The organism is Starkeya sp. ORNL1, assembly GCF_012971745.1.
Classification (GTDB): Bacteria; Pseudomonadota; Alphaproteobacteria; order Rhizobiales; family Xanthobacteraceae; genus Ancylobacter.
In genome coordinates this window covers 4410992-4525642 of record NZ_CP048834.1, presented here as the reverse complement: position 1 = coordinate 4525642, position 114651 = coordinate 4410992, and the positions used below count along the sequence as shown (strand labels likewise).

Sequence of the window (114651 nt, the reverse complement as noted above, 5' to 3'; positions counted from 1 at the left end):
CCAGCGGGCAGAGCCACACCTCGCCATGGCCGGCGCCGGCCATGGTGCCGGTGCCCACCTTCACCGCGAGCTTGCCGTCTGTGGTGGCGATCGCCACCGGCACGCGCGGCACGGCGGCCGAGGCTAGCGCGCCGTCCAGCGCATCCTCGTCATTGCCCACCGCCATCACGCTGCCATTGAGGACCACTTGCGGCGTGAACATCTTGCCGTCGCCGCGCACCTTGGCATAGGCCTTCTGCCGCAGCGAATGGCCGTGCTTGGCCAGCGTGTCCTTCCAGCCGAGATAGTCCCAGTAATCGACCGCCAGCGTCAGCGCGACCACGTCCGGCCGCTTGGCGAGATCGCCCAGCAGCTTGTCGGCGGGCGGGCAGGAAGAGCAACCCTGGCTGGTGAAAAGTTCCACCACTGCCTTCGGCGCCGGCACCGCGTGGGGGGCCGGCTGCATGCCCGCCGCCACCGGGGTGACGACGGCGTCTTCGGCCAATGCCGCGACGGGCAAGCCAACGATCAGAAGGATGCCGATGACGACGATGTGGCACGGCGCCAGATGGCGCGGCAATACATGAATCATAATGTTGGAGGCGTCCTTCAGCGCACCCGTCCGAAGACCGGGTTAAGGCAATAGGACGGGCGGGAAGCCGGCACCAGTCACATTCGGGTGTCGCTCCGCACGGAAGAGTGAGCGGGCGCAACGCGCCCGCCCGGGTCCGTTACGGCTACGCCGCGAGGTTGCGCAGCACGTACTGTAGGATGCCGCCATTGCGGAAATAATCGAGTTCGTCGAGCGTATCGATGCGGCAGGTGAGCGGTACTTCCTTCACCGTGCCGTCGCCGAACACGATCTCGGCAATGAGCGTCTGGCGCGGCTTCAGGTCGCCCTCGATGCCGAGGATGGTGACGACCTCATCACCCTTGATGCCGAGCGACTGCCAGGATTCGTCGCCCTGGAAGGTCAGCGGCACGATGCCCATGCCGACCAGGTTCGAGCGGTGGATGCGCTCGAAGCTCTGGGTGATCACGGCGCGGATGCCGAGCAGCTTGGTGCCCTTGGCCGCCCAGTCGCGCGAGGAGCCGGTGCCGTATTCCTTGCCGGCGAACACCACGGTCGGCACGCCTTCCTGCTTGTAGAGCATGGCGGCGTTGTAGAGCGGCATCTCGGTGCCATCCGGCCAGTGGCGGGTGAAGCCGCCTTCCTTGCCGCCCAGCATCTGGTTCTTGACGCGGATATTGGCGAAGGTGCCGCGCATCATCACCTGGTGATTGCCGCGCCTCGTGCCGTACTGGTTGAAGTCGGCCGGGCGCACCTGGTGGTCGCGCAGATATTCGCCGGCCGGGCTCGCTTCCTTGATCGAACCGGCGGGCGAGATGTGGTCGGTGGTGATGGAATCGAGGAACAGACCGATCACCCGCGCCTTGATGATGTCGGTGACCGGCTCCGGATCCATCTCCATGCCGTCGAAATAAGGCGGGTTCTGCACATAGGTCGAGCGGTCGTCCCAGGCATAGGTCTCGCCCTTCGGCACCGCGATCTTCTGCCAGTTCTCGTCGCCCTTGAAGACGTCGGCATACTTCTCCTGGAACATCTTCTTGGTGACGTTCTCGCGGATGAAGGTCGCGATCTCCTGGTTCGACGGCCAGATGTCCTTCAGGAACACCGGCTGCCCGTCGGAACCGGTGCCGAGCGGCTCGGTGGTGAGGTCGATCTGCAGCGAGCCGGCGAGCGCATAGGCGACCACCAGCGGCGGCGAGGCGAGATAGTTCGCCTTCACGTCCGGATTGACGCGGCCCTCGAAGTTGCGGTTGCCCGATATCACGGCACCGGCGACGAGGTCGTTCTTGTTGATGGCCTCGGAGATCGGCTCCGGCAGCGGGCCGGAATTGCCGATGCAGGTGGTGCAGCCGAAGCCGACCAGGTTGAAGCCGACGGCGTCGAGTTCCTTCTGCAGGCCGGAGGCGTTGAGATAGCCTTCGACCACCTGCGAGCCCGGCGCCAGCGAGGTCTTGACCCACGGCTTCGAGGTGAGGCCCTTCGCCACCGCGTTGCGGGCCAGCAGGCCGGCGGCGATCAGCACGCTCGGGTTCGAGGTGTTGGTGCAGGAGGTGATGGCGGCGATGGTGACGTCGCCATGGCCGATCGTGTAATCCTTGCCTTCCACCGGCACGCGCTTGCCGGCTTCGCCCGGCTTCTTGAACTCGCCTTCCAGCGCGGCGAGGAAACCGGCCTTGGTGCCGGAGAGCAGCACGCGGTCCTGCGGGCGCTTCGGGCCGGCGAGCGAGGGCAGCACCGTCGAGATATCGAGCTCGATGATGTCGGTGAAGACCGGATCCGCCGTGCTGGCATCACGCCACATGCCCTGCGCCTTGGAATAGGCCTCCACCAGGGCGACGCGGTCGGCCTCGCGGCCGGTCTCGTCGAGATAGGCGATGGTCTCGCTGTCGGTCGGGAAGAAGCCGCAGGTCGCGCCATACTCGGGCGCCATGTTGCCGATGGTGGCGCGGTCGGCGAGCGAGAGGTGGTCGAGGCCGGGGCCGAAGAATTCGACGAACTTGCCGACCACGCCCTTCTTGCGCAGCATCTGGGTGACGGTGAGCACGAGATCGGTGGCGGTGATGCCCTCATTCATCTTGCCGGTCAGCCTGAAGCCGATCACCTCGGGGATGAGCATGGACACCGGCTGGCCGAGCATGGCGGCTTCCGCCTCGATGCCGCCGACGCCCCAGGCGAGCACGGCCAGGCCGTTCACCATGGTGGTGTGGCTGTCGGTGCCGACGCACGTATCGGGATAGGCGAGCGTCTCGCCATCCTCGGTCTTGGTCCACACCACCTGCGACAGGTATTCAAGGTTCACCTGGTGGCAGATGCCGGTGCCCGGCGGCACCACGCGGAAATTGGCGAAGGCCGACTGGCCCCACTTCATGAAGCGGTAGCGTTCCTGGTTCTGCTTGTACTCTTCCTCGACGTTCTTCTTGAACGCGGTGTTGTCGCCGAAGAAGTTCACGATCACCGAGTGGTCGATGACGAGGTCGACCGGCACCAGCGGATTGATGCGCTTGGGATCGCCGCCGAGATGCACCATGGCGTCACGCATGGCGGCGAGATCCACCACCGCCGGAACGCCGGTGAAGTCCTGCATCAGCACGCGCGCGGGACGGTAGGCGATCTCGCGTTCCGCCTTGCCGCGATTCACCAGCCATTCGTTGATGGAGATGATGTCGTCCTTGGTGACCGAGCGGCCATCCTCGAAGCGCAGCAGGTTCTCCAGCAGCACCTTCATCGAAAAGGGCAGCGCGGAGGCTCCCTCGAGGCCATTCCTCTCGGCATCGGGGAGGCTGAAATAAGTGTAGCTCTTGGAACCGACGGTGAGGGTCTTACGGCAATGAAAGCTGTCGAGTGCCACGGAAACACGTCCCCGAATTAGGAATGGCGCCATCGGCATACCGCCGGAACTTGGACAGGACGGAGCCGCGGGCTATAGCTCGCAGGGCTTCCTGCCATGGGACGGTACGTCGTTCGGTTTTCTTTATAGAGCGATTTCAAACGGCGATCATAGAGGGATGATGCAGTGCGAGGGCAAATAGTGCGCCGCAACGTGTGGTTGGGGCGCCGAAGCGAGCACCATTTGGGGACACCATGCGGCTGATCGCTGAAGGGCTGTCCTGCACGCGCGGCTCCCGCCTGCTGTTCCAGGATCTCGGTTTCTCGCTCGACCAAGGGCAGGCGCTGGTGGTGACCGGACCGAACGGCACCGGCAAGTCCTCGCTGCTGCGGCTCCTCGCCGGGCTCGCGACGCTGCAGGCCGGCACGGTCCGGCTGGAAGGCGGCTTGTCGGATGTCCCGCTTGGCGAGCAGGCGCACTATCTCGGCCACCTCGATGCCCACAAGGCCGCGCTTTCCGTCTCCGAGAACCTCGCCTTCTGGCGCACCGTGCTGGGCAGCCCGGCGCTGTCGGTCGATGAGGCGCTCGCAGAAGTCGGCCTCGCCGCGCTTGCCCGCCTGCCGGTCGCGGTGCTCTCCGCCGGCCAGAAGCGTCGCCTTGCGCTCGCCCGCCTCATCGTCGCCCGCCGGCCGCTCTGGCTGCTCGACGAGCCGACCACGGCTCTCGACATCAGTGCTCAGGCGCGCGTGAGCGCACTCGCGCGCGATCATCTCGCCTCCGGCGGCCTGATCGTCGCCGCCACCCATGCCCCGCTCGATTTCGGCACGACGCAGGAACTGCGCCTCGGCACGCCCATCATCGCGAGCGCGGCATGACCGCTTCTTTCCTCGCTCTGGTGAGGCGCGACCTGGCCCTGGCCCTGCGCGCCGGCGGCGGCGCCGGGCTCGGCGTCGTGTTCTTCCTCGCCGTGGTGGTGGTGACGCCCTTCGCCATCGGGCCGGACCTCGTGCTGCTCGCTCGCATCGGCCCGGCGATCTTGTGGATCGGCGCTCTGCTCGCCTGCCTGATCGGGCTCGACCGGCTGTTCGCGGCGGATGCCGAGGACGGCTCGCTCGACCTCATCTTCATGCTGGAACTGCCGGTCGAGCTGGCCGCCGCCGCCAAGGGCCTCGCCCATTGGCTGGCCACCGGCCTGCCGCTGGTCGTCGCCGCGCCGATCCTCGCCCTGCTGCTGAACCTGGAACCGGCGGCGACCGGGGCGGTGACGCTCACACTGCTGGTCGGCACCCCGGCGGTAACCTTCCTCGGCCTGGTCGGCGCCGCCTTCGCCAGCGCCTTCCGCCGCGGCGGATTGCTGGTGGCCGTGCTGGTGCTGCCGCTCACCATCCCGGTGCTGATCTTCGGCGTCGCAGCTACCTCTGCGGCGGTGACCGGGCCGGTGCCGTTCGGCACGCCCTTCCTGATGCTGGCCGGCCTGTCGGTCGGCGCGATGGTGCTCGGCCCGGTCGCCGCCGCCGCGGCACTGCGCGCCACCAGAGACTGAGCCGGCTTCATACCGGGCACCAGGGCCTCGGACCGGCCTTGGTGCAGCAATGCGCCGCAGCCTTCCCAATGCCCTGGCATGCCAGAAGTTTACGTGACGGCGGGTGCCGTCGCCAGACTGCGTCATTTGCCCCCGCCAATGCCTCACTTCATCGTGTTGCAGCACGGTGGAAGCCGTGTTAGGGAACCGCCGATCCTTCCGGAGGGTTGGGGTTCAAAGTACCCCCCGGACAGGTTGAAACCCTTGTAATTCTTGGGGAGTGAGCCCGCGCCGCGTTGGTCGTGGATCGCCCCGGACAGCCCGAGAGAGGCACGGTGGCCGAAACGTTCGTATCCGGGGTGGCAGGACGCTACGCGACCGCTCTGTTCGAGCTGGCCAGCGAAGCCGGCGCCATCGACGCCGTAAAGGCGGATCTCGACAGCTTCACCGCCATGATCGCCGAGAGCGACGATCTCAAGCGCCTGGTGCGCAGCCCGGTCTTCTCTGCCGAAGAGCAGGAGAAGGCCATTGTCGCCATTCTCGACAAGGCGGGCATCTCCGGCCTTGCCGCCAATTTCTTCAAGACCGTCGCCAGCAATCGCCGCCTGTTCGCGATCGAGGCCATCATCCGCGGCTTCGACGCCCTCGCCGCCGCGGCGAGGGGTGAGGTGGTTGCCGAGGTGACGGTGGCGCAGCCGCTGTCCGATGCGCACGCCGCGACCTTGAAGGAAGCTCTCGACACCATGACCGGCAAGCATGTGAAGCTTGCGGTCGAGGTCGACCCCTCGCTGCTCGGCGGGCTGAAGGTGAAGATCGGCTCCAGGCTGGTCGACGCCTCGCTCAAGACCAAGCTCAATTCTATCCGCTACGCGATGAAAGAGGTTCGCTGATGGATATCCGCGCCGCAGAAATTTCCGCGATCCTCAAGGAGCAGATCAAGAATTTCGGCCAGGAAGCCGAAGTCTCCGAGGTCGGTCAGGTCCTCTCCGTCGGTGACGGCATCGCCCGTGTCTACGGCCTCGACAATGTCCAGGCCGGCGAAATGGTCGAGTTCCCGGACGGCACCCGCGGCATGGCGCTGAACCTCGAGACCGACAATGTCGGCATCGTGATCTTCGGCTCCGACCGCTCCATCTCCGAAGGCGACACGGTGAAGCGCACCGGCGCCATCGTGGACGTGCCGGTCGGCAAGGGCCTGCTCGGCCGCGTCGTCGACGCGCTGGGCAACCCGATCGACGGCAAGGGCCCGATCGAGTCCACCGAGCGCCGCCGCGTCGACGTCAAGGCGCCGGGCATCATCCCGCGCAAGTCGGTCCATGAGCCGATGCAGACCGGCCTCAAGGCAATCGACGCGCTGATCCCGATCGGCCGCGGCCAGCGCGAGCTGATCATCGGCGACCGCCAGACCGGCAAGACCGCGATCGCGCTCGACACCATCCTGAACCAGAAGCCGATCAATGCCGGCGACGACGAGAAGGCCAAGCTCTATTGCGTCTATGTCGCGATCGGGCAGAAGCGCTCCACCGTCGCGCAGTTCGTGAAGGTGCTGGAGGAGCAGGGCGCGCTCGACTATTCCATCATCGTCGCCGCCACCGCCTCCGACGCCGCGCCGATGCAGTTCCTGGCGCCGTTCTCCGGCACCGCCATGGGCGAGTTCTTCCGCGACAACGGCATGCACGCCCTCATCATCCATGACGACCTGTCCAAGCAGGCCGTGGCGTACCGCCAGATGTCGCTGCTGCTGCGCCGCCCGCCGGGCCGCGAAGCCTATCCGGGCGACGTGTTCTATCTCCACTCGCGCCTGCTGGAGCGCGCCGCGAAGCTCAATGACGACAACGGCGCCGGCTCGCTGACAGCCCTGCCCGTCATTGAGACGCAGGCCAACGACGTGTCGGCCTATATCCCGACCAACGTCATCTCCATCACCGACGGCCAGATCTTCCTGGAGTCCGACCTGTTCTTCCAGGGCATCCGCCCAGCGGTGAATGTCGGCCTCTCGGTGTCCCGCGTGGGTTCGTCCGCGCAGATCAAGGCGATGAAGCAGGTCGCCGGCAAGATCAAGGGCGAGCTCGCCCAGTATCGTGAGCTCGCGGCCTTCGCCCAGTTCGGCTCCGATCTCGACGCCGCGACGCAGAAGCTGCTGAACCGCGGCGCCCGCCTCACCGAGCTGCTGAAGCAGTCGCAGTTCTCGCCGCTGAAGGTCGAGGAGCAGGTGGTGGTGATCTTCGCCGGCACCAACGGCTATCTCGACGGCCTGCCGGTCGCCAAGGTGCGCGCGTTCGAGAACGGCCTGCTGCTGTTCCTGCGCACCAACAACGCCGACATCCTCGATGCCATCCGCACGTCCAAGGAACTATCCAAGGACACCACGGAAAAGCTGACGAAGGCGATCGATGCCTTCGCCAAGACCTTCGCCTGATCAGGCAGCGGGGAACGCACTCGGATGCCGAGCCTCAAGGATCTGCGCAACCGCATCGCTTCGGTGAAGGCGACGCAGAAGATCACCAAGGCGATGCAGATGGTCGCCGCCGCCAAGCTGCGGCGCGCCCAGACTGCTGCCGAGGCCGCGCGCCCCTATGCCCAGCGCATGGAGACGGTGCTCGGCAACATTGCCGGCGCCGTCTCGGGTGGCCCGGACGCGCCGCTGCTGCTCACCGGCACCGGCAAGGACGACGTGCACCTGCTGCTCGTGCTGACCGCCGAGCGCGGCCTGTGCGGCGCCTTCAACTCCTCGATCGTCCGCCTCGCCCGCGAGCGCGCCTATGCGCTGATGGGCCAGGGCAAGACGGTCAAGATCTTCTGCGTCGGCCGCAAGGGCTATGACCCGCTGCGCCGGCTGTTCCCGACCCAGATCGTCGAAGTGGTCGAGCTGCGCAGCAACAAGGGCGTGACCTTCGCCGACGCGCAGGCCATTGCCGAGAAGATCTCGGCGATGTTCTCCGCCGGCGAGTTCGACATCGCGACCCAGTTCTTCAGCCGCTTCCAGTCGGTGATCTCGCAGATCCCGACCGCCCAGCAGATCATCCCGGCGACCTTCCCGGAAGCCGCCGTGGCTGCGAACGGCGCGGTGGCGGTCTATGATTACGAGCCCGAGGAAGCCCAGATCCTCGCGGATCTCCTGCCGCGCAACCTCGCGGTGCAGATTTTCAAGGCGCTGCTCGAGAATGGCGCGTCCGAACAGGGCGCGCGCATGAGCGCGATGGACAATGCGACCCGCAACGCGGGCGACATGATCAAGAAACAGACTCTGACCTACAACCGCACGCGCCAGGCGATGATCACGAAGGAACTCATCGAGATCATCTCCGGCGCTGAGGCGCTGTGAGGCACGGACCCGAAAGGACGACAGACATGGCTAAGGTCGGACGCATCACGCAGGTCATCGGCGCCGTCGTGGACGTGCAGTTCGAGGATCATCTCCCGCATATCCTCAACGCCCTCGAGACCACCAACAACGGCAACCGCCTCGTGCTGGAAGTCGCCCAGCATCTCGGCGAGAACACTGTCCGCACCATCGCCATGGACTCGACCGAGGGTCTGGTCCGCGGCCGCGAGGTCACCGATACCGGCGGGCCGATCTCGGTGCCGGTCGGCATTGCCACGCTCGGCCGCATCATGAACGTCATCGGCGAGCCGGTGGACGAAGCCGGCCCGGTGGTCGGCGAGACCACCCGCGGCATCCACCAGCCGGCCCCCACCTATGCCGAGCAGTCGACCGAGGCCGAGATCCTCGTCACCGGCATCAAGGTCGTCGACCTGCTGGCACCCTACTCCAAGGGCGGCAAGGTCGGCCTGTTCGGCGGCGCCGGCGTCGGCAAGACGGTGCTCATCATGGAGCTCATCAACAACATCGCGAAGGCGCACGGCGGTTACTCCGTGTTCGCCGGCGTCGGCGAGCGCACCCGCGAGGGCAACGATCTCTATCACGAGATGATCGAGTCCAAGGTGAACGTCGATCCGCACGAGAATGGCGGCTCCTCCGCCGGCTCCAAGTGCGCGCTGGTCTATGGCCAGATGAACGAGCCGCCGGGCGCCCGCGCCCGCGTCGCGCTTACCGGCCTCACCGTCGCCGAGCACTTCCGCGACCAGGGCCAGGACGTGCTGTTCTTCGTCGACAACATCTTCCGCTTTACCCAGGCGGGTTCAGAAGTGTCGGCTCTGCTCGGCCGTATCCCTTCGGCGGTGGGTTATCAGCCGACGCTCGCCACCGACATGGGCGCGCTGCAGGAGCGCATCACCACCACCACCAAGGGTTCGATCACCTCGGTGCAGGCCATCTATGTGCCCGCCGACGACCTGACCGACCCGGCGCCGGCCACCTCCTTCGCCCATCTCGACGCCACCACCGTGCTGTCGCGCTCGATCGCGGAGAAGGGCATCTATCCGGCGGTCGACCCGCTGGACAGCACCTCGCGCATCCTCTCGCCGCTGGTCATCGGCGAGGAGCATTACGCGGTGGCCCGCCAGGTGCAGCAGACGCTGCAGCGCTACAAGTCGCTTCAGGACATCATCGCCATCCTGGGCATGGACGAGCTCTCGGAAGAGGACAAGACCACGGTCGCCCGCGCCCGCAAGATCGAGCGCTTCCTCTCCCAGCCCTTCCACGTCGCCGAAGTGTTCACCGGTTCGCCGGGCAAGCTGGTCGACCTCGCCGACACCATCAAGGGCTTCAAGGGCCTTGTTGAAGGCAAGTACGACCACCTGCCGGAGCAGGCCTTCTACATGGTCGGCACCATTGAAGAGGCGATCGAGAAGGGCAAGAAGCTCGCCGCCGAGGCCGCGTGATCCGTTCCTGATCGACGCAGCCTGACGCAGCCTCTGGAGGACCTATGGCCACCTTTCCGTTTGAACTCGTCTCGCCGGAGCGCCTCGTCTATTCCGGCGCGGTGACCGAGGTCATCGTGCCAGGCAGCGAAGGCGAATTCGGCGTGCTCGCCGGCCATGCGCCCTTCGTCTCGACGCTGAAGCCCGGCGTGCTCACCATCAAGGGCGACGGCGCGGAGAAGAAGCTGTTCGTGCGTGGCGGCTTTGCCGAAGCCAATCCGGCAGGCCTCACCGTGCTCGCCGAGACAGCCGTGCCGCTCTCCGAGCTCAGGCACGAGCTGCTCGCGCAGATGATCAAGGACGCCGAGGAAGACGTCGAGGACGCCAAGGGCGACGCCGCCATGCTGAGGGCGACGAGCTATCTCGACGCGCTGAAGACGACCGCCGCCGCCATCGAAGCGGACGCGCACTCCGTGCGCATTGAGCGGCTTGGAGTTTCCTGACGACCGCGAATTCCTGACGACCGAGGGGCCGCCGCTGGCGGCCCTTTGCTTATGTGGAGCCCGGAAGCCATGACCGAGACCTTCAGCGCCACCGCTTGGGAGCGCAATCTCCCGGTGTTCGAAGCCATTTGCACCATGCCCTTCGTCGAAGCGCTGGCCGACGGCTCGCTCAGCCTTGACCGGTTCCGCCACTTCATCATCCAGGATTCGCACTACCTCATCGCCTTTGCCCGCGCCCTGGCGCTGGCCGCGGCGAAGGCCGACGATCCCGCGGGCATCGTGCAGTTCAGCCGGGCCGCCCACGACGCCGTGGTGGTGGAGCGCTCGCTGCATGACGATTATTTCATCCGCTTCGGCATCTCGCGCGAGGATTTCACCGACACTCCGCTGTCTCCGGTGTGCGATCACTATGTGAACTTCCTCGTCGCCAAGGCGCATGCCGAGCCGTATCCGGTGGTATTGGCGACCGTGCTGCCCTGCTTCTGGATCTATGCCGAGGTCGGCCGCGACATCCTCGCCCGCGCCGTGCGCCCCAACCCCTATGACGCCTGGATCGATACCTATGCCGGCGAGGAGTTCCACGAGGTGGTGCGCGCCGCGATCGAGGCGACCGACCGCGCGGCCCTGAAAGCCGCGCCGGAGACGCTCGCGGCGATGCATGCCGCCTATGCGCGGGCGAGCCAGCTCGAATGGATGTTCTGGGATTCCGCATGGCGGCTGGCGCAATGGCCGGTGGGCTGAACGCGACGCCGGCGAATAAGCCTATCCAGACGCCATGGTTTGGCTACGATCGAGGGGCGCAATCAACCGGGGCCGCTCGAGCAATCGCGAACCATGCAGGACATGACGACTGAAGCCGTCGCCGCGCCGCGTGGCCGCTCAGAAGCGGTGATCCGCGCGCGCATCCTGCAGGCCATCTTCGAACGCCGCCTGCCCCCCGGCGAGAAGCTCACCGAGGATCGGCTTGCCGAATTGTTCGCGGTCAGCCGCACCGTGGTGCGCCAGGCCCTCGCCCGTCTCGCCCAGGACGGCATCGTCGAGCATCACCCCAATCGCGGTGCTTTCGTCGCCGCGCCGAGCCGGGCGGAAGCCCGCCATGTGATGGCGGCGCGCGCCGTCGTCGAGCCGGAAGTCGCCGGGCTCGCGGCCTGCGCCTGCGAGGCCGGTGCGGCAACACGCCTGCGCCATCATCTCGCCGCGGAGGATGCTGCCCGCGCCTCCGGCGACCGAGCGGCTTTGGTGCGCCTCACCGGCGAGTTCCATGTCACGCTGGCGGAGATCGCGGGAAATCCGGTATTCGCCCGGCTGCTTACCGAGCTCCAGGCGCTCTCCTCGCTCGCCATCCTGCTTTATGCGCGGGGCGAGCACGCGAGCTGCCCGCCCCATGAGCATGCCGCCATCGCCGCGGCGATCGAGGCGCGGGATGCGGAAACCGCGATGCGGCTGATGCGCGAACACATCGCCCATGTCGGAGCGGACATGGACCTCGTCGAGCCGGCGGCGCGGCGGGATGGGCTCGCCGATGCGCTCGGCATGCCCCCGCGGCGCGACCTCAACCGCCCGCGACCGGCAAGATCCGGCCCGGCGGGATAAGGCTCAGCGGCGGCGGCCCGGCGGCGGGCGGCGCTGGCCCGAGCCGATCGGCGGGGTGGGGCCGCCGGTCTTGTGGCGGAAATTGATGCGCCCGCGCTCGAGGTCGTAAGGCGACATCTCGACCACGACGCGATCGCCGACAATGGTGCGGATGCGGTTCTTCTTCATCTTGCCCGCCGCATAGGCGAGAATCTCATGTTCGTTATCGAGCACGACGCGGAAGTTCCCATCCGGGAGCACTTCCGTCACCGTGCCGTCGAACTCGAGCAGTTCCTCTTTCGCCATTCCTGGCTCTCCTGATAATAGCCCGTCACTGCCGCTCGATGGGGCCTGCCGCAGGGGACATACTCCGACGGCAGGCTTTTGTCTCGCGTTCTGCGCGCACTCAGCGCGGTGTGCGCGGCCCGCGGCCACCGCCATTGGCGCCGCCGCCACCACCACCCTGGCGCCAGCGCTTCGGCTGGCCTTCGCCACTGCGCGCCGGCTGCTGCATGAAGCGCACGCCGCCCATATCGCCGGCGGCCTTCTCGCCACGCTCGTGATTCGGGCGATCGGCCCGGCGATCACCGCGATGATCGGTGCGGGAATGATCGACCTTGGGGTGATCGGCGCGCGCATGCTCCGGGCGGCGATGCTCGGAACGCGGCTGCTCGGCACGCGGCTCGTGACGCTCCCCGGCCGGGCGCGGCGGACGAGGGCCCGAGCGGAAATTGCGCTCGCCGTCGCGACGCGGCGGGCGGCCGTCGGAATGGCGCGGATCATAACCACGGCCTTCGCTGCGACCTTCCTGCGGCCGTGCCTCGCCTTGCGGGCGCGGACCACCGGAGCCGCGCGCCGGGCGCCGGTCTTCCGAGGGGATGGTAATCTTGATCAGCCGCTCGATGTCGCGCAGGAACGCCCGCTCCTCGCCGTCGCAGAACGACACGGCGATGCCATCCGCCCCGGCGCGCGCGGTGCGGCCGATACGGTGCACGTAGCTCTCCGGGATGTTCGGCAGGTCGTAATTCACCACGTGGCTGACGCCGGGCACATCGATGCCGCGCGCCGCAATGTCGGTCGCCACCAGCACCCGCACCTTGCCTTCGCGGAAGGCGGCGAGCGCACGCTCGCGCTGCGGCTGCGACTTGTTGCCGTGGATCGCCTCGGCGACGATGCCGGCGGTGGAGAGCCCCTTCACCACGCGATCGGCGCCGTGCTTGGTGCGGGCGAACACCAGCGCGCTGGTCACCGCTTCGCTGGAGAGCAGTTCGGCAAGCAGGTCGGGCTTGCCGTTGCGGTCGGTGAAGATCACCTTCTGCTCGACCTTGTCGGCGGTCTTGGCCACCGGCGTCACCGCCACGCGGACCGGGTTGGTGAGCAGCTGGTCGGCGAGCTTCTCGATCTCCTTGGGCATGGTGGCCGAGAAGAACAGGTTGCGACGCACCCGCGGCAGCTTGGCGACGATGCCGCGAATGGCATGGATGAAGCCCATGTCCAGCATCTGGTCGGCCTCATCGAGGACGAACATCTCGACCATGTCGAGCCGCACCGCATTATTCTCGACCAGGTCGACGAGACGGCCGGGGGTCGCCACCAGCACGTCGACGCCGCCCATCAAGGCGCGGGCCTGCCGCCCAAGCGGCACGCCACCAATGGCGAGCGCGGTCGAAGGCCGCACATGGCGGCCATAGAGGCGGAAGCTCTCGAGGATCTGGCCGGAAAGCTCGCGGGTCGGCGACAGGATCAGCGCACGGACGGCCCGGCGTTCCGGCCGGCGACGCTCGGTGGCGATGTGGTGCAGGATCGGCAGCGCGAAGGCCGCGGTCTTGCCGGTGCCGGTCTGCGCAATTCCGACGAGGTCACGGCCGGCCAGCACATGCGGCACGGCCTGGGCCTGGATCGGGGTGGGGATTTCGTGGTTGGCTTCGGCAAGCGCCTTCAGAATGGGCTCGGCGAGGCCGAGCTCGGAAAAACTGTTCAAGTAACGTTCTTTCATAGGCGAAGAGCGGCCTCGCGCCGGAATGGCGCGGCCGCGTGTCGCGGGGGTGGTAGACACCCCGCGTGGCCTGGGACGTCAGTGGACATTCCGATGGGAGGGGCCGAAGACTGCGCAATAATCAGCGCTGAAATCGAGCGACGCGGCCCCGATACAGGCGAAGCGCCCGTACACGGCGTCTATGTGGCGCAAATGCGTGGTGATTTCAAGGCGTCACGGCCCGCGCTATAAGCTCCAGCCATGTTTCCTGATGTCGTCGACCTGCGTAGCTTCTATGCCCAGCCGCTCGGTGTGGTGACACGCCGGCTGGTCGGGCGTGCCATCCGCACCCGCTTTGATGACGTCACCAACATGTCGGTGCTCGGCATCGGATATGCGACGCCCTATCTCGGTGTGTTCCGCGAGGAGTGCGAGCGCACGCTCGCCTTCATGCCGGGGGCGCAGGGCGTCACCCGCTGGCCCTCGGCCGCCCCCACTCTCGCCGCGCTGGTCGATGAGACCGAACTGCCTTTGCCCAATGGCGTCATCGACCGGGTACTCGCCGTGCATCTCCTGGAGATGACGCCGAACGCCGCGGACGTGCTGCGCGAGGTCTGGCGCGTGCTGGCGCCCGGCGGCCGGCTGCTGTGCGTGGTGCCGAACCGGCGCGGCATCTGGGCCCGCGCCGACACCACCCCGTTCGGCCACGGCCAGCCCTTCTCGCGCAGCCAGATCACCAATCTGCTGCGCGAGGCGCTGTTCACACCGGTCGGCTGGGACGAGGCGCTCTATGTGCCGCCGGTGCCGCGCGCCTGGTTCCTGCGCACCGCGGTGGCGTGGGAGCGCGTCGGCCACAGCGTCTCGGCGCCCTTTGCCGGCGTGCACATCGTGGAGGCCACCAAGCAGGTCTACAAGCCGGTCCCGATCCGCAAACGCGCCCGCCTGCGCGTGCTGGAACCCGTGATGGCGCCGCAGGTGGCGGGCGGGTGAGAATAGCTTCCCGCTTCGCTCTGATTGGCTATGCTCCATTCAACCGGAGGGTGCGACGAAGCGTTACGAGCGCAGCGTGTCGGTCGATGTTTTCGCAGAAAATGTAGACGGGTTGGTCGACGGACTGACCGGTGACGAGCGGCCGACCCTCATCACTGCGGACGGCAAGCCCAGGGCCGTGCTTCTGGATATCGCCCGCTATGAGGAGTTGCGGGAAACGTTGGCGCTCGTCAGGATCGTCGCGATAGGCGAACAGGAAGTCCGCGACGGAAAATTCCTTCCGCTTGAAGAAGCGTTTCGTAGCATTCGCCGGCACACACCCGATTAAGCGCTGACGCCTCACCCTTTCCGCGTCAGCATGAACACCGCCTGCTCGCCGAGCAGGTTCCACACGCCCCAGGGCAGGTTGAACCGCACCTTCTGCCCCGCTCCATCCAGTGCCGCGGCGTGCTCGATGCGCGCGCCGACCTCGTCGGCCAGTTCGACGAAGTCGCGGACGGTGCAGAAATGGATGTTCGGCGTGTCGTGCCAGCCATAAGGCAGATTGTCGGTGCGCGGCATGCGGCCGTTCACCAGAAGATCGAGCCGCATCCGCCAGAAGCCGAAATTCGGGAAGGAGACGATGGCGCTGCGCCCGACCCGGAGCATCTGCTCCAGCACCCATTTCGGCCGGCGCGTTGCCTGGATGGTCTGCGACAGGATCACATAGTCGAACGAATCGTCCGGATAGTCGGCGAGGTCGATGTCGGCGTCGCCCTGGATCACCGCTAGGCCGCGCGCCACCGCGGCGTTCACGCCTTCGCGCGAAAGCTCGATGCCACGGGCGTCGCAGCCGCGTGTCGTCGCCAGCAGCTCCAGCAGTTCGCCGTCGCCGCAGCCGACGTCGAGCACCCGCGAGCCGGGCGCCACCATCTCGGCGACCAGCAGCAGGTCGACGCGCTTGCCGGAAGCGGCGCGGGCCGCCTCGCGCATGGTGAGGTCGGCGATCGCCAGATCACGCGGAGACATCATGCGACCCCCACCGCCCGTGCGGCGGCGTCCAGAAAGCCGCGGGTGATGGCGAACAGCTCCGGCTCTTCCAGCAGGAAGGCGTCGTGCCCCTTGTCGCTGTCGATCTCGGCAAAGGAGACCGAGGCACCGGCGGCGTTCAGCGCGTGCACCACGGTGCGCGATTCCGCAGTCGGGAACAGCCAGTCGGTGGTGAAGGAGACCAGGCAGAAGCGGGTCTTGGTGCCCTTGAAGGCATTGGCCAGCACGCCGCCATAGTCCGCCGCGAGGTCGAAATAATCCATGGCGCGCGTGACATAGAGATAGGAATTGGCGTCGAAGCGATCGACGAACGCTTCGCCCTGGTGGCGCAGATAGCTCTCCACCTGGAAATCGGCATCGAACGAGAAGGTGCGCCCCTCGCGATCCTGCAGCCGCCGCCCGAATTTCCGGTGTAGCGAGGAATCCGACATATAGGTGATGTGCGCCGCCATGCGCGCCACCGCGAGACCGCGCCGCGGATTGGCGCCCTCGGTGAGATAGCGCCCGCCGCGCCACTCCGGATCGGCCATGATCGCCTGCCGGCCGACCTCATGGAAGGCGATGTTCTGCGCCGAATGGCGCGCGCCGCTCGCCATCGGGAAGGCGGCGAACACGCGCTCGGGATAGCTCGCCGCCCATTGCAGCACCTGCATGCCGCCCATCGAGCCGCCGACCACGGCCAGCAGCGTCTCGATGCCGAGATGGTCGATCAGCATGGCCTGCGCCCGCACCATGTCGCGGATCGTCAGCACCGGCAAATCGAGGCCATACGGCGCGCGGCTCGAGGGATCGAGCGAGGACGGACCCGTGCTGCCCATGCAGCCGCCGAGCACGTTCGAGCAGATGACGAAGAAGCGATCGGTGTCGATCGGCTTGCCCGGCCCGACCAGCGTCTCCCACCATCCCGGCTTGCCGGTGACGGGATGCACGTTCGCTGCATGCTGGTCGCCGGAAAGCGCGTGGCAGAGCAGGATGGCGTTGGAGCGCGCGGCATTCAGATTGCCGTAGGTCTGGTAGGCGATCTGGAACGGGCTCAGCACGCCGCCGGCATCCAGCAGTAGCGGCGCCTCCGCGCCGAAGCGTGCCACGGCCGAGTGCGGCCGGTCGGCCTCGCCGCGCGCCAGCTCGGGTGCCGCTATGTCCACGAAGGATGCCGTGCCGTCCGCCATGTCCGTCGTCTTTGCCGGGTGTGCCGCCGTCGCAATCGTCCTACCGGACGAAAAGTTCGTTATAACGGACGCTGGAATTAAGCCACAGCGCGGCAATGTCAATATTGCTTTGCGTCCGGAAATGGTTTTGATCTTCGCTCCCGCGCCAAGACTTCGCTCCCGCGCAAAGACGATGTCCCGCCATGAAGACCTCACAGCCCACCGATACGCTACCGACCGAACTGCCGTCGCTGGCCCAGCTGCGCGGCGAGATCGACCGCATCGACGCCGCGATGCACGCGCTTTTGATCGAGCGCGGCGAGATCATCGACACGCTGGTCGCCGTCAAGCGCGTGCAGGGCACCGAAGGCGGCTCGGCGTTCCGACCGGCGCGCGAGGCCTCGATGATGCGGCATATCGTCGATCGCCATCGCGGCATCCTCCCCGTCGACACCGTCGAGGGCATCTGGCGCGTCATCATCTCCACCTTCACCTATGTGCAGGCGCCCTATGCGGTGCATGCCGACGTCGCCTCCGGCGAGGCGGCGATCCGCGATGCCGCGCGCTTCCATTTCGGCTTCACCGTGCCGTTCGAGGCGCATATGGGCTCCGCCGGCGTCGTCGCCGCGGTCGCGGCCTCCAAGGGCGATCTCGGCCTGGTGCCGGCCTTCACCGCTCCGGGCGCCACCGCCTGGTGGACCGCGCTGGAGGCCGAGAGCGCGCCGAAGATCATCGCCCGCCTGCCCTTCGTCGAGCGCGCCGACCACCCGGCCGGCCTGCCGGTGTTCTGCATCGCCCATCCGGTCAGCGACGGTGCCGTCACCGAGGTCGAGACCTGGAGCGTGCGCGTCGCCGGCTGGAGCGCCAATGCGGCACGGGCCGTCGCTCCGCTCGCCGATGTCCTCGCTCTGCCGGATCGCGGGCTCGATGGCGCTGCCTTGCTGCTCTCCGTCTCGATCGACGCCAATGGCGGGCCGCACGGACTGGAAGCCGTGCTCGGCGCGTTGCGCGCGGCCGGTGCCTCGGTGCGCTCCGCTGCCCTCGTCGGCAGCCACGCGAACCGCTATACCCACGGCGCCTGACTTGCCCCGTCTGACTTGCCCCGTCTGACTTGCCCCGTCTGACTTGCCCCGTCTGACTTGCCCTGTCTGACTTGCCGCGCCTGATTTCCTGAAACTCCCGGAGCACTTGAAATGTCGTCCGCCACTGCGCCTGCCGCCACCCGGCCCGTTCCCCGGCCGAGCGTGATGGAGATCGAGGCCTATGTGCCCGGCAAGGCGCATGCGGGCCCGGGCGTGAAGGTGCACAAGCTCTCGGCCAACGAGACCCCCCTCGGTCCCAGCCCGGCCGCGCTGGAGGCCTACCGCAGCTCGACCGCGCTCGAGGCCTATCCGGACGGTTCGTCGACCAGGCTGCGCGAGGCGATCGGCGCCGCCTTCGGCCTCGATCCTGCTCGCATCGTCTGCGGCACCGGCTCGGACGAGCTCATCAACCTCATTGCCCATGCCTATGCCGGCCCGGGCGACGAGGTGCTCTATTCGCAATATGGCTTCCTCATCTATCGCATCGCCACGCTGGCGAGCGGCGCGACGCCGATCGTGGCGCCGGAGCGCGACTATCATTCGGACGTCGACGCCCTGCTGGCAGCGGTGACCGAACGCACCCGCATCGTGTTCCTCGCCAATCCGAACAACCCGACCGGCACCTACATTCCGTTCGACGAGGTGAAGCGGCTGCAGCAGGGCCTGCCGCCCAACGTGCTGCTCGCACTCGACGCGGCCTATGCGGAGTATGTCCGGCGCAACGACTATGAGGCCGGCATCGAGCTGGTCGCCACCTGCTCGAACGTCGTGATGCTGCGGACCTTCTCCAAGATCCATGGCCTCGCGGCGCTGCGCGTCGGCTGGATGTACGGGCCGCCCGAGGTGATCGATGCGGTGAACCGCATCCGCGGCGCCTTCAATGTCAACGCCCCGGCGATCGCCGCCGCCACCGCTGCGATCAAGGATGGCGGCCACGTCGAGGCCGCGATCGCGCACAATGTGCGCTGGCTGGAATGGACGACGAACGAGCTTATCGCGCTGGGCCTCACCGTCACACCGAGCGTGGCCAATTTCATCCTGGTGCATTTCCCGCAGGTGCCCGGTCGCGCCGCGGCGGATGCCGACGCCTTCCTCTCCTCGCGCGGGCTGATCGTGCGGCGGGTGGATTCCTATGGCATCCCGACGGCGCTGCGCATCAGCATCGGCACCGAGGAGGCCAACCGCCTGCTGGTCGCGACATTGGCCGAGTTCCTCGGCGCCGGCCGGGAGAGCCCCGATGGTGCTTGATCCCCCGCTCGCGACGCCGCTGGTCAAGCGCCTCGCCGTCATCGGTATCGGCCTCATCGGCTCGTCGATCCTGCATGCCGCCAAGACCCGCCGGCTCGCCGGCACCACGGTGGCCGCCGACGCCTCGGAAGCGGTGCGTGAGCGCGCCGCCGAACTCGGCCTCGCCGACGAGATCGCGCCGAGCGCAGCCGAGGCGGTGAAGGGCGCCGACCTCGTCATCATCTGCGTGCCGGTCGGCGCCATGGCCGTGGTCGCCGCCGAGATCGGCCCGTATCTGGAAGCGGGCGCCATCGTCTCCGACGTCGGCTCGGTGAAGGGCGCGGTGCTCACTGCGCTGAAGGCACACATTCCCGGCAGCGCCCATATCATCCCGGCGCATCCGGTGGCGGGCACCGAATATTCCGGTCCCGACGCCGGCTTTGCGACGCTGTTCCAGAACCGCTGGTGTATCCTCACCCCGCCCGAAGGCGCCGATGGCGCGGCGGTGGCGAAGCTCACCGAGGTCTGGGCGGCGATGGGCGCCAATGTCGAGACCATGAGCGCCGAGCACCATGACCTGGTGCTCGCCATCACCAGCCACGTGCCGCATCTGATCGCCTACAACATCGTCGGCACCGCAGCCGACCTCGAGGCGGTGACCAGCTCCGAGGTCATCAAATACTCGGCCGGCGGCTTCCGCGACTTCACCCGTATCGCGGCGTCCGACCCGACCATGTGGCGCGACGTGTTCCTGAACAATCGGGAGGCGGTGATCGAGGTGCTTGGCCGCTTCACCGAGGATCTCATCGCGCTGCAGCGGGCGATCCGCTGGGAACAGGGCGACACGCTATTCGACCTGTTCACCCGCACCCGCGCCATCCGCCGCTCCATCATCGAGCAGGGCCAGGAGACCGCGGCGCCCGACTTCGGCCGCGCGCACGACTGAAAGCGTAGGCCGGCCTACCAGAGCGGGGCGATACGCCCGAGCGGCAGCGGGCCGAGAAAGACCCGGCCGTCGCGGAAGCGGACATTGAAGGCGGACGCCTTGCGTCCGTCGACCTCGGTGGGCGTGCCGGCCATGCCGACAATGCTGCCGAGCCCGGCCAGCACCGGCGGCATCATGTCGGACGCCGCCAACCCCTTCAGCAGCGCCTCCGCCCCGGCCACACTGACGGTGAATGCGCCGTCCGGCCGGCCATCCGCATCGAGCCCGACATCGCCACTCGCCGTCAGCGTCGCCGCTCCCGCGGTCGCCTTCGCCAGCAGCAGCTTGGCCCGCCCTCCGGCGGCCTGCCAGCTGCGCAGCCGGTCCTCCATCGGCATGGAGCGGAAATGCGGGACATCGGTGATGGTCGCATCCAGTTCGGCGTCGACCGGCGCCTTGCCGATTCCCGCACCGCCCGCTCCGGTGGCGCCGAGCACGCCGGCGGCGAGGTCAAGCGTCGGAGTATCATCGCCCGGATGATGGCGCACATGGATCTCGCCATGCCGTGCGGCGAACAGCGCCTTTCCACCTTCGGTCAGGGCGTAATTGTCGACCGCCAGCGACATGCGCTCGACCCGGCCGCTGGAGCCGACGCCGCTCGCCTGCAGCAGCGACCACGCGCCTTCCAGCTTACGCCCGGTGGCGGCCTGCGTGACAACGCCCGGCCCCTGGAATTCGGCGATGATGTGCCCGGGATCCCAGACCTGCGCCACCGCATGAGCGCGCTGCGCGCTCGCCTTCCAGCCGTCGGTGCCGGCGAAGGTCACGGTCGGCTCGGTGCACATCAGCTCGAAGCGGAACGGAAAGCCGCCGAAGGTGCGCTCGCCGCAGCTCCAGGTCCGGCCCTGCGTCGCCTCGCGGGCGATCCAGGCTTCGATCTCGTGCTGGGCCCGGTACGAGGCATAGAACCAGGCGCCGGACCAGCCGAGCGCCGCGAGCACCAAAAGCCCGAGCGGCAGCGCCATCTTCCAGGGACGGGACGGCCGGGCGGTCTCGGTGAGGCTCATGCGTCAGACCTTTGCGGACGGCTGGACATGCGGACGTAAGCGCCGCCGGATAGTCGGCGCAACAGCCGCGTTCGTCTCGCAGAACAAAGGCTTTGAAAAGGCAAATGGCCGCCGGACGACCTCCGCGGAAAGATCGCGCACAAATATCGCCTGGTGCCATAGTCTTGCCGGGAGCACCGGCTCAATGCGTGGCGCCCTGTCGAGCGTCGTGATTCCCTCCCAAGATTCCCCATGAGCGCAAATCCCGAAATCCCCTATCCGCCGCACGATCCCGGGCTCTGGGTGTTCGGCTATGGCTCGCTGATGTGGAATCCGGGCTTCGCCTTCGAGGAGCGCGTGCCCGCCCGCCTGCTTGGCGCCCACCGTTCGCTCTGCGTGCTGTCGGTGCATTGGCGCGGCACTCCGGAACGGCCCGGCCTGGTGCTCGGGCTCGATCGCGGCGGCAGCTGCGTCGGCATCGCCTTCCGGGTGGCGCCGGAGCGTTCGGAACAGACGCTCGCTTATCTGCGCGAGCGCGAGCAGGTGACGATGATCTATCGCGAAAGCGTGCGCCGGGTCTGGCTGCGCGACGGCAGCGCGCGCTCGGTGCCGGCGGTGGCTTTCCTGGTCGATCGCAGCCACGCGCAATATGCCGGAAGCCTGACCCATGAGCAGCGGCTGCACCATATCCGCCAGGGGCACGGTGTCGGTGGGCCGAACCGCAACTATGTGCTGTCGACCCGCGACCATCTCGCCGAGCTCGGCATTCGCGACGGCGAGGTCGAGTGGCTGGCAGAACGGCTCTGAAGGACAGCTATTGGGGAACCAGCGGGCCGCTCGCCGCCTCGGGCAGGATGCGCAGGTGGATCTCTTCGGCGCCGGCGGCTGCCGCGGCGGCCCGTGCGGACGCGCCGGCCGGACCGCTCCACATCACCACGCGCCGGCCGCGAACATCGCGCACCGCAAGCGCCACCGCACCCGGATAATCGGGTGCTTCCTGCGCCGGATAGACCGAATAGACCTGCCGCCGCCCATCGGGCGCACGCCAGAGGCGGAACCGCCGCGCCAGCGCCGCGTCATGAGCGGCGGCCAGCGGGCCATCGTCGAGCAGGGAATCGCTGTACATCATCATGAGAACAAAGTTAGAACATCCATCATTGGCGTCAATGCCATTGCGGGATGAATCCGCGCCGCCGCGCTTTGTTCCGATCACATAGTTAAGCGTTTATCCCGCTTCGGCGGTCACCGCCGGACCGGGCCGGAACGGCACATAGGCCAAGAGCAGCTTCAGATACTCGACGAACAGCAGCCGGCTGGTCGCCGGACTGCTCCACCACGGCGCCTCTCGCATGCGGTCGGTGACCACCGGATAGGGCACCAGTTCGACCCCGGGCAACGCCCGCTCCAGTTCCACCAATGCCCGCGGCATATGCCAGGACGAGGTGACGACGATCAATGAGCGGAAGCCGCGCCCGCGGACCCATTGCGCGGTCTCGACGGCATTGCCGCGGGTGTTCAGCGCCGAACGGCCGATATCGGCGCAGCATTCCAGCCGCTCGCGCGGCACGCCGACGCGGCGACCGATCTCCTCCAGCGTGGTGTCGGGATGCACGCCGGTGATCAGCAGCCGCTGTCCTCGCCCCGAAGCGAGCAGTTGCGCCGCGTCGGCGATGCGCTCCGCCCCACCGGTGAGCACGACGATGCCGTCGGCGGCGCGATCGAGCCGCGTCTCGCGCCGTTCGATGCCGGCGGCGAACAGGATGAAGCCGATGGTCAGCACGGCCAGCGCCGCCAGCACCAGAACGAAGGCGAACGACAGCAGCCGGGCGGCTCGCGACCGGGGACGAGGCGACGGTGCTGTCGCGGATGAAGGCTCGGGCACGATGATTAGACCTAGTTGATGCTGCGAAGCGTGCGAAAGACCGTGATGCGGGAAGTCGCGGATGTTACCAGCGCCACCAGCACGGCCACCCCGAAAATGCCGCCATATCCGCGCAGATCAAGCGTCATGCCGCCGACCAGCGTGTCGGTGGGCAATCCGCCGGTCCCGCCGCCGAGCCATTTCGGCAGCGTCGTCAGCAGGAAGAACAGCAGCATCACGGCCCCGCCGCCGATCGCCCCGCCCTTCAGCCCGATGGTGAGGAAGTGTTGCTGGAACTCGGCGGCAATGAAGCTGTCGCGGGCGCCGACGAAATGCAGCACCTCGACGATCGGCCGTCCCGCCGCCACCGCCGCGCGGGTGGCGAACACCACAGACAGGATGGTCGCGGCGGAGACCAGCGCCAGCACGCCGAGCCCCATCGCCACCACAGCGCGCGCCGTGGAGGAGAGCCGCGCCGACCATTGCCGATGATCGTCGAGGCTGGCGGAGGGCACCTGCGCGGCGAGCGAGCTTTTCAGCGCGGGAATCGCCGCGCGCTCGGCCTCCGGCGCCAGCGTGACGACGACGAGGCGCGGCACCGGCAGGTTGGAGACATCGACCCCGGCGCCGAGCCAGGGCTCCAGCAGCTTTGCGGTCTCGGACGCGGCAAGCGCCCGCGCTGCGGCAACGCCCGGTGTCGATCGCGCCAGCTGCGTCGCCCTGGCAAGTGCGGCATCGATATCGAGGCCATCCGCCGGCTTGATCTGGATGGTAACTTCGCGCGAGATCTCGGCGGTCCAGCCGGACGCGAGCGTACGCACCGAGGACACCGTGCCGACGGTGAGGCCGGCGAGGAAAGTCATGATCGCCACCACCGCGACCAGCGCATGGCCGGTGACCGTGGCGCCCGGCACGATGGGCGAGAGCGGGCGGTTCCGGGCGACCCGCGCCGGCCGCGCGGCGGCCGCCTCCTCGCGTGCCTCCTCCTGGACCGGCTCGTCGCCAACCGGCGCCGGCGGCTCAGTCGACGGCGGCGTGGTCTCGGCGGCGGGGCTGGAGGCCGCGCGCGTCGCGACCGTCGCCGAGACGCGGCGCGCCGGCGGAGGGGAAGGAGGCGTGCGCCCGCGCGTCTCACTCATAGATACGCAGCCGGCCTTCGGAGATGACGAGGCGCCGCGCATCGAACTGGTCCATCAGCGCGATGTCGTGCGTGGCGATCAGCACCGAAGTGCCGGACTTGTGCAATTCGATGAACAGCCGCAGCAGGCGGCGGGCGAGGCGCGGATCGACGTTGCCGGTCGGCTCATCCGCGAGCAAAATTTCCGGCCGGCCGATCAGCGCCCGCGCGATCGCGGCGCGCTGCTTCTCGCCGCCGGACAGCACCGGGGGCAGCACGTGCATGCGCTCGCCGAGCCCCACCCAGTGCAGCAGTTCACTCACCTCGGCGCGATAGCTCAGCTCCTCGCGGCCCTGCACCCGCAGCGGCAGCGCGACATTCTCATAAGTGGTGAGATGGTCGAGCAGGCGGAAATCCTGGAACACGATGCCGATGCGCCGGCGCAGCGCCGCGGTTTCATCGGGCCCCAGTGAGGCGACATCGCGGCCGAACACGCTGATCAGGCCGCGGGTCGGGCGCAGCGACAGGAACAGCAGGCGCAGCAGCGTGGTCTTTCCCGCGCCGGAGGGACCGGTGAGGAACTGGAACGAACGCGGCGGTATGCCGAAGGTGACGTCCCGCAACACTTCCGGCCCCATGCCGTAGCGCAGGCCGACATTCTCAAAACGGACCAATTACCGACTTCCCCTGCGCGCCCGGTAGCGATTCTATCCTCCCGGCGGCGCGAAACATAGCGCCTGCGCGCCACGGGTAAAAACCGTCCGGTCCAATGCCAGCCGGCTGGACGCCGGCGCACCCGCCGGTCCATCTTGGGCGATGTTCAGTCGAGTGAGGAAACATGAGCGAAGCCAAGCCGCGCCCGGATGTCCAAGTGCTCTTCGACCCCGCCACGATCGCCACCCGCAATCACGAGCTCGCCCAGGAGATCGTTGCGGCGCGGCCGGAAAAGCTACTGGTCATCGCGGTGCTGAAGGGCAGCTTCGTGTTCGCCGCCGACCTGATCCGCGCGCTGCACGATGTCGGGCTCGCCCCGGAGGTCGAGTTCCTCACGCTATCGAGCTATCGCGATGCGCGCGCCTCCTCCGGCCAGGTCGCGGTGCTGCGCGATGTCGAGACCGATGTGCGTGGACGCGACGTGCTGCTGATCGACGACATCCTGGAATCCGGCCGCACGCTCGCCTTTGCCAAGGACCTGCTCGCCGCCCGCGGCGCCCGGCGCGTGCTGGTGTGCGTGCTCCTTGAGAAGTCCAACAAGCGGGCGGTACAGATCACTGCGGATTTCGTCGGCTTTGCGTGCCCGGATTATTTCGTGGTCGGCTACGGCATGGACGTCGCCCACGCGTTCCGGCAATTGCCCTTCATCGGCTACATCCCGGAAGCGACGGCGGATTGAATCTTCCGGCAAGCATCATCCCGGACGGCCAAAGGCCGATCCGGGATCGCGCAGACGCTCTTCACCTTCCTGCGATCCCGGCTCTGCGCTTCGCTTCGGCCGGGATGACATCTTGTGGAAGACCAGGACGCCTATCGACGTAGCCATCAGTAGTCCCGCAGCAGCCGCTCCAGATAGTCGAGCTCCATGCGCGGGCGGAAGCCTTCGCCGAAGCGGCGACGCAGTTCCTCCAGCACGCGGCGGGCGCGCTGCACGTCCATCTCGTCCGGCACCTTCACGGTGACGTCGTCGCCATAGTCGCGCGAGCGCATCGGCCGGCCGAGCGGATCGTTGCGCTCCGCGGTCTGGCCGGAAGGCCCGCCCGGCTCGGTGCCGCCCGGTCCCTGCTGCATCGCCTGCGCCATGGACTGGGCGCCCTTGCGCAGCGCCTGCAGCGCCTGGTTCTGCGCATCGACCGCGCTGCCGCCCTCGCCTTCACCCAGTGCGCCTTCGGCCTCGCGCATCGCCTGCTCGGCCTCGCCGAGCTCGCTGCCGGGGCCGCCCTGCTCGCCCTGGCCTTGCTGCCCCTGCTGGCCCTGGCCGTTCTGGCCCTGCTGACCTTGCTGGCCCTCGCCCTGCTGGCCTTGCTGCCCCTGTTGGCCTTGCTGTCCCTGCTGGCCGCGCTGGCGCATCGCCTGCTGCATCTTGTCGCGGAGCTGGCGCAGCTTGTCGCGAAGCTGCTCCTGGTTCTGCTTGAGATCCTTGAAGGCCTGGTCGTTCTGGCCCTGCTGGCCCTTGTCGTGGCCCTGCTGAAAGGTCTTGTCCCGCAGCTTCTGCTGCTCGCGGATCATGTTGCCGAGCTCGTCCAGCGCCTGCGACATCTGGCTCTGGCCCTGGCGGCGCTGCTGCTGGCGGCCGGCCTGCAGGCCGTTCAGCATGTTCTGCAATTCGCTCAGCATCTGCCGGGCGGCGTCGCGCGAACCATTGCGCGCCATCTCCTCGATGCGGTCGAGCATCTTCTGGAGATCCTGCGGGCGCACCATGCGGGCGTTCGGGTCCGGCGGCTGGTTCGCCATGTCGCCATTGCGCTGCTGCTGTTGGGCGAGCGCCTGCATGAACTTGTCCATCGCCTCGCGCAGTTCCTGCGTCAGGCGCTTGATCTCCTCGTCGCTGGCCCCGCGCTCCAGCGCGCTCTGCAGGTTCTCCTGCGCCGCGCGAAGCTGCTTCTCCACATCGGACATGTCGCCGTCCTCGATACGGACGGCCACTTCCCACAGATAGTCCACCACGCCGCGCAGATCGTCGTCGCTATGGGCATTGTCGAGCCGCCAATAGGCGGTACGCAGGCCCATATAATGCGACGAGTTCGGGGTGAAGCGCTCCGGCGCGACGGCGAGCGCGTCGAGCGCCGCTTCCACCCGCTCGCGGCTATTGGCGTCGAGCGCGAGGATGCGGCGCTGCTCGATCAGCGCCCGCGCCAGCGGATTGTTGAAGTCGCGCGCCGGCAGGACGAAGCTGCGCGGCTCGCTCGCGCCGGTATTGCCGGCTTCGTCGCGGGCGGTGAGCGTCATCGTCACCTTCACCCCGGCCCAAGGGCTCTCGGTGAAGTCCTTGGTGGTCTGGCCGATGCCGTTCTTCGCCCGCGCGCCGGGCAGCGGCAGCGCGAAGTCCGGCGCCGGCACCAGCGGGCGCGCCGCCGGCGGCTTCGGCGCGTTCTTCAGCGCGAATTGCGGCGGCGGCACCGGAGCGGCGACGAACTTCGCCTCGGCGCTGGTCACCCCATAATCGTCCTCGACCTTGTAGGACAGCGCCATAGCGGTACGCCCGGAGGCCTGCGGCTCCTTGGCGAGGCTGATGGTCGGCGGCCGGTCGGGGATTGCCTCGAAACGCCAGGAGACGCTGTCGCCGCGCGGCCCGGCGAGGCGCGCGGCGCCATTGCCGGAAATGATGAAACGCTGCTCCGGCGCGGGCTTGCCGGCCGCCTGTCGCGCAGCCGCATTGGCCGGAGGCGTGGTGACCTGTGGCGTTGCGCCCTGAGCATGGGTCGACGCCGGCGTGCCTCCCGGCGTCTCGGTCGGCGCAGCAGCGACGCCGCCCTCGACATTCACCGCGGCCTTGTCGAGCCCGGTGATGCGCACCACCAGCACGCTGCCGGCCGGCACCGAAAGCGCGACCGCCTGCAGGGCGGGTCCGCTCACGGCGGGGGTGGCGGCGGAGGCGTTGTCCTGGGCGCCATCGTCGGAACGCAGGCCCGGCAGCATCACCGGCGCCCGACCGGTATAGGGCGGCGGCGTCACCCAGGCATCGACACGATAGGGCGTCGGCGGCACCAAAGCCTGCCAGTCGAAGGCGCTGGCGATGCGGCGCATGTGGTCGCCCGGCGCCATGAAGAAGGTCGCGATCACGCCGAGCGCCACCAGCGCACGAACAGCGCGCGGATCGAGCGCAGCGATGCGCGGCGACGGCAGGCCGGCGCGCAGACTGCCGATCTGCGCCGCCATGCGCGTGACATGGGCGCGCCACAACGCCACCGCCACCGGATCATCCGGCTTGCTGGCGAGATTGTCGGCCAGCGCGGTGGCCGGGCGATGCGGCAGATTGCTGGCGCGGTCGAGCCGGCCAAGCGCCTCGGCGGCGGAAGGCTTCTTCACCCGCAGCGCCGGCAGCAGGGCGAGGACGAACAGAATGGCGAACAGGCCGACGCCGATCATCCGCGCCAGCGGCGGCACCGCGAGCCAGAAGCCGAGCCAGGAGACGATGAGGAAGAGGCCGGTCGCCATGGCGAGCACGACCAGCGGCGGCCAGACGCGCTCCCACAGGATCGCGCCGCGCGCCCGCTTCAGCGCCGCGGTGAGCGTGCGCTCCGCGAAGGCGACATCGCTGGCATAGCGCTCGTCGCCGCCCGATTCGTTTCGACCATCCGGTGCTGCCGTCACACGCGCCTCCGACACACCAGCCCCGTCGCCAGAGTATCACGCAGCGGCAGCGACGCTACCCCTGCCGGGAAAATGTGCGTGCACAACCCCTCAGCAGATTGTGATTTGGCAGCTCGGGAAATGTGGCGTCAGGCGAGCCAGTCCGGCACCCGGTCGAGCGCGATCAGCGCGTCGGCATCGAGCCGCGGCCGCACCACCGCGGATTCGCTACCGCGTACAAGCACTTCCGGGATCAGTGGGCGGGTGTTGTAGGTGGAGGACTGTACCGCGCCGTAGGCGCCCGCGGTCATCACCGCGACCAGATCGCCGGACTTCAGCGGCGGCAAGCGCCGCGACAAAGCCAGGAAGTCGCCCGATTCGCACACCGGACCGACCACGTCCGCGACTATCTGCCCCGCATCCGGGGCCGTCTCGCGCACGGCCACAATCTCGTGATGCGCCTCATAAAGCGTCGGCCGGATCAGGTCGTTCATCGCCGCATCGACGATGACGAAGGTCCTGCCCTCGCCTTCCTTCACATAGATGACGCGCGAGACCAGAACCCCGGCATTGGCGACGATAAGCCGCCCGACCTCGAAGACGAGGCCAAGTCCGAGATTATGGGTGTGGCGCTTCACCAGCGCGGCATAGGCCGCCGGCAGCGGCGGGTCCGGCTCGCCGGCGACATAGGGCACGCCGAGCCCGCCGCCGAGATCGATATGGCTGAGCTTGTGGCCTGCCGCCATCAGGTCCCGCGCCAGTTCGGCGAGCAGGGCCGTGGCATTGTCGAACGGCTCGAGATCGATGATCTGGCTGCCGATATGCATGTCGACGCCGGTGATCCGGATCCCCGGCAACTTGGCGGCGTAGCCATAGACCTCGCGGGCCCGCGAGACCGGAATGCCGAACTTGTTCTCCGACTTGCCGGTGGAGATCTTGGCGTGGGTCTTGGCGTCGACGTCCGGATTGATGCGCACCGACACCGGCGCCACCGCGCCGCGGGCGGACGCCACCTCGGACAGCGCCGCCAGCTCCGGCTCGCTCTCGACATTGAAGCACATGATGTTCGCGTCGAGCGCAGCGGCCATCTCCTCGCGGGTCTTGCCGACGCCGGAGAACACGATCTTCGAGGCCGGAATGCCAGCGGCCAGCGCCCGCTTCAATTCGCCACCGGAGACGATGTCGGCGCCGGCACCGCACTTGGCCAGCGTCGCGATCACCGCCTGGTTGGAGTTCGCCTTCAGCGCGTAGCACAGCGTCGCGCGCACATCGGCGAACGCCTCGGTGAAGACGCGGTAGTGCCGCTCCAGTGTCGCCGTCGAATAGACATAGAACGGCGTGCCGACGCTTGCCGCCAGCTCTTCAAGGCTGACGTCCTCGGCATGGAGGACGCCGTCGCGATAGGCGAAATGATGCATAGGAGCGTGTCTTGGGAGCGTGTCCGGGCTCTAGAGCAGCCCGTCGAGAATGAACGGACGGTCGGGCTTCACCGGGCCGGTGTCTTTCGGCTTGGCGGTCTTGTCGCCGGGATGCGTCTGCGCCGCGGTCACTTCGGGAGGCGGCTCCAATGGCCCCTTCACCCCGCAGCCGCCGAGCGCGAGCGCCGCGCCACAGGCGGCCAGGAGAAGAGCGGAACGCAGCGAAGTACGAAGCACGGACGGGTTCCCGGTGGAAGCGGCTGCACTATAGCGAAGGCGGCGGGAAAGGCGAGCCGTTACCGTACCGAGAGCAACGGACGCCAGATACCTATGCCTCAAATGTCACGACCACCGGCACGTGGTCGGACGGCCGCTCCCAGCCGCGCGCCTCGCGCACCACGCTCATGGCGCGGGCAGTCGGCGCGAAGGCCGGGCTCGCCCACACATGATCGAGCCGCCGGCCGCGGTCGGAGGCCGCCCAGTCGGCGGCGCGGTAGCTCCACCACGTATAGAGCCGCTCGCTCGGCGGGATGAAGTTGCGCATCACGTCGACCCAATTGCCCGCCGCCTGGAGGCGGCCGAGGCGGTCGACCTCGATCGGCGTATGGCTCACCACGTCGAGCAATTGCTTGTGGCTCCACACATCGGTCTCGAGCGGCGCGATGTTGAGGTCGCCGACCATGACCGAGCGATGCTCCAGCTCGGCCCGGTGCAGCAATTCCCAGCCGATCGCCTCATCGAGGAAATCCAGCTTGTGGCGGAATTTCGGGTTCTCGTCGGGATCGGGAATATCGCCGCCGGCGGGCACGTAGAAATTATGGATGGTCACCGGATCCTTGAGCCCGGCCGCGCCGCCCAGCGTCACCGCGATGTGGCGGGCGTCGCCCTTGTCGCAGAAGCCCTGCTTGCTCACCTCGTCGAACGGCAGCTTGGAGAGTATGGCGACGCCATGCCAGCCCTTTTGCCCGTTGATGGCGACGTGCGGGTAGCCGAACTTGCCGGCCTCCTTTGCCGGGAAGCGGTCGTCCGGGCACTTGGTCTCCTGGAGGCAGATGATGTCGGGCTGGTGCTCGGCCGCGAGCTTGCCGACGAGCTCGATGCGCAGGCGCACCGAATTGATGTTCCAGGTAGCGATGGAGAGCTGCAAGGGAGGGGCTTTCAAGGGCGGGAATCGGCCGGGAGACTAGAGAGGTCGCGGGGAAGGTTCAAACGTTCACACCAAGCCACGTCATCCTGAGGCGCTTGGGCAAAGCCCGAGCCTCGAAGGATGCCCATCCCCGATGGCCGCTATTGCTTCAACATCCTTCGAGGCTCGCTGACGCTCGCACCTCAGGATGACGTGGCGCTTTAGGGAATAAGCGGCCGCGCCCTACTTGTCCCGGTTGATGACGAACATCATCGGGTCGGGCTTCTCGGCGGTGTTGAGGTTGTAGACCGCCACCGTGGTGTCGTAGCCCTGCGGGTCCGTCACCGTCCACTGCTTGAGTTGCAGCGTCTTGGCATCGAACATGATCATCAGCCGGTAGGTGCCTACCGCCGGCTGTTTCTCTTCCAGCACCACGGTCGCGAACACGTCGTCCTGATAGACGCCGACCACATTGCTGTTGCGGGAGAGGTCGAGATTCTCCGACAGCAGGAAGCGCAGCGGGGTCGCGGAGAGCGGGGTGATGTCCTGCGTCTTCAGGCGCTTGTCGCGCACCGAGACCGAGCGGCCGTCCGCCACCAGTACCACCTGGCTCGGCGGGTTGTATTCGAACAGCACGCGGCCCGGCTTCAGAATGTAGAAGGTGCCCTTCTTGCGGGACCCATCCGGATCGACCTGCGTGAAGGTGCCGGTCATGGTCTTGAAGCTGTTGAAGTAATTATTGATCCGCTCGACCGTCGCCGCCGCCGCGCGCGGACCGCCGGGGCCGGTTGCCGCTGCGATCTGGGTCGGGTCGGGGTCCGGTGCCTGGGCTGCGGGCGCGGGAGCGGCCGAAGCAGCGGGAGCCGCGGCGGCGGTCGTGGCCGGCGCACGCGTCGGCGCGGCGCCGGCGTCCTTCTGCAGCGGCGCCGGGGTCGGCAATGGCGCCTCGGTCGGCAGGCGCACAGGCGCGGCAGGAGCGGCCGCAGCCGCCGGGCGAGCGGCGGGAGCGGGAGGCGCGGCTGGCACGGGTACCGGCGCCGCCACAGGCGCGCCGTCCGGCACGTTGCCCGGCGGCAGCAGGATGCCGCCCGATTGCTGGGCCGTCGCGGTCACACCGCTCAGCGCAAGGACGAGGCAGGCGGCAGGCAGAACGAGGCGCATGACGTGCTCTCTCGGCGAGCGGCAAAACAGGATGCGGCAAACAGGACGCGAGCCCCCACGCATCACCACGCGGTAGCCTTCCCCTGTGGCGATCCTGTGGCCCGACAAAATGGGTTGGAGCCCTATCCGCCCCGATGGGACCATCCGAGCGATAAGATAGTGCTCCAAAGTCGACAATGTGGAGCATGTTCCGATCGCAAAAGTCTTCCAACTTTTGCGGAACATGCTCTGCCAGGATCAATACGTCTCGGCGTCGCCGCGCTCCACCAATATTTCGCGCTTGCCGGCATGGTTGGCGGCACCCACCAGCCCCTCGCGCTCCATCCGTTCCACCAGCGAGGCGGCGCGGTTGTAGCCGATCTGCAGACGGCGCTGGATGTAGGAGGTGGAGCACTTCTTGTCGCGCATCACCACCGCGACCGCTTGGTCGTAGAGATCGCCACCCTCCTCGCCGAACGAGCCCTTGTCGAACACCGCGCCGTCCGCACCCTCCTCGCCGCTCTCGTCAAGCTCGGTGGTGACGGCGTCGAGATAGGCCGGCGCGCCCTGCGACTTCAGGTGCTCGACCACGCGCTCGACCTCCTGGTCGGAGACGAACGGGCCGTGGACACGGGAGATACGCCCGCCACCGGCCATGTAGAGCATGTCGCCCTGGCCGAGCAGTTGTTCCGCGCCCTGCTCGCCGAGGATGGTCCGCGAGTCGATCTTGCTGGTGACCTGGAAGGAGATGCGGGTCGGGAAGTTCGCCTTGATGGTGCCGGTGATGACGTCGACCGAGGGCCGCTGCGTCGCCATGATCAGGTGGATGCCGGCGGCGCGGGCCATCTGGGCGAGGCGCTGGATCGCGCCTTCAATGTCCTTGCCGGCGACCATCATCAGATCGGCCATCTCGTCGACCACGACGACGATGTAGGGCAGCGGCGCCAGATCCATTTCCTCGCGCTCATAGACCGCTTCGCCGGTCTCCTTGTCGAAGCCGGTCTGCACGGTGCGCACGATGGCTTCGCCCTTGGCCTGCGCCTCGACGACGCGGGCATTGAAGCCGTCAATATTGCGCACGCCGACCTTGGACATCTTCTTGTAGCGCTCCTCCATCTCGCGCACCGCCCATTTGAGGGCGATCACCGCCTTCTTGGGATCGGTGACGACGGGGGAGAGCAGATGCGGGATGCCGTCATAGACCGAGAGTTCCAGCATCTTCGGATCGACCATGATCAGCCGGCACTGGTCCGGGGTCATCCGGTAGAGCAGCGACAGGATCATCGTATTGATGGCGACCGACTTGCCCGAGCCGGTGGTGCCGGCGACCAGCAGATGCGGCATGCGGGCGAGATCGACGATGACCGGCTCGCCGCCGATGGTCTTGCCGAGCGCGATGGCGAGCTTGTGCGCGGTCTCGCCGAAATCCTTGGCGGTGATGATCTCGCGCAGCAGCACCTTCTCACGCTTGGGGTTCGGCAGTTCGATGCCGATGGCGTTCTTGCCGGGGATCACCGCGACGCGGGCGGAGATCGCGCTCATCGAGCGGGCGATGTCGTCGGCAAGGCCGATGACGCGGGAGGACTTGATGCCCGGCGCCGGCTCCAGCTCATAGAGCGTGACCACGGGGCCAGGGCGCGCATTGGTGATGGCGCCGCGCACGCCGAAATCGTCCAGCACGCCCTCGAGGTCGCGGGCATTTTCCTGCAGCACGTCGTTCGGCAGCGCCGGCCCCTTGACCGGTGGGGCCACAGTGAGCAGGTCGACGGGCGGGTGCTGATAACGGCGGCGGGCCTCCTCCGCCTCCAGCCGTCCACCCTTGATGGAGCGCAGCGGCGGGCGCTTGCCCTTGGCTCGGGCGGGAGGCGGCGCCTCCTCGATCTCGTCCTCGTCGTCCACGTCCTCGGCGTCCGGCGGATAGACGGGCTCGACTTCGGGCAGCAGCATCGCATTGCTGCCGAAGCGCGGCTCGACCCGGCTGCCACGGGCAGGGGTCACCGGGGCATCCTCTTCGTCGAAGCCGAACGCCTCGCGGATCGCCGCCATCACGCCGCCCTTCTCGCGGCCCGGCTCGCGCGCCTTGCCGCGCGCGGTCCAGAGCTGCGCCTTCAGGGCCAGCAGGCCATGGGCGAGCGCACCGAGCGAGAGGCCGCCGCGCGGCTCGTCGTCGTCCTCATAGACCGGCGCGTCCTCGTCGATCTCCGGCTCTTCCTCCGGCACCGCATTGAAGCCGAAGCCGACGGCGACCGGGAGCGCGGCCAGGGCACCGGCGAGGCAGACCGTGCCGGTGATAAGATAGTCGAGCGCGATCAGCCAGTTGTTGCGGAACGCCAGCGGAATCGAGAGCACGCCTTCGCCGAGCACGCCGCCGAGCCCGCTCGGCAGCGGCCAGCCGGAAAGCCGCGGCAGGCAGGCGGCGAAACCGGCGGCGAAGATCACGCCCAGCACATAGGCACCAAGGCGCAGCTTCTCGCGGCGCGGCCGGCGATGGGTGAGGATGAGCCAGCCCCACATCAGCAGCGGCAGCACCGCGGCAAGCGCGGCAACACCGAACAGCTGCATCAAGAGGTCGGCGACGACGGCACCGGGGCGGCCCAGCAGATTGGCGGGATCGGCGGCACTGGAGCGCGAGAAGCTCGGATCCTCGGCCGACCAGCTCGCCAGCGCCACCAGCAATATGGCGGACACGGCAATGAAGCCGAGCCCGATGATCTCGGCGGCACGGCGGCGCAGCAGGCGCTTCAGCTCTTCGGGCAGCAGATCGATGCCGGACGCCGGGCGGGTCATGGACATCGCGTTGCCGCGCGGCGCACGTTCGCGCGGGCTGCGCTGGACGTTGCCGCGATAGCTGCCGGAACTCATTGTCTGCGCCCGCATCGCGTTACTCCTCTGCGCGCCCATCGCCGTTCCCGCTCCCCGCTTCACGACAGGCCGACGACGAGGCGCGCCAGGGCGTCCTCGGTCGTCGCAAGATCGTGCACCAGCGCCACCCTGAGATAGTTCGTGCCCGGATTGCGGCCCTGCGCATCGCTGCGGCACAGATACCCGCCCGGCACGGTGCGGATACCCTCGCGTCGCCACAGCGTCAGCGCCGCCTGCTCGCCGCCGCCAACCGCGGAGACGTCGAGCCACAGGAAGAAGCCGCCATCCGGACGGGAATAGCCGAACCGCCCGGCCAGCAGCCGGTCGGCAAGATCGAACTTCGCCTTGTAGAGGTCGCGGCTGGCGGTCACATGCGCCTCATCGGCGAAGGCGGCGATGCCGACATGCTGGATCGGCTCCGGCACCTGCGGCGCGGCGACATTTCGGAACTCGGCAAAGGCTTCCATGAAGGCGGCATCGCCGGCGCAGAAACCGCAGCGCAGGCCCGGCAGGCTGGAGCGCTTCGACAGCGAGTTGAAGGCGACGACCTTGGCATAATCCGGCCCGGCGACTTCGAGGATGCCGGTGGGCGCTTCCTCGCCCAGCCAAATCTCCGAATAGCACTCGTCGGACAGCACCATCACATCGTGCGCGCGGGCGATTGTCACCAGGCGGGCGAGATAGTCCCTCGGGGCGATAGTGCCCTGCGGATTGGCCGGCGAGGCGAGATAGATCGCCACCGTCCGGTTCAGCAGTTCCGGGGTCAGAGCGTCGAGGTCCGGCAGCCAGCCGCCGCCTTCGGGAAGCGGCAGCGGCACGCTCTCGCAGCCGGCGGCCTCGGCGCCGGCGCCATAGGCGGCATAGAACGGGTTCGGCAGCAGCACCCGGGGTGCCTTCTGCTTCTCGGGCGAAGCCAGCCTCCGGGCGAGGATGGCGGCCGAGAACAGGCCTTCGCGCGAACCGTTCAGCACCAGCACCTCGCGCTCGGGATCGAGCGGGCGCGGCAGCGTATAGCGGCGCGCGCTCCAGTCGGCGGCGGCCTTGCGGAAAGAAGGCAGGCCCTTGCCGGCGGGATAGCGGCCGAAGCCGGAAAGATTGGCGGCGAGCACCTCGCCGACGAAGCCCGGCATGGCGTGCTGCGGCTCGCCGACGGCAAGGCTGAGCGCCGGCTTGCCGGGCGCGATATCGGCCAGCAGCTCGGCGAGGCGGACGAAAGGCGAGCGCGCCGCCGGCCCCGCATCCACGACGGGCGGGCGGTCTATGCTGTTGGCGGGCACGGCCTTGGTCTCACTCAACGCGACGCTCACACGCTTTTATTGGCCCGGCGACCTTAACCAACCGGGGTAAAGGCGCCCTTAACCATGGCCGGCATGGGAACGGCGCAGGGCGGCGGAACCAAGGCGATCAGGATCGTGTCCACAGGACGCTTGTCCGAAGCCCCTTTCCCCAATGCCGTCATCCCGGCCGGAGCCCGCAGGGCGGAGAGCCGGGATCGCGTGAAGTCCCGCGCAACACCTTCCTGCGATCCCGGATATGGCCTTGCGGCCGTTCCGGGATGACGAATAGTGGCCGAAAACAAAAGGCCCCGGTCTTGCGACCGGGGCCATGGGCCTGGCAGCGGCGCGCGACGCGCCGCGGCCCGGGAGGATCTCAGGAGTGGTAGGCCCGCTCGCCGTGATCGGTGATGTCGAGGCCTTCGCGCTCGCGCTCCACCGACGGACGCAGTCCGACGATGATGTCGACGATCTTGTAGAGGATCGCCGAGCCGACGCCCGACCACACCAGGGTGATGAGCACGGCCTTGACCTGCGCCGTCACCTGGGTGGTCATGTCGTAGGCCGCAACCGCGCCGGCGACATAGTCATAGATGCCGGTGCCGCCGAGGTTGGGATCAACCAGGATGCCGGTGCCGATGGCGCCGAAGATGCCGCCCACGCAGTGCACGCCGAACACGTCGAGCGCATCGTCATAGCCCAGCGCATTCTTGATGCTGGTGCAGAAGATGAAGCAGACGACGCTGACGCCGAGGCCGAGGATCAGCGAGCCCATGATGCCCGCAAAGCCGGCCGCCGGGGTGACGGCGACGAGGCCCGCGACGGCACCGGAGACCACGCCGAGCATGCTCGGCTTGCCCTTGACGATCCACTCGACGAACATCCACGACAGCGCCGCGGCGCAGGTCGCGATGAAGGTGTTCATCATGGCGAGCACGGTGAGCGGAGCGGCTTCGAGGTTCGAGCCGGCATTGAAGCCGAACCAGCCGACCCACAGCAGGGAGGCGCCGATCATGGTCATGGTCAGCGAGTGGGGCGGCATCAGTTCCTTGCCGTAGCCGGTGCGCTTGCCGACCAGCAGGGCGCCGACGAGACCGGCGATACCGGCATTGATGTGCACCACGGTGCCGCCGGCGAAGTCGATGGCGCCGAGCGAGAAGATGTAGCCGGTATCCGACAGCACCGCGTCGAGGGCGCTCTGGGCGGCCTGCTTGGCGGCCGGGTCGGTGGCGGCGGCAAGGGCCTTGGCAGCGGCGTCAACCGCGTCCGGTCCGGCCCAGTACCACACCATGTGGGCCATCGGGAAATAGATGAAGGTGACCCAGAGCGGCACGAACAGCACCACCGCGGAGAACTTCACGCGCTCGGCGAAGGCGCCGACGATCAGCGCCGGGGTGATCATGGCGAAGGTCATCTGGAAGGCGATGAACACCAGCTCCGGAATGGCGACGCCGACCGAGAAGGTCGCGCCCAGCGATTCCAGGCCGACGCCGTGCAGGAACGCCTTGGAGAAGCCGCCGACGAAGGGCGAACCACCGGTAAAGGCCAGGGAGTAGCCGTAGAGCACCCAGATGATGCCGACGATGCTAACGGTGTAGAACACCTGCATCAGCACCGAGAGCATGTTCTTGCCGCGCACCAGACCGCCATAGAACAGCGCAAGGCCAGGAACCGACATCATCAGCACGAGGATGGTGGAAACCATCATCCAGGTCGTGTCGCCCTTGTTGATGGTCGGCCCGGGGGCCGCGGCCGGCGCCGCCACCGCGGCGTCCTGGGCGTGGGCGGCGGCTGCCACCAGCGCCACTGCCGCCAGCACGGGAAGCCCCGCGCTTATCCATTTCTTCATCGTCATGAGTTGAATGCTCCGTCGCAATCTGGATGTCGGATCAATGGCGCTGGTTCAGAGGGCGTCGACGTCGGTCTCGCCGGTGCGGATGCGCACCGCCTGGTCGATGGCGTAGACGAAGATCTTGCCGTCGCCGATCTGGCCGGTCTTGGCCGAGGCGGTGATCGCCTCGATGACCTTTGCAACCTGATCGGAAGCCACGGCCACCTCGATCTTGAGCTTCGGCAGGAAGCTCACGGCATATTCGGCGCCGCGATAGATCTCGGTGTGCCCTTTCTGCCGGCCATATCCCTTGACCTCGGTAACGGTCAGTCCGTGCACCCCAATGCCGGTGAGCGCATCCCGGACTTCCTCAAGCTTGAAGGGCTTGATGATAGCCATGACGATTTTCATGGGTTCCTGTCCCCGCTTGCCCCGAGCCGAAATACGCCGGCCAGGGGTGTTTCATGTCGGACTCGGCCAGGCGGGTTTTTGGAGACCCTTCGGACAAGCCGGCACCGAGGAATTCAAGTCGCGTGCCAAGCGAGGGAAATGAAGCGTTTCCAGTGGTTCGCAGGCCGTATCAACCAGCCGGCCGTGGGCGCTTTGCCACAAACCGGCCACATCGCAGCGATCGACGCTGCTTAATTATTCATCGCCACAACGAACAGGCGAATCGGCAAGATTATAAAATGATCAATCGCCTATTTACTAGGCAAAACCGCAACCGGGCGTATCAGCCCTTCCTGCGCCACCGACGCGACGAGGCGCCCGCCCCGGTCATAGATCAGCCCACGCGCCAGCCCGCGCGCGCCGCCGGCAAACGGACTGTCCTGGGCATAGAGCAGCCAGTCATCGACGCGGAACGGTCGATGCAGCCACAACGCGTGGTCGAGGCTCGCGCCCTGAATGTTGTCGCCGAGCACGCTGTTGCCGTGCGTGACCAGCGCGGTCTCCAGCAGCGTCATGTCGGAGGTGTAGGCCAGTACCGCCCGATGCAGCCCCGGATCGTCGGGCAGTTCGCCCGCGGCTCGGAACCAGACATACTGCACCGGCTCGCGCGGCGGCGTGCCGGTGTAGTGGCCGAGGCTCACCGGCCGCAACTCCACCGGGCGCGGGCGCGTCCAATAGGTCCTCACCCGTTCGGGCAGCTTGGCGAGCATCTCCTGCGGCAGGTCCGCGACGCTCGTCAGCGCTTCCGGCGGGGGCACCCCCTCGGGCAGCGGCAGCTGGTGCTCGAAGCCGTCCTCGCGCTTGTGGAAGGAGGCGGACATCACGAAGATCGGCCGGCCGTGCTGGATCGCCACCACCCGCCGCGTGGTGAAGCTGCGGCCGTCGCGCACCCGCTCGGTCTCATAGATGATCGGCACCTGCGGATCGCCGGGCAGGATGAAATAGGCGTGCAGGGAATGGGCGTCGATGTCCTCCACCGTGCGCTGCGCCGCCACCAGCGCCTGCGCCAGCACCTGCCCGCCGAACACCCGCCCGACATGGGTGCGCCAATTGGTCGGCGCGTTGCGGGCGCGGAACAGATTGGTGTCCAGCGTCTCGAGATCGAGCAGGCTGACGAGTTCGGCAAGGGTGGACATGCGCGCTCCGGGAACTAGCCCGGCCATAGCCTGGCTATAGCCGCGCTTCCATTTTGCTTGGATGTTGCTACGGCATATGGTGCGGCCCGGACAATGGTACGAAGAGACATTCTGCCATGCAGAAAGAATTAGAGCGGCAGGATGTGGCGATCGCCGGCGGCGGCCTTGCCGGGCTGACGCTGGCGCTGGCCTTGCGCCACGGCCTCGGTGCGGACGCCCGCATCCTCGTCGCCGACCCGACCCTCGGCCGGACCGCAGGCGCCGACGACATGCGTGCCCATGATCTGCGCGCCTCCGCCATCGCCGCCGGCGCCCGGCGCCTCCTGGAGGCGCTCGGCGTGTGGGAGCGGATCGCCGGCGAGGCCCAGCCGATGCGCGCCATGGAGATCACCGACAGCAAGGTCGGTGATGCCGCGCGCCCGGTCTTCCTCGCCTTCGATGGCGATGTCGCACCGGGCGAGGCCTTCGCCCATATGGTGCCGAACGCTTTGCTGCAGGACGCGCTGACGGATGCCGCCCGCGCCAAAGGCATCACGCTGCATCCTGCGGGGATCGCCGATTTCACGTCGAAAGACGCCGGCATCGCGCTCACCACGGTCGACGGGGTGAAGCTTGCGGCCAGCCTGCTCTGCGCCTGCGACGGCGCCCGCTCCAGGCTGCGCGAGCGCGCCGGCATCGGCACCGTCGGCTGGACCTATCGCCAGTCCGCCATCGTCTGCACCGTCGGCCACGAGCGCGACCATGAAGGCAAGGCGGTGGAGCATTTCCTGCCCGCCGGTCCCTTCGCCTTGCTGCCCTTGACCGGCCGGCGCACCTCGATCGTCTGGACCGAGACCACCGAGACCGCAGGGCAAATGCTCGCTCTGCCGCCGGCCTTCTTCCATGACGAACTGGAACGCCGGTTCGGCCTCCAGCTCGGCACGATCACCGTGCTCGACAAACCCCGCGCCTTCCCGCTCGGCTTCCAGATGGCCCGGCGCTTCATCGCCGACCGGCTGGCGCTGGTGGGGGATGCCGCGCACGCCATCCACCCGATCGCCGGCCAGGGGCTGAACATGGGGCTGCGCGACGTCGCCGCGCTTGCGGAGGCGGTGACCGACGCCGCCCGGCTCGGCCTCGATATTGGCGGGCCGGACGTGCTGGAGCGCTACCAGCGCTGGCGGCGCTTCGACACGCTGGCCATGGGGGTGGCGACCGACGGGCTGAACCGGCTGTTCTCCAACCGCTCCGACGTGCTGCGTCTCGCCCGCGATGTCGGGCTCGGGCTGGTGGAGCGGCTACCGCGCCTGAAGGACGCCTTCATCCGCGACGCCGCCGGCCTCACGGGCGCGGTGCCCAAGCTGATGCGCGGCGAGGCGCTTTGACCCCAAGTCGTCATCCCGGCCGAAGGCGAAGCCGCAGAGCCGGGATCGCGTGAAGTCCCGCGCAACACCTTCTTGCGATCCCGGATCGGCCGTTCCGGCCGTCCGGGATGACGGCCTGGTGGGATAGGATCAGCGCTTGCCGACTTCGCTCTCGTCGAGCGGACGCGCCTCGTCGGCAAGCATGATCGGGATGCCATCGCGGATCGGATAGGCGAGCCGTGCGCTGCGCGAGATCAGCTCGTGCTTCTCGCGGTCATATTCCAGCGTGCCCTTGGTCACCGGGCAGACCAGTAGCTCGAGCAGCTTCGGGTCGAGCGCATAGCCGGCATGGGCGGGCGTGACGGCGGGATCGGTGTTCATGACAGTTCCGGCATTGGACAAGGCGATGGGCAAGGCACGCCTGACATTCGCATCCGCACATGTCAGAAGAAAGTCATCTTCCGCCGCACCCGGTGTCATGGATCCGTCGCTCGACCTCGCCCCCGAACCGCGCCTCAATGGCGAAACCGTGCAGCAATGGGCATTCCGCCGCCTGCGCCGCACCGTCATGTCCGGCCGCTTCCCGCCGGGACGTGCCGTCACCATACGCGGCCTCGCCGAAGCGCTCGGCACCTCGCCGACACCGGTGCGCGAAGCCCTGCGGCGGCTGGTGGCGGAGCGCGCGCTGGTGCTGCTCGACAATCGCCGCGTTCGTGTACCTGAGATGACGGCGCAGCGCTTCGAGGAACTGGTGGCGGTGCGCACGCTTCTGGAGACCGAAGCGGCGGCGCGCGCCTTGCCCAGTGCCGACCCCGCCTTCCTCGGCCGGCTCGCCGGCCTCAACCGCGCCTCAGACCAGGCGGTCGCCGACGGCGATGTCGAGGCGATGATCGAAACCAATCTCGCCTTCCACGCCGCGCTCTACGGTTCGCCGCCGGACAATGTGCTGCTGCCGCTGATCGAATCGGTCTGGCTGCAGATCGGCCCGTTCATGCGCATGGCGCTGGCCGATCTCGACCGCCATTATCCGGTGGACCGCCACGCCGAGGCGCTGAGCGCGCTGGAAGCCGGCGACGAGCCGGCGCTGCGCCGCGCCATCGAGGCCGACATCCGCGACGGCATCGGCCACTTGCAGGCGCAGTTGAAGTGAAGGGAGATTCCCTCTCCCCGTTGGGGAGAGGTGGCCCGCGAAGCGGGTCGGTGAGGGGGAGCACGGCCGAGAACGCCCCTCACCCCAACCCTCTCCCCGACGGGGAGAGGGAGTGAGCCGGCCTCGAAGCACGCAGGCGCGTTCAGCCCGTCGCCTTGAGCGCCGGCGTGCCGCGCCGCCGTTCGGCGGCGAGCCGGGCTTCTGCGCCGAACGCGATGAACAGCCCGGTCGACAGCCGGTCCTGCCAGAAGCGCCATTCCGGATGCCATTGCACCGCCATGGCAAAGCCGGGCGCGTCCTTCACCCGGAACGCCTCGACCAGGCCGTCATCGGCCTGCGCCTCGATGATGGCGCTGTCCGCCAGCCGGTCGATGCCCTGGCCGTGCAGCGAGTTCACCGTCCAGCGGTCGGCGCCGGCGAGCCCGGCCAGCAGGCCGCCGGGCGTCAGCGCCACCTCGTGCGCCGGCCCGTATTGCTCGTCGATGGAGCGCGTCGCGTCCTCACGATGGTCGAAATGCCCCGGCTGCTCGTACACCTTCTGGTGCAGGCTGCCGCCGAGCGCGACATTCATCTCCTGGAAGCCGCGGCACACGCCGAGGATCGGCACGCCGCGCGCGATGGCGGCGCGGATCAGCGGCAGCGAGAGGTCGTCGCGAAAGGGATCGGACGGCAGCGGCGGGTTATAGGCCGCCGCGCCATAATGCGTCGGCGCAACGTTCGACGGGCTGCCGGGCAGGAAGATGGCGTCGACCAGTTCGAAGATCTCCTCCAGCACCAGGCGCTCCGGCGCCATGTCGCCGTCCACCGCCGACATCTGCCCGGGCAGCAGCACCGGCAGCGCCTGCGCACCACGCGCCACCGCATAGAGATACTTCTCGGTCACGCCAGGAGGACGTGGCCGCCGCTTGCCTTCACGTCGCTGACGACGCCGATCACTGGACGCATCATGGTGCCCTTGCACTGGTTGGCGCGGATGTGGCCCCGCCGATCGGCGCTGTCAACCGCGTGACTTGCCGTCGGCCGCCACGGGCGGGTAGAACCGCGCCATGCCAGACAACACGCCCCTCTCCCGCGATGAACTCCTCGCCCGGCTCGACGAGCTCGGCATCGAGGCGACCACCATCGACCATCCGCCGCTGTTCACGGTGGAGGATTCGCAGACGTTGCGCGGCGACATCCCCGGCGGCCACACCAAGAACCTGTTCCTGAAGGACAAGAAGGGCAGGATCTTCCTCGTCGTGGTCGAGGAGGAGACCCGCGTCGACCTCAAGTCGCTGCATATTCCGCTCGGCGCATCGAGCCGGCTCTCCTTCGGCAGCGCCGAATTGCTGGAGGAGGTGCTGGGGGTGAAGCCGGGCGCGGTCACCGCCTTCGGTCCGGTCAATGACACCACTGGGCGCGTCACCGTGGTGCTCGACGCCGAGCTGATGCGCGAGGAGCTGGTCAATTGCCACCCCTGGTGAATACCTCCACCACCACGCTGCGAAGCGCCGACCTCTTGCGCTTCCTGCGCGCCACCGGCCATGAGCCGCTGGTGATGGAAATTCCCCGCCGCGCCGAAGAAGCTGAACCCGCCGGTGAGGCGTGAAAGAGTTGCATTTGCACGGCGACGAACCATCTTAGGCGCGAACGCGCGGTAGAATTTCGAGGAAGAACCATGCTGCTGAACCAGCCCGCCACTCCGGGCGATGCCTCGCCCGCCGCCGACGATATGGTGATTGACACCACGACCCGTACCTTCATGAAGGATGTGGTCGAGGAATCCCGCAAACGCCCGGTTCTGGTGGATTTCTGGGCCCCCTGGTGCGGGCCCTGCAAGACCCTCACGCCGGTCATCGAGAAGGTGGTGCGCGCCGCCAAGGGCAAGGTGCGCCTCGCCAAGATGAACACCGACGAGCACCCGGCCGTCGCCCAGCAACTCGGCATCCAGTCGCTGCCAACGGTCTATGCCTTCGTCAACGGCCAGCCGGTCGACGGCTTTACCGGCGCGCAGCCGGAGAGCCAGGTGCAGGCGCTGGTCGACCGCCTCGCCGGCGGCGCGGCCGGACCCGATCTCAAGGAATTGCTGGAGAGCGGCGAAGCGGCGCTGGCCGAAGGCGATGCCGCGGGCGCCATCGAGGTGTTCGCCCATGTGCTCGGCGAAGAGCCCGGCAACGTCAAGGCAATCGCCGGCATCGCCCGCGCCCAGCTTGCCGCCGGCTCGCTCGAACAGGCCAAGGCGACGCTCGCCACCGTGCCGGAGAGCGGCGTGAATGACGCCGCCGTGGCCGCTGCCCGCGCCGCCATCGAATTGGAGGAAGCAGCCGCTTCGCTCGGCGATGCCGGCGAATTGCAGGCCAGGGTCGCCGCCAATCCGCTCGACCACCAGGCTCGCTTCGACCTCGCTTTGGCGCTGAACGCCCGCGGCAAGCGCGAGGAGGCGATCGACGAATTGCTCGCCATCGTGAAGAAGGACCGCACCTGGAACGATGACGGCGCGCGCAAGCAGCTGGTGCAGCTCTTCGAGGCGTGGGGTCCGACCGACGAGTTCACGCTGCTTGGCCGGCGCCGGCTGTCCTCCATCCTGTTCGCCTGAAAACCAATACGCGACCTCATCCTGAGGTGCGAGCGCAGCTCGCCTCGAAGGATGCTCAAGCAGAAGACGGCCATCGGGACGGACATCCTTCGAGGCCGCTTCGCGGCACCTCAGGATGAGGTCGTAATGTAGGAACGAGTCCTTCGCCCATCCCGGGCGCAGGAACAGGCTGCGGGGGGACGCCGATGCCGATCAATCGCCCGTATCGCGGGCCCGACGAGTTGCCGGCACTCATCCCGCTGTTCCCGCTCGACGGCGCGCTGCTGCTGCCGCGCTGCCAGCTGCCGCTCAACATCTTCGAGCCGCGCTATCTCGCCATGGTGGACGACGCACTCAAGGGCGAGCGGCTGATCGGCATGGTGCAGCCGGATCCGGACGCCAATACGCGGAGCGTGCCGTCGCTGGCGGCGGTCGGCTGCGTCGGCCGCATCACCGAACTCGCCGAGAGCGGCGACGGGCGCTATTTGATGAACCTCACCGGCATCGCCCGCTTCCGCATCGTGCGCGAGCTCGGCGCCCTGGCGGCCTACCGCCAGGCGCAGGTGGACTATGCCTTCACCGATGATTTCACCCCGAACACCGGCGCCGACGCGGTGGACCGCAAGGGCCTGCTGCGCACGTTCGCCGACTATTTGAAGGCCAAGAGCCTCGATGCCGACTGGGACAGTGTCAACCAGGCGCCCAACGAGGCGCTGGTGAATGGCCTGTCGATGATGGCGCCGTTCGGCCCGCGCGAGAAGCAGGCGCTGCTTGAGGCGCCGGACCTGAAGACCCGCGCCGATATCCTGGTCGCGGTGACCGAGATGGCTCTCGCCCGCACCACCGACGAAGGCGAGGGCCCGCTACAGTAGTAAGCCTCGCCAGAAGGCGTCATCCCGGCCCCACGGATCTTGCCTGCGGCAAGCCCGAGGACAGGCTCCGCGCAGCGTAGAGCCGGGATCGTTGTCAGCAAGAAGCGCGCGCTCGTCACGCGATCCCGGATCGGCGCTGTGCGCCGTCCGGGATGACGACTGGACTTCCTACTCTGCCGCGACCGGCCGGGGCGGCAGATGCGGCAGCGGGTGCGGCCCGGCCACCACCTGACCGCCTGGGGCCGCAACATGCTCCTCCGGCTCGTCGCGCTCGCCGACGAAGCGGCCGAACAGGCGGCCGGCAATGCGGCGCACATCGTCCATCAGCGTGAACACCGCCGGTACGAACACCAGCGACAGCACGGTCGAGGCGATCAGCCCGCCGATCACCGCGATCGCCATCGGCGCGCGGAAGGCGGCACCCTCGCCGAGGCCGGCGGCGGACGGCAGCATGCCCGCGGCCATGGCGATAGTGGTCATCACGATGGGCTGCGCGCGCTTGTGGCCGGCATCCATCAGCGCCGTGGTGCGGTCCTTGCCCTCCTTCATCGACTCGATGGCGAAGTCGACCAGCAGGATGGCGTTCTTGGTGACGATGCCCATCAGCATCAGGAAGCCGATCACCACCGGCAGCGTCATCGCGTTGTTGGTGAGCAGCAGCGCCACGAAGGCGCCGCCCACCGAAAGCGGCAAGGCGACCAGGATGGTGATGGGCTGCAGCACGTCGGCGAACAGCAGCACCAGCACCGCCAGCACCAGCATGATGCCGGCACCCATGGCGGTGGCAAAGCCGCCGAACACCTCGGCCATGATCTCGGCGTCGCCGGCTTCCTTCAGCACCACGCCGGTCGGCAGGTTCTTGGCCCCCGGCAGGGCATAGACCTCGGCCAGCGCCTCGCCGAGCTGGGTATTGCCGACCAGATCGGCCTCGATGGCGACGCGGCGCGCGCGGTCATAGCGGTCGAGGCTCGACGGGCCGACGCCGAAATTGAGGTCGGCAACCGAGGACAGCGGCACCGAGGCGCCCGACGCGGTACGCACCTTCAGCGTCTCGAAGGTGGAGAGATCGGCGCGCGCACCTTCGTCGAGCTGCACCCGGATCGGGATCTGGCGATCGCCGGCGGAGAATTTGGCGAGGTTCTGCGACACGTCGCCGATCGTGGCGATGCGCACCGTCTCGGCGATGTCGGCAACCGAGACGCCGAGCTCGGCGGCTTCCGCCAGCTTCGGCACCACACGCAATTCCGGCCGCTCCAGCGCAGCGGAGGTGACGACATTGGTGAGGCCCTTCACCTTGGCGCGCACCTCGCGCTCCAGCTCCAGCGCCGTCTTCTCGACCACCGCGCCGTCGGAGCCGGACAGGATGACGGTGAATTCGCGCCCACCCGGGCCGGCGCCGCCGCTGGCGCCGAAATTGAAGCGCAGGTCCGGCACTTGCGCGATCTCGTTGCGCATCCGCGTCTCGAATTCCTTCTGCGTCGCCTTGCGGTCGGCGCGGGGAACCAGATTGACGATCAGCGTCGCCTTGCGCACCTCGCCGGCCACCGCCGGCCCGCCGCCGGCGACGCCGGTGCCGGCGGTGACGAACACGCTGGAGACTTCGGGCTGCTGCTTGAACATGCGCGAGACCCGGTCGACCACGTCCTGCGTCGAGTGGATGGTCGAGCCGGGCGGCAATTCCAGCGCCAGCACCGAACGCGACACGTCGGCATTGGGGATGAAGCCGCTCGGCAGCAGGGTCGACAGGTACATCGAGCCGATGAACAGGCCGATGCCGCCGGCAATGGTGATCCAGCGATGCCGGATCGAGGAACGCAGCAGCGCGGTATAGCCGCGCATCACCAGGCTGTCCTCGGTCTCGCGATGGCCGTGGTCGCGCAGGAAATAGGCCGCGAGCATCGGGGTCAGCAGGCGCGCCACCAGCAGTGAGAACAGCACGGCGACCGCAACGGTGATGCCGAACTGCTTGAAATACTGCCCGGCAATGCCGCCCATGAAGGAGACCGGCATGAACACCGCGACGATGGTCAGCGTCGTCGCCACCACGGCAAGGCCGATCTCGTCCGCCGCCTCGATGGCGGCGCGATAGGGGGATTTACCCATGCGCATATGGCGCACGATGTTCTCGATCTCGACGATGGCGTCGTCGACCAGGATGCCGGTCACCAGTGTCACCGCGAGCAGGCTCACGCCGTTCAGCGAGAAGCCGAGCATGTCCATCACCCAGAAGGTGGGCAGGATGGAGAGCGGGATCGCCAGCGCCGAGACGATGGTGGCGCGCCAATCACGCAGGAACAGGAACACCACGATGACGGCGAGGATGGCGCCCTCGATCAGCGTGTGCATCGCCGACTGATAGTCGGCGTGGGTGTATTTCACCGTCGAATCGATCAGCGTGATGGTGACGTCGGGATGCCGAGCCTCGAGCTTGCGCAGCTCATCCTCGGCGTTCTGCGCGACGACGACGTCAGAAAAGCCCTTGGCGCGGTAGATGCCGAACGCCACCACCGGCTTGCCGTCGAGGCGCGCGAAGATGCGCGGCTCGGCGGCGCCGTCGGTCACGGTGGCGAGGTCGGCGAGCCGTACCTGCCGGCCCGAATTGGTGCCGCTGGCCGGCAGCGCGATACGGGTCTCGGCGAGGTCCTGCACGGTGAGCGCGCCGCCGAGCGTACGCACTGACTGCTCCTGCGTGCCGATCTCGCCGCGCCCGCCGGCGAGGTCGACATTGGTCGCCGCCAGCTGGCGATTGACGTCGGCCGCGGTGACGCCGAGCGAGGCGAGCTTGTCGGGATCGAGGGAAATACGGATCTCGCGATCGACACCGCCCTCGCGTTTCACCTGCGCGACGCCGCGCACGCTTTGCAGCGCGCGGATCACGGTGTCATCGACGAACCAGGACAGCTCCTCCGGCGACATGTTCGGCGCCGAAGCGGCGTAGGTGACGATCGCCATGCCTTCGACATCGACGCGCTGGATCAGCGGCTCCTCGATGCCTTTCGGCAGTTCCGTGCGGATCTTCGATACCGCGTCGCGCACGTCGTTCACGGCGCGGTCGACCTGCGTCTCCAGCTGGAACTCGATGGTGGTGATCGAGGTGCCTTCGGAGATCGAGGAGGTGATGTGCTTCACCCCCTGCACGCCCGAGACCGTGGTCTCGACACGCTTCGTCACCTGCGTCTCCAATTCGCTCGGCGCAGCGCCGGGCTCGGTGATGGTGACGGTGACGATCGGCAGGTCGATATTCGGCATGCGCGTGATCGGCAGCTTGTCGAAGGTGAACAGACCAAGCGCGGTCAGCACCACGAACAGCACGATCGAGGGTATGGGCTTGCGGATCGCCCAGGCCGATATGTTGAGTGCCATAGCTCAGGCTCCGGAAGCACCAGTGGCCGGCACCGGCGTCACCCGGTCGCCGTCGCGCAGGAAGCCGGCGGCGCGGGCGACGACGATCTCGCCCTCCTTGACGCCCTCGGTGATCTCGATGACGCCCTCGCCCTTGAGGCCGGTCTTCACGGTGCGCACGCGCACCGTCTCGCCGTCGACGACCAGTACGAACGCGCCCTCGTCGCCGAACTGCACGGCGGATTGCGGCAGCGCCACGCCCTCGCGCTGGGCGATCTCGATGACGCCGCGGCCATAGGCGCCCGGGCGCAGGCGCTTGTCGTCGGGCAGCGCGACGGCGACGCGGGCGAGGCGGGTGGCGGGGTCGACCTTGGCACCGACGAGGCGGATGGTGCCGATCACCGGGGTCTCGAAGCCGGCGGGCGTCACCGCCACGGTGAAGCCGGGCGCGATCCGCGGCAGCATGGATTCCGGCACATCGGCATCGAGGTCGATGGCGCCGTCCTTCACGATGCGGAACAGCGGCTCGGTATTGGCCGAGAGCACGATGGCGCCGAGGCGCGCGGCGCGGGCCGAGACGATGCCGGCCTCCGGCGCCTTGATGTCGGTGCGGGCGATGCGGACCTCGATCTCGGCACGCGCGGCGGCGACCTGCTTCACGTCGGCTTCCGCGGCGACCACCATTTCCTCCGCGGCGACCACCTGGGCCGCGGTGACCTTCACCGCGCGCTCGCGCTGGTCCAGCACTTCCTGCGAGGTGGCGCCGGTCTTGCGGAGCGTGCGGGCGCGCTCGACCGAGGCTTCCGCCTCGACCTGCTGCGCCTTGGCCTGTTCCAGCGCCGCCTTCTGCTGGGCGATGGCCGCAACCGCCTTGGCGGCGTTCGCGGTGTTCTGCGCCAGCAGCGTGTCGAGCATGTCGCGCGACAGCCGCGCCAGCACCTGGCCCTTGGCGACGCGGTCGCCCTCGTCGGCGAAGATCTCGACGATGCGGAAGCCGTCGATCTCCGGACCCACCATGATCTCCTCGCGGGGCACCAGCGTACCGGTCACCGGCAGGCGCTCGGCGACGGTGCGCCGCGTCGCCGGGACCACCGACACGGAGACGCCGCGCGCCCGCTCGGGCGTGACGGGCGCGGTGGCCTGCGCCGGCTCGGTGACCCCGAACCCGGCCGGCAGCCGGTCGCGGAACACATAGGCGCCCGCGGCGCCGACGACGGCGATGGCGGCGAGCGTGAAGAGGAAGCGGCGGGCGCTCATGATTGGGTGTCCACAAATGCGGATTGCGGTGCCAGCATGCGAGTGAGCAGCACGCCGAGCCCAGGCAAGGCGTCGAGCAAGGCGCCAGGCGCCTCGAGATTGTTGCGGATCTGCATCCCGTCGCCGAGCGACTGGATCAGCAGCAGCACGCTGTCGAGATCGAGGTCGCGGGCGATCTCGCCGCGCTCCTGGCCCTTGACGAGGGCGCTGCGCATGGCGGTGTTCATCTCCGCCTCGACTTCCTCGAACATCGCCCGGAGCTTGTCGTTGCGCGCCGCCTCGGCGGCGACCTCTGGGCCGAGATCGGCGCAGACGAAAGGCAGTTCGCCGGAGAACAGCTTGCGGCCCATCTCCAGCAGGCCGCCGACGAAGGACGGCGCCCGGTCGAGCTCCTCGAACAGGGCGACGCGCGCGCTGCGTTCCTCCTCGACGATGGCGATGATGATCGCTTCCTTGGAGGGGAAATAGCGATAGAGCGCGCCGGGACTCATCTCGGCGGCGGCGCAGATCACGTGCATCGAGGTGGCGTGGAAGCCGTTGCGGGTGAAACACTGCGCGGCGGCGTCGAGCACACGGCGGCGCGGGCTTGGCCGCTCAGCCTTGCCTTTCGCTTCGGCGATCTCGGCAATAGCGGTCATCGACCATCCCTGATGCGCGCCCAGGAAGCTGGAGCGAACGTTCGTTCGCATTACGCAAGGGATGTGGCAAAATCAAGAGCGAACGTTCGTTCGCATCGGAATTACCGCCGCCGCGGAGTGGCCGTCAGGCGAGTCTGAAGGGGGGAATAGGCTGGGCGCTCGCGGAAACGCCCCCCTCCCCGGCGCTCCCCCGCAAGCGGGAGAGGGGAAGAAGATGCGGCCGGCTTATCCGCCCCGGCTGGCCCTGAGCGCCACCAGCCGTGGCGCGAATTCCTTCACCACGCGGTCATAGACGGCACGCTTGAACGGGATGATGAGTTCGGGCGTGTTCTCCAGCCGCTCCCAGCGCCAGGCGGTGAATTCCGGCTTGTGATGGCCGCCGCCCGGCTGCCGCACATTGATCTCGTCGTCATCGCCGGTGAAGCGCAGCGCGATCCATTTCTGGGTCTGGCCGCGATACCTGCCCTTCCACGCCTCCTCGGCGACCGGCTTCGGCAGGTCATAGGCGAGCCATTCCTCGGCCTCGGCGATCGGCGTGGTCGAGCGCACATTGGTCTCCTCATAGAGCTCGCGGATCGCGGCCTCCATGGGGGTCTCGCCGGCGTCGATGCCGCCCTGCGGCATCTGCCAGCTATGGGTGGCATCGACATGCTCCGGCCCGCCAATGCGCTGGCCCATGAAGACCAGGCCGTCGCGATTGACCAGCACCACGCCGACGCAGGGGCGATAGGGCAGCTCTTCGAACGGGATCTTTTCGCGCGCCATGAACCGATCTCCGGGAAGGAGGCGAACCGGGGAGGCTATTCTAGAACGGAAAATGCAGCAGCGACGGCGGAGGGCGCCGTCAGCGCACCACGGCGGGCGCGGTGTCGATGCTGGCGGCGGCCGGCATGATGCCGCCGGTCGGCGCGTCGTCGTCGGTATCCGGGCCGAGCATGACGGTCTCGCGCTTGCCAGTCTTGCCGTCGATGATGGTGACGCTGCGCTGGATGGTAACCGGCGCGCTCGCCAGCGGCTCGTCCCGCAGGTCCTGGCGCAGCACCGGCGCGTCGGCCGAGACCGCGGCGGCAGCGGGAGAGGCGAAATCGATCGCCACCGGCGCCTCGGCCGGAGGACTGCGCAACGAGTACCAGCCGACCCCGCCGGCAAGGATGGCAAGGGCAGTCAGGCCGAATACCGCCACCGCGGCATGGTTGCAGGCACGATCGTGCTCAGCGGTGTCAAGGCCGAGCGGAGCGTCAAGCTCGTTCATTGCGAACGTTTTCCATGCGAATCGACGCCGAACGTATGGCGCCGGACCAAGGCAGGATCGGGGCAGAACCAGCCGGCAATCAAAAGCATGTTGTGCAAAAGTTGGAAGGCCTTTGCGCTCAGAATATGCTTCAACCTATTGAATCTAGAGCCTTATCTTCTCGCTCGGATGATTCCATCCGAGCGGATAGGGCTCTGGTACGCGGCAAAAAGGCCCCGCCGGTGTTGCGGCGGGGCCTCATTTTCTGCGTTCCGTCAGTTCGGGACCGCGGCCTTCGGATCGGCCGGATAGGCGGCATTCTTCTGCACGCCGTGCATCAGGTCGACGGCCAGCTTGAGCTGGGTGTCGTCCTTCGGATCCGGCGGAACATAGGCCGGCGAGCCGGTCTTCTCGTCGTCGCCGTTCTTCAGGTGGCCCTTCAGCGAGGCCTCGCCGCGCGTGGTGTCGACGCCGGCGGCCTCCGCCTTCTCCTTCACGTCGGCCGGCACATCCTGCACCAGCTCGATGTCGGGCTGGATGCCCTTGGCCTGGATCGAGCGACCCGACGGCGTGTAGTAGCGCGCCGTGGTCAGCTTGATCGCGGCATTGCCGGAGACCGGGATCACGGTCTGCACCGAGCCCTTGCCGAAGGAGAGCGAGCCGAGGATGGTCGCCCGCTTGTGATCCTGCAGCGCGCCGGCGACGATCTCGGAGGCCGAGGCGGAGCCGCCATTGACCAGCACGATCACCGGCTTGCCCTTGGCGAGGTCGCCCGGACGGGCGTTGCGGCGCTCGGTCTCGTCGGCATTGCGGCCGCGGGTGGAGACGATCTCGCCGCGCTCGAGGAAGGTGTCGGACACCTCCACCGCCTGGTCGAGCAAACCGCCCGGATTGTTGCGCAGGTCGATGATGTAGCCCTTCAGCTTGTCCTCGCCGATCTGCTTGGCAAGCGTCTCCATCTGCTCCTTCAGGCCCTCGGAGGTCTGCTCCGAGAAGGAGGTGATGCGGACATAGGCAATGTCGTCACCCTCGACGCGGCCGCGCACCGACTTGATGTTGATGACGTCGCGCACCAGCGTCAGCTCGATCGGCTTGTCCGAGCCCTTGCGGATGATGGTCAGCTTGATCGGCGTGGAGACCGCGCCGCGCATCTTTTCCACCGCCTCGCTGAGCGACAGGCCCTTCACCTCGGTGTCGTCGAGCTTGGAGATCAGGTCGCCGGCCTGCACGCCGGCCTTGGCCGCCGGGGTATCGTCGATCGGCGAGACCACCTTGACGAGCCCGTCTTCCATCGTGACCTCGATGCCGAGCCCGCCGAACTGGCCGCGGGTCTGCACCTGCATGTCGCGGAAATTCTTCGCGTCCATATAGGTGGAGTGCGGATCGAGCGAGGAGAGCATGCCGTTGATGGCCGCCTCGATCAGCTTGGCGTCTTCCGGCTTCTCGACATAGTCGGCACGGACGCGCTCGAAGATGTCGCCGAACAGGTTGAGCTGCCGATAGGTATCGGAGGCGGCCGCCATGGCCGTGCCGGGCTCCAGTATCAGCCGCGGTTGGGAGGCGCCGACGGCGATCAAGGCGCCAGCCGCCGCGCCCATCAGAAATACAGTCGTCCTACGCATCATCCGCGTACCTTCTCGCTTTCGCTCGTCGCCCACCAAGGCGTTGGGTCTATCGAATCGCCGTCCTTGCGGAATTCGACATAGAGAATGGGTTGGGCGGTTCCGAGGCCGACCGACGATGCCAGGCGCGGTCCTTGCCCCATGACCGCCACCGGTTCGCCTGACAGCACGAACTGTCCCAGTTCCACCGTTATCTTATCCATTCCCGCCAAAAGAATATGGTATCCGCCGCCGGCATTGATGATCAATAGTTGGCCATAAGAACGGAACGGACCTGCATAGACCACCCAGCCGTCGCACGGTGCCGATACTTGCGCCTCCGGACGGGTGCCGAAGGTGACGCCCTTCTCCTGCCCGCCGAAGCCGTCTGACGTACCGAAAGCCTTTACAACCGAGCCACCGGCCGGAAGGTTCAGCGTACCGCGTGCATCGGCGAAAGCAATGCTTGGCGAAAGCCGGCCCGGATCCTGCAGCGCCGCAAGCTTGCCGCCGGGGCCTTGCTGTGGCTTGTTCTCCGCCGCTTTTGCAGCTTCTGCGGCACGTTTGGCAGCGGCAACCTCGGTCTCCATGCGCGCGAGGAGCTCGCGCACATTGCTCGCCTCGGCGGCCAGCGCCTCGGCGCGCTGCTGCTCGGTCTGCAGCGCAACCTCGCCATCGTCGAGATTCTTCTGGCGCTGCTCGACCAGCGCCGCGAGGCGCCGCCGCTCCTCGCCCATCGAGGCCTTCAATTCTGCGAGAGCATCGCGTTCGGCCGAGGCCTGCTTGCGCACCGCGTCGAGCGCCGCGAGGTCATTGACCAGTATCTCGGTCTCCCGCTTGAGCTCCGGCAGCACGGCGCCGAGTACCATTGCCGAGCGCACGGAATCGAGCGCGTCGTCGGGGCGCACCAGCAGCGCCGGCGGCGGATCGCGCCCCAGCCGCGCCAAGCCGCCCAACACTTCGGCCAGCACGCCGCGGCGGCTGTCGAGCGAGCGCCTGATATCGGTCTCCTGCCGCGTCAGCTCGAGAAGGCGCCCCTCGCTCTCATTCTGCTTCTGTTCGACGCCGCGAATCCGCGTGGCCGCGTCCAGCAGCGCCGTGGTCAGCCGCGCCCGGTCATCCTTGATGGCCGTGATCTCGGCCTTCAGCCGCTGCTGCTCGGCGGCGCTGCCCTTCATCTGCTCGCCGATCTGGTCGATGCGCTGCTTCTGCTCGGCGGCGCGGCGCGCGGCATCATCGGCCGGATCGGCCCAAGCCTTCGCCCCTGCCCCTACGCCAATGGCGAGGAGCGCGACGCCGGCGAGAGCCGAGAGCATCCGCGTGTCGGAGGAGCGCATGGAATCTAGATAGCGGCCAAGATCGTTAAGTCTGCATTAACCATAAGCCGACACTCCACCAGCAACAGCGCGGAGGATCGCCTCACGCCTTGTGGTAGGGGTGGCCTGCAAGAATTGTCGTCGCCCGGTAGATCTGCTCGGCGAGCATCACCCGCACCAATTGGTGCGGGAAGGTAGCCCGGCCGAAGGCGACCATGCGGTCGGCCCGCTCGCGCGCCACATCCCCCAGCCCGTCGGCACCGCCGATCAGGAAGGAGAGCGCTCGCACGCCGCGGTCACGCAACGCCGCCATGTCGGCCGCTAGGTCTTCGCTGGAGATTTCGGCGCCTTTAGGGTCGAGTGCCAGAACGGCGGTCTCTTCGCCCAAGGCGGCGAGGATGCCGGTGGCCTCTTCCGTCATGCGCTCGGCAGGCCGGCGCCCCGCGCTCTCGCCGATCTCGATCACATCGGGACCGCTGAGGCCAAGCGGGCGCCCGCCTTTGCGCGCCCGGTCGAGATAGCGATCGCAGAGTTCCCTTTCGGGACCGGACTTCATCCGCCCGACGGCAACGATGATGAGACGCACCGCGCGGCTCAGCCGCGCGACAGCTTCGGCGAGACGTCCGGACGTGCGCCCGACCACATCTTCTCGATATTGTAGAAGCCGCGCACTTCCGGCTGGAAGACGTGGACGATGACATCGCTTGCATCGATCAGCACCCAGTCGCAGGCCGGCAGGCCCTCGATCCGGATGTTTTTCACGCCACGCTGCTTCAGCGCCTCGACGATATGCTCGGCGACGGCGCCTACGTGGCGCTGCGAACGGCCGGAGGCGACCACCATGTAGTCGGCGATCGTCGTCTTGCCGCGCAGTTCGATGGTGACGATTTCCTCGGCCTTGTCGTCGTCGAGACGGGCCAGGATGGTGGCCAGGATCTCCTCGGCGTCGATGCGCGTTTCGGAGACCGGTGCAGGCGCCGGAGCGGAGGCGGCTGCGGAGAGCGCCAATATGGACAGGGGTCCGTTTCCTCTCTCATTCGCGTCCGACGGGCGGACCAATCCGGCCGCCGACGCTCCCCTAAGATAAGGTGTTCGGCCCTGGTTTTTCAACTGCCGGAAAAATCACCGGGTGGCGACCCGTTCCCGGCTGCCGCTTGGGCACGTATCTGCGTGGAGGAGAGCGGCGATTTGAGGCCATGCAGGTACACCCAGGCCGGCGGGCGCATCGACGCCAGGCATGGCGCGTCGCTCTCGTCGATTCGCCTGGAGGCCAGCGCCTTTGCGGCCGGGGCGCTCATCGCCGGGAAGGTCTCGCCCATGCGGTCGATCACCGCGATCGGCACCAGATCGGCAATGTCGCGCCAGCGCTGCCAGCGGTGGAAGCTGGCGAGATTGTCGGCGCCCATCAGCCAGACGAACCGCACCGCCGGATAACGCCGCACCAGCGCGGCCACCGTGTCGTAGCTGTAGCGGGTGCCGAGGCCGGCCTCGAGCCCGGTCGGCACCAGCAGCGGATGGTGCGAGACCGCGCGCGCCTTGGCGAGGCGTTCATTGAGCGAAGGCAGCGCATGATTGTCCTTGAGCGGGTTGCCGGGGCTGACCAGCCACCAGACCCGGTCGAGCCGCAGCCGCTTCAAGGCCAGCAGGCTTGCCGCGCGATGCGCCGCGTGCGCCGGATTGAACGAGCCGCCATAGAGCCCGATCCGCATCCCTGCCGCCAGCGGCGGAATCTTCTCCTCACCTCTCCCCGTGGGGGAGAGGTCGGCGCGGAACGCGCCGGGTGAGGGGGGAGGCGCACCCGTATTCATGGCGCAGTCCCCCTCACCCCAGCCCTCTCCCCCACGGAGAGAGGGAGCAAGCCAGCCGTCATCGTCACGGCCGGGTCTGGCCGGTGCCGTGCACCCGGTATTTGAACGAGGTCAATTGCTCGGCCCCCACCGGCCCCCGCGCATGCATGCGCCCGGTGGCGATGCCGATCTCGCCGCCGAAGCCGAACTCGCCGCCATCGGCGAACTGGGTCGAGGCGTTGTGCACCACGATGGCCGAATCGACCTCGGCCATGAACCGCGCCGCCGCCGCCGCGTCCTCGGTGAGGATGGCGTCGGTGTGATGCGAGCCATGAGTTTCGATGTGATGAATGGCCATGTCGAGCCCATCCACCAGCCGGACCGAGATGATGGCGTCGAGATACTCCGTCACCCAGTCGGCGTCGGTTGCGGGCTGTACCCGGGCGTCGGCCGCCTGCACCTCGGCGTCGCCGCGCACCTCGCAGCCGGCGTCGAGCAGCATCGTCACCAGAGGCTTCATATGGCTCGCCGCCGCCGAACGCTCGACCAGCAACGTCTCTGCAGCTCCGCACACACTGGTGCGCCGAAGCTTGGCGTTGCGCACGATATCGAGCGCCTTGGCGAGCTCGGCGGTATGGTCGACATAGATGTGCACCAGCCCTTCGAGATGCGCGAACACCGGCACCCGCGCCTCGTTCTGCACCCGCTCGACCAGGCTGCGGCCGCCCCGCGGCACGATGACATCGATGGACCCACCGAGCCCGGCCAGCATCTCGCCCACCGCGGCGCGGTCGCGGGTCGGCACCAGCTGGATCGCGTCCGCAGGCAGACCGGCCGAGACCAGCCCCTCGACCATCGCGGCATGGATGGCGCGGCTGGAATGGAAACTGTCCGAGCCGCCGCGCAGGATCACCGCATTGCCGGCCTTGAGGCAGAGGCTGCCGGCGTCCGCCGTGACATTCGGCCGGCTCTCATAGATGACGCCGACCACGCCGAGCGGGGTGCGCACGCGCTCCAGCTCCAGCCCGTTCGGCCGCGACCAGCGCTCCGTCACCGTGCCGACGGGGTCGGGGATCTCTGCGATCTCGGCAACGCCGGCGGCCGTCGCGGCGATGCGGGCCTCGGTGAGCGTCAGCCGGTCGAGCATCGAGGCGCCCATGCCGGAGGCACTGGCGGCGGCGACGTCCTCGGCATTGGCGGCGAGGATGGCCGGCACCGCCCTGCGGATCGCCTCCGCGGCGGCAAGCAGCGCCGTGCGCTTGGTCTCCGCGGGCGCCAGCGCGAGCACCCGGGCACTGGCACGGGCGCGCCGGCCGATCTCGCGCATCAACGCCGGAACGTCCTCACCCTCAATGGGGCGGAGATGGGAAGGCGCGGCGGACGAACTCGCGGCAGACATGGTGATAACTCTGCGACATCAACGGCGAAGCGGGCGCTTCTCTTAGCACAGACCGCGGCGGCTGCGCCAAGTTGTCCGCAGCTGCGGCCTGGTCGCGTTACCTCCGCCCTTGCCATTTTCGCCGCAACGTCCGATGTGACGGGGCGAACGAACCACGGCGGAGAGCCTGTTGCTGCTGCGAGCCTATGACATCGCGCTCGACGCCTTCTGGCGTTTCGTCGAGGACGACGGCTGGGCAATCGCGAGCCACATCGCGCTTTCCGCGCTGATGTCGCTCTTCCCGTTCCTGATCTTCGTCACCGCGCTCGCCGCCTTCTTCGATTTCAAGAACCTCGCCGACGAGACCGTCCAGCTGCTGCTGGAGGCCTGGCCGGCGCAGGTGGCGGCGCCGATCGGCAACGAGATCCGCAATGTGCTCACCCAGGTGCGCACCGACGTGCTGACCATCGGCGTGGTGCTGGCGGTCTACTTCTCCTCGAACGGCATAGAGAGCCTGCGCATCGGGCTGAACCGCGCCTATGGCGTGCGCGAGATGCGGCCCTGGTATCTCTTGCGCCTCGAATCCATCGGCTATGTGCTGGTCGGCGCCGCCGGGCTGCTGGCGCTGTCCTTTCTCGTGGTGCTCGGGCCGGTGCTGTGGCTCGCCGCGGTGCGCTGGGTGCCGGCGCTCACCCCGTTCGGCTGGATCATCACCTTCCTGCGCTATGCCGCGACCTCGGCGATCCTGATCGTCGCGCTGCTCGTCGCCCATATGTGGTTGCCCTCGGGCAGGCGGCGGCTCAGCGATGTCGCGCCCGGCATTTTGGTGACGCTTGGTCTCTGGCTTGCCGCCGGCGCTGCGTTCGGGCGCTATCTCGCGGAATTCGCCGGCAATTACGTCACCACCTATGCCGGCCTCGCGTCGGTGATGATCGCGCTGGTGTTCCTCTACACCACCGCCTCGATCTTCATCTATGGCGGGGAGCTGAACTCCGCCATCCGCCGCGCCCGCGAGGGCCGCTGAGCGATCACGATCGGCGCATGAAACTCCCGGCCGCTCCCGGCGTTTGACGTTCGCGGGAATCCGCCGTCGGCTAAGGAGAAATGCGGTGAGCCATCTGGGGACCAAGCTCGATGCCGGCGCCTGGGTCGTCGTCTGCGACGGCCGCAAGGCGCTGCTGCTGGCCAATATCGGCGACGAGCTCTATCCGAACCTGCGCACCTTCGAGGTGCACGAACAGGAAAATCCGCCAACCTCCCAACAGGGCAGCGATGCGCCGGGCCGGGTCCATGAATCCGCCACCGCCGCCCGCAGCGCCGTTGAGACCACCGACTGGCACGACCAGGCTGAGCGCGCCTTCCTGCGCCGCATCGTCGCCCGGCTCGACAAGGCGCTGCAGGCCGGCGAGACGCACGCCCTCATCATCGTCGCCCCACCGCGGGCGCTTGGCGTGATACGTCCGCTCTACACCCACGCCATATCCCGAGCACTCGCCGCGGAGGTCGACCGCGACCTGGTCAGGTTGCCGGTCTATGAGATCGAGAAGATGCTGGCGGCATGAGGATGCCGCCAATGCCGGTAGCCCGCCCCGCCGCAGCATCGTAGAAAGGGGCGCATGAAGCCGCTCTCCTTCTTCCGCCTCGTCGTCGCCGTCGGGCTCACCCTCGCCGTCGGCGCGGTCGGCTCGCTGGCCACCACGCCGCAGATCCCGACCTGGTATGCTGGTCTTGCCAAGCCGTCCTTCACGCCGCCGGATGCGGTGTTCCCCATCGTCTGGACCACGCTCTATGTGCTGATGGCGGTGTGCCTGTGGCGGCTGTGGGAAAAGCATGGGCCGAGCCCGGCGCGCCAACTCGCCCTGCTCTTGTTCTTCGTCCAGCTCGCGCTCAACGGCCTGTGGTCGCCGGTGTTCTTCGGGCTGGAGGCGATCGGCTGGGGGCTGGTCGTCATCATCGCACTTTGGCTGGCGATCCTGGCGACGATCTTCGCCTGCGCGCGCATCGACCGCATCGCTGCCTGGCTGCTTGCACCCTATCTGCTATGGGTCTCCTATGCGGCAGTGCTGAACGCAGCCATCCTGGCCATGAACCGAGCCGCGCAGGGATAGGGAGCCGCTCATGGACTTTGTCACCATCGCCAAGTTCGCGCTGATCCCGCTGGCGCTCGCCTCGGTGGCGACCGTGCTGTTCCTCGGCCTCCACAATATGGCGAAGGGCGGCTCGCCGGAGCGCTCGCAGAAGCTGATGCGCTGGCGCGTCTTCCTGCAATTCATCGCCTTCGTGCTGGTGCTCGGCACCGTCGCCCTGATGCACCGCGGCTAGAACGGACAGGCGCCATGGTCGTCCTCAACCGCATCTATACGCGCACCGGCGACGACGGCACCACCGCGCTCGGCTCCGGCGAACGGCGGCCGAAATACGACCTGCGTGTCTCTGCCTACGGCACGGTGGACGAGACCAACGCCGCCATCGGCGTCGCCCGGCTGCATCTCGCCGACCTGCCCGAGCTCGACGCCATGCTGGCGCGCATCCAGAACGACCTGTTCGATCTCGGCGCCGACCTCTCGACCCGCGACACCGGGGAACGCCTGGCCTATGAGCCGCTGCGCATCGTCGACGCGCAGGTGGACAAGCTTGAGCGCGACATTGACCGCGTGAATGCCGGCCTCAAGCCGCTGCGCTCCTTCGTGCTGCCGGCGGGCATGCCGGCCGCGGCGCATCTGCATGTTGCGCGCACCGTGTGCCGCCGCGCCGAGCGGCTCGCGGTCGAGCTGTCGCAGCAGGAATGCGAGAGCGTCGGCGCGCCTGCGATCCGTTACCTCAACCGGCTGTCCGACCTGCTCTTCGTCATGAGCCGCTACGTTAACGACAAGGGCGACGGCGACGTGCTGTGGGTGCCGGCGGCCGGCCGCGGGGAGTAATGGCGGCGACTAGCGTTTTCGCTGCGTACACTCCATCTTGTAGCCGGCCCCTGCACAACCGAGCCCGGCGATGTTCCTTCCTTTGAGCGACGACAACCCGCTGGAAGACGTGCGCCATGCCTATGTCAATTGGGCTATCATCGCCGCCAATGTGCTGATCTTCGTGCTGTTCCAGCATGGCTATGAGGCGCAGGTCGACACCGCCTCGGCCTTCGAATACGGCGCCATCCCCGCCGTGGTCAGCCGCACCGCCATCCTGCCGCCGGAACTGGTGCGACTGCCCGCCGAGCTGACGCTCGTCACCTACATGTTCCTGCACGGTGGCTGGATGCACCTCATCGGCAACATGGCCTTCCTCGCGGTGTTCGGCGACAATGTCGAGGATGCGCTCGGCCATGTGCGCTATGCCATCTTCTACCTCGCCTGCGGCGTGGTCGGCGGCCTCACTCACATCCTGATGCAGCCCGCTTCCGAGATTCCGCTGGTCGGCGCCTCGGCGGCGGTGGCGGGCGTGGTCGCGGCCTATCTGCTGCTGCACCCCAATGTCCGGCTCTGGGCGCTGATCTTCATGCGCATCCCGCTGCGCATCCCCGCAGTGTGGCCGATCAGCGCCTGGATCGTCTTCCAGGTGTGGAGCATCGCCACGTCCACCGACGACGGCACCGCCTTCTGGGCGCACATAGGCGGGCTCATCGCCGGCGCGGTCCTCGTCGTCTTCCTGCGCCGCAAGGGTGTGCCGCTCCTGGTGCGCACGCCGGATGGAACCCCGCCACCCGCGGCCGAATCCCCGCATTGACAGGGCGGAAGGTGGCCCATAGGTTGCCCGCATTCCCCTGAAGCTCGTCGGCCGCCGCGTCGCATTTGCCCGTTCGCCGGTCCTCCGACGGCGCGCCGCGAGTGCTGCCGATGAAGATACTCGTCCCCGTGAAGCGGGTGGTCGACTACAACGTCAAGATCCGCGTCCGTCCGGACGGGTCCGGGGTCGAGCTTGCCAATGTCAAGATGTCGATGAACCCGTTCGACGAGATCGCCGTCGAGGAAGCGCTGCGCCTCAAGGAGGCCGGCAAGGCGAGCGAGATCATCGCCGTCTCCATCGGCCCGGTGAAGACCGACGAAACCATCCGCACCGCGCTCGCCATGGGCGCCGACCGCGGCATCTGGGTGAAGACCGAGAGCGCCTCGGTCGAGCCGCTCGCGGTTGCCAAGCTCCTGAAGAAGATCGTCGAGGAGGAAGGCCCCTCGCTCGTCATCCTCGGCAAGCAGGCGATCGACGATGATTCCAACCAGACCGGCCAGATGCTCGCCGCGCTGCTCGGCTGGCCGCAGGCTACCTTCGCCTCCAAGGTGGTGGTGACCGACGCCGGCCTCGAGGTGACGCGCGAGATCGATGGCGGCCTGCAGATCGTCGCGCTGCCGCTGCCGGCCATTCTCACCACTGATCTGCGGCTCAACGAGCCGCGCTATGCCAGCCTGCCCAACATCATGAAGGCCAAGAAGAAGCCGATCGACGAGAAGACGCCGGAGACGCTCGGCGTCGATATCGCGCCGCGCCTCGAAGTGCTGACGACCTTCGATCCGCCCGGCCGCACCGGCGGCGTGAAGGTGGCCTCCGCGGCCGAACTGGTGGCGAAGCTCAAGACCGAGGCGGGAGTGCTCTAAAGATGGCGACGCTGCTGTTTGCCGAACATGACGACGCCACGCTGAATGCCGTCACCGCCAAGGCGCTCACCGCTGCCGTGGCGCTGGGCGCGCCGGTGCATGTGCTGGTGGCCGGCGGCAATGCCCGCCCCGCCGCCGAGGCCGCCGCCAGGCTCGACGGCGTCGCCGAGGTGCTGCTGGTGGATTCCCCGCTCTATGCGCACCGCCTCGCCGAGCCGCTCGCCGCGCTCGGGGTTGCGTTGGCCCCGAATTATGACGCCCTGCTCGCGCCTTCGAGCGCGACCTGGAAGAGCGTGATGCCGCGCATCGCCGCGCTGCTCGACGTCATGCAGCTCTCGGACATCTCCAAGGTGGTGGCGCCCGACACCTTCGAGCGCGCCATCTATGCCGGCAACGCCATCCAGCGCGTGCGCTCTTCCGAGGCGAAGAAGGTCATCACCGTGCGCACCGCGTCCTTCGCGGCGGCCGGTGAGGGTGGAGCCGCGCCGATCCGCGCCGTGGACCCGGCGGCCGACCCCGGCCTGTCGCGCTTCCTCAGCGAGAACATCGCCCATATGGACCGGCCGGAGCTCACCGCCGCCCGGCTCATCGTCTCGGGCGGGCGCGCGCTCGGCTCCTCGGAGAATTTTCACAAGCTGATCGAGCCGCTGGCCGATGCGCTGGGCGCCGCGGTTGGCGCTTCGCGCGCCGCGGTCGATGCCGGCTACGCCCCGAATGACTGGCAGGTCGGCCAGACTGGCAAGGTGGTCGCGCCGGAGCTTTATGTCGCGGTCGGCATTTCCGGCGCCATCCAGCATCTGGCCGGCATGAAGGATTCCAAGGTCATCGTCGCCATCAACAAGGACGAGGAAGCCCCGATCTTCCAGGTGGCGGACTATGGCCTGGTCGGCGACCTGTTCGAGATCGTGCCGGCGCTCACCGCGGAAATTGCCAAAGCGAAAGCCTGACAGTCATTATAACGACATTCATCAGTCGCCGCGCACAGTGCAAGCTGGGGTCGGCGTTGGTAACGACCTTTCGGGAAGGCTGCGGGCAGCATCATGGCGTTCGAGATCAAGAGCATCGGCATCATCGGCGCCGGCCAGATGGGCAACGGCATCGCGCATGTCTGCGCGCTTGCCGGCTATGAGGTGATCCTCAACGACCTTGCCGCCGACCGCATCAAGTCGGGGCTTGCCACCATCAATGGCAACATGGTCCGCCAGGTGTCCAAGGGGATGTACAGCGAGGAAGAGCGGCAGGCCGCGCTCGCCCGCATCCAGGGTTCCGACAAGACCGCCTCGCTTGCCGATGCCGACCTCGTCATCGAGGCGGCGGTGGAAAAGGAAGAGATCAAGCGGCGCATCTTCACCGAGGTGTGCCCGCATCTGAAGCCGGAGGCGATCCTCGCCACCAACACTTCCTCCATCTCCATCACCCGGCTCGCCGCCTCCACCGACCGGCCGGAGCGCTTCATCGGCATCCACTTCATGAACCCGGTGCCGATCATGCAGCTCGTCGAGCTGGTGCGCGGCATAGCCACCGAGGACGAGACCTTCGAACTGTCGAAGGAGTTCGTCACCCGGCTGGGCAAGACCTATGCGGTGTCGGAGGATTTCCCGGCCTTCATGGTCAATCGCATTTTACTGCCGATGATCAACGAGGCGATCTACACGCTCTATGAGGGCGTCGGCTCGGTGGATGCCATCGACACCGCGATGCGGCTTGGGGCCAACCATCCGATGGGCCCGCTCCAGCTCGCCGACTTCATCGGGCTGGATACGTGCCTCTCCATCATGCAGGTGCTGCATGAGGGTCTGGCCGATTCCAAGTACCGCCCGTGCCCGTTGCTGGTGAAATATGTCGAGGCCGGCTGGCTCGGCCGCAAGACCCAGCGCGGCTTCTACGACTACCGCGGCGAGAAGCCGATCCCGACCCGCTGAGGTTTGGGGGCTTGAAGCCCAAGACCACCGTCATCCCCGGCCTCGTGCCGGGGATCTCGATTCCTGACAGCGCATCGGGAATCGAGATGGCCGGGACAAGCCCGGCCATGACGGGGAATTGGACCGCTTTACCTATCCCGCTCACACCGCTTCAACCCTGCACCATCTCCACCGGCACGCCCCGCGCGATTGAATTGGCGACGGTGGAGGTCTCCTTGGCCCGCTTGAGCAGGCCGGCAATGTCGGCGTTAGTGTCGAGGCTGGTGACATCCACCTTCATCACCGCACCGGTCGCGAGCAGCGGAGCGCCCTCGAAGCTCACCTCGACCGCCACCCGGATCGACGCCAGGCGGATGCCCATCTCGTGCGCGACATAGTGCAGGTCGTTGCACATGCACCCGCCAATGGCGAGGCCGAGCAGTTGCCCGCCATTGAAACCGAGCCCCATGCCGCCCGCTTTGCCCTCCGGCCGGTCGACGACGATGGTATGGTCGCCGGCCCAGCCGACCGCCGCCTGGGTGTCCGGAATGCTGCGCAGCTCGACGGTCATGGTCGGCATGTAAGGCTCCCGGCTTGTTGCGCGCCGGAACCGATGGTCCCAGAAGCCGGGTAGCGCTTCAAGGACCAGCGCTTCAGGGACGACGCCCGAAGACCGGCTTGCCGCGCACCATGCCCGCCAGCATCCGCCCCGGACGCCCGTCGATCGCGGCAAGGCCGAGCGCGATCAGGCCGAAGCCGGCGAACTCGCGCGGCTCCAGCGCCTCGCCGAGCACCAGCGCGCCGAGCAGGATCGCGCTCACCGGCACCAGGAAGGTGACCAGCGAGATATTGGTCGCCCCATTCCGCGCCAATATGCGGAAATACATGATGAAGGCGATGCCGGTCGACAGCACGCCAAGCGCGGTGACCGCCGCCAGCACGTGGGTGGACGGGGTCGGCAATTCCCACGGCCGCTCGATCAGCGCAACCAGCGGCGCCAGGATCAGGGTCGAGGCGGTGAGCTGGCCGATGGCGACGCCGAGCGGCGGTAGCGCGCGGAAGCGCTTGCCATAGACGCTGGCGCAGCCATAGGAAATCGTCGCCGCGATGGCGGCGAGCTGCGCGGGAAGCTGGTGGCCGCCGAGTTGGCCGAGCAGCGCCGGCCCCATCATCACCGCGACGCCGGCAAAGCCCAGCCCCACCCCGACGAGCCGCGAGGGGGTGAGCTTCTCGTCGCGCGTGAAGGCCTGCGCCACCAGCACGGTGAAGAGCGGGGTCGCGGCATTGAGGATGGAGGACAGCCCGCTCGGAATATGCTGCTGCGACCAGGCGATGAGGCCGAACGGGATGACGTTCGAAATCAGCCCCAGGATCGCGAAGGCCCTGGCCAGCGGCCAATCCAGCGGGATGCTGACGCCCCGGATCCGCGCAATGAAGACCAGCGCCAGCGCTCCGATGCCGACGCGCGCCAGCACCATGGTCAGCGGCGGGATCTCGGCGATGGCGATCTTGCCGAAGAAGAACGAGCCGCCCCAGATCACCGACAGCAGCACCAGGGCTGCCCAGTCGAGCGGCGCCATGGGAGCGGGGGCGGATGGGGCACGCGAAGACATGGGCGGCACTGCCGTTGCGGGAGCGGACTGTTAGACCGCCCCGGCCGGGAGCGCCACCCGAAATCGCTCACGCCGCCGCCGCAAGGCTCGCCATCATGCAGGAAAGCCAGTCGCCCTCAGTTCGTCGCCGCCTTGGTCTCCACCGCGGCGCGGATCAGCGCCAGCGCGTCGGGGCTCGACCATTCCGCCGGGCCGGCGACACTGCCGATCTCGCAGCCCTTGCCATCAACCAGCAGCGTGGTCGGCAAGCCGAAGCCGCGCCCCACCGCACGCAGATCCTGGAAGGCCTGCGCCTTGGGATCGGCATAGAAGGCGAGGTTCCTGACCCCGATCTCCTCCAGGAACTGCTTCGGCTTGGCCGGATCGCGGGTGTCGATGTTCAGCGCCACCACCTCGAAATTCTTGCCGCCCATCTCGCCCTGGAGCTGGTCGAGCGCCGGCATCTCCTTGCGACACGGCGCGCACCAGGTGGCCCAGAGGTTCACCAGCCGCACTTCGCCGGCGGCGACCTCGGCAAGCCGCAGCGATTTGCCCTCGGCGTTCTGGAAGGCGAGGTCCGGCACCCGGCGGGGCGTGGTGGTCGGGGCGAAGGCGGCGACCTCGCCCTTGGCGAGCGGGGCGATGCGGCGCGCGGTCTCGCTGGCCGAGGCGCATTCGGGATCGGCGGCCACCGAGGCACCGGCCTCGGGCGCGACGACGGCGACGCCATCGCCGTTGCGCCCCGTGCCCGCGATCCCGTATACGCCTGCGAACCCGACGAGCGCGCCGGCCACCAGTGCGCCCGCGACCACGAGCACGGCCCGCCCGCGACGCGGTTCCTGCCCGCTGGTCGTTCCGGGTTCCTCGGTCATCGCTGGTCCTCGCGGAGAATAAGCATGAGCAACAAGATGTGGGGCGGCCGGTTCGAGACCGGACCTGCAGCTATCATGGAGGAGATAAACGCCTCCATCGGTTTCGACCAGCGCCTCTACGCCCAGGACATCGCCGGCTCGAAGGCACATGCAGCCATGCTGGCGACGCAGGGCATCATCGAGCCGAGTGATGCCGAAAAGATCGTCGCCGGTCTAGACACGATCCTGTCAGAGATCGAGGGCGGCTCCTTCACCTTCCAGCGCTCGCTGGAAGACATTCACATGAATGTCGAATCCCGCCTCGCCGGGCTGATCGGCGCCTCCGCCGGGCGCTTGCACACCGCGCGCTCGCGCAACGACCAGGTGGCGACCGATTTCCGGCTCTATGTGCGCGACACCATCGACACGCTGGACGCCCAGCTCGCCGATCTGCAGCGCGCGCTCGCCGAAAAGGCGCTGGATCATGCCGCAACCGTGATGCCCGGCTTCACCCATCTGCAGACCGCGCAGCCGGTGACCTTCGGCCACCATCTGCTGGCCTATGTCGAGATGTTAGGGCGCGACCGCGGGCGCTTTGCGGACGCCCGCGCACGCCTCAATGAGTGCCCTCTGGGTGCCGCGGCACTCGCCGGCACCTCCTTCCCGATCGACCGCTTCGCCACCGCCAAGGCGCTCGGCTTCGACCGGCCGACGGCGAATTCGCTGGATTCGGTGTCGGATCGCGACTTCGTGCTGGAGACGCTGTCGAGCGCGGCGATCTGCGCCATGCACCTCTCGCGCTTCGCCGAGGAAGTGGTGATCTGGACCTCGCCGCTGGTCGCCCTGCTCAAGCTCTCCGACCGCTTCACCACCGGCTCGTCCATCATGCCGCAGAAGCGCAATCCGGACGCCGCCGAACTGGTGCGCGCCAAGATCGGCCGCATCGCCGGCGCCTTCTCGGGCCTGTTGATGGTGATGAAGGGCCTCGCGCTGGCCTATGCCAAGGACATGCAGGAAGACAAGGAAGGCGCCTTCGACGCGCTCTCCACCTTGTCGCTGATGATCGCCGCCACCGCCGGCATGGTGCGCGACGCGGTGCCGGACGAGAACCGCATGAAAGCGGCGGCCGGCTCCGGCTATTCCACCGCGACGGACCTTGCCGACTGGCTGGTGCGCGTGCTCGGCCTGCCGTTCCGTGACGCACACCACGCCACCGGCCGCATCGTCGCGCTGGCGAGCGGCAAGGGCATCGCCTTGCACAAGCTGACGCTTGCCGAGATGCAGGAAATCGAGCCGCGCATCACGAGTGAGGTGTTCGGCGTGCTCTCGGTGTCGAAGTCGGTGGCAAGCCGGGTTTCCTATGGCGGCACCGCGCCGAAGAACGTCCGCGCCCAGGCCAAGCGGTGGCTGAAGCAGTTGGGGTAGCTCTGCTTCAGCATCCTTCGAGGCTCGCTATGCTCGCACCTCAGGATGAGGTTGTTCTTTAACACGACCTCATCCTGAGGTGCCGGCCAGAGGCCGGCCTCGAAGGATGCTCACGCAGGACGACTCACGTCCGCCGCCCCAGCAGCCGCAGCGCGTTCATCGTCACCAGCACCGTCGCCCCGGTGTCGGCGAGGATGGCGGGCCAAAGCCCCGTGATGCCGAGGATGGTCGTCACCAGGAACACCGCCTTCAGCCCCAACGCGATGACGATGTTCTGCTTGATGTTCGCCATGGTACGGCGGGCGAGATCGATCATCGCCGCGACATCCGCCACCCGACCGTGCAGCACAGCGGCGTCCGCGGTCTCCAGCGCCACGTCGGTGCCGCCGCCCATGGCGATGCCGACATCGGCCGCGGCGAGCGCCGGCGCGTCATTGATGCCGTCGCCAACCTGCGCCACCTTTAGCCCCTGCTTTTGAAGCTCGCCAACGATGCGCAGCTTGTCAGCCGGCATCAGTTCGGCCCGCGCCTCGATGCCGAGCGCCGAGCCGACCGCCTGCGCGGTGCGGGCATTGTCGCCGGTCAGCATCAGCATGCGCACGCCGGCGGCGGCGAGCGCCTTGAGGCCGGCGGCGGCATCCGGGCGCGGCTCGTCGCGCATGGCGATCAGGCCGGCCGCGGCATCGTCCACCAGCAGCACGGCGACGGTCTTGCCCTCGGCCTGCAGCGCATCAATCCGCGCCTGCGCACCCGCCAATGAGGTGCGCGCGCCGGCCGCCCGCGGCGAGCCGAGGAACAGCACGCGACCTTCCACAATGCCGCTCACCCCTTCGCCGCCCAAAGCTGCCGCCTCGCGCACCGCCGGGATGGCGACGCCGCCCTCGGACGCACGAGCGAGGATCGCCGCTGCCAGCGGATGGCTGGATCCGCTCTCCAACGCCGCGGCCAGCCGCAGCACCTCGGGCTCAATGAGCGCGAGCCCGGCAATATCCGTCACCTTCGGCTTGCCCTCGGTGAGGGTGCCGGTCTTGTCGAACGCCACCGCATCGATGCCCCGCAGCGTCTCCAGCACTGCGCCGCCCTTGATCAGCAGCCCATGCCGAGCGCCGAAGGCCAGCGCCGCGGCAATCGCCGCCGGCGTCGAGATAACCAGCGCGCACGGGCAGCCGATCAGCAATATGGCGAGGCCCTTATAGATCCACGCGTCCCAGCCGGCTCCGAAGAACAGCGGCGGCACCACAGCGACCAGTACCGCCAGCAGCACCACGAAGGGGGTGTACCAACGCGAGAAGCTGTCGATGAAGCGCTCGGTCGGCGCCTTGCTCTCCTGTGCTTCCTCCACCAGCCGCACCACGCGGGCGATGGTGTTGTCCGAAGCCGGTGTGGTGGCGCGGATGGTCAGCGCCGCCTCGCCATTCACCGTGCCCGCGAACACGCTGTCGCCCGTCGCCTTGCGGACGGGGACGCTCTCGCCGGTCACCGGCGCCTCGTCCACAGAGCTCGCGCCCTCGATCACCGTGCCGTCGGCGGGGATGCGCTCGCCGGGGCGCACCAGGATCAGCGCGCCGACGGCAACCTGCTCGGCCGGCACTTCGCGGGTGATGCCGTTCTCGACCAGCAGCGCGGTTTTCGGCACCAAGGCGGTCAACGAGCGGATGCTGGCGCGGGCGCGGCCGGCGGCGACGCCCTCCAGCAATTCGCCGACCAGGAACAGGAACACCACCATGGCGCCTTCCTCGCCGGCGCCTATGATGACCGCGCCGACCGCGGCAACCGTCATCAGCATCTCGATCGAGAAGGGCGAACCCGCCATCGCCGCGGCGACGGCACGGCGGGCGATCGGGATCAGCCCAACCAGCATGGCGGCGGTGAAGACATAAAGGTCCAGCCCCGGCCAGATCCGCCCGATGCCATAGGCGGCGACCACGGCGAGACCGCAGGCAATGGCCAGCCGCCCCTTGGCGGTGGCGTACCAGGCACCTTCCTCGGTGCCGTGGTCATGGCCATGCATGCCGGAGACTTCGGGCTGCCTGGCGCCATGATCGTGATGGTCATGAGCGTGGTCATGACCGGCGTGATCATGGTCGTGGCCGGCATGGTCGTGATCATGATGGTCGTGATCGTGCGGGGTCGGCGGCACCGGCGCCGGCACGTCGCGATTCAGCGGCGCGATGCCGTAGCCGAGGCCGGTCACGCAGCTCTCGATCTCGGCGACGACAGTGCCGGCGTGGCGCACCGTCATGGTGCCGGCCATCACCGAGACCGAAACCTCCTCGACGCCGTTGATACGGCGCACCGCCCGGTCGATCTTGGTGGCGCAGCCGGCGCAGTCCATGCCCTCGACGCGGAAGCGCTGCTGCTGAGCGGAAATCGTCATCGTCCCGGTCCCTTGCGTGATCCGGCAGGGAACCTACATCCTCTAGCGACTAGAGGAGCAAGAGCCAAAATGCAGGGCGCGATCCATTCCATCGGCGAGGCGGCCAGGGCGAGCGGCGTCAAGGTGCCGACCATCCGCTATTATGAGGAGATTGGCCTGTTGCTCGCCCCGGTGCGCACCGAAGGCGGGCGCCGCGCCTTCGGCGAGGCCGAGATGCGCCGCCTCGCCTTCATCCGCCATGCCCGCGAACTCGGCTTCGAGATCGACGCCATCCGCACCTTGCTGGCCTTGCAGGACGACCCCCACCAGTCCTGCGCCGCTGCCGACGCCATTGCGAGCGCGCGCCTCATCGAAGTGGAACAGCGCATCGCCAGCCTGATCGCGCTGCGCGCCGAATTGCAGCGCATGGTCGAAGGCTGCGCCCACGGCCATGTCGCCGAATGCCGGGTGATCGAGATCCTCGCCGACCATGGCGAGTGCCGTCACCATCACAAAACCTCGTAAGTTGTCGTCCCGGACGCGCCGCAGGCGCGAGCCGGGATCGTCCGCGGAATGAGGCGCGATCCCGGCTCTCCGCTTCGCTTCGGCCGGGATGACGATTTGATTGGATGAGGGATTACGCCTTCACCCGCTCCATCTTCGGATCATAAAGCGGCGCCAGGAACACCGTGGCCGGCACCCGCTCGCCCGCCACCTCCAGCTCATAGCTGCCGGCCCGCACATAGTCCGCGTCGACCCCGCCGGGATCGCGCACATAGCCGTAACCGATGCTCTTGCCGAGCGTATGGCCGAAGCCGCCGCTCGCCAGCCAGCCGGCGCGGCGACCATCGCGGAAGATGGTCTCGCGGCCGAGCAGCACGATGGCCGGATCGACCGTGAAGCCGGCGAGCAGCCGCGGCAGCGGCTTCGCCTTCTGCACTTCGAGCGCGTCGCGGCCGAGAAACGGCACATCGGATTTCAGCTTCACCGCCCAGCCGAGACCCGCGACCAGCGGCGAATGGTCCGGCCCGATCTCCGCGCCCCAGGCGCGATAGCCCTTCTCCAGGCGCAGTGTCTCGATGGCGCGATAGCCGGCAAGGCTCAGACCATGCGGCGCGCCCGCCGCCAGCAGGGCTTCGAACACGGTCGCCGTGTATTCAGTCGGGACGTGCAGTTCCCACCCCAGTTCGCCGACATAGGTGATGCGCAGCGCCAGCACCGGCGCGCCGGCGATGCTGATGGTGCGGCAGGTGGCGAACGGGAAGGCGGCATTGGAAACGTCGTCCGGCGTGCAGGCGGCGAGGACGTCGCGGGCACGCGGGCCGAACAGGCTCAGCACCGCGCGCGACGAGGTGACGTCGCTCAGCCGTGCATCGAGCCCCGCCGGGATGTTGCTCGCGATCCAGTGCGCGTCATGCGTCGCAAAGCCGGTGCCGGTGACGATGTAGAAGCGGTCCTCGCTGAGCCGCGCGACGGTGAGATCGCACTCGATGCCGCCGCGCGCATTCAGCAACTGCGTATAGGTCAGCGCGCCCGGCGGCCTGGCGATATTGTTGGCGCAGAGGAAGGACAGTGCCGCCTCGGCATCCTTGCCCTCCACGAGATATTTGGCGAACGACGTCTGGTCGAACAGCGCCACCCGCTCGCGGCAGGCCGTGTGCTCGCGCCCGACTGCCTCGAACCAGTTCGGCCGCTCGAAGGAATAGCGGTCGCGCGCCTCCTCGCCGGGGGCGGCGAACCAGTTGGCGCGCTCCCAGCCCAGCTTCTCGCCGAACACCGCGCCCGATTCCTTCAGCCGCTCATAGAGCGGTGAGCGGCGCAACGGCCGGCCGCTGTCGAACTCCTCCGACGGCCACGCCATGGTGTAGTGGCGGCCATAGGCCTCCAGCGTGCGGGTGCGCACCCAGCCCTCGCCCCGATGGTTGGAGCCGAAGCGGCGGATATCGACCGGCCACAGGTCGAACGGCGGCGCGCCGGTCGCCACCCATTCGGCGAGCGCCATGCCGGCGCCGCCGCCGGACGCGATACCGAACGCGTTGAAGCCGGCGCCGACATAGACGCCCTTCACTTCCGGTGCCGGGCCGAGGATGAAATTGCCGTCGGGCGTGAAGCTTTCCGGCCCGTTGATGAGTTGCTTGATGCCCGCCGTCTCCAGCGCCGGCACGCGGCCGAGCATGAGCTGCATGATCGGCTCGAAGTGGTCCCAATTCTCCTCGAGCAGCGAGAAATGGAAGCCCTCGGGAATACCGCGCTCGGCCCAGGGGATCGGGTTCGGCTCATAGCCACCCGCCACCAGCCCACCGACCTCCTCCTTGTAATAGGTCAGGCGATCGGGATCGCGGAGCGTCGGCAGGTTGCGCGGCACGCCTTGGATCGGCTCGGTGACGATATATTGGTGCTGCACCGGCACCAGCGGGATGTTCACCCCCGCCAGCTTGCCGACCTGCCGTGACCACAGGCCGGCGCAGATGACCAGTTTCTCGCAGGCGATGCGACCCTGATCGGTGACGACGGCAACAACCGCGCCATCCACCACCTCGATCCCCGTCACCGGGACCTGCTCGGCGATGGTCACCCCGCCCATCCGCGCGCCGCGCGCCAGCGCCTGGGCGATGTCGGAGGGGTTGGCCTGCCCGTCGGTCGGCAGGAAGGCAGCGCCCACCACTTCGCCGATCTCCATCAGCGGCCACAGCTCCTGCGCCTCCTTAGGCGTCAGCAACTGCATGTCGAGGCCGAAGCTCTTGGCGGTGGTTGCCTGCCGCTTCACCTCGGTCCAGCGGTCCTGGTTGCAGGCAAGCCGCAGCCCGCCATTCATCTTCCAACCTGTGGCGAGGCCGGTCTCCGCCTCCAGCCTCTTATAGAGATCGACGGATTCGCCGAGCAGCTGGGTGATGCTGGCGCTGGAGCGCAACTGCCCGACGAGGCCCGCCGCATGCCAGGTAGAGCCCGAAGTCAGCCGGTTGCGCTCCAGCAGGATCACATCGGTCCAGCCCATCTTGCCGAGATGATAGGCGACGGAGCAGCCGACAATGCCGCCGCCGATGATGACGACGCGGGCGGAAGAAGGAAGGTCGGGCATCTATCGATCCATCTCGTTGAAGCGGGCGAGCGCCGCATCGTACCGCCGGAGGTTCTCATCCGTGTAGGCGCGATAGTCGAAATCGATGGTCGAGTGGATTTCCGACACCATGCTCCACATCGCCTCGCGCAGCAGCGAGGCGGTCAGCATGGCCTGGAAGCGCCGGCGCAGCCCGTCATCCGCCGGCTGGCCGTAATAGATTTCGAGCAAGGCGTCCTCTTCCGCCGGCGTGAAGCCGGCGTTGGAGGCAAGCCCGCCCAGATCGAACAGCGGCGTGTTGAAGCCGGCATAATCCCAATCGACCAGCCAGAGCCGCCGGCCGTCATCGATGAAATTGGCCGGCAGCAGGTCATTGTGCCCAAACACGATCTCGACGGCGCCGACCGCCGCCTCCAGCCGCTCCGCAGTGGCGAGCAAGGCCGGCAGCGCCGCGGCGTAGGGTGATCCCGCCTCCCCGAGCGTCGCCGCATAGTCGCGGATGACGTGGAACACCCAGAATATCGGCATAGGCCCGCGCAGATGCCGGGGGATGTCGCGGTGCGTGCGCCTCACCAGTTCGACCACGCGCGGCAGCTCAGCGCGCACGTCGTCCGCTGTGAAGGTCCGCCCCTCGATGAAATCGAGCACCATCGCACCCGGCTCGGCATGGATCACGGCGGGCGAGACCCCGGCCGCATGGGCGGCGCGGCTGGCCGCGAGCTCGGCAAAGCGGAGAATGCCGTGGACCGGGATGTCGTGGCCGATGCGCACCGCATAACGCCGGCCACCATCCTCGACGAGGAAATTGGTGTTGGTGATGCCGCCTTTCAGCGGCACCGGCTCCACCGGCCCCCGCCAGAAGGCGAGGCCGCGTACGCGGGCGGCGGCGGCTTCGGCATCCATTGCGTCCGGCGATTCCGTTTGGGTCCCTCCATTACTATGCCGGCCACCGGGGCGGCTGGCTATTGCGGGATTTGGCGCGGGCGGTGCTCTGTTTGAGCATCCTTCGAGGCTCGCTGACGCTCGCACCTCAGGATGACGTCGTTCTATAAAGCCACGTCATCCTGAGGTGCCCGGCAAAGCCGGGCCTCGAAGGATGTTGAAGCAGAGGCGCGCCATCCTCCCAGCCGCAACGGAGCCCCGGATGACCCAACCCGAAGAGCCATTCGAAGAGATCGAGCTGCGCGCCGGCGACGCCGTCGCCCGGGTGCTGAGCTTCGGCGCGGTGCTGCACGACCTCATCGTCCCCGCCCCCAGCGGGCCGCGCCGCGTCGTGCTGGGCTTTGAGGATGCTGAACTCTACCGCACCAATCCGCCGCATCTCGGCGCCACCTGCGGGCGCGTCGCCAACCGCATCGGCAAGGGCCGCTTCACGCTGGACGGTACGACCTACCAATTGGCGCTGAACGAGAGGGGACGCACCCATCTTCACGGCGGCGAGCGCGGCTTCGATCGCCGGCCGTGGCGAATCCTTGCCCGCGACGCTGCCTCCGTCACACTGGGACGCACCTCGCCGGACGGTGAGGAAGGCTATCCCGGAACGGTCGAGGTCCGCTGCACCTACCGCCTGTGCGCACCCGGTACGCTGCGCATCGAGATGGAAGCGACGACCGACCGGACCACGCCGGTCAATCTCGCTCACCACTCCTATTTCACCCTGGAGCCGGGTGCCTCCGTGCGCGGCCTCACGGTCGAGGTCGCCGCCGGGCGCTATACGCCGACCGATGCGGACCTGATCCCGACCGGAGAGATCCTTGGAGTTGCCTCAACCCCATACGATCTCACCACTCCTCGCCGGCTCGATGGCGACGCCACGCATTATGACCTGAACTATGTGCTCGATCGCACGCGCATCGAGCCCGGCGGCGACCGGCTCGCCTTCGCCGCCCGCGCCCGGGCTGCCGATGGCCTGACGCTGGAAGTCTGGACCAGCGAACCCGGCCTCCAGCTCTATGACGGCGCCAAGCTGGCCGAGGGCTCGCACGGCCTCGGTGGCCAGCGCCATGGCGCGCATGCCGGCATCTGCTTCGAGGCGCAGAATTTCCCGGATGCGCCGAACCATCCGGACTTCCCCTCGCCCTGGCTCAGGCCGGGTGAACGCTACCGGCAAGTGACCGAATATCGCTTCGGCTGACGCGCCGCGCGACAAAGCGCGCGCGCTCCGCCTGCACCGCATCGACGATGAAGCCCTCGACTTCCTGCACGCGGCGCAGCGCGTGGATGTCGGCGTGCGTCACCAGCCAGTAGGCGCGCTGGAAGCCGAGGTCCGGCAGCAGCCGGACCAGTTCGTCATGCTCGCGCGCGGCATAGTCGTGAAGGATGCCGATGCCGGCGCCGGCACGCACCGCCTCCATCTGCCCGACCACGCTGGCGCATTCCAGCCGCCGCGCCTCGATCTCGCGGAACGTCTCGAAATAATCGAGCGCCGGGCTATAGACGAGATCCGGCACATAGGTGACGAGCGTGCGCCCGCTGAGCGCCCCTAGATCGCCGACCGGCCCGGTGCGCTCAAGGTAGGCGCGCGACGCATAGACCCCGAGCGTGTAGTCGGTGAGCTTGCGCGCCACCAGCCGCCCCTCCTGCGGGCGCTGCAAGGTGATGGCGATATCGACCTCGCGCTTGGGCAGCGAGAAGCTGCGCGGCAGCGGGGCCAGTTGCACGGTCAGCGCCGCGTGCCGCTCCACCAGCGCGCCGAGCCGAGGCGCCAGGAAATAGGTGCCGAAACCGTCCGGCGCGCCGATCCGCACCGTGCCGGAGAGCGTGAGGTCGACATTGCCGAGCGCGGACTGCGCCTGCAGCATCTCGGTCTCCATGCGCTCGGCATGGTCCAAGAGCCGTTCACCGGCGGGGGTCAGCTCGCACCCCGTGGTGCGGCGCTCGACCAGCTTGGTCTTGAGGCTGGCCTCCAGCGCCCCCAGCCGGCGCCCGACCGTGGCGTGGTCGAGCCCGAGCTGCCGCCCCGCCGCCAGCATCTGCCCGGCACGGGCGACGGCGAGGAAGACGCGTAGATGGTCCCAATCCATGGTCTGCTCATTCCTGCACAACGGATGCGAAATCATCGTCGTTGAAGTGAGGAGTTTCGACAAGCACAAGAACATATGGAATGGCCTGCTGCGCAACCTCATCCTGAGGTGTGAGTGCAGCGTGCCTCGAAGGATGCTGCAGCAGGGCGCGGGGGAGCATCCTTCGAGGCCCGGCTGGCGCCGGGCGCCTCAGGATGAGGTTGCCCGCAACGAGTGAGGAACGGACATGGCAACGATCGGGCATTTCATCGGCGGCAAGACCGTCACCACCAACGGCCGCACCGCACCGGTCTACGATCCCTCGACCGGCGCGCAGTCCGGCGAGGTGCTGCTCGCGTCCGCCGCCACGGTCGACGAGGCGGTGGCGAGCGCCAAGGCGGCGCTGCCGGCCTGGAGCGAGACCCCGACGCTCACCCGCGCCCGCATCATGTTCAAGTACAAGGACCTGCTGGAGCGCAACATCGATGCGCTCGCCACCGCCATCACCAAGGAGCACGGCAAGACCTTCGAGGACGCCAAGGGCGAGGTCACCCGCGGCATCGAGGTCGTCGAGTTCGCCTGCGGCATCCCGCATTTGCTGCGCGGTGACTTCACCGACCAGGTGGCGCGCGGCGTCGACGTGTTCTCGGCCCGCCATCCGGTCGGCGTGTGCGCCGGCATCACCCCGTTCAACTTCCCGGCCATGGTGCCGATGTGGATGTTCCCGGTGGCGATCGCCTGCGGCAACACCTTCGTGCTGAAGCCCTCCGAGAAGGACCCCAGCGCTTCGCTGATCATGGCCGAACTGCTCACTGAGGCCGGCCTGCCGGCCGGCGTGTTCAACGTGGTGCAGGGCGACAAGGAAGCGGTCGACACGCTGCTGACCCATCCGGACATCGCGGCGGTGAGCTTCGTCGGCTCCACCGCGATCGGCGAATATGTCTACAAGACTGCCTGCGCGCACGGTAAGCGCGCCCAGGCGCTGTGCGGCGCCAAGAACCACCTCGTGGTGATGCCCGACGCCGATCTCGACAAGACCGTCGATGCATTGATGGGCGCCGGCTACGGCTCGGCCGGCGAGCGCTGCATGGCGGTCTCGGTGGCGGTGGCGGTCGGCGGCGTCGGCGACGCGCTGATCGACCGGCTGGCGCCGAAGGTGCGCTCGCTGAAGGTCGGCCCCGGCCTCGACCGCGACAGCGAGATGGGCCCGCTGGTGACGAAGGAGCACCTCGCCAAGGTCTCGCGCTACATCGACGAGGGCGTCGCGGCGGGTGCCGAGGTGGTGGTCGATGGCCGCAGCCTCAAGCTGCAGGGCTATGAGGGCGGCTATTTCCTCGGCGGTACGCTGTTCGACCGGGTTACCTCGGACATGAGCATCTACAAGGACGAGATCTTCGGCCCGGTGCTCTCGGTGGTGCGGGTCGAGCGCTATGACGAGGCACTGCGCCTCGTCAACGACCATGAATATGGCAACGGCGCCGCCATCTTCACCCGCGACGGCGACGCCGCCCGCGCCTTCGACCGCGACGCCAAGGCCGGCATGATCGGCATCAATGTGCCGATCCCGGTGCCGGTGGCGTTCCACTCCTTCGGCGGCTGGAAGCGGTCGATCTTCGGCGATCGCAATGTCTATGGCATGGAAGGCGTCGGCTTCTACACCAAGCTGAAGACCACCACCGCCCGCTGGCCGACCGGCATCCGCGAAGGCGCCCAGTTCGTCATGCCGACGACGGGCTAGTTCACCTAACCAACTGCCGTCATCCCGGACGGCCGCAAGGCCGATCCGGGATCGCGCGCAGAAGAGGGCGCACTTTCGGCGCGCGATCTCGGCTCTACGGCTGCGCCTCCGGCCGGGATGACGACATAGGACGAATGTCGGCCCCACATTCGCCTCGCCCGCCACCTTGTGCTATGAGGCGGCCAAACACACCTCATCGACACCATGGCGACCTTGATCGAAAACGCGCCCGCCACCGCGAGCGCCCCTTATGCATTTTCCGACCCCCGGCGTTCGCTCGCCGGGCTGTCGCGCGCTGGGCTCATCGCGGCGCTGGCCGAGCTTGGCCTGCCCGAGCGCGAGCAGCGCATGCGTGCTTCCCAGCTCTGGCACTGGATTTACCTGCGCGGTGCCACCTCGTTCGACGAAATGACCAATATCGGCAAGGGCCTGCGCGCCCAGCTTGTCGAGCATTTCTCCGTGGCCCGCCCGGAAGTGGTGGTCGAGCAGGTGTCTTCCGACGGCACCCGTAAATGGCTGCTGCGGCTGCCGCCCGACATTGCCGGCGACAAGCCGCACGATGTCGAGATGGTCTATATCCCCGAGAGCGACCGCGGCACGCTGTGCGTCTCCAGCCAGGTCGGCTGCACGCTGAACTGCTCCTTCTGCCACACCGGGACCCAGCGACTGGTGCGCAATCTCACCAGCGCCGAGATCGTCGCGCAGGTGATGGTGGCCCGCGACCGCCTCGGCGACTATCCCGGCCGCGAGCGCGCTACCGGCCCCGGCCTGCCCACCGAGGGCGACCGGCTGGTGACCAATATCGTCTTCATGGGTATGGGCGAGCCGCTCTATGCCTATGATTCGGTGGCCGAGGCCATCGAGATACTGGCGGACGGCGAAGGCCTCGGCATCGGCAAGCGCCGCATCACCGTCTCTACCTCCGGCGTGGTTCCCGAGATCGAGCGGCTGGGCCGCGAGGTCGGCCCGATGCTCGCCATCTCGCTGCACGCGGTGCGCGACGATCTGCGTGACGAGCTGGTGCCGATCAACAAGAAGTATCCGCTCAAGGCGCTGCTCGACGCCTGCCGCAACTATCCGGCCGCCTCCAACGCCAAGCGCATCACCTTCGAATACGTCATGCTCAAGGGCGTGAACGATTCACCGGCCGATGCCAAGGCGCTGGTGAAGCTGCTCGCCGGCATCCCGGCCAAGATCAACCTGATCCCGTTCAATCCCTGGCCCGGCACGAAGTATGAGTGCTCGGACTGGGAGACCATCGAGAACTTCTCCGACATCGTGTTCCGCGCCGGATACTCCAGCCCGGTGCGCACGCCGCGCGGCCGCGACATCCTCGCCGCCTGCGGTCAGCTCAAGAGCGAGACCGAGAAGCTCTCGGCGCGCGAGCGCCTCGCCCTGCGTGCCATGGCCGCCACCGCGGAATGACCGGGCCATGATCACCGACGCCATCCTGCGGCTGCTGATGCGCCTCCTCATCGTGCCGCTCGGCTATGTTTGCGGCATGCTGGCGGCGATGGCGGTGGTGGTCATCGGCTATTGGCAGATCGGCAGCCTGCTCGCCGGCGTCGACGAGATCCAGCTGTTCGCGATCCTCGACGCGCTGATGAGCGCGACCATGGCGCTCACTGCCGTGGTCACCACCATGTGGCTGATCGCCAGCATCGGCATCCTGTTCGCCGAGTGTTTCGCGGTGCGCTCCTGGATCTTCCACACCGCCAACGGCGCCATTTCCGCCTGGCTCGGCGCGCAGCTGTTCCAGCCCTATGGCGAGACGCCGGTCCCGTTCGACGGCGATTTCTACATCATCGCCGCGGGCCTCGCCGGCGGGCTCGCTTATTGGCTGGTGGCCGGCTGGAGCGCTGGGTTCTGGAAGCCGGTGACGCCGCCGCGTACCGATGCTTTGCCGGCTCCCCACCCGGCGACCCCGCTGCCGCCGCCGGCCGAGAACGGGCCGCGCCAGACGTGATCTGCGCGCCTGCGCGCGGCAAAAAATCCGCTGTATGACGGTGTTCGTAAGAGCTTCGTCACATGACCGTCAGCCCCTCTTATTAAATTTCCTGAAAGGCCCGCGAAGACGGGCAATTGCGGGACTTGGGGGCTATCTTCATGCCGATCACATTGCGCGTCGCGCTCGCGACGGCGGTGCTTTCTGCGCTCGTTTTGGGCTTTTTCCCCGGTCTGGACCGTGAGGTCGCCCGCTTCTTTTTCGATGCCAGCCTGAACAGTTTCCCGGTCGCCAGCACCGACTGGGGACTGGCGCTGCGCTGGCTCGGCATGTACCTGCCGCAGCTCGGCTGGATGGCGGCGACCGCGGCGATCATCGTCGCCATACTGCGCCCCTCGCGGCCGATGCCGATGCGCCCGACCATCGCCATCTTCCTGATCGTCATCGCGCTCGCGATCCCCGCTCTGGTCGTCAATGCCGGCTTCAAGCAGAATTGGGGCCGCCCGCGTCCGGTGAATGTCGTCGAGTTCGGCGGCAGGCAGGATTTCCGCCCCTGGTGGGACAATTCCGGCAACTGCACCCGCAACTGCTCCTTCATGTCGGGCGAGACCTCGGCCGCGGCGATGCTGGTTGGCGCCGCCACCCTCGCGCCGCCGACCGTCCGCCCCTTCACCATCGCGATTGCCAGCCTCTTCACCCTGCTCACCGGCCTGCTGCGTGTCGCCTTTGGCGGGCACTGGCTGTCCGACGTGCTGCTGGGCGGCAGCGTCTCGGTGCTGCTGATACTGGCGGCGCGGCAGATCATCCTGTTCTCGCGCGGTATCGACGACGACGAGGCGCGCCTCGCCTTGTCGCAGACCGGCTTCCTGCTGCAGGGCTGGCTGCTCGGTATACTGAGGGGCTTCGGCGTACGCACCGGGCGGCTGGTACGCGGCATGCGGCAGACCGGCCTGGCGATGCGGCGCCAATTCGTCCGCGCCGGCAAAGCCTTCCGCCCGGCCCTGTCTGGCGTGGTCAGCTTCGCGCGCATCGTGCGCACGTCCGCGATCGAGCTGCGCGGAGCGCTTTTCCCCGCCAAGACGCGAGCCCCCGCTCCCGCCGAGTGATCGCACGTGGCGATCTCCGCCACCTGGGCGGCGCCCGATTCCCTCGCGGGCTTGCGTCCGTCCGCGCCATCCCTATAGTCCGCGCGCTTTAGAGCATGTTCCGCAAAAGTTGGAAGACTTTTGCGATCAGAACATGCTCCGCGTATTGAATCTGGAGCCCTATCTTGTCGCCCGGATAATTCCATCCGGGCGACAAGATAGGGCTCCAGTGCCCCTCGGCTCTCTCGTGCGGAATATGACATGGCTAGCGACGTCAAGCGGGTTGTGCTCGCCTATTCGGGCGGTCTCGACACCTCGGTAATCCTGAAATGGCTGCAGACCACTTATGGCTGCGAGGTGGTGACCTTCACCGCCGATCTCGGCCAGGGCGAGGAGCTGGAGCCGGCGCGCAAGAAGGCCGAACTGCTCGGCATCAAGCCGGAACACATCTTCATCGAGGATGTGCGCGAGGAATTCGTCTCCGAGTACGTCTTCCCGATGTTCCGGGCCAATGCGCTCTATGAGGGGCTGTATTTGCTCGGCACCTCGATCGCCCGCCCGCTGATCGCCAAGAAACAGATCGAGATCGCCCGCAAGGTCGGCGCCGACGCCGTCGCCCATGGCGCCACCGGCAAGGGCAACGACCAGGTGCGCTTCGAGCTGGCCTATTATGCGCTGGAGCCGGAGATCAAGGTGATCGCGCCGTGGCGCGAATGGGACCTCACCTCGCGCACCCGTCTGCTCGAATTCGCCGAGAGCCACCAGATCCCGATCGCCAAGGACAAGCGCGGCGAGGCCCCGTTCTCGGTCGACGCCAACCTGCTGCACTCCTCCTCGGAGGGCAAGGTGCTGGAGGATCCGGCCGAGGAAGCGCCCGAATACGTTTATCAGCGCACGATTTCCCCGGAAGCCGCGCCCGACAAGGCGACCTACATCACCGTCGATTTCGAGAAGGGCGACCCGGTCGCCATCGACGGCGAGAAGCTCTCGCCCGCCAGCCTGCTGACCAGGCTCAACGAGCTCGGCAAGGCCAACGGCATCGGCCGGCTCGATCTCGTAGAGAACCGCTTCGTCGGCATGAAGTCGCGCGGCGTCTATGAGACCCCCGGCGGCACCATCCTCTTGCAGGCGCATCGCGGCATCGAGAGCATCACGCTCGACCGCGGTGCCGCGCACCTGAAGGACGAGATCATGCCGCGCTATGCCGAGCTGATCTATTACGGCTTCTGGTTCTCGCCGGAGCGCGAGATGCTGCAGGCGCTGATCGACAAGAGCCAGGAATTCGTCACCGGCCAGGTCCGCATCAAGCTCTACAAGGGCAATGTCGAGGTGGTCGGCCGCTCCTCGCCCTACTCGCTCTACAATCAGGACCTCGTCACCTTCGAGGAAGGCGCGGTTGCCTACGACCACCGCGACGCCGCCGGCTTCATCAAGCTGAACGCCCTGCGCCTGCGCACCCTCGGCAGCCGGGCGCGCAAGATCGGGAGCTGAGTCTCCCCCTTTCCGTCATCCCGGCCGAAGCCCGAAGGGCGTAGAGCCGGGATGACGTGACGTCCCGCGCAACATCTTACCTCGCGATCCCGGATCGGCCTTCGGCCGTCCGGGATGACGCTTGCGGAAGGAGAGCGACAATGTCCGCTCGTCCTTACTGGAGCAGCAGCCGCAACACCTCCGGCGCCGAGACATAGGCATCGTGCGCGCTGCTGGTGAAGGGCATTGATCCGCGTTCCGGCGGAATGACGAGGCGCGCTTCTTCGCCATAGGCGGCGGCATGGCCGTCAATCGGCGCGCTGAGATAGTCATTGGCGCTGGACACGTCGACCCAGCTTAACACCGGCTTTGCCGCAAGCACCTTGGCCGTCTCCGCGCGGAGCCAGTTGGATCGCACGGCGAGGACGCTCTCGGGCGAACCGAGCGTCACCACCTTGAGCCGGCGGAAATCGTCGGTGTGCGGCCAGTCGGCCAGCAGATCGATGAGAATGACGGTGCCGAAGCTGTGGGCGAGAATGATCACCTCGTCATAGGCCGGCTCGCCAGCATCGGCATCCTGCCCGGCGACGGCGGACAGCACGTCGCCCACCGCCTTGCGCGCCAGGCTGCGCCGGCCGACGGCTGCACCGGCAAGCGCGTTGGTGAGCAGCGTCTTCACAGCCTGGGCATGATCGACCACCACCATCACCGGCGTGATCGGCATGAGGAAGGCGATCAGCGGCCACGCCTTCCATTCCACCAGCCAGGTCGCCGCGCCCTTCAGCCAGGTGCCGAAGCCGGACCCCGCGACAGTTACGATCTCGCCGATCTGCTCGGGCGGCTGCTTGAGCCACAGGCCGGCAACGGTGATGAGGATGGACAGATACCACACCACCAGCGCAACGCCGCCGAACAGCAGGCCGGCGGTGATCTGCCAGGTCGTTGAGGAGAAGGCGCGCCAGAGCGGGCTGACCAGCCAATAGGCGAGCAGCGAGAGACCACGCGTCACCCGGACGAACGGCTTCTGCTCCGCGTCTGCCGGCAACTGGTCGACCCAATAGGCTTCGAACACGTCGAGCGTCTCGAAGCCCGGCATCTTGCCATTGGCGCGCATGCCGGTCGCACGGAGCCGGACGCCCGCTGCGCCGGGAATCTTGATCTCGGCGGAATCGTCATCGCCCGAGCGGCGAAGCGGGACTTGCTCATTGACGAGAAGGTTCTCGACCAGTTCGCGGCGCCGCGCATTGCGCTCGACGCGCTTCAGGCCGGGAATGAAGACGATGGCGCGCCGTTTGCCGTCGGGCGGAACCGGGTTCACGGCGGTGTCGGCGGCTGCCGCCTCCACCGCATCAAGTGCCTGCACGTCGGACATGCTGCCCCCGCACACTGTTCCCGCCGGGCAAGACTATTCTACCGATACGTGCATTTCCAGCATACCCTGCCGGTTTGACCGAGACTTATGGCAGGTCTGGGCGAGTTGCCGCGGCGAAGCCGCGAGGCGGAATGAGAAAGTCCCGCCGATCAAAGAGTTGGGTGCCAGCCAGGGCCAGGCGGTCATTCAGCTTTCGCCCAAACTGCTCTAAGGTTCGCCCGCCCGCGTATCCATCAGGAGTCCGCCCATGCCCTGGTCGCTCACCGTCGCCAATGTCTATGGCACGGCGGTCCGTATCCACGTCACCTTCCTCCTGTTCCTGGTCTGGATCTGGGTGGCTTATTACCAGCGCGGCGGCACCAGCGCGGCCTGGGAAGGCGTCATTTTCGTCGCCCTGCTGTTCCTGTGCGTGGTGCTGCACGAGTTCGGCCACGTCTTCGCCGCGCGGCGCTATGGCGTGAAGACCTCGGACGTCACGCTCTGGCCGTTCGGCGGCATAGCAAGCCTCGAGCGCATCCCGGAAAAGCCCTCCGAGGAGCTGATCGTGGCGCTTGCCGGGCCGGCAGTGAACGTGGTCATCGCCCTGGTGCTGATCCTCATCCTCGGCGGCACCACGGGGGTCGAACATCTCCACGATATCGAGAACCCGCAGGTCGGCATGCTGGCCAAGCTCGCCGGCGCCAATATCTTCCTCGTGGTGTTCAATCTCATCCCCGCCTTCCCCATGGATGGCGGGCGCGTGCTGCGCGCGCTGCTCGCGATGAAGATGGGCCATGCCCAGGCGACACAGACCGCGGCCTCGATCGGCCAGGGGCTCGCGGTCGGCCTCGGCCTGCTCGGCATCTTCAGCGGCAATCCGATGCTGATCATCATCGCCATCTTCGTCTTCCTCGCCGCCTCCGGCGAGGCCGGACAGGTGCAGCTGAAGCAGGCGGCGCGCGGCGTGCTGGTCGAAGATGCGATGATCACGCATTTCGAGAGCCTCGGCCCGCAGGCAAGCGTCGGCGAGGCGGCGGAGGCACTGATCCGTACCACGCAGAAGGAATTCCCGGTGGTCGACGGCGCCGGGCACCTGCGCGGCGTGCTGACCCGCGACTCGATGATCCGCGCGCTGCAGCAGGCCGGGCCCGATGCGCCCGTGCTGGACGCGATGACCGGCGATATCCCCACCGTCGCCACCCGCTCCTCGCTGGACGCGGCGCTCAAGCTGCTCACCACCAGCCGGGCGCCGGCGATCGGCGCGCTCGACGCCACCGGCCGGCTGGTCGGGCTGCTCACGGCGGAGAACGTCGGCGAGATGATGATGCTGCGCGCCGCCCAGCCGGAGGGCCGCTTCGGTCCCTGGGGCCGCAAACCCGCGGCCTGACCGTCTTCTGGCAGTGCCATGGCAATGCTAGGGTCGGGCTCAAGCAAAGCTGGTGCGGGAGGGTGGCGTGGCTGAAGTAATGGCAGGACGGCTGGCGGCGGCACTGATCATCGCCACCGGCATGGTGAGCGCTGGCCCGTCGGCGGTCCACGCGGCTAGCTTCCCCTGCTCGCAAGCATCGGCTCCGGACGAGATCGCCATCTGCCGCACGCCGGATCTCAACGATGCCGATGTCGATATGTCGGTGCGCTACGAGATGCTGCGCGCGCTACTGCCGATGGGCGGCGCCGGTGCCCTGCAGGACGCGCAGCGGGCGTGGCTGGCGCAGCGCCGGCTGTGCGGCGGCGATGTCGGCTGCCTGCGCTCGGCCTATGCCCAGCGCATCGGTGCGCTGAAGGCCGGCTTCCAGCAGATCGTCAGCCGCGGCCCCTATTGAGAGACCAAAAGCAAAAGGCCCCGGCGGATGCCGGGGCCTTCGCTTGTTCCGGGCTGCCGCCGGGCAATCACTCGTCGCGATTGCCGAACAGCTGGAGCAGCATCATGAACAGGTTGATGAAGTCCAGGTACAGGGTCAGCGCGCCCATGATGGCCTTGCGCCCCATGATGACGCTGTCGTCACCGGCGAAGTACATCTCCTTGATGCGCTGGGTGTCGTAGGCGGTGAGGCCAGCGAACACCAGGACGCCCACCACCGAGATGATGAACTGCAGCATCGTCGAGCCGAGGAAGATGTTCACCAGGCTGGCGATGATGATGCCGAACAGGCCCATGATCAGGAACGAGCCCATCGCCGACAGGCTGCGCGGCGTGGTGTAGCCGTAGAGGCTCAGCGCGCCGAAGGTCGCCGCGGTGATGAAGAACACCCGCACGATGCTGTCATGGGTGTAGACGAGGAAGATGGTCGACAGCGAGACGCCCACCAGCGCGGCATAGAGCCAGAACACGGCCTGTGCGGCGGGGACGCTCATGCGGTTGACGCGGAAGCTGAGGAAGAACACCGCAGCAAGCGGCGCCAGCATCACCACCCACTTCAGCGGGCTGACGAACAGCGTGTAACCGAACTGGGTGAGGTAGATGCCGCGGCCGATGGCATACTGCGTGGCGACGTCGGAGACGGCCAGCATATAGATGCCGAGCGCGGCGGCGCCGGTAATGGCGAGCCCCAGCGTCATGTAGTTGTACACGCTGAGCATATACGAGCGGAGGCCCTGGTCGATCGCGGCCTCCGTCCGCGTCACCGTCGTGCCGAAACGCGGCTGGGCGACGTTGCGATCATAATCGGACATCGTGTCGGATCCTCTCGAAAGTCCCTGGTACGCCCCGCGTCGCAGACCCTATGCCCACGACCGAGCGGGATTTCCTACGGGAATATGGGCAAGTGCGGGCGTACCCGCAAGTGAACTTTGCGTCAGAAATGACGCTACGTCAGTAGGTAAGAGGAAAACTGCGCCCTCAAAGATCCCGCAATATGCGCGCCGGCTTCTGCCCGAGCGCCCGCCAGGTGCCGACGAGGCCAAATCCGACGGTGAGCACCAGCGCCACCGCGACCGCGGCGAGCGCCGCCCCGCTCGACCAGGCGAAGCCCGCCTTCATGACTTGCGTCACCACCACATAGGCGGCGAGCGTGCCGGCGCCGACCGCGACCACGGCGGTGGCGAGCCCGAGCACGGCATATTCCAGCGCATAGGCGCCGATCAGCCGCGCCCGCGTCGCCCCGAGCGTCTTCAGGATCACCGCATCATAGACCCGGTGATGGTGCCCGGCGGCGAGCGCGCCGGCCAGCACCAGCACGCTGGCGAGCAGCGTGACGAGGCTGGCACCGCGGATCGCCAGCACCAGCTGGCTGACCAGCTCGCCGAACTGCTCCAGCGCCTCCTTCACCCGCACCGCGGTCACCGCCGGGAAATCCTTCGCCACAGTCCGCGCCACCGCCCGCTCCTGCGCATCTCCGGCACCGTCCGGGAAGCTGAGCGTGGCGAGTGCGGTGTGCGGGGCGCCGCGGAAGGTGTTGGGCGAGAACACCATGACGAAATTGATGGCGAGCCGCTCCCATTCCACCTGCCTGAAATTGGCGATCTTCGCGGTTATGACGCGGCCCAGCACATTTACCGTGACGGTGTCGCCGATCTTCAGGCCGAAGGCGTCGGCGATCTCGCGCTCGAACGACACCAGCGGCGGGCCGGCATAGTCGGCCGGCCACCATTCGCCGGCGGTGAGCTTCGAGCCCTCCGGCACGCTTTGCGAATAGGTGATGCCGCGGTCGGAGGAGAGCACCCAGGCGAACTCCGCCGGCGGAGTGATATCCTCGACCTTGCGCCCGCCCATGGTGAGCAGGCGACCGCGCAGCATCGGCACGGTCTCGACATCGGCCGAAGGCGCCTGCGTCTTGAGGAAGGTGGCGAAGCGGTCCTCGTCGGTGCTCGGCACGTCGAGGAAGAAGAAGCTCGGCGCCTGCTTCGGCAGGTTCGCCGTCAGTTCGCGCGTCAGGCTGCGGTCGATGAGGGCGAGCGTCACCAGCAGCGTCAGGCCGAGACCGAGCGAGAGCACCACGGTCGGGGTCAGCGCGCCGGGCCGGTGGATATTGCCGAGCGCGAGCCGCGCGCTGGTCGCCTTCGGACGCGGCAGGCGGCGGGCCACCGCCATGATGCCGACCGCCACCAGACGCAGCGCAATCAGCACGCTGACCGCGGCGACCAGATAATAGATGGCGACGCGCGGCTCGTCGGAGACCGCGACCGCAAGCCCCGCCAGCGTCGCGGCGGCAAGACCGGTGAGCGCGACATAGAGCTTGCGCGGCCGGGTGCGTCCGCCATCGACATGGTCGCGGAACAGCGCCGAGACCGGCACGTCATGGGCAAGGCCGAGCGGCCAGAGCGCGAAGGCGAGCGCGATCAGTGCGCCATAGGCGACGGCCAGCGCCAAGGCCGCGGGCTGCACCGAAGGGTCGATCGGTATCGGGATCAGCGAACCGAACGCCCAGGTGATGATGAACGGCAATGCCGCGCCTACCAGCAGTCCGATGGCGATGCCGGCGGCGGCGATGAGGCCGACCTCGATCAGATAGATCGAAAACACCATGCCGCCCGGTGCGCCGAGTGTCTTGAAGGTGGCGATGACGCCGCGCTTGGCGTCGAGATGGCTCTTCACTGCGTTCGCCACGCCCACGCCGCCGACCAGCAGCGCGGTGAGGCCGACCAGCGTGAGATACTGGGTGAAGCGCTTGACGTTGTCCTCCAGCCGCGGGGCGGCGGCCTCGCGGCTGCGCACCTCGAAGCCGGCCTCCGGTGCGCCGGCCTTCACCGCGTCGAGGAAGGCGTGGAGCCGGGTGGGGTCATTGAGCTTCACCCGATAGTGCCAGCGCACCAGGCTGCCGGGCTGCAGCAGGTTCGAGGCCTTGAGCGCATCCTGCGAGATCATCAGCCGAGGCCCGAAGCCGAGGCCGGTGGCGAGCGAATCCGGCTCCTTCTCGATCAGCGCGCTGAGCCGCAGCTTGGCGTCGCCGATCTGGAAGACACCGCCCGGCTTGAGGTTCAGCCGCTCCGCCAGCATCGGATCGACCACCGCGCCATAGACGCCATCCTTGGCCGCCAGTGCGTCGGCTAGCGGCAAAGCGGGGTCGAGCGTGAGGGCGCCGGTCAGCGGATAGAGGCCGTCGACCGCCTTGGCCTCAGCGAGGGTGGAGACTAGTGCGTCGCCTTCCCCGGTCCGCGCCATGGCGCGCAGCGTGGCGACGGTCGAGACCTTGCCCGCGCCGCTCAGCAGTGCGTATTCGGCAGGCGTCGCCTCGCGCTGCACCAGCGTGAAGGCGGCATCGCCGCCGAGCAGCGTCGAACCCTGGCGGGCCAGCCCGTCGGTGAGCGCGCGCGAGAACGAGCCGACGCCGGAAATGGCGGCGACGCCGAGCGCGATGCAGGCGAGGAACACGCCGAAGCCGCGCACCCCGCCGCGCAACTCGCGCAGGGCGAAACGGGCCGCGATGCGCGCCTTGGCGAGCACGCCGGGCGCAGAGAAGGCCGGCGCACCGGCATCGGTGGCTTCGCGGGCGAGCAACGTCATGCCGGCACGGCCTCATCTGCCATATCCGGCTCGATATGGCCGGAGCGCAGCCGCACCACGCGATCGCAGCGCTTGGCGAGGTTGAGGTCGTGGGTAACGACCACCAGCGTCGATCCGCGCCGCGCCTGGGTGGCGAACAAGAGATCCATGATCTGCAAGCCGGTCGCCTCGTCGAGGTTCCCGGTCGGCTCGTCGGCGACGAGGATCGCCGGCTCCGGCGCCAGGGCGCGGGCCAGCGCCACGCGCTGCTGTTCGCCGCCCGAGAGCTGGGCGGGATAATGGTCGAGCCGCTCGCCGAGGCCGACCAGCGCCAGTTCCGCCGCCGCCCGCGCGAAGGCGTCGGCGCGGCCGGCGAGTTCCAGCGGCACCGCGACATTCTCCAGCGCCGTCATGGTCGGGATCAGATGGAAGGACTGGAACACGATGCCGACATGGCGGCCACGGAACCGCGCCAGCGCGTCCTCGGAGAAGCCGGTGAGTTCCTGCCCGGCCACCGTCACCGTGCCGGAATCCGCGCGTTCCAGCCCGGCAAGCACCATCAGCAGGCTCGATTTGCCGGAACCGGACGGCCCGACCAGGCCAACCGCCTCGCCGCGGCCTATATTCAGCGACACCCCTTTGAGGATATGGACGCGCGCCGCGCCGCTGCCGAGGGAAAGTTCCACCTTGTTAAGGCGGATGGCGGGCTCAGAGCTGCTGGAGGAGTTCGCCTGCATGGCTTTCGCTTGGTTCGCCTTGTTTAGCCGCGCCACATTCGGGTCCGCACCATATGGTGCAGCGCACCCGTCGCGAAAGGGGCACGGGCACGCCCTCCTGACGCTGGGTATGCTGCTGGCTTTCGCACTGGTTTGGGGCGCGACTTCGGCGCGCGCCGAGCCGATACGCCTCGTCGCCTTTGGCGACAGCCTCACCGCGGGGCTCGGACTGCCGGCAAACCAGGCCTTTCCGGCGAAACTGGAAGCCGCGCTCAAGGCCGGCGGACACGATATTTTGATTGAGAATGCAGGGGTTTCCGGCGACACCGCGACCGCCGGGCTCGCCCGCCTCGACTGGTCGGTCCCCGACGGCACGCAGGGCGTGATCCTCGAGCTCGGCGCCAATGACGCGCTGCGCGGGCTCGATCCGGCGATCACCGAGAAGGCGCTCGACGACACGCTGGCGCGGCTGAAGGCACGCGGCATCCCGGTGCTGCTCACCGGAATGCTGGCGCCGCCGAACATGGGGGCGGCCTACAAGCAGCGCTTCGACACCATCTATCCGGCGCTGGCGAAGAAGTATGGCGTGCCGCTCTATCCGTTCTTTCTCGACGGCGTCGCCGGCGACGTGAAGCTCAACCAGGCCGACGGCATCCACCCGCTGGCGCAGGGTGTCGACATCATCGTCGCCCGCATGCTGCCGGCGGTGGAGGCGTTCCTGGCGCAGATCGCGGAGGGCAAACCGGGCTGAGGGCTTGTCCGGCGGGTATTTGCGGGCGTATCAAGCAATCAATTGCCCGCCACAGAACCTTCCGGATCTCATCCATGCAATATCGTCCTCTCGGCCGCACCGGGCTCGAGGTGAGTGCACTTTGCCTCGGCACCATGACCTTCGGCCAGCAGAACACCGAGGCCGAAGGACACGCCCAGCTCGACTATGCGCTCGATCACGGCGTCAATTTCGTCGACACCGCGGAAATGTATTCGGTTCCTCCGCGGCCGGAGACGCAGGGCTCGACCGAGCGCATCATCGGCGCGTGGATGCGGGCGCGCGGCAATCGCGACAGGATCATCCTCGCCACCAAGGTCGCCGGCCGCGGCGAGGCGACCTGGCTGCGCAATGACGGCTCGCCGACCCGGCCGAACCGTGCCCACGTGCATGAGGCCGTCGACAAGAGTCTCGCGCGGCTCGGCACCGACTATATCGACCTCTACCAGGTGCATTTTCCCGGCCGGCCGGTTCAATGGGGCTCCAACCCGACCCGCTGGAAGCACCATGAGGGCGACGAGGTCGCGATCGAGGAGACGCTCGCCGCGCTCGGTGACCTGGTGCGCGCGGGCAAGGTGCGACACATCGGCATCTCCAATGAGAGCGGCTGGGGCACCATGCGCTATCTGGCCGAGGCCGAGGCAAGGGGCCTGCCGCGCATCGCCTCGATCCAGAACGCCTACAACCTCCTGAACCGCACCTATGAGGTTGCCCTCGCCGAGATTTCGATGCGCGAGAATGTCAGTTTGCTGGCCTATTCGGCGCTGGCGCAGGGCTATCTCACCGGCAAGTACCAGAAGGGCGCGCGCCCGCCCGGCGCCCGCACCACGCTGTTCAATCGCGGCCAGCGCTACGAGACCCTCGGGGCCGAGGAAGCTATCGACGCCTATCTGGAGATCGCCCGCGAGGCCGGGCTCGATCCCTCGCAGCTGGCGATCGCCTTCGCGCTGTCGCGCAGCTTCATGACCTCGGTGATCCTAGGCGCCACCAGCATGGAGCAGCTGAAGGCGGATATCGGTGCCACGGATGTGGTGGTGACCAAGGAGCTGGAGGCGAAGATCGACGCCGTGCACCAGCGGGTGGGGAACCCTTGTCCTTGATCACATAGGCCGTCATCCCGGTCGAAGCGAAGCGCAGAGCCGGGATCGCGTGAAGTCCCGCGCATCACCTTCTTACGATCCCGGATCGGCCTGCGGCCGTCCGGGATGACGCTTGATGGGAAGTAGGAAAAGCCTACTCCGCCGGGGCTTTCGCGACCTCGTCGGTCTCGGTCTCTACCGCGTGCTTGGTCAGCAGCGGCGCCTGCAGCAGGGCGAACACGAAGGTGAGCGGCAGATAGCCAAAGGTCTTGAACGCCACCCAGGTGTCGGTCGAGACCGAGCGCCAGACGATCTCGTTCAGCACCGCCATGACGATGAAGAAGATGCCCCAGCGAATGGTCAGCTTGCGCCAGCCTTCGGCATCGATATGGAACACGTCGCCCAGCACATAAGGCAGCAGCGGCTTGTTCAGCGCCATGCCGCCGAGCAGCGCGATGCCGAACAGCGCGTTCACCAGGGTCGGCTTCAGCTTGATGAAGTGGTCGTCCTGCAGGACGATGGTGAGCGTGCCGAACACCAGCACCACGGCCGCCGAGATCAGCGGCATCACCGCGATCTTGCGGGCGATGATCCACATCAGTGCCAGCGCCGCGAAGGTGGCGACCATGAAGGCGCCGGTCGCCACATAGATGCCGCCACGGCCATTGGCGATGAAGAAGATCACCAGCGGGCCCATCTCCAGCACGAACTTGAGCAGCGGGTGCATGGTGCGGGCGGGGGTCTTGGAGGTCTCGGTCCCCGGCACGGTAGCTTCGGTCATCAGCAACAATCCTGTGTTGGTCGCCTTGTGGCGTCTTCCGGCGGCAGGATCAAGGCAATAGCGCGCGAGCGCGCGGCATCGTGTTCAGAGCCCCAGGCTCAGTCCAGCCCCACAATAGCCCTTGCGAAGTCCCGTGCCTCGAAGGGAGCCAAGTCGTCCACACCTTCTCCGACCCCGATCAGATGCACCGGTAGTCCGTGCTTGGCGGCAATGGCGACTAAAATACCACCACGAGCCGTGCCGTCGAGCTTTGTCATCACCAGTCCCGTCACCCCGGCCACCCGCCGGAACGCTTCGACCTGCGAGAGCGCGTTCTGGCCAACCGTGGCGTCGAGCACCAGCACCACCGCGTGCGGCGCGGCCGGCTCCTGCTTCTTGAGAACGCGCACCACCTTCTCGAGTTCAGACATCAGCTCGGCGCGGTTCTGCAAGCGGCCGGCGGTGTCGACGATCAGCACGTCGGCGCCGTCCGCCTTGGCCTTGGCCAGCCCGTCAAAGGCGACGCCGGCGGCGTCCGCCCCGGGCTCGCGGGCGACGACGACGGCGCCGGTGCGATCGGCCCAGACTTTGAGCTGCTCGATGGCGGCAGCGCGGAAGGTGTCTCCGGCGGCGAGCACCACCTTCTTGCCCTGGGCGCGCAGTTGTGCCGCGACCTTGCCGATGGTGGTGGTCTTGCCCGAGCCGTTGACCCCGACCATCAACAGCACGAACGGCTTGGCCGCGGCGTCGAACACCAGCGGGTGCGCGACGGGCTTCAGGACCGTCTCGATCTCGGCGGCGATCAGGGAGCGCACCTCATCGGGCTCGATCGACTTGTCGTAGCGCCCCTTGCCGACCGCTTCCGCGATCCGTGCCGCGGTCTCGACGCCGAGATCGGCGCGGATCAGCACGTCTTCCAGGTCTTCGAGCGTGCTGGCATCGAGCTTGCGCTTGGTGAAGAGGTCGGTGATGCCGGTGGAAAGTCCGGACGCGGTCTTGGTCAGGCCCTGCGTCAGGCGCTTCCAGAAGCTCGGGCGGGCGTTCTCGGTGTCGCTCATCGATAGCCTTGCTGGCTCATGCCGCGATCAGCCGGGCGCCGTCATGGCCGGCAATGCGAACGTCGGAAATCGTGCCGGCAACGAGCGGGCGGACCAGCCGCACCGGCGTGAAGGCTTCGGTGCGTGCCATGCCCTCGGTCTCCGCCAGCACCGCGCGACGGCGGCCAATCTCGCCGGCGAGGTGGCGCTGCAAGGCTTCCGCGCCCTTCTCGCGCAGGCGGCGGGCACGCTCCTTGATCGCTTCGCGGGCAAGCTGCGGCATGCGCGCCGCCGGCGTGCCCTTGCGCGGCGAGAACGGGAAGACATGGAGGTGAGTCAGGCCGCATTCGTCGACCAGGCGCAGCGAATTGCGGAAATGCGGCTCGGTCTCGGTGGGAAAGCCGGCGATAATGTCGGCGCCGAACACGATGTCGGGCCTGAGACGCCGCAGCCTGGCGCAAAATTCGATGGCGTCGCGGCGCAAATGCCGGCGCTTCATGCGCTTGAGGATCAGATCGTCGCCGGCCTGCAGCGAGAGGTGCAGATGCGGCATCAGCCGCTCTTCCTCGGCGATGGCGGCGACGAGGTCGTCATCGGCCTCGACGGAATCGATCGAGGAGAGGCGCAGCCGGCGCAGTTCCGGCACATGGCGCAGCAGCGTGCGCACCAATTGCCCGAGCTTCGGCGCGCCGGGCAATCCGATGCCGTAGGAGGTGAGGTCGACCCCGGTGAGCACCACTTCGGAATAGCCGTTCTCCACGAGCCGGCGAACCTGGGCAACCACCTCGCCCATCGGCACCGAGCGGGAATTGCCGCGGCCATAGGGGATGATGCAGAAGGTGCAGCGGTGATCGCAGCCATTCTGCACCTGCACGAAAGCGCGGGTGCGCCCCTCCATCCCTTCGATGAGGTGCAAGGCGGTCTCGCGCACACTCATTATGTCGCCGACGACCGCCTTCTCCTCGCCACCTATGCCGAAGTCGAATGCCTGCCGGGCAAGCGCCCAGGTCTCGGGCTTGGCCTTGTCGGCATTGCCGACGACGCGGGCCACCTCGTCCATCTCGGCGAAGGTCCCCGGCTCGGTCTGCGCCGCGCAGCCGGTGACGACGATGCGCCGCTCCGGATCCTCGCGCTTCAGCCGGCGGATCGACTGCTTGGCCTGCCGCACCGCCTCGGCCGTGACCGCGCAGGTATTGACGACCACGGTGCGCTCCAGGCCGGCGGCACTGGCGGCATTCTTCACCGCCTCGGATTCGAGCGTGTTGAGCCGGCAGCCGAAGGTTAAGACCTCGATCGACATCAGGCGGCGCCGCTCGCCGCCGGCTCGCCGAGCATGGCGGGCGTCAGCTTTCCGTCGAACTCGAACTCGGCCGGGCCGGTCATGAGGATGTGGTCGTCGCTCTCGCGCCAATCGATGAAGAGGTCGCCGCCCGGCAAGGTCACGCGGACCTTGCGGCCGGTGCGGCCGGTGCGGGCGCCGGACACGGCGGCGGCGCAGGCAGCCGAGCCGCAAGCCTTGGTGAGGCCGGCGCCGCGCTCCCACACCTTCAGGACGATGTGCCCGGGCGAGACCACCTGGGCCAGCGAGATATTGGCGCGCTCGGGGAAGATCGGGTGATTTTCCAAAAGCGGGCCGAAACGGCCGAGATCATGCGCCTCGACATTCTCGACCCAGAAGATCGCGTGGGGATTGCCGACATTCACCACGGAGGGGGAATGCAGCACCGGCGCGTCGATCGGGCCGATCTGCAATTCGATGGCGCGGGTATCGGCGAATTCCTCCGCCAGCGGGATTTCGGCCCAACCGAAACGCGGGCGGCCGATATCGGCGGTCACGCCCTCAGGCGTCACGACGCAGTCGAGCAGGCCGGCGATGCTTTCGAACAGCACATGATTGCGCCCGATTCGCCCGGCCTCATAGAGCGCGATGCAGCGCGTGCCATTGCCGCAGGCCCCGGCCTCCGAGCCGTCGGCATTGATGATGCGCACGAACGCTTCGGTGCCCGCAACGCGTGGAGGATAGAGCGCCATGATCTGGTCGAATGGCAGCACCTCCGGCCGCGCCAGCGCACGCGCCTCCGCCGGCGGCACGGCAATGGGCGCGTCGCGCAGATCGAGCACGACGATCTCGTTGCCGAGGCCGTTCATCTTGATAAAGGGGCGGTCTGCGAGCGCTGTCATTCTCGGACGTGTGAGGCGATTGGAAGCGTTGGGTTGGGACCTTATATGGCGAAGCGATGCGACAAGGCCAGTGCCACCCAATCTGTTGCGCGCGGCGTCGACATGCCCGTCGCGGGCGGCGCGGCGGAATGCTAGAACCGTCCCGTCTCGCGCCCCCCGGTGACACGATGATCCGTTTGCTTCGCTCGACCCTGCCGCTCGCGCTCATCGCGCTGCTCGCCGCCGGCGCTCCGCTCGCCGCGCAGGCGCCTTCCGAACCTCCCCCGCCACCCGCACAGCAGGCGCCGCCTGCCGCGGCGCCCGATGCCGAGATGACATCGCCACCGGTGGTCGATCCCAAGGGCGTCGACACCCAGAAGGTGCCGCCCGCGGCGGCGGCACCTCAGGATAATGCAGGGGTCGCTGCGACGCCCATCAATCCGCTCGAAAAGCCCGACGGGTTCGGCGAATCGGTCGACATGAAGCCGACCCCGGTGCTGCAGAAGCGCGGCCAGAGCGGCTGGGACGAGGGTTTCCAGAGCATCGTCACGGCGCTGAAGGAGGTCGATGCCGAATTGACCCGGCTGAAGCTGAAGCCCTCCGGCCCGCCGCTGATCATCTACACCTCGACCGACGATGCCGGCTTTGATTTCGAGGCGGCAATTCCCTTCAGCGGCGCCACCACCGAGAAGCCGAGCGTGCAGTTCGAATTGGCGGCCTCGCCGGCCGGCAAGGCGCTGCGCTTCACCCATCGCGGCTCCTATGACGCGATGGACCCGACCTATGAGCAGATCGCCAACCTGCTCGATGCCAAGGATCTCGAGGCGCAGGATCTCTATATCGAGGAATATCGCAGCGATCCGCGTACCACCTCTCAGGACGACCTCGTCATCGATATCTATGTCCCGCTGAAGTGATTCCGCCGCGAACCGCCATTGCCTCTGGATTTTGAGCCGACGCAACGCTTTGACGGCGCGAGCATGCTGACGCGCTCCTCATACTCTGATACCTTGCGTTCAAGATTTCGCGTGGAACGCGCCATACCTCCAAAGAGGGCGTGGCATCCGGCGGCGCCGGGCGTTAACGTTAGGGACCCGTGCCTCTCTGTTCTCGCGCTGCGCTGCGGGAGAAATGGCGCTCAGCGCCAAGCACGTATATGCTGACCATGACGGTTTGGAAGTGCTGATGCCATCCCCTAGCGGAATGACGTTTGATCGAATGGATACATCTTCTAAACCCGCGCGCTCGCCGCGTATCCTGATGTATAGCCACGATACGTTCGGCTTGGGACACATCCGCCGGACCCGGGCTATTGCCAATTCATTGGTGAAAGAACATCGCGACCTGTCGATCCTCATCCTTTCGGGGTCGTCGCTGGCGGGCAGCTTCAATTTCGGCCCCGGCATCGACTTTGTTCACGTGCCGAGCGTCACCAAGAATGTCGACGGCTCCTATAGCGGCGCCAATCTGCGCATGGAGCTGTCCGAGGTCACCAGGATCCGTGAAGCGCTGATCCGCCAGGCCGCGGAATCCTTCCGGCCGGACATCTTCATCTCCGACAAGGAGCCGACCGGCTTCCGCGGCGAGCTGGTGCCGACGCTGGACGTGCTCGCCGAGATGGGCACGCGCCGCGTGATCGGCGTGCGCGACGTGTTGGACGATCCCGACACGGTCCGCGCCGAATGGCACGACAAGGGCGCCATCCGCACCCTCACCGATTATTATGACGACATCCTCGTCTATGGTTCGGAAGAGTTCTACCGGCCGCTCGACGCCATTCCGCTACCGGCGGAAATGCGCACCTGCATCGTCTATACCGGCTATCTGCGCCGCACCGTGCCGGGCGGCATGAGCGCGGTGAAATATCCGAAGCTCGCCAAGCGGCCCTTCATCCTCGTCACCACCGGCGGCGGCGCCGACGGCGCCGGGCTGATCGACTGGGTGATCTCGGCCTATGAGGCCGATCCGAACATCCCGCTGCCGGCAGTGATCGCATACGGCCCGTTCCTGTCGACCACGCAGCGCACCCAGTTCGCCGAGCGCGTCGACCGCCTGCCCAATGTGGAGGGCCTCACCTTCGACCCGAAGATCGAGCGCCTGATGAACCGCTCCGCGGCCGTGGTCGCCATGGGCGGCTATAATACGTTCTGCGAAATCCTGTCCTTCGACAAGCCGGCGCTGCTGGTGCCGCGTGCCCGCCCGCGGCTCGAACAGACCATTCGCGCGCAGCGCGCCGCTGATCTCGGCCTGATGCGCATGCTGACCGATCCGGTGGAGCATGGCGCCTCGACGCGCGATCCGATGGAGATGGCGGCGGCGCTGACGGCGCTGTGCGCGCAGCAGCCGCCTTCCGCCGCCATGTCCCACGACATGCTCGACGGCCACGCTCAGATCGCCAATTATCTCTCCCCCATGCTGGAGCGCGGGCAGGCGCGGCGCGGTAGCGGCGCGGGAACCGGGGGCTGAAGTGCCCGCGGACCCCTCAGGCATTCCGGCACGCATCGCCATCGTATTGAAGGGCTATCCGCGGCTGTCGGAGACCTTCATCGCGCAGGAGATACTGGAACTGGAGCGCCGCGGCTTCCAGTTCGACATCTGGTCGCTGCGCCGGCCGACCGATCGCCACGTGCACCCGATGCACGAGGCGATCACGGCGCGGCTGTTCTATCTGCCGGAATATCTGCACGACGATCCCCGCCGGGTGTGGCGCGGCATGGTCCATGCCCTCAGACGGCTGGATTGGTGGCCGGCGCTGAAGGTGTTCGCGCGTGACCTCGGGCGCGACCCGACGCCGAACCGGCTGCGCCGCCTCGGCCAGGCCTTCGTGCTGGCGCGCGAGATCGACCCGGCGATCCGGCACATGCATGTGCATTTCCTGCACACGCCGGGCTCCGTCACCCGCTACGCTTCGCTGCTGACCGGCCGCAGCTTCTCGTTCTCCGCCCATGCCAAGGACATCTGGACCACGCCGGCCTGGGAGCATCACGAGAAGATCGCGGATGCCGGCTGGGGCACCACCTGCACCGCAGACGGTCTCGCCGAGCTCAGGCGCGTCACCGCGCCGGTCGACGGCAGCCGCATCGCGCTGATCTACCACGGCCTCGATCTCGGCCGATTTCCCCCGCCGCCGCTGCCCGAGGCGCGCGACGGCAGCGATCCGGCTCGGCCGGTGCGCATCGTCGCGGTCGGCCGTGCGGTGGAGAAGAAGGGCTTCGACGATCTCATCGACGCCCTCGCCCGCCTGCCGGCGCATCTGAACTGGCATTTCACCCACATTGGCGGCGGCGAGCGGCTGCCGGCCCTGAAGGCGCAGGCCGAGCGCCTCGGCCTCACCAACCGCATCGAATGGCGCGGGAGCCTGCCGCAGGGCAAGGTGATCGAGGCGCTGCGTGCAGCGGAGCTGTTCGTGCTGCCGAGCCGGCAGGGCGCGGACGGCGACCGCGACGGCCTGCCCAATGTCATCATGGAGGCGGCGACGCAGGCCTTGCCGGTGGTGTCGACCCGCTTTGCCGGGGTACCGGAATTCATTGAGCACGACACGAATGGCCTGCTGGTGGAGCCGCGCGATGTGGCCGCGTTGGCGGACAGCCTTGCCACGCTGATCGCCGACCCGGCGCGCCGGGCAAGGCTTGGGGCGGCGGCCTATGAGCGCGTCCGGTCGGGCTTCTCGTTCGAGGCCGGCATCGACCGTCTCGCCGGGCTGCTGACCGGCGGTGCCGCGGCCGAGGCGCGCACGGTTCGTGCGCCGACGCGCGAGGAACGGCCGATCGCCGCGGTTGCCGAGGCCGGCGAGGCCTGAGCCATGCGTTGCCTTTTCCTGGCGCCGATGAAGGCGCCCGACCATCCCTTGCCGTCCGGCGACCGGGCCATGGCGCGCCTGTTCTTCCGGCTGCTCGGCCGTGTCGGCTATCAGGTCGAGTTGGCCTCAAAGCTCTCCACCCGCACGAAAGAACCTTCCGCCGAGCGCTGGCAGGAGTTGGAAGACGCTGCCGAGATAGAGTTGCACCGCATCCTCGGCGAGCAGGCGGCCACGAGCGGGCAGATCGCCTGCGTCTTCACCTATCACCTCTATTACAAGGCGCCCGACCTGATCGGCCCACGCCTGGCGGCACAGCTCGGCGTGTCCTATGTGGCGGCCGAGGCGACCCGGTCGCCACGCCGCAGCGAGGGCCCGTTCGCGCGGGGCCACGAACTGGCGGAGCGCGCCATAGACGCCGCCGACCTCGTGCTCAATCTGACGACGCGCGACCGCGAGATGGTCGAACGCTTCAAGCCCGCCGGTCAGCGCATAGCCGACCTCAAGCCGTTCTTCGACCTCGCCGACTGGCCGCTGGCCGGGCCGCCGGCGCCCCGACGGGAAGGTGAACTTCGGCTGGTCAACGTGGCGATGATGCGTCCGGGCAACAAGCTAGCGTCCCACCACCAGCTTGCCGAGGCCCTCGCCCGGCTCGGCCGGCCGTTTCGGCTCGACATGATCGGCGACGGCCCGACACGCGAGGAGGTACACGCCGCCTTCGCGCCGCTCGGCGATCAGGTGAAATTCCACGGCATGATCGAGGATCGCACCCTGCTCGCCCGCTTCTACCGCGATGCCGATCTCTTCGTCTGGCCGGGCGTCGGCGAGGCCTATGGCGCGGTGTATCTGGAAGCGCAGGCGCACGGCCTGCCCTGCATCGCCGGCGACAATGGCGGCGTGCCCGACGTGATTCGCGATGGCGAGACCGGCATACTGGCGCCGCGCGGCGATATCGACGCCTATGCCGGCGCGATCCGCCGACTCGCCGATGATGAGTCGCTGCGCACGCGCTACGCTCACGCGGCCTGGCGCTTCGCCAGCGAGGAGCGGACCATCGAGGCGGCGCAGCGCACATTGGAAGCGGCACTGGACACCGCCGGCATACCGAGGCCAGCAGCATGAGCGACCCGCAGACACCTCCGAATATGACGCCAAAGCGCGCCATGATCGTGGTGACGCACCTGCTCGGTGTCGGCCACCTTGCCCGCATGGCCGCGGTCGGCCGCGCTTTGGTCGCGGAAGGCTGGCAGGTCACCATCGTCTCCGGAGGACGGCCGGTGCCGACCGCACGGCTCGGCAGCTGCGAGCTGGTGCAATTGCCCAGCGTGCATTGCGTCGGCACCGATTTCAGCACCCTGCTCGCCAGCGACGGCACGGTGGCGGACGCCGCCTATCTGGCGCGGCGGGGCGAGGAATTGCTGGCGGCGTTCGAGGCGATCCGCCCGGATGCGCTGATCGTCGAGCTTTATCCGTTCGGCCGCCGCGCCATGGCCGGCGAGTTCGACGCGCTGCTGGAGCGCGCCAAGGCGAGCGATCCGCGCCCGACTATCCTGTGCTCGATCCGCGACGTGCTGAACCCGCCGTCGCGTCCGGAACGGGCGGACCAGGCGCTGGAGCGCCTCGCCCGATCGTTCGACGGCGTGCTGTTCCATGGCGACACCTCGGTGGTGCCGCTCAGCGCCTCCTGGCCGACGCCCCCCGCCCTGGAGCGGCGGCTGATCGAGACCGGCTATGTCCATGACGGCGAGGCGGCCGTGGCGGCCGTCGGCTCAGACGGCCAGGACGAGATCGTCGTCTCCGGCGGCGGCTCGGCGGCGAGCCTGCCGCTGTGCCGCGCCGCGATCGAAGCCGCCCGGCTCGTCACCACGCATCGGTGGCGGCTGCTGGTCGGCCACGGCGTACCCGCTACGGACTTCGATACGCTCGAGGCCGCGGCCCCACCGCACATGATGGTCGAACGCGCCCGGCCGGACTTCCCGGCGCTGCTGGGCCGTTCCGCACTTTCCATCAGCCAGGCCGGCTACAATACGGTGCTCGACCTGGCCGCCGCGCATGCGCGCGCCATTCTGGTACCGTTCGCCGCCGGAAATGAGCTGGAGCAGACCATCCGCGCCGGCGAACTCGCCCGGCGCGGGCTGGCCCGCGTGCTGGAAACCGACGGACTCGACGGCGCCGCTTTGGCGCGCGAGGCCGCCGGCCTGACCGCCGCGCCGCGCCCGGACTGGTCGGCGATCCGCGCCGGCGGTGCGAAGCGCACCGCGGAACGGGTTGCGGCTGCGGCCGACAACGCCGCCGCACGCGCGGAAGCCTGGCGGGCACTCGATGCCGTGCTTGTGCGGGCGCGCACCTCAGGTCGCACCATCGATTTCTGGCTGCGTGACGACGACGCCATCGAGCCGACCCCGGCCCTCGACGCCTATCTCGCCCGCGCCCGGCGCTGGGGCGTGCCGGCGGCGCTCGCGGTCATTCCGGCGCGGGGGACACCGCAACTCGCCGCCTGGCTCGCCGACCACCCGACGGTCGACGTGCTGGTGCATGGCTGGGCTCATCGCAACCATGCGCCAGCCGGCGCGCGGGCCTCGGAATTCGGTGTCGACCGGCCCGCGCCAGACAAGCAAGGCGACGCCACGCGCGGCCTGTCACGGATCGGCGAGATCTTCGGCGAGCGCGCCTTGCCGGTGTTCGTGCCGCCCTGGAACCGCATCGATCCTGGCTTTGCTGCAGCATTGCCAGAGCTCGGCTATAGCGGGCTCTCGACCCATGAGCGCCGCAGCCCGGAGCGCGCCCCCGCCGGCCTCGTCACCATCAACAGCCATTGGGACCCGATCGCCTGGAAGACCGGCGGCGGGCTGAAGGACGAGGCGAAGCTGCTTCATTTGCTGGCGCGGCTCATCGACGAGGAACTCGCCACCCCCGCCGGTACGCTGGAACCGATCGGCATCCTCACCCACCATCTGGTGCATGATGGCTGGATCGACCGCTTCCTCGACGAGGTGTTCGAGCGCCTGGCGGGCTCAGGCAGCGCGCGGTTCGTGGCCGCGCGCGAGGTGTTCGCCGTCCCGGTCCCGGCCTAATTCCGCCGATAGAGATAATAGCGGCCCTCGCGGGCACCGGCCGGCAGCGGCACCTCGGTGAAGCCGTCGAGTTCGAGCGGCAGGTCGGACATGATAATGCCGCCGGCCGCCATCACCGGCGGCAGTAGCCGAGCCGACATCGCCGCCACCGCAAGGTTGGATTCGCGGTCGAACGAGCCGAGATCGGAATTGGCCAGCACCACCTTGCCGGCGATCCTGCCGTGCAGCGCCGGCAGCGTCTCCTCGATCTCGCCCAGCACCAGCTGGTCGGCCGTAGGCTGGCAGTCCGCATGGGCGACATTCACCCGGTCGAAGACCAGGATATCGCGCCCCGGCAAATGCCGGCGCAGATGGTCATAGGTGCGCCCCAGGCCGAGGCCGAGCTCAAGCACGAAACCGGGGCGATCCGCGATCTCGGCAAAGGCCCAGGCAAGGCACGCACGCTGCGCCTCGAGGCGGAACAGCGTCTTCTCGAGGCGGGAAAGGCCGGACACGCAGTGTTACTCGTCAGTGATAGGGGTCGGCAGCATCGCGCAGGCCGTCGCCAAGGAAATTGAAGGCGAGGATGACGGCGATGACGGGCACCACCGGCAGGATGAGCCATGGATAGAACACCACGATATTGATGTTCTGCGCCTCGTTCAACATCACGCCCCAGCTGGTGATGGGGGGCCGCAGGCCGAGGCCGAGGAAGCTCAAGGCGGTCTCGCCGAGGATCATGGTGGGGATGGTGATGGTCGCCGAGGCGATCAGATGGCTGAGGAAGCCCGGCACCAGATGGCGGAACACGATGCGCGGCGTCTTCGCGCCCATCAGCTGGGCGGCGACGACGTAATCGTCTTCGCGCAACGACAACAGCTTGGAGCGCACGGCACGCGCCAGCCCGGTCCAGTCCATCAGGCCGAGGATCATGGTGATGCTGAAATAGACCAGCAGCGGGCTCCACGTCGGCGGCATGATCGCCGACAGAGCGAGCCACAATGGTATGTGCGGCAGCGACTGGATGACCTCGATCACGCGCTGCATCACGAGGTCGAACAGACCGCCATAATAGCCGGCGAGCCCGCCTATGATGATGCCGAGGGTGAAGCTGACGGCGACACCGATGAGGCCGATGGTCAGCGAGATGCGCGCGCCATAGATGATGCGCGAGAGCATGTCGCGCCCCAGCCGGTCGGTGCCGAGCAGGAACAGCGTGCCGCCTTCGCTCGGGCACATCAGATGCCGGTTGCCGGGGATCAGCCCCCAGAACATGTAGGGGTCGCCCTTGCAGAAGAAGCGCACCGGGTGGACCTGCGTGCGGTCCTCCGAGAAGGTGCGCCGCATGCTCTGCATGTCGAGCTGGTATTTCAGCCCATAGGTGAAGGGGCCGACGAACGCGCCGTCATGGAACAGATGGATCCCCTGCGGCGGCGAGCGGATGAAGTCGGTATGCCGGGCCTGGTAGTCATAGGGCGCCAGGAACTCGCAGATCAGGATCGAGGCGTAGAGCACCATCAGGAAGATGCCCGAGAACAGCGCGAGGCGGTGGCGCTTGAACTTCCACCACATCAAGGTCAGCTGCGAGGCAAGATAGACCCGCTTCTGCGCCTCGGTCAGCACCTCCGCCGTATAGGGGTCGAACGGGGCCTCCGCCACGATGTGCGGCAGCCGCTCGGGCCCGGCCAGCTGCGGGATGGGAGCGCTCATTTGGAGGCTCCACCACTGAAGCGGATGCGCGGATCGAGGAAGCCGAGCGCGATATCCGAGATTAGCACGCCGATCACGGTGAGGCAGGACAGGAACATCAGGAACGAGCCGGCGAGATACATGTCCTGGCTTTGCAGCGCCCGCAGCAGCAGCGGGCCGGTGGTCTGCAGCGACAGCACCACCGCGGTCAGCTCCGAACCGGAGACGATGGTCGGCAACACGTCGCCGATGCCGGAGATGAAGAAGTTCAGCGACATGCGCAGCGGATATTTCACCAGCGCCCGCTGCCGCGACAGACCCTTGGCCTTTGCGGTAACGTAGTATTGTTTACGTAATTCCTCGAGCAGGTTGGCGCGTATGGCGCGCACCATGGTGCCGGTGCCGCCGGCGCCGATGATCAGCACCGGGATCCACAGATGCGCCAGGATCGACTGTGCCTTCGCCCAGCTCATCGGCTGGTCGAAATACATCGGGTCCATCAGGCCGCCGATCGATAGCCCGAACCAGACATTGGCGAAGTACATCACGATCAGCGCCAGCAGAAAGTGCGGCACCGCGATGCCGAGCAGGCCGAGGAAGGTCAGCCCGTAGTCGCCCCAGCTATATTGGTGAGTGGCGGAATAGATGCCGATCGGAAAGGCGATCAGCCAGGTCATCAATATGGTGGAGAGCGAGAGCAGCACGGTGAGGCCGAGCCGCTCGCCGACGATCTCGCGCACCGGCATCTCGTATTCGAACGAATAGCCGAAATCGCCCTGGAAGAAGCCGGTGATCCATTTGAAATAGCGCTGCACCGGCGGCAGGTCGAAGCCGTATTCCTTGCGCAGGAACTCGATGCGGCTGGTGTCGACCTTCTCGCCCTGCGCCGCCATCTCGGCGACATAGGTCTCGAAATAGTCGCTCGGCGGCAGCTGCATCACCGTGAAGATGAGCGCGCTGGCGACGAGGAGCGTCGGCACCATGATGGCGATCCGCCGGGTGATGTAGCGCAGCACGCCTCACTCCTTCCGTGCGGTGTCGTCGAACCAGAACGTATCCGGCAAATAGATGCCGAAATACGAGCCCGGCTCGAACGCATAGACCCCGGTTTCCGGGACGTTGCGCAGCAGATTGGACACCACCACCGGCTGGCGGGTGCGGTTGACGATGCCGATGGTGAAGACCTGGTCGGCATTGATCTCCAGCATGCGGCGCCAGATGTCGCGGCGCTGGTCGACGTCCGTCGAGTGCCGCCATTGCTGGTGCAGATCGACCAGTTCCTTGGCCTCGGGGAGGGTCGGCGCCTCGCCTTCCTGGCCGGATGAATCGACATACTGGCCCCAGAGCGGCCACTGGAACTGCATCGAATTGGACGGCGCCAGCTCGGTCGGCTCCATGTCCGGGCTGGGGATCGAATTGTCGAGCCCCTTCCAGGTCGACATCATCACCTTGCCGGCGATGGCGCCGCGGCGAAGTATGTCACGCTGGGTCGGCCGCGCGAACATGGCGATGCCGATCTTCTTCCAGTCATAGCCGACCAGCTCCAGCGCATCGGATTCCTCGGTGCTGTCGCCGGCGGTCTCCACCGTGATCTCGGCGCGCCGGCCGTCGGGCAGCAGGCGGATGCCATCGGCGTCGCGCTTGTCGAGGCCCGCCTGGTCGAGCAGCTGGTTGGCGAGCGCCGGATCATACTGCGCCCAGGCCTGGTCATATTTGGAATCGTAGAGCTGGCTGCCGGGAATGACGGTGTTGGCGCCCTCATGGGCGAGGCCGAAGAAGATCACCTGGTTGATGTCGCGCCGATTGATGGCGACGGAAAGCGCGCGGCGCACCCGCACGTCGCGCAGCACGGCGCGCCAGCCGTCATCGGCGACATTGAGGTTCGGCACGATGGCGACATTGGCGCCCTCGCCATTCTCCCACAGCCGCACCCGATAATTCTGCCGCTCCTCGGCCGCCTTCAGGAAGGTGTAGCTGTCGAAACGCAGATAGCGCGCCTGCAGGTCGGCGCCGCCGGCCCCGACCTTGGCGGGCACCAGCGAGGAGGTACCGATCGAGATGGCGACCCGGTCGATATAGGGCAGTTGGCGCCCGGCCTCGTCGACCCGGTGATAATAGGGATTGCGCTCGAACACGAAGAGCTCGGCCGGCGGATAGGTCAGCGGCCGCCACGGCCCCAGCGTCGGCAGGTTCGGGTTCTCGGGACGATAGGCGCGGGCCTTGCGGTCGTGCAGCGCGCTCCAGTCCTTCACCCGGAACTGCTTGACCAGCTTGGCGAGTTCATCCGGGTCGGCGTAGCGCGCGTGGAACTGCTTCAGATAGTGGAACGGCATGGCGATGGTGAAGGGATTCGCCGCCGCCAGCGCCGGCAGGAACCCGGGATTGGGCATCGACCATGTGTAGCGCACGGTGAGCGGGTCGATCACCTCGAAACGCGGCGGCTGGTTGCCGACCAGCATCGCGCGCGGCGGGCCCCCGGGATTGAGGGTCGCGTTATTGGCGACATCCTCCCACCAGTAGCGGAAATCCTCCGCGGTGAAGGGCACGCCGTCCGACCAGCGATGGCCCTCGCGCAGGTGCAAGGTGAAGATGCGCCCTTCCTCGACATCGACGGCGCGCAATATGTCGGGCACCAGATTGCCGTTGAGGTCGAACACCATGAGACGGGCATAGCCGTAGAGCGTCACCATGCGGATGTCGCGCTGGTCGCCCATCAGCAGCCGCAGCGTGCCGCCATAGCGGCCGGGCTCGCGGCCCATGGCCTTGAGGTCGATCACCCGCGGCTGCACCGGCAGGCGCTGCGCCATCGGCGGCAAGGCGCCGGCCCGCACCGCATCGGCGAGGATCGCGGACTCGCCCGAGACGTCCGGCGTAGCGGCATGCACGGACGGCACGCACAAACCGGCGCCGAGCATCAGGAGCAGCGCCAGTACCATCCGGATCGGGGCTCTCCACATGGCGGGACCTATGCCGTGACCAGATCGGATCGGACGCAGTCGCGGTCGGCAAGCACGAAATGGCCGCCGCCGAGATCGAGCGGGGCGAGCCCCCCGCCCTTCATGCCGCGGAACGCCTCCGGCCAGATCTGCGGATCGGAGGCGCCGCCGGCCGACATCGGGATCTTGAAGTCGAAGCGCTGGTCGAGGTCGGGCAGCAGCACCGCCTTGAGCAGGTTCTTGGTGTAGGGGTGGACCGGATTGGCGAACAGCGCGTCGCGCGTCGCCATCTCGACGATGCGCCCGCGGGCCATCACCGCGATGCGGTCGGCCATGTAGTGGACCACCGCGAGATTGTGCGTGACGAACAGATAGGTGAGACCGAGCGCGGACTGCAGGTCCTTCAGCAGATTGAGGATCTGCGCCTGCACCGAGACGTCGAGCGCGGAGACCGGCTCGTCACAGATGATGATGTCGGGATCGAGCGCGAGCGCCCGGGCGATGCCGATGCGCTGGCGCTGGCCGCCGGAGAAGCTGTGCGGATAGCGGTTGAGGAAGCGCGGATCGAGGCCGACGCAGCGCATCAACTCGATGACGCGCTCCTTCTGCCAGGCCGGATCGCCGCGCTCCTGGATGATCATCGGCTCGCGGATGATGTCGAGCACCGTCATGCGCGGCGACAGCGACGACACCGGATCCTGGAAGATCATCTGCAGATGCGGCCGAAACTCGCGCAAGTCCTCCTTGTCGAGGGCGCGGATATCGACCGGCCCGTCGCGGCCGTGGAAGGTGATGGAGCCGGAATCGGCGGCCCGGGCGCGCATGATCAGGTTGCCGACCGTGGTCTTGCCGGAGCCGCTCTCGCCGACGAGGCCGAGGCACTCGCCGCGCATGATCTCGAAGCTGACATCGTCGACGGCGACGACACCGCCGCCTTTCTTGCCGCCATAGGTCTTGCGCAGTCTCTCCACCGTGAGGATCGGCGCGCCGCAGGTCTCCAGCCGGTAGGGGTCGGTACGCTCCGGCACGACGGGCGGTATGTCGCGCAGCGCCACCAGGCGCTCGCCTTCCGCCATGTCGAAGCGCGGGCAGGCTTTCAGAAGCGCCTTCAGATAGGGATGGGTCGGGTCGCGGAACACGTCCTCGACCGTGCCCATCTCCATGATCTCGCCCTGATAGATCACCACCACCTCGTCCGCCATGTTGGCGACGACGCCGAGGTCGTGGGTGATGAGCAGGATCGCCATGCCGAAATCCTGCTGAAGCTCCTTCATCAGCTTCAGCACCTGGGCCTGGATGGTCATGTCGAGCGCGGTGGTCGGCTCGTCGGCGATCAGCAGGGCCGGATGGCAGATCAGCGCCATGGCAAGCATGGCGCGCTGGCGCAGCCCGCCGGACAGCTCGAACGGGTAGCGGTCATAGGCGCGGTGCGGCTCGCGGAAGCCGACCAGCTCCAGCATCCGCTCGGTCACCGCGCGTGCTTCCTTGCGCGGATGCGGGCGGTGCAGCTGCAGCGCCTCCTCGACCTGGTTGCCGATGGTATGGACCGGCGAGAGCGAGGACATCGGCTCCTGGAAGATCATGCCGATGCGCCCGCCACGCAGATGGCGGATCACCTTGCCGTCGGTCGGAAGCCCGGCAATGTCGAGCGGGCCGGTCTTGCCAGCACCGTTCTTGAATTCGCCGTCCGGCTTGCGGGCCGGATCGGAGAACAGGATCCGCCCCTGGGTGATGATGCCGTTGGGCGGCAGCAGGCCCATCACCGCGCGGGAGATGACGGTCTTGCCGGAACCGGATTCACCGACAAGGGCCACCGTGCGTCCCGCTGGCACGCGGAGCGACACTCCCTTCACCACCTCGTCGAGCTGGCCGTGAAGGGCGAAACCGATGCGCAGGTCTTCGATACGAAGCACTTCGGGGGTCACGGCCGGCAGCACATTGTCATCCTCTTGCCGCGGCCATCGCCGTCTGGGACTTGGTCTCTGTCACTGTCTTGGTCCCGCCGAGCACCTGCGCCAATAGCTCCTGGTCGCTGATCATATAGGCGGAGACCGCCATGTCGCTGCCATCGACCATGATGTCGCGGGTTTTCAATCCGGAAAAGTCGAGTTTCGAAATTCGAGCCGTTTCTTCCGATACCACGAAGTCGGCCAGCATGTCCTTGGTCGCCGCTTCCAGCCGTGCGGCGATGGTGATGGTGCCGCCAAAGGCGCGCAGCGACGAGGAGGCGACGTCGGCGCCGATGCGGGTCAGCACCACCGGGCCGGTATGGACGCCGACCCCGGCGCGGATCGGGATCGGCAAGGCGCCGGCGATCTCGACATTGAGCAGGTCGATCACCCGCGCCATGTCGCGGGCCGCATGCAGGGCGTTGCGAGCGCTGGCGCCGCCAGCCGGCGTATCGAAGACGGCGAGGAGGCCGTGGCCGTGCATCTGGTCGACCCGGCCGCCGCGATTCTCCACCGCCTGCGTCATCTCCGAGGAAAAGCGGTTGATCAGCACCGCGATCTCGTAGGGCTGGCTGGCGCGGGTCAGCATGTTGAAGGCGCGCAGGTCGAGACAGAGCACCGTCGCCTCCTGCTCCAGCGCCCATTCCTGGATCTGCTGCTCGTCCTCCTCGCGCGCCCGCTGCTCGCCCAGCACCGGCATCAATATGCGCAGGCCGACATCGTGGGTCGGGCGGATCTGGCAGGCGAGGCGCACATTGGCGGAGGCGCCGATGCGATCGAGCAATCGGCCCTCGACGCCGAACGGCTCCGGCAGGTCGCTGGCCCCTGACAGCACGTGCACGCGGCAGGTGGAGCAGCGCCCGCGCCCGCCGCAGGCGGAGGGGTGCGGGATATGGTGCATGCGGCTCGCCTCCAGCACCGAGGTGCCGAGGGGGACCTTGACCGGCCCGTAGCCGCGATAGGTGAGCGTCACCGTGGCGGCGGCGCGGCGGCGTATATAGGCGAAGGCAAGCAATGCGAGGACGCCGGCGCCGAACGTTGCGAGCCCGCCCTTCATCATCATCCGCGCGTCGTCGATGCCGGCCCGCTGCTCCTGGCTGATCGCCTGCGGCGGCGCCATGGCGTGCGCCTCGCGGCCGGCGGCGACGAAGCCGGCGAGCGACAGGAACGGAATGAGCACGGCGAGCACAACCAGGGTCACCCGCCAGCGCGGATACCAGTGCCGGTGGCGCAATATGTGGTGCAGCCCGATCACCCCATGGCTCCAGGCCACGATCAGCAAGGTGCTTTGCCACCAAGCGACATCCGGCCAGAGCCGGAACAGCACGGCATGATAGGCCTCGTCGACGCCGTAGAAAGAGCCGGCGATCCGGGTCTCGGCGATGTGGCCGAGCACCAGGAACGGGATGGAGAGGCCGAAGATGATCTGCAGCACCTCGTCGTCCGGCATGCGCCAGGTCTGCCGGCGGATGAGGCGGTAGGTGGTCAGGGTGATATGCACGAGGGCCGCGCCATAGAGCACCGTGGCGCCGAGCGGGGCCTTCCACAACGCCCAGCGCCATTCCTGCACCACCTGCATCGCGCTGATGCCGAACACGCCGACCGCATGGTTGAGCAGGTGGGTGGTGACGAAGGCGAACAGGATGATGCCGGACCACATGCGCGCCGGGCGCACCCAGACATTGCTTGTCATCCGGCCGCGGGGCGCCTTGGGTTCGGCAGCTGGGGTGGCGGCGGTCGGCATCAATGTGCGGCGGCGGGTGGCGTGAGCGGGCGCGAGGCGTCGACCGCCGGAGCACCGTCGGGCAAACGCATCACCAGCTGCGCGCAGATCTTGTTGAGATGCAGAATCTGCCGGCTGAGCTCGCGCATCACCGCGAGGTTGAACGGCTTCGACTCATCGAGCAGTTGCATGAACGGCTCGCGGTCGACCCTGAGCGCCGTGACCTCGTTTTCCGCGGTGATGGTGACGCCGCGGGTCTGGCCGCACAGCACGCCGGCCTCGCCCAGCAGCGCTCCGCGCACATGTTCGGCGAAGTCGATGACGCCGCGCTCGGTATTGATCGACGCCTTGAACTGGCCGTTGAGCACGATGAACACCGCATCGGAGGCGGCGCCCTGCTCGTATACGACTTCGCCGGGCTGGAACACGATGCGGTCCGCGATCATCGCGAGCAGCTTGAGCTTGGACGTCTCTACCGCCTCGAACATGCGGAACTTCTGCAAGGACCTGACTTCATCGTCGATCGTCATTTCCCTACCTCCTGCGGAGTGGGTGTCGAAGCATCGTCTTCCGCCGCACCGGAGGACTCCGGTACCAGCGTCGCCGACGTCTCGCTCTCACGCGCCACCCCGATCAGTTTGGCCCCGTCGAACGTCAGTACGATGTCGAAATCACTCACGTCGTCCTCTTCCGACTGGCTGACGATGAGTGTGCGCCCACCCATGGCCGCGCATATGTTCTTCATGATCATATGCGCTTCCGAGCCGGAGAAACTAGACAGCGCGCCGTCGAGGATCAACGTATCCGGCCGGCGCAGCATCAGGCGCGCCAGCTGGATGGTGGCGCGCTGCTGCGGCGAGAGCAGGCGCCCGCCGGGGCCGGCATCCTGGTCGAGGCCCTTGGAGACCACGAAGGTCTCCAGCCCGCGCTGCTGCAGCACTTCGGCGACGGCGTCGAGCAGGCGGGAGCGTTCATGCATCTTGCCGTAGCGGATGCGGCCGAGCAGCAGGTTATCGCGGATCGGCGCCGCCGGCATCAGCCGGCCGGCATCGTAGAATTCGATGGCGCCGGCTTCGCTGGCCGGCAGGAACTGGCGGAAGCTCTTGCGGGCGCGCAGCACCCGGGCGATGAGGCCGTCATCGATCATGTTGAGGCGGTGGCGCGGCTCGACATACATCAGGCCGTAGCCGATCAGCCGCTCGCGCACCGCGCTCGGGATGCGCTCGCGCTGGCTGTCCTGCCAATTGCCCTGCAGCGCCGGCAGCAGCGTCTCCAGATCGCCCTCATCGATGAAGGAGTAGCGCTCGCGCAGCGGATTGTCCGGGGCCATGCCCTGGAAAACGTCGGCCACGGTCTCGACGATCTTCAGCCCGATCGCCAGCAGCGGCCCGGCGAGGGCCTCCGCGGAGATGATGGCCCGCACGAAATTGTCCGAAGCGAGGTTCTCCGGCGCGAAACGCGAGCCGACCGGCACGCCGAACAGGAGATTTTCGCCGATGCTGGCGCTGCTGTTATACGCGCCGGCCGCGAAAGGCTCGACAAGCTTCAACAGGCCGCGCTCGCGGAAATGATCGAGGATGGCGCCGCGGGCCTCGAGCAGGCGCGCCGCCAGCTCATCGTCGAGGTCGTCGCCAAGCCGGCTCGCTATGCCGACGCGGAAGATGTCGTCATAGCCGCGCACCACGCGCAGCGCCTCGATCACGGCATTGCCGAGCTCATCGGGTCCGGAGATGCCGACGCCCTGATAGTCGATCCAGTCGGCGTCGGGAGAAACCAGCGGGTTGGCGGTCTGCCGCGCCTCCATGAGCTCGAAACGCATCCTGGCGTCGAGCTCGCCATCCGGGACCGGCGGCACCGCATGGCGCAGCGCGAACAACAGATTGTCGCGGATCGAGCCGGACAGGATGTGCGGCTCGCTCGAGGCATAGATGATGGACCGGCTGGCGTCGCAGTCGGTCAGGGTGCCGAGCTCGCGCCCGGCTATGGTGACGCTGCCCTGATAATCGGTGATCTGGCGGCCGAGCACCTTGGCGAGCACGTCGCGCCCGCTCCCCGCCCCGCCGACCAGCGCGATCCGGCTCGGCCGTGGCAGCGTGGTGGTGACGCGGTCGAGCTGCACGATGCCGCGGCCGTTCACGACCCGGAGGCCGGAGACCGAGATGCTCGCATCCGCCGGGATCGGATCGCCCGCCTTCTCCGGCTCGGCGGGCAGCAGCACGTCCTTGGAGAACTGGGCGACCACCTGCTCGTATTTCACGGTGACGTCGTTGCGCTGCTGGTCCCAGTCGATCAGTTCCTTGATCGGGGTCGGCAGGTCGCGATAGGCGGCGATCACGGCGACCAGCTGGCCGATGTCGAGCCGTCCCTTCAGCGCCAGATAGCCGCCCAATATGTAGAAGACGAAGGGCGTGATCTGCGCCAGCATGTTGTTGAGGTACTTCACCGCGAACTTGCGGCGATAGAGCTTCAGGCGGATCTCGAACAGCGTGCCCAGCCGCTTGCCGATATCGGCGCCGCTATGGGTCGTCACCCCATAGGCGTGGAGCGCCGGCGCCGCATCGACAAATTCGCCGATCCGCCCCGCCAGCGTGCGCGATTCCAGCTGGCGCTCGCGGCCGAGCCGGATCTGCTCGCGGCGCAGCCGCGGGATGACGAAGCCCTGCACCGCGATCAGCGCGAACGCGATCAGGCCGAGCCACATATTCTGCGTCAGGATGAAGGCCATGGCGGTGATGGCCTGGGTGCCGAGGAAGGCGGGCGTGATGAAGGCCTCGCCGAAGAAGGCCCCGATCGGGTCCACCTCGTCCTTGATCATGCTGGCGACTTCGGCCGACTTGGTGGTGCGGATGTCTTCCGGCCGGAACCGCAGCACCAAAGCAAACAGATCGAAGCGCAGCCGCCGCAGCATGCGCTCGCCGAGTACGCCCTTGCGGATATTGATGACGTACTTGAACCAGCCATTGATCAGCGTCAGCGCCAGGAACAGCATGCTGAGCGCATACAGGTACGGCAGCTGATCCAGCATGTAGCCGTCGGAGAGCTGGTAGCTGCCGCCGCCGAGGAAGTCCGGCAGCGAG

The 114651-nt window shown here is 67.8% G+C and carries 103 protein-coding genes and 1 pseudogene (2 of these 104 only partly in view); 47 read left to right on the top strand and 57 right to left on the bottom strand.

What is annotated here, in order from left to right; genetic code table 11:
• Both G3545_RS21500 and acnA read right to left on the bottom strand, forming a co-directional pair.
• Window positions 1–571, bottom strand: the 5' portion of a protein-coding gene (locus G3545_RS21500) for a DUF1223 domain-containing protein (RefSeq protein ID WP_170015507.1). It extends 239 nt beyond the left edge of the window; 571 of the gene's 810 nt are visible here — the first part of the coding sequence; it begins with the start codon at window positions 569–571; its stop codon lies off the left edge, out of view.
• 145 nt (window positions 572–716) lie between these two features.
• Window positions 717–3398 carry an aconitate hydratase AcnA gene (gene acnA / locus G3545_RS21495; RefSeq protein WP_281411683.1) on the bottom strand — a complete coding sequence of 894 codons (2682 nt, stop codon included), beginning with the start codon at window positions 3396–3398 and terminating at the stop codon, window positions 717–719.
• A 233-nt stretch (window positions 3399–3631) separates the two neighbouring features.
• Here acnA and ccmA point away from each other — a divergent pair, with 233 nt between their 5' ends.
• The 9 genes from ccmA (at window position 3632) to G3545_RS21450 (ending at window position 11759) form a co-directional block, all read left to right on the top strand.
• Window positions 3632–4252 carry a heme ABC exporter ATP-binding protein CcmA gene (gene ccmA / locus G3545_RS21490; protein WP_170015503.1) on the top strand — a complete coding sequence of 207 codons (621 nt, stop codon included), beginning with the start codon at window positions 3632–3634 and terminating at the stop codon, window positions 4250–4252.
• Entirely contained in the window at window positions 4249–4920 is a 672-nt protein-coding gene (ccmB, locus tag G3545_RS21485; protein ID WP_170015501.1) for a heme exporter protein CcmB, read from the top strand. The genes ccmA and ccmB overlap by 4 nt, the downstream gene beginning before the upstream one ends.
• Before the next feature lie 314 nt (window positions 4921–5234).
• Entirely contained in the window at window positions 5235–5789 is a 555-nt protein-coding gene (locus G3545_RS21480; RefSeq protein WP_170015499.1) for a F0F1 ATP synthase subunit delta, read from the top strand.
• Window positions 5789–7318, top strand: coding sequence for a F0F1 ATP synthase subunit alpha (atpA, locus tag G3545_RS21475; RefSeq protein ID WP_170015497.1), 1530 nt, complete (start codon window positions 5789–5791; stop codon window positions 7316–7318). Before G3545_RS21480 ends, atpA begins: the two co-directional genes overlap by 1 nt.
• A 24-nt stretch (window positions 7319–7342) precedes the next feature.
• Complete coding sequence (locus tag G3545_RS21470) at window positions 7343–8224, top strand: F0F1 ATP synthase subunit gamma (protein WP_170015495.1); 882 nt, start codon at window positions 7343–7345, stop codon at window positions 8222–8224.
• A gap of 26 nt (window positions 8225–8250) precedes the next feature.
• Window positions 8251–9684, top strand: a complete 1434-nt coding sequence (gene atpD, locus G3545_RS21465) for a F0F1 ATP synthase subunit beta (protein ID WP_170015493.1) — start codon at window positions 8251–8253, stop codon at window positions 9682–9684.
• A 44-nt stretch (window positions 9685–9728) separates the two neighbouring features.
• A complete protein-coding gene (locus G3545_RS21460) occupies window positions 9729–10166 on the top strand; it encodes a F0F1 ATP synthase subunit epsilon (protein WP_170015491.1) in 438 nt (145 codons plus the stop codon).
• A gap of 69 nt (window positions 10167–10235) precedes the next feature.
• Window positions 10236–10907, top strand: a complete 672-nt coding sequence (gene tenA / locus G3545_RS21455; RefSeq protein WP_170015488.1) for a thiaminase II — start codon at window positions 10236–10238, stop codon at window positions 10905–10907.
• Window positions 10908–11009: 102 nt separating this feature from the next.
• The gene (locus tag G3545_RS21450; protein ID WP_170015486.1) at window positions 11010–11759 is read left to right on the top strand and encodes a GntR family transcriptional regulator; all 750 of its coding nucleotides are present in this window, start codon (window positions 11010–11012) and stop codon (window positions 11757–11759) included.
• A gap of 3 nt (window positions 11760–11762) precedes the next feature.
• Here the strand turns inward: G3545_RS21450 and infA are convergent, their stop codons facing one another.
• Window positions 11763–12044 carry a translation initiation factor IF-1 gene (gene infA, locus G3545_RS21445; RefSeq protein ID WP_013168254.1) on the bottom strand — a complete coding sequence of 94 codons (282 nt, stop codon included), beginning with the start codon at window positions 12042–12044 and terminating at the stop codon, window positions 11763–11765.
• 100 nt (window positions 12045–12144) lie between these two features.
• The gene (locus tag G3545_RS21440) at window positions 12145–13734 is read right to left on the bottom strand and encodes a DEAD/DEAH box helicase (RefSeq protein WP_170015484.1); all 1590 of its coding nucleotides are present in this window, start codon (window positions 13732–13734) and stop codon (window positions 12145–12147) included.
• A 240-nt stretch (window positions 13735–13974) separates the two neighbouring features.
• On the opposite strand from G3545_RS21440, the gene G3545_RS21435 reads away from it, so the two are divergent.
• Together G3545_RS21435 and G3545_RS21430 are read left to right on the top strand one after the other, a co-directional pair.
• The gene (locus G3545_RS21435) at window positions 13975–14703 is read left to right on the top strand and encodes a methyltransferase domain-containing protein (RefSeq protein WP_170015482.1); all 729 of its coding nucleotides are present in this window, start codon (window positions 13975–13977) and stop codon (window positions 14701–14703) included.
• A 76-nt stretch (window positions 14704–14779) separates the two neighbouring features.
• Entirely contained in the window at window positions 14780–15031 is a 252-nt protein-coding gene (locus tag G3545_RS21430; protein WP_170015480.1) for a type II toxin-antitoxin system prevent-host-death family antitoxin, read from the top strand.
• An 11-nt stretch (window positions 15032–15042) separates the two neighbouring features.
• Here the strand turns inward: G3545_RS21430 and metW are convergent, their stop codons facing one another.
• Together metW and G3545_RS21420 are read right to left on the bottom strand one after the other, a co-directional pair.
• Window positions 15043–15711, bottom strand: coding sequence for a methionine biosynthesis protein MetW (gene metW / locus G3545_RS21425; RefSeq protein ID WP_170018211.1), 669 nt, complete (start codon window positions 15709–15711; stop codon window positions 15043–15045).
• Complete coding sequence (locus tag G3545_RS21420) at window positions 15711–16901, bottom strand: homoserine O-acetyltransferase (protein WP_170015478.1); 1191 nt, start codon at window positions 16899–16901, stop codon at window positions 15711–15713. Before G3545_RS21420 ends, metW begins: the two co-directional genes overlap by 1 nt.
• A 182-nt stretch (window positions 16902–17083) precedes the next feature.
• Here G3545_RS21420 and G3545_RS21415 point away from each other — a divergent pair, with 182 nt between their 5' ends.
• The 3 genes from G3545_RS21415 (at window position 17084) to G3545_RS21405 (ending at window position 20135) form a co-directional block, all read left to right on the top strand.
• Window positions 17084–17962, top strand: a complete 879-nt coding sequence (locus G3545_RS21415) for a chorismate mutase (RefSeq protein WP_170015476.1) — start codon at window positions 17084–17086, stop codon at window positions 17960–17962.
• A gap of 111 nt (window positions 17963–18073) precedes the next feature.
• Complete coding sequence (gene hisC, locus G3545_RS21410; protein ID WP_170015474.1) at window positions 18074–19210, top strand: histidinol-phosphate transaminase; 1137 nt, start codon at window positions 18074–18076, stop codon at window positions 19208–19210.
• Window positions 19200–20135: a prephenate/arogenate dehydrogenase family protein gene (locus G3545_RS21405; protein WP_170015472.1), complete on the top strand. Its 936-nt coding sequence runs from the start codon at window positions 19200–19202 to the stop codon at window positions 20133–20135. Before hisC ends, G3545_RS21405 begins: the two co-directional genes overlap by 11 nt.
• 14 nt (window positions 20136–20149) lie before the next feature.
• Here the strand turns inward: G3545_RS21405 and G3545_RS21400 are convergent, their stop codons facing one another.
• The gene (locus G3545_RS21400) at window positions 20150–21181 is read right to left on the bottom strand and encodes a DUF2125 domain-containing protein (RefSeq protein ID WP_170015470.1); all 1032 of its coding nucleotides are present in this window, start codon (window positions 21179–21181) and stop codon (window positions 20150–20152) included.
• A 231-nt stretch (window positions 21182–21412) separates the two neighbouring features.
• On the opposite strand from G3545_RS21400, the gene G3545_RS21395 reads away from it, so the two are divergent.
• Window positions 21413–21967, top strand: a complete 555-nt coding sequence (locus G3545_RS21395) for a gamma-glutamylcyclotransferase (protein ID WP_170015468.1) — start codon at window positions 21413–21415, stop codon at window positions 21965–21967.
• 7 nt (window positions 21968–21974) lie between these two features.
• Here the strand turns inward: G3545_RS21395 and G3545_RS21390 are convergent, their stop codons facing one another.
• The 4 genes from G3545_RS21390 to ftsE all read right to left on the bottom strand — a co-directional run bounded on the left by G3545_RS21390 (window position 21975) and on the right by ftsE (window position 24812).
• Window positions 21975–22286 carry a hypothetical protein gene (locus tag G3545_RS21390; protein ID WP_246702518.1) on the bottom strand — a complete coding sequence of 104 codons (312 nt, stop codon included), beginning with the start codon at window positions 22284–22286 and terminating at the stop codon, window positions 21975–21977.
• Between the two features lie 99 nt (window positions 22287–22385).
• On the bottom strand, window positions 22386–23042 hold the full coding sequence (locus G3545_RS21385; RefSeq protein ID WP_246702517.1) for a YdcF family protein: 657 nt from the start codon (window positions 23040–23042) through the stop codon (window positions 22386–22388).
• A gap of 11 nt (window positions 23043–23053) precedes the next feature.
• A complete protein-coding gene (locus tag G3545_RS21380; protein WP_246702516.1) occupies window positions 23054–24160 on the bottom strand; it encodes an ABC transporter permease in 1107 nt (368 codons plus the stop codon).
• The gene (ftsE, locus tag G3545_RS21375; RefSeq protein ID WP_170015464.1) at window positions 24153–24812 is read right to left on the bottom strand and encodes a cell division ATP-binding protein FtsE; all 660 of its coding nucleotides are present in this window, start codon (window positions 24810–24812) and stop codon (window positions 24153–24155) included. Before ftsE ends, G3545_RS21380 begins: the two co-directional genes overlap by 8 nt.
• Before the next feature lie 164 nt (window positions 24813–24976).
• Between ftsE and hpt the strand changes: the two genes are divergently transcribed.
• Window positions 24977–25531, top strand: coding sequence for a hypoxanthine phosphoribosyltransferase (gene hpt / locus G3545_RS21370; protein WP_170015462.1), 555 nt, complete (start codon window positions 24977–24979; stop codon window positions 25529–25531).
• A gap of 146 nt (window positions 25532–25677) precedes the next feature.
• Here the strand turns inward: hpt and G3545_RS21365 are convergent, their stop codons facing one another.
• The 10 genes from G3545_RS21365 to tesB all read right to left on the bottom strand — a co-directional run bounded on the left by G3545_RS21365 (window position 25678) and on the right by tesB (window position 39662).
• Window positions 25678–28446: a TIGR02302 family protein gene (locus G3545_RS21365; RefSeq protein ID WP_246702515.1), complete on the bottom strand. Its 2769-nt coding sequence runs from the start codon at window positions 28444–28446 to the stop codon at window positions 25678–25680.
• 128 nt (window positions 28447–28574) lie between these two features.
• Entirely contained in the window at window positions 28575–29843 is a 1269-nt protein-coding gene (gene lysA / locus G3545_RS21360) for a diaminopimelate decarboxylase (protein ID WP_170015458.1), read from the bottom strand.
• A gap of 30 nt (window positions 29844–29873) precedes the next feature.
• Complete coding sequence (locus G3545_RS21355) at window positions 29874–30080, bottom strand: lipoprotein (protein ID WP_170015456.1); 207 nt, start codon at window positions 30078–30080, stop codon at window positions 29874–29876.
• 91 nt (window positions 30081–30171) lie between these two features.
• A complete protein-coding gene (locus tag G3545_RS21350) occupies window positions 30172–30990 on the bottom strand; it encodes an exodeoxyribonuclease III (protein ID WP_170018208.1) in 819 nt (272 codons plus the stop codon).
• Between the two features lie 222 nt (window positions 30991–31212).
• Window positions 31213–32130 carry an outer-membrane lipoprotein carrier protein LolA gene (locus G3545_RS21345; RefSeq protein WP_246702514.1) on the bottom strand — a complete coding sequence of 306 codons (918 nt, stop codon included), beginning with the start codon at window positions 32128–32130 and terminating at the stop codon, window positions 31213–31215.
• A gap of 237 nt (window positions 32131–32367) precedes the next feature.
• Window positions 32368–34896 (bottom strand): DNA translocase FtsK, encoded by a 2529-nt coding sequence (locus G3545_RS21340; RefSeq protein ID WP_246702929.1) that lies wholly within the window; start codon window positions 34894–34896, stop codon window positions 32368–32370.
• A gap of 134 nt (window positions 34897–35030) precedes the next feature.
• Window positions 35031–36248: an aminotransferase class I/II-fold pyridoxal phosphate-dependent enzyme gene (locus G3545_RS21335; RefSeq protein WP_170018205.1), complete on the bottom strand. Its 1218-nt coding sequence runs from the start codon at window positions 36246–36248 to the stop codon at window positions 35031–35033.
• 373 nt (window positions 36249–36621) lie between these two features.
• The gene (locus G3545_RS21330) at window positions 36622–38100 is read right to left on the bottom strand and encodes an ammonium transporter (RefSeq protein WP_170015454.1); all 1479 of its coding nucleotides are present in this window, start codon (window positions 38098–38100) and stop codon (window positions 36622–36624) included.
• Between the two features lie 48 nt (window positions 38101–38148).
• The gene (locus G3545_RS21325; RefSeq protein ID WP_170015452.1) at window positions 38149–38487 is read right to left on the bottom strand and encodes a P-II family nitrogen regulator; all 339 of its coding nucleotides are present in this window, start codon (window positions 38485–38487) and stop codon (window positions 38149–38151) included.
• Between the two features lie 290 nt (window positions 38488–38777).
• Window positions 38778–39662, bottom strand: coding sequence for an acyl-CoA thioesterase II (tesB, locus tag G3545_RS21320; RefSeq protein ID WP_170015450.1), 885 nt, complete (start codon window positions 39660–39662; stop codon window positions 38778–38780).
• 116 nt (window positions 39663–39778) lie between these two features.
• Here tesB and G3545_RS21315 point away from each other — a divergent pair, with 116 nt between their 5' ends.
• Window positions 39779–41026: a ubiquinone biosynthesis hydroxylase gene (locus tag G3545_RS21315; protein ID WP_170015448.1), complete on the top strand. Its 1248-nt coding sequence runs from the start codon at window positions 39779–39781 to the stop codon at window positions 41024–41026.
• A gap of 129 nt (window positions 41027–41155) precedes the next feature.
• On the opposite strand, the gene G3545_RS21310 is transcribed toward G3545_RS21315, so the two are convergent.
• Window positions 41156–41386, bottom strand: coding sequence for a Trm112 family protein (locus tag G3545_RS21310; protein WP_170015446.1), 231 nt, complete (start codon window positions 41384–41386; stop codon window positions 41156–41158).
• 97 nt (window positions 41387–41483) lie between these two features.
• Here G3545_RS21310 and G3545_RS21305 point away from each other — a divergent pair, with 97 nt between their 5' ends.
• Window positions 41484–42155, top strand: coding sequence for a GntR family transcriptional regulator (locus tag G3545_RS21305; protein ID WP_170015444.1), 672 nt, complete (start codon window positions 41484–41486; stop codon window positions 42153–42155).
• Window positions 42156–42297: 142 nt separating this feature from the next.
• Here G3545_RS21305 and G3545_RS21300 read toward each other — a convergent pair whose 3' ends face one another.
• Window positions 42298–43038 (bottom strand): gamma-glutamyl-gamma-aminobutyrate hydrolase family protein, encoded by a 741-nt coding sequence (locus tag G3545_RS21300; RefSeq protein ID WP_246702513.1) that lies wholly within the window; start codon window positions 43036–43038, stop codon window positions 42298–42300.
• Window positions 43039–43201: 163 nt separating this feature from the next.
• Here G3545_RS21300 and G3545_RS21295 point away from each other — a divergent pair.
• From G3545_RS21295 to G3545_RS21285, 3 genes and pseudogenes are all read left to right on the top strand, one after another.
• Window positions 43202–43743, top strand: a pseudogene (locus G3545_RS21295) (prolyl-tRNA synthetase associated domain-containing protein).
• 69 nt (window positions 43744–43812) lie between these two features.
• Window positions 43813–44730: a thioredoxin gene (trxA, locus tag G3545_RS21290; RefSeq protein ID WP_170015442.1), complete on the top strand. Its 918-nt coding sequence runs from the start codon at window positions 43813–43815 to the stop codon at window positions 44728–44730.
• 185 nt (window positions 44731–44915) lie between these two features.
• Window positions 44916–45581, top strand: coding sequence for an LON peptidase substrate-binding domain-containing protein (locus G3545_RS21285; RefSeq protein WP_170015440.1), 666 nt, complete (start codon window positions 44916–44918; stop codon window positions 45579–45581).
• Window positions 45582–45749: 168 nt separating this feature from the next.
• On the opposite strand, the gene G3545_RS21280 is transcribed toward G3545_RS21285, so the two are convergent.
• From G3545_RS21280 to G3545_RS21230, 11 genes are all read right to left on the bottom strand, one after another.
• Window positions 45750–48944 (bottom strand): efflux RND transporter permease subunit, encoded by a 3195-nt coding sequence (locus G3545_RS21280; protein WP_170015438.1) that lies wholly within the window; start codon window positions 48942–48944, stop codon window positions 45750–45752.
• 3 nt (window positions 48945–48947) lie between these two features.
• Complete coding sequence (locus tag G3545_RS21275; protein WP_170015436.1) at window positions 48948–50180, bottom strand: efflux RND transporter periplasmic adaptor subunit; 1233 nt, start codon at window positions 50178–50180, stop codon at window positions 48948–48950.
• Entirely contained in the window at window positions 50177–50818 is a 642-nt protein-coding gene (locus G3545_RS21270; protein WP_246702512.1) for a TetR/AcrR family transcriptional regulator, read from the bottom strand. Before G3545_RS21270 ends, G3545_RS21275 begins: the two co-directional genes overlap by 4 nt.
• Before the next feature lie 225 nt (window positions 50819–51043).
• Window positions 51044–51583, bottom strand: coding sequence for an RNA pyrophosphohydrolase (locus G3545_RS21265; protein WP_170015432.1), 540 nt, complete (start codon window positions 51581–51583; stop codon window positions 51044–51046).
• A 79-nt stretch (window positions 51584–51662) separates the two neighbouring features.
• Complete coding sequence (locus G3545_RS21260; RefSeq protein ID WP_170015430.1) at window positions 51663–52070, bottom strand: hypothetical protein; 408 nt, start codon at window positions 52068–52070, stop codon at window positions 51663–51665.
• Window positions 52071–52324: 254 nt separating this feature from the next.
• Entirely contained in the window at window positions 52325–53674 is a 1350-nt protein-coding gene (locus G3545_RS21255; RefSeq protein ID WP_170015428.1) for a S41 family peptidase, read from the bottom strand.
• Entirely contained in the window at window positions 53671–54828 is a 1158-nt protein-coding gene (locus G3545_RS21250; RefSeq protein ID WP_246702511.1) for a peptidoglycan DD-metalloendopeptidase family protein, read from the bottom strand. The genes G3545_RS21255 and G3545_RS21250 overlap by 4 nt, the downstream gene beginning before the upstream one ends.
• A gap of 241 nt (window positions 54829–55069) precedes the next feature.
• Window positions 55070–55552: a 23S rRNA (pseudouridine(1915)-N(3))-methyltransferase RlmH gene (gene rlmH, locus G3545_RS21245; RefSeq protein WP_170018204.1), complete on the bottom strand. Its 483-nt coding sequence runs from the start codon at window positions 55550–55552 to the stop codon at window positions 55070–55072.
• Between the two features lie 8 nt (window positions 55553–55560).
• Window positions 55561–55974, bottom strand: coding sequence for a ribosome silencing factor (gene rsfS, locus G3545_RS21240; RefSeq protein ID WP_170015424.1), 414 nt, complete (start codon window positions 55972–55974; stop codon window positions 55561–55563).
• 98 nt (window positions 55975–56072) lie between these two features.
• On the bottom strand, window positions 56073–56774 hold the full coding sequence (locus tag G3545_RS21235) for a nicotinate-nucleotide adenylyltransferase (RefSeq protein WP_170015422.1): 702 nt from the start codon (window positions 56772–56774) through the stop codon (window positions 56073–56075).
• Between the two features lie 64 nt (window positions 56775–56838).
• Entirely contained in the window at window positions 56839–58152 is a 1314-nt protein-coding gene (locus G3545_RS21230) for a glutamate-5-semialdehyde dehydrogenase (protein ID WP_170015420.1), read from the bottom strand.
• Window positions 58153–58324: 172 nt separating this feature from the next.
• Here G3545_RS21230 and G3545_RS21225 point away from each other — a divergent pair, with 172 nt between their 5' ends.
• The 9 genes from G3545_RS21225 (at window position 58325) to G3545_RS21185 (ending at window position 64633) form a co-directional block, all read left to right on the top strand.
• The gene (locus tag G3545_RS21225) at window positions 58325–59155 is read left to right on the top strand and encodes a YihY/virulence factor BrkB family protein (protein ID WP_170018203.1); all 831 of its coding nucleotides are present in this window, start codon (window positions 58325–58327) and stop codon (window positions 59153–59155) included.
• 85 nt (window positions 59156–59240) lie between these two features.
• Entirely contained in the window at window positions 59241–59693 is a 453-nt protein-coding gene (locus tag G3545_RS21220) for a host attachment family protein (protein WP_246702510.1), read from the top strand.
• 54 nt (window positions 59694–59747) lie between these two features.
• Window positions 59748–60239: a TspO/MBR family protein gene (locus G3545_RS21215; protein ID WP_170015418.1), complete on the top strand. Its 492-nt coding sequence runs from the start codon at window positions 59748–59750 to the stop codon at window positions 60237–60239.
• Window positions 60240–60249: 10 nt separating this feature from the next.
• A complete protein-coding gene (locus G3545_RS21210) occupies window positions 60250–60453 on the top strand; it encodes a twin transmembrane helix small protein (RefSeq protein WP_170015416.1) in 204 nt (67 codons plus the stop codon).
• Window positions 60454–60467: 14 nt separating this feature from the next.
• Window positions 60468–61052 carry a cob(I)yrinic acid a,c-diamide adenosyltransferase gene (locus G3545_RS21205; RefSeq protein WP_170015415.1) on the top strand — a complete coding sequence of 195 codons (585 nt, stop codon included), beginning with the start codon at window positions 60468–60470 and terminating at the stop codon, window positions 61050–61052.
• A 70-nt stretch (window positions 61053–61122) separates the two neighbouring features.
• Entirely contained in the window at window positions 61123–61848 is a 726-nt protein-coding gene (locus G3545_RS21200; protein WP_170015413.1) for a rhomboid family intramembrane serine protease, read from the top strand.
• Window positions 61849–61958: 110 nt separating this feature from the next.
• On the top strand, window positions 61959–62711 hold the full coding sequence (locus tag G3545_RS21195) for an electron transfer flavoprotein subunit beta/FixA family protein (RefSeq protein WP_170015411.1): 753 nt from the start codon (window positions 61959–61961) through the stop codon (window positions 62709–62711).
• A gap of 2 nt (window positions 62712–62713) precedes the next feature.
• Entirely contained in the window at window positions 62714–63658 is a 945-nt protein-coding gene (locus G3545_RS21190; RefSeq protein WP_170015409.1) for an electron transfer flavoprotein subunit alpha/FixB family protein, read from the top strand.
• Window positions 63659–63751: 93 nt separating this feature from the next.
• Complete coding sequence (locus tag G3545_RS21185; protein WP_170015407.1) at window positions 63752–64633, top strand: 3-hydroxybutyryl-CoA dehydrogenase; 882 nt, start codon at window positions 63752–63754, stop codon at window positions 64631–64633.
• 151 nt (window positions 64634–64784) lie between these two features.
• Here G3545_RS21185 and G3545_RS21180 read toward each other — a convergent pair whose 3' ends face one another.
• From G3545_RS21180 to G3545_RS21170, 3 genes are all read right to left on the bottom strand, one after another.
• Window positions 64785–65192 carry an OsmC family protein gene (locus G3545_RS21180; protein WP_170015405.1) on the bottom strand — a complete coding sequence of 136 codons (408 nt, stop codon included), beginning with the start codon at window positions 65190–65192 and terminating at the stop codon, window positions 64785–64787.
• A gap of 73 nt (window positions 65193–65265) precedes the next feature.
• Window positions 65266–66225: a DMT family transporter gene (locus tag G3545_RS21175; protein WP_170015403.1), complete on the bottom strand. Its 960-nt coding sequence runs from the start codon at window positions 66223–66225 to the stop codon at window positions 65266–65268.
• A gap of 116 nt (window positions 66226–66341) precedes the next feature.
• On the bottom strand, window positions 66342–67076 hold the full coding sequence (locus tag G3545_RS21170) for a TlpA disulfide reductase family protein (RefSeq protein WP_170015401.1): 735 nt from the start codon (window positions 67074–67076) through the stop codon (window positions 66342–66344).
• 24 nt (window positions 67077–67100) lie between these two features.
• On the opposite strand from G3545_RS21170, the gene argH reads away from it, so the two are divergent.
• Window positions 67101–68480: an argininosuccinate lyase gene (gene argH / locus G3545_RS21165; RefSeq protein ID WP_170015399.1), complete on the top strand. Its 1380-nt coding sequence runs from the start codon at window positions 67101–67103 to the stop codon at window positions 68478–68480.
• A 124-nt stretch (window positions 68481–68604) separates the two neighbouring features.
• Here argH and G3545_RS21160 read toward each other — a convergent pair whose 3' ends face one another.
• The gene (locus G3545_RS21160) at window positions 68605–70857 is read right to left on the bottom strand and encodes a heavy metal translocating P-type ATPase (protein WP_170015397.1); all 2253 of its coding nucleotides are present in this window, start codon (window positions 70855–70857) and stop codon (window positions 68605–68607) included.
• A gap of 69 nt (window positions 70858–70926) precedes the next feature.
• On the opposite strand from G3545_RS21160, the gene G3545_RS21155 reads away from it, so the two are divergent.
• Window positions 70927–71361 (top strand): helix-turn-helix domain-containing protein, encoded by a 435-nt coding sequence (locus tag G3545_RS21155; protein ID WP_170015395.1) that lies wholly within the window; start codon window positions 70927–70929, stop codon window positions 71359–71361.
• A 112-nt stretch (window positions 71362–71473) separates the two neighbouring features.
• On the opposite strand, the gene G3545_RS21150 is transcribed toward G3545_RS21155, so the two are convergent.
• Both G3545_RS21150 and G3545_RS21145 read right to left on the bottom strand, forming a co-directional pair.
• Entirely contained in the window at window positions 71474–73915 is a 2442-nt protein-coding gene (locus G3545_RS21150) for an FAD-dependent oxidoreductase (protein WP_170015393.1), read from the bottom strand.
• Window positions 73916–74797, bottom strand: coding sequence for a phosphotransferase (locus G3545_RS21145; RefSeq protein ID WP_170015391.1), 882 nt, complete (start codon window positions 74795–74797; stop codon window positions 73916–73918).
• 241 nt (window positions 74798–75038) lie between these two features.
• On the opposite strand from G3545_RS21145, the gene G3545_RS21140 reads away from it, so the two are divergent.
• On the top strand, window positions 75039–76028 hold the full coding sequence (locus tag G3545_RS21140) for an aldose epimerase family protein (protein ID WP_170015389.1): 990 nt from the start codon (window positions 75039–75041) through the stop codon (window positions 76026–76028).
• Here the strand turns inward: G3545_RS21140 and G3545_RS21135 are convergent.
• The gene (locus G3545_RS21135) at window positions 75979–76917 is read right to left on the bottom strand and encodes a LysR family transcriptional regulator (RefSeq protein ID WP_170015387.1); all 939 of its coding nucleotides are present in this window, start codon (window positions 76915–76917) and stop codon (window positions 75979–75981) included. The two genes, G3545_RS21140 and G3545_RS21135, sit on opposite strands and share 50 nt — an antisense overlap.
• A 226-nt stretch (window positions 76918–77143) precedes the next feature.
• On the opposite strand from G3545_RS21135, the gene G3545_RS21130 reads away from it, so the two are divergent.
• From G3545_RS21130 to G3545_RS21110, 5 genes are all read left to right on the top strand, one after another.
• Complete coding sequence (locus tag G3545_RS21130) at window positions 77144–78634, top strand: CoA-acylating methylmalonate-semialdehyde dehydrogenase (RefSeq protein ID WP_170015385.1); 1491 nt, start codon at window positions 77144–77146, stop codon at window positions 78632–78634.
• 204 nt (window positions 78635–78838) lie between these two features.
• Window positions 78839–80059, top strand: coding sequence for a 23S rRNA (adenine(2503)-C(2))-methyltransferase RlmN (rlmN, locus tag G3545_RS21125; RefSeq protein WP_246702509.1), 1221 nt, complete (start codon window positions 78839–78841; stop codon window positions 80057–80059).
• A gap of 7 nt (window positions 80060–80066) precedes the next feature.
• Window positions 80067–80600 carry a hypothetical protein gene (locus G3545_RS21120; RefSeq protein WP_170015383.1) on the top strand — a complete coding sequence of 178 codons (534 nt, stop codon included), beginning with the start codon at window positions 80067–80069 and terminating at the stop codon, window positions 80598–80600.
• A 140-nt stretch (window positions 80601–80740) separates the two neighbouring features.
• Complete coding sequence (locus G3545_RS21115) at window positions 80741–81685, top strand: phosphatase PAP2 family protein (protein WP_170015382.1); 945 nt, start codon at window positions 80741–80743, stop codon at window positions 81683–81685.
• Window positions 81686–81925: 240 nt separating this feature from the next.
• The gene (locus G3545_RS21110; protein WP_170015380.1) at window positions 81926–83155 is read left to right on the top strand and encodes an argininosuccinate synthase; all 1230 of its coding nucleotides are present in this window, start codon (window positions 81926–81928) and stop codon (window positions 83153–83155) included.
• Window positions 83156–83309: 154 nt separating this feature from the next.
• On the opposite strand, the gene G3545_RS21105 is transcribed toward G3545_RS21110, so the two are convergent.
• Window positions 83310–84506, bottom strand: coding sequence for a hypothetical protein (locus tag G3545_RS21105; protein ID WP_170015378.1), 1197 nt, complete (start codon window positions 84504–84506; stop codon window positions 83310–83312).
• A 247-nt stretch (window positions 84507–84753) separates the two neighbouring features.
• Here G3545_RS21105 and G3545_RS21100 point away from each other — a divergent pair, with 247 nt between their 5' ends.
• On the top strand, window positions 84754–85872 hold the full coding sequence (locus tag G3545_RS21100; RefSeq protein ID WP_170015376.1) for a site-2 protease family protein: 1119 nt from the start codon (window positions 84754–84756) through the stop codon (window positions 85870–85872).
• Window positions 85873–85939: 67 nt separating this feature from the next.
• Window positions 85940–86308, top strand: a complete 369-nt coding sequence (locus G3545_RS21095; protein ID WP_246702508.1) for a lysozyme inhibitor LprI family protein — start codon at window positions 85940–85942, stop codon at window positions 86306–86308.
• 67 nt (window positions 86309–86375) lie between these two features.
• Here G3545_RS21095 and G3545_RS21090 read toward each other — a convergent pair whose 3' ends face one another.
• The 3 genes from G3545_RS21090 to G3545_RS21080 all read right to left on the bottom strand — a co-directional run bounded on the left by G3545_RS21090 (window position 86376) and on the right by G3545_RS21080 (window position 90644).
• Window positions 86376–87158, bottom strand: a complete 783-nt coding sequence (locus G3545_RS21090) for a Bax inhibitor-1/YccA family protein (RefSeq protein ID WP_170015374.1) — start codon at window positions 87156–87158, stop codon at window positions 86376–86378.
• 166 nt (window positions 87159–87324) lie between these two features.
• Window positions 87325–89928: an FtsX-like permease family protein gene (locus tag G3545_RS21085; protein ID WP_170015372.1), complete on the bottom strand. Its 2604-nt coding sequence runs from the start codon at window positions 89926–89928 to the stop codon at window positions 87325–87327.
• A complete protein-coding gene (locus G3545_RS21080) occupies window positions 89925–90644 on the bottom strand; it encodes an ABC transporter ATP-binding protein (protein ID WP_170015370.1) in 720 nt (239 codons plus the stop codon). Before G3545_RS21080 ends, G3545_RS21085 begins: the two co-directional genes overlap by 4 nt.
• A 109-nt stretch (window positions 90645–90753) precedes the next feature.
• On the opposite strand from G3545_RS21080, the gene G3545_RS21075 reads away from it, so the two are divergent.
• Together G3545_RS21075 and G3545_RS21070 are read left to right on the top strand one after the other, a co-directional pair.
• Window positions 90754–91374 (top strand): arylesterase, encoded by a 621-nt coding sequence (locus G3545_RS21075; RefSeq protein ID WP_170015368.1) that lies wholly within the window; start codon window positions 90754–90756, stop codon window positions 91372–91374.
• Window positions 91375–91448: 74 nt separating this feature from the next.
• Window positions 91449–92492 carry an aldo/keto reductase gene (locus G3545_RS21070; RefSeq protein ID WP_170015366.1) on the top strand — a complete coding sequence of 348 codons (1044 nt, stop codon included), beginning with the start codon at window positions 91449–91451 and terminating at the stop codon, window positions 92490–92492.
• 133 nt (window positions 92493–92625) lie between these two features.
• Here G3545_RS21070 and G3545_RS21065 read toward each other — a convergent pair whose 3' ends face one another.
• The 4 genes from G3545_RS21065 to dapF all read right to left on the bottom strand — a co-directional run bounded on the left by G3545_RS21065 (window position 92626) and on the right by dapF (window position 96449).
• Window positions 92626–93252, bottom strand: a complete 627-nt coding sequence (locus G3545_RS21065) for a septation protein A (RefSeq protein ID WP_170015364.1) — start codon at window positions 93250–93252, stop codon at window positions 92626–92628.
• Window positions 93253–93350: 98 nt separating this feature from the next.
• A complete protein-coding gene (ftsY, locus tag G3545_RS21060) occupies window positions 93351–94289 on the bottom strand; it encodes a signal recognition particle-docking protein FtsY (RefSeq protein ID WP_170015362.1) in 939 nt (312 codons plus the stop codon).
• A 16-nt stretch (window positions 94290–94305) separates the two neighbouring features.
• Window positions 94306–95568 (bottom strand): tRNA (N(6)-L-threonylcarbamoyladenosine(37)-C(2))-methylthiotransferase MtaB, encoded by a 1263-nt coding sequence (gene mtaB / locus G3545_RS21055; protein ID WP_170015360.1) that lies wholly within the window; start codon window positions 95566–95568, stop codon window positions 94306–94308.
• Window positions 95568–96449, bottom strand: coding sequence for a diaminopimelate epimerase (gene dapF / locus G3545_RS21050; protein WP_170015358.1), 882 nt, complete (start codon window positions 96447–96449; stop codon window positions 95568–95570). The genes mtaB and dapF overlap by 1 nt, the downstream gene beginning before the upstream one ends.
• A 167-nt stretch (window positions 96450–96616) precedes the next feature.
• Between dapF and G3545_RS21045 the strand changes: the two genes are divergently transcribed.
• The 5 genes from G3545_RS21045 (at window position 96617) to G3545_RS21025 (ending at window position 103298) form a co-directional block, all read left to right on the top strand.
• Complete coding sequence (locus G3545_RS21045) at window positions 96617–97345, top strand: GyrI-like domain-containing protein (RefSeq protein ID WP_170015356.1); 729 nt, start codon at window positions 96617–96619, stop codon at window positions 97343–97345.
• A gap of 409 nt (window positions 97346–97754) precedes the next feature.
• Entirely contained in the window at window positions 97755–98894 is a 1140-nt protein-coding gene (locus tag G3545_RS21040; protein WP_206151308.1) for a glycosyltransferase, read from the top strand.
• A 1-nt stretch (window position 98895) separates the two neighbouring features.
• On the top strand, window positions 98896–100227 hold the full coding sequence (locus G3545_RS21035; RefSeq protein ID WP_246702507.1) for a glycosyltransferase: 1332 nt from the start codon (window positions 98896–98898) through the stop codon (window positions 100225–100227).
• A 3-nt stretch (window positions 100228–100230) separates the two neighbouring features.
• Window positions 100231–101346: a glycosyltransferase family 4 protein gene (locus G3545_RS21030; protein WP_170015352.1), complete on the top strand. Its 1116-nt coding sequence runs from the start codon at window positions 100231–100233 to the stop codon at window positions 101344–101346.
• Window positions 101343–103298: a glycosyltransferase gene (locus G3545_RS21025; RefSeq protein WP_170015350.1), complete on the top strand. Its 1956-nt coding sequence runs from the start codon at window positions 101343–101345 to the stop codon at window positions 103296–103298. Before G3545_RS21030 ends, G3545_RS21025 begins: the two co-directional genes overlap by 4 nt.
• Here G3545_RS21025 and G3545_RS21020 read toward each other — a convergent pair.
• The 8 genes in view from G3545_RS21020 to G3545_RS20985 are tightly spaced (at most 50 nt apart) and all read right to left on the bottom strand, a layout consistent with a single transcriptional unit that may run on beyond the window.
• On the bottom strand, window positions 103295–103792 hold the full coding sequence (locus G3545_RS21020) for a class I SAM-dependent methyltransferase (RefSeq protein WP_170015348.1): 498 nt from the start codon (window positions 103790–103792) through the stop codon (window positions 103295–103297). The two genes, G3545_RS21025 and G3545_RS21020, sit on opposite strands and share 4 nt — an antisense overlap.
• A gap of 13 nt (window positions 103793–103805) precedes the next feature.
• Window positions 103806–104987, bottom strand: coding sequence for an ABC transporter permease (locus G3545_RS21015; RefSeq protein WP_170015346.1), 1182 nt, complete (start codon window positions 104985–104987; stop codon window positions 103806–103808).
• Window positions 104984–105982 carry an ABC transporter permease gene (locus G3545_RS21010; protein ID WP_170015344.1) on the bottom strand — a complete coding sequence of 333 codons (999 nt, stop codon included), beginning with the start codon at window positions 105980–105982 and terminating at the stop codon, window positions 104984–104986. Before G3545_RS21010 ends, G3545_RS21015 begins: the two co-directional genes overlap by 4 nt.
• A gap of 3 nt (window positions 105983–105985) precedes the next feature.
• Window positions 105986–107902, bottom strand: a complete 1917-nt coding sequence (locus G3545_RS21005; RefSeq protein WP_246702506.1) for an ABC transporter substrate-binding protein — start codon at window positions 107900–107902, stop codon at window positions 105986–105988.
• Between the two features lie 29 nt (window positions 107903–107931).
• Complete coding sequence (locus G3545_RS21000; RefSeq protein ID WP_246702505.1) at window positions 107932–109839, bottom strand: ABC transporter ATP-binding protein; 1908 nt, start codon at window positions 109837–109839, stop codon at window positions 107932–107934.
• Between the two features lie 4 nt (window positions 109840–109843).
• On the bottom strand, window positions 109844–111544 hold the full coding sequence (locus tag G3545_RS20995; protein ID WP_170015340.1) for an adenylate/guanylate cyclase domain-containing protein: 1701 nt from the start codon (window positions 111542–111544) through the stop codon (window positions 109844–109846).
• A 50-nt stretch (window positions 111545–111594) separates the two neighbouring features.
• Window positions 111595–112104 carry a Crp/Fnr family transcriptional regulator gene (locus G3545_RS20990; protein WP_170015338.1) on the bottom strand — a complete coding sequence of 170 codons (510 nt, stop codon included), beginning with the start codon at window positions 112102–112104 and terminating at the stop codon, window positions 111595–111597.
• Window positions 112101–114651 carry the 3' portion of an ABC transporter ATP-binding protein gene (locus G3545_RS20985; protein ID WP_170015336.1) on the bottom strand. The gene runs 194 nt beyond the window's last position, so the window shows 2551 of its 2745 coding nt (coding positions 195–2745); the start codon falls outside the window, past its right edge — the gene reads right to left on this strand; the stop codon is at window positions 112101–112103. The genes G3545_RS20990 and G3545_RS20985 overlap by 4 nt, the downstream gene beginning before the upstream one ends.

Excerpts from the sequence above, each read along its gene's own strand:
- ccmA (WP_170015503.1), top strand. The coding sequence starts at position 3,632 with ATGCGGCTGATCGCTGAAGGGCTGTCCTGCACGCGCGGCTCCCGCCTG.
- ccmB (WP_170015501.1), top strand. The coding sequence starts at position 4,249 with ATGACCGCTTCTTTCCTCGCTCTGGTGAGGCGCGACCTGGCCCTGGCC.
- atpA (WP_170015497.1), top strand. The coding sequence starts at position 5,789 with ATGGATATCCGCGCCGCAGAAATTTCCGCGATCCTCAAGGAGCAGATC.
- G3545_RS21470 (WP_170015495.1), top strand. The coding sequence starts at position 7,343 with ATGCCGAGCCTCAAGGATCTGCGCAACCGCATCGCTTCGGTGAAGGCG.
- atpD (WP_170015493.1), top strand. The coding sequence starts at position 8,251 with ATGGCTAAGGTCGGACGCATCACGCAGGTCATCGGCGCCGTCGTGGAC.
- G3545_RS21460 (WP_170015491.1), top strand. The coding sequence starts at position 9,729 with ATGGCCACCTTTCCGTTTGAACTCGTCTCGCCGGAGCGCCTCGTCTAT.
- tenA (WP_170015488.1), top strand. The coding sequence starts at position 10,236 with ATGACCGAGACCTTCAGCGCCACCGCTTGGGAGCGCAATCTCCCGGTG.
- G3545_RS21450 (WP_170015486.1), top strand. The coding sequence starts at position 11,010 with ATGACGACTGAAGCCGTCGCCGCGCCGCGTGGCCGCTCAGAAGCGGTG.
- infA (WP_013168254.1), bottom strand. The coding sequence starts at position 12,044 with ATGGCGAAAGAGGAACTGCTCGAGTTCGACGGCACGGTGACGGAAGTG.
- G3545_RS21440 (WP_170015484.1), bottom strand. The coding sequence starts at position 13,734 with ATGAAAGAACGTTACTTGAACAGTTTTTCCGAGCTCGGCCTCGCCGAG.
- G3545_RS21435 (WP_170015482.1), top strand. The coding sequence starts at position 13,975 with ATGTTTCCTGATGTCGTCGACCTGCGTAGCTTCTATGCCCAGCCGCTC.
- metW (WP_170018211.1), bottom strand. The coding sequence starts at position 15,711 with ATGTCTCCGCGTGATCTGGCGATCGCCGACCTCACCATGCGCGAGGCG.
- G3545_RS21420 (WP_170015478.1), bottom strand. The coding sequence starts at position 16,901 with ATGGCGGACGGCACGGCATCCTTCGTGGACATAGCGGCACCCGAGCTG.
- G3545_RS21415 (WP_170015476.1), top strand. The coding sequence starts at position 17,084 with ATGAAGACCTCACAGCCCACCGATACGCTACCGACCGAACTGCCGTCG.
- hisC (WP_170015474.1), top strand. The coding sequence starts at position 18,074 with ATGTCGTCCGCCACTGCGCCTGCCGCCACCCGGCCCGTTCCCCGGCCG.
- G3545_RS21405 (WP_170015472.1), top strand. The coding sequence starts at position 19,200 with ATGGTGCTTGATCCCCCGCTCGCGACGCCGCTGGTCAAGCGCCTCGCC.
- G3545_RS21400 (WP_170015470.1), bottom strand. The coding sequence starts at position 21,181 with ATGAGCCTCACCGAGACCGCCCGGCCGTCCCGTCCCTGGAAGATGGCG.
- G3545_RS21395 (WP_170015468.1), top strand. The coding sequence starts at position 21,413 with ATGAGCGCAAATCCCGAAATCCCCTATCCGCCGCACGATCCCGGGCTC.
- G3545_RS21390 (WP_246702518.1), bottom strand. The coding sequence starts at position 22,286 with ATGTACAGCGATTCCCTGCTCGACGATGGCCCGCTGGCCGCCGCTCAT.
- G3545_RS21380 (WP_246702516.1), bottom strand. The coding sequence starts at position 24,160 with ATGAGTGAGACGCGCGGGCGCACGCCTCCTTCCCCTCCGCCGGCGCGC.
- hpt (WP_170015462.1), top strand. The coding sequence starts at position 24,977 with ATGAGCGAAGCCAAGCCGCGCCCGGATGTCCAAGTGCTCTTCGACCCC.
- lysA (WP_170015458.1), bottom strand. The coding sequence starts at position 29,843 with ATGCATCATTTCGCCTATCGCGACGGCGTCCTCCATGCCGAGGACGTC.
- G3545_RS21345 (WP_246702514.1), bottom strand. The coding sequence starts at position 32,130 with ATGCGCCTCGTTCTGCCTGCCGCCTGCCTCGTCCTTGCGCTGAGCGGT.
- G3545_RS21340 (WP_246702929.1), bottom strand. The coding sequence starts at position 34,896 with ATGACCCGCCCGGCGTCCGGCATCGATCTGCTGCCCGAAGAGCTGAAG.
- G3545_RS21330 (WP_170015454.1), bottom strand. The coding sequence starts at position 38,100 with ATGACGATGAAGAAATGGATAAGCGCGGGGCTTCCCGTGCTGGCGGCA.
- G3545_RS21325 (WP_170015452.1), bottom strand. The coding sequence starts at position 38,487 with ATGAAAATCGTCATGGCTATCATCAAGCCCTTCAAGCTTGAGGAAGTC.
- tesB (WP_170015450.1), bottom strand. The coding sequence starts at position 39,662 with ATGTCCACCCTTGCCGAACTCGTCAGCCTGCTCGATCTCGAGACGCTG.
- G3545_RS21315 (WP_170015448.1), top strand. The coding sequence starts at position 39,779 with ATGCAGAAAGAATTAGAGCGGCAGGATGTGGCGATCGCCGGCGGCGGC.
- G3545_RS21310 (WP_170015446.1), bottom strand. The coding sequence starts at position 41,386 with ATGAACACCGATCCCGCCGTCACGCCCGCCCATGCCGGCTATGCGCTC.
- G3545_RS21305 (WP_170015444.1), top strand. The coding sequence starts at position 41,484 with ATGGATCCGTCGCTCGACCTCGCCCCCGAACCGCGCCTCAATGGCGAA.
- trxA (WP_170015442.1), top strand. The coding sequence starts at position 43,813 with ATGCTGCTGAACCAGCCCGCCACTCCGGGCGATGCCTCGCCCGCCGCC.
- G3545_RS21285 (WP_170015440.1), top strand. The coding sequence starts at position 44,916 with ATGCCGATCAATCGCCCGTATCGCGGGCCCGACGAGTTGCCGGCACTC.
- G3545_RS21280 (WP_170015438.1), bottom strand. The coding sequence starts at position 48,944 with ATGGCACTCAACATATCGGCCTGGGCGATCCGCAAGCCCATACCCTCG.
- G3545_RS21275 (WP_170015436.1), bottom strand. The coding sequence starts at position 50,180 with ATGAGCGCCCGCCGCTTCCTCTTCACGCTCGCCGCCATCGCCGTCGTC.
- G3545_RS21270 (WP_246702512.1), bottom strand. The coding sequence starts at position 50,818 with ATGACCGCTATTGCCGAGATCGCCGAAGCGAAAGGCAAGGCTGAGCGG.
- G3545_RS21265 (WP_170015432.1), bottom strand. The coding sequence starts at position 51,583 with ATGGCGCGCGAAAAGATCCCGTTCGAAGAGCTGCCCTATCGCCCCTGC.
- G3545_RS21260 (WP_170015430.1), bottom strand. The coding sequence starts at position 52,070 with ATGAACGAGCTTGACGCTCCGCTCGGCCTTGACACCGCTGAGCACGAT.
- G3545_RS21255 (WP_170015428.1), bottom strand. The coding sequence starts at position 53,674 with ATGATGCGTAGGACGACTGTATTTCTGATGGGCGCGGCGGCTGGCGCC.
- G3545_RS21250 (WP_246702511.1), bottom strand. The coding sequence starts at position 54,828 with ATGAAGGGCAGCGCCGCCGAGCAGCAGCGGCTGAAGGCCGAGATCACG.
- G3545_RS21235 (WP_170015422.1), bottom strand. The coding sequence starts at position 56,774 with ATGAATACGGGTGCGCCTCCCCCCTCACCCGGCGCGTTCCGCGCCGAC.
- G3545_RS21230 (WP_170015420.1), bottom strand. The coding sequence starts at position 58,152 with ATGTCTGCCGCGAGTTCGTCCGCCGCGCCTTCCCATCTCCGCCCCATT.
- G3545_RS21215 (WP_170015418.1), top strand. The coding sequence starts at position 59,748 with ATGAAGCCGCTCTCCTTCTTCCGCCTCGTCGTCGCCGTCGGGCTCACC.
- G3545_RS21210 (WP_170015416.1), top strand. The coding sequence starts at position 60,250 with ATGGACTTTGTCACCATCGCCAAGTTCGCGCTGATCCCGCTGGCGCTC.
- G3545_RS21205 (WP_170015415.1), top strand. The coding sequence starts at position 60,468 with ATGGTCGTCCTCAACCGCATCTATACGCGCACCGGCGACGACGGCACC.
- G3545_RS21200 (WP_170015413.1), top strand. The coding sequence starts at position 61,123 with ATGTTCCTTCCTTTGAGCGACGACAACCCGCTGGAAGACGTGCGCCAT.
- G3545_RS21195 (WP_170015411.1), top strand. The coding sequence starts at position 61,959 with ATGAAGATACTCGTCCCCGTGAAGCGGGTGGTCGACTACAACGTCAAG.
- G3545_RS21190 (WP_170015409.1), top strand. The coding sequence starts at position 62,714 with ATGGCGACGCTGCTGTTTGCCGAACATGACGACGCCACGCTGAATGCC.
- G3545_RS21185 (WP_170015407.1), top strand. The coding sequence starts at position 63,752 with ATGGCGTTCGAGATCAAGAGCATCGGCATCATCGGCGCCGGCCAGATG.
- G3545_RS21180 (WP_170015405.1), bottom strand. The coding sequence starts at position 65,192 with ATGCCGACCATGACCGTCGAGCTGCGCAGCATTCCGGACACCCAGGCG.
- G3545_RS21175 (WP_170015403.1), bottom strand. The coding sequence starts at position 66,225 with ATGTCTTCGCGTGCCCCATCCGCCCCCGCTCCCATGGCGCCGCTCGAC.
- G3545_RS21170 (WP_170015401.1), bottom strand. The coding sequence starts at position 67,076 with ATGACCGAGGAACCCGGAACGACCAGCGGGCAGGAACCGCGTCGCGGG.
- argH (WP_170015399.1), top strand. The coding sequence starts at position 67,101 with ATGAGCAACAAGATGTGGGGCGGCCGGTTCGAGACCGGACCTGCAGCT.
- G3545_RS21160 (WP_170015397.1), bottom strand. The coding sequence starts at position 70,857 with ATGACGATTTCCGCTCAGCAGCAGCGCTTCCGCGTCGAGGGCATGGAC.
- G3545_RS21155 (WP_170015395.1), top strand. The coding sequence starts at position 70,927 with ATGCAGGGCGCGATCCATTCCATCGGCGAGGCGGCCAGGGCGAGCGGC.
- G3545_RS21150 (WP_170015393.1), bottom strand. The coding sequence starts at position 73,915 with ATGCCCGACCTTCCTTCTTCCGCCCGCGTCGTCATCATCGGCGGCGGC.
- G3545_RS21145 (WP_170015391.1), bottom strand. The coding sequence starts at position 74,797 with ATGGATGCCGAAGCCGCCGCCGCCCGCGTACGCGGCCTCGCCTTCTGG.
- G3545_RS21140 (WP_170015389.1), top strand. The coding sequence starts at position 75,039 with ATGACCCAACCCGAAGAGCCATTCGAAGAGATCGAGCTGCGCGCCGGC.
- G3545_RS21135 (WP_170015387.1), bottom strand. The coding sequence starts at position 76,917 with ATGGATTGGGACCATCTACGCGTCTTCCTCGCCGTCGCCCGTGCCGGG.
- G3545_RS21130 (WP_170015385.1), top strand. The coding sequence starts at position 77,144 with ATGGCAACGATCGGGCATTTCATCGGCGGCAAGACCGTCACCACCAAC.
- rlmN (WP_246702509.1), top strand. The coding sequence starts at position 78,839 with ATGGCGACCTTGATCGAAAACGCGCCCGCCACCGCGAGCGCCCCTTAT.
- G3545_RS21120 (WP_170015383.1), top strand. The coding sequence starts at position 80,067 with ATGATCACCGACGCCATCCTGCGGCTGCTGATGCGCCTCCTCATCGTG.
- G3545_RS21115 (WP_170015382.1), top strand. The coding sequence starts at position 80,741 with ATGCCGATCACATTGCGCGTCGCGCTCGCGACGGCGGTGCTTTCTGCG.
- G3545_RS21110 (WP_170015380.1), top strand. The coding sequence starts at position 81,926 with ATGGCTAGCGACGTCAAGCGGGTTGTGCTCGCCTATTCGGGCGGTCTC.
- G3545_RS21105 (WP_170015378.1), bottom strand. The coding sequence starts at position 84,506 with ATGTCCGACGTGCAGGCACTTGATGCGGTGGAGGCGGCAGCCGCCGAC.
- G3545_RS21100 (WP_170015376.1), top strand. The coding sequence starts at position 84,754 with ATGCCCTGGTCGCTCACCGTCGCCAATGTCTATGGCACGGCGGTCCGT.
- G3545_RS21090 (WP_170015374.1), bottom strand. The coding sequence starts at position 87,158 with ATGTCCGATTATGATCGCAACGTCGCCCAGCCGCGTTTCGGCACGACG.
- G3545_RS21085 (WP_170015372.1), bottom strand. The coding sequence starts at position 89,928 with ATGACGTTGCTCGCCCGCGAAGCCACCGATGCCGGTGCGCCGGCCTTC.
- G3545_RS21080 (WP_170015370.1), bottom strand. The coding sequence starts at position 90,644 with ATGCAGGCGAACTCCTCCAGCAGCTCTGAGCCCGCCATCCGCCTTAAC.
- G3545_RS21075 (WP_170015368.1), top strand. The coding sequence starts at position 90,754 with ATGCTGCTGGCTTTCGCACTGGTTTGGGGCGCGACTTCGGCGCGCGCC.
- G3545_RS21070 (WP_170015366.1), top strand. The coding sequence starts at position 91,449 with ATGCAATATCGTCCTCTCGGCCGCACCGGGCTCGAGGTGAGTGCACTT.
- G3545_RS21065 (WP_170015364.1), bottom strand. The coding sequence starts at position 93,252 with ATGACCGAAGCTACCGTGCCGGGGACCGAGACCTCCAAGACCCCCGCC.
- ftsY (WP_170015362.1), bottom strand. The coding sequence starts at position 94,289 with ATGAGCGACACCGAGAACGCCCGCCCGAGCTTCTGGAAGCGCCTGACG.
- mtaB (WP_170015360.1), bottom strand. The coding sequence starts at position 95,568 with ATGTCGATCGAGGTCTTAACCTTCGGCTGCCGGCTCAACACGCTCGAA.
- dapF (WP_170015358.1), bottom strand. The coding sequence starts at position 96,449 with ATGACAGCGCTCGCAGACCGCCCCTTTATCAAGATGAACGGCCTCGGC.
- G3545_RS21045 (WP_170015356.1), top strand. The coding sequence starts at position 96,617 with ATGATCCGTTTGCTTCGCTCGACCCTGCCGCTCGCGCTCATCGCGCTG.
- G3545_RS21030 (WP_170015352.1), top strand. The coding sequence starts at position 100,231 with ATGCGTTGCCTTTTCCTGGCGCCGATGAAGGCGCCCGACCATCCCTTG.
- G3545_RS21025 (WP_170015350.1), top strand. The coding sequence starts at position 101,343 with ATGAGCGACCCGCAGACACCTCCGAATATGACGCCAAAGCGCGCCATG.
- G3545_RS21015 (WP_170015346.1), bottom strand. The coding sequence starts at position 104,987 with ATGAGCGCTCCCATCCCGCAGCTGGCCGGGCCCGAGCGGCTGCCGCAC.
- G3545_RS21005 (WP_246702506.1), bottom strand. The coding sequence starts at position 107,902 with ATGGTACTGGCGCTGCTCCTGATGCTCGGCGCCGGTTTGTGCGTGCCG.
- G3545_RS20995 (WP_170015340.1), bottom strand. The coding sequence starts at position 111,544 with ATGACAAGCAATGTCTGGGTGCGCCCGGCGCGCATGTGGTCCGGCATC.
- G3545_RS20990 (WP_170015338.1), bottom strand. The coding sequence starts at position 112,104 with ATGACGATCGACGATGAAGTCAGGTCCTTGCAGAAGTTCCGCATGTTC.